Here is a 115,343-nt window from a genome sequence, read left to right as displayed (position 1 = left end):
AGGAGAATCAGACGGAGAGCGCCGCGATCGAGCTGGAGAAGAGCTGGCTTCTGTCGATCCGGACCCGTAATGAGGAAGAAAGCGCGCGTTTGCTGCAAGAGCTGTTCTCGCTTATCGCCAAGTTCCGCTACGAAGAGATGATCAATACGCTGCTTTCGCTGGCGGCCGGCGCCGCGCATGAGCTCCGGATGGCCAAGGGGGAAGGGGGAGCGCCCGATCTGCGGTCCGTGTACAAGCTCATCCTGGAAAAAGAAACGATTGAAGACGTCCGTGGACTGTTCGCGCAGCTGTTCCACCTTTCGTCGGAAGACGGCATTGACGCGGCCAGCTCGGAGACGACGAAGCGGCAGCTGCTTGTCGCTACGATCCGGGATATCGTGGAATCGCGGTATACGGACTCCGCCTTATGCCTGCAAAGCATCGCCGACATGGTCCACTTGTCGTCTTCTTACGTGGGCAAGCAGTTCCGGGACGAGACGGGGCTGTCGGTCGCCAAATATATTACACAGGTCCGGATGAACCATGCGGCCGACCTGCTGTCGCAATCGGAGGCCAGCGTCAATACGGTAATGGAACGTGTCGGGTTCGTCAACCAAAGCTATTTCTTCAAGCTGTTCAAGCAGCATTTCGGATTGACGCCCAACGAATATAAAATTCAGTATGCAGGCAAACACGAATAGACGGGCAGACGGGTCGGCAGCGGCGCGTAAGCCCGTCTTTTCGCCTTTGGGGCCGCATTCGGACTGCCTGCTCAGCTGGCACAGGGAGCGGCACGGTGAAAGTACAGTCCGTTTTTACAGTCGCACGGCTTCGTTTTTTATAGGGAAAAGCCGGTTTTTGCAGTTTTCAGGCAAAGGTTGCCCCGTTTAAGATGAAAGCGTGTTCACCGTAATGGAAGATCCGCTCGCGGATATCCGTTCACAGTAAAAAAGGAGGGGACGAATTCTCATGAACAATCGAGAAAAGGTTTGGCTGACGTCCGTGCTTGCGGCGGCCATGCTGGCCGGAGGCTGCACGAAAGCGGACGGCGGGGAGAAGGCCGGGCCGGATCAGGGAAGCGGCGCGGAGCAGGCGCTGGAAATCTCCTGGTTTATCGACGGAGATGCGGGCAGCTTGCTTCCGGATAAGCCGGACGACGATTTCGTCAAGAAAACGATCGAAGAGAAGTTTCACGTGCGCCTGAAGATTCAGAGCTATCCGGCGGGAGCCGATTACGACAACAAGCTGACCGTGGCGCTGGCCAGCGGCAATAGTCCGGATATGTTCATCACGAGCGGGACCTTGTCGCAGAAGCTCATTCAGGACGGACTGATCGCCAAGATGACACCTTACGTATCGAAGGAAACGATGCCGAACTACTACAAGTATTGGAACACGAACGAGCTGGAAATGAAATCGTATCAGGTGGAAGGCGACTTTTACCGGGCGCCGCTTCCGTACAAGAAAAAACTCGATCTCGCGTATTACATTCGCAAAGACTGGCTCGACAAATTTTCGCTGCCGGTTCCGAAAACATACGACGAGATGCTGGAAGCGATGCGCAGTTTCTCGCACGACGACCCGGACGGCAACGGCAAGAAGGATACGTTCGGTTTTACGACGAACGGCAACGGCAAGTCGCTGTCGCTTTCGTTTCCGCAGTGGCGGCAGCACGGTCTCTATGCCGGGTATTACGTCGAGAACGACGAGTTTTTCGATACGCAAACCGATCCGCGCGTAGCCAAGGTAGTCGACGATACGCTTCAGATGATTAAGGACGGCCTCGTCGATCCGGACTGGTTTTTGAATAAGGCGGAACAAGTGACGGATAAAGCGGTCCAGGGCAAAGCGGGTATCGTGTATAGCCCTGACGTTAATTTTGCGCTGGACAGCAGCCCGAGCAGCGTGCAGAACAAAGCGAAGGCGCTGAATCCGAAAGCCGACTGGGTGCCGTTTAATCCGTATCCGGATAAGCCGTTCTGGACCGAGAACGAAGCGGGTTACCCGTTCCTGTTCAGCAAGAAGACAGCCGATCAGAATCCGGCGAAAATTCGCAAAACCGTCGAGATTTTGGACTGGCTGGCGGGCGAGGAAGGTTTCCTGCTGACGCGTTACGGGCAAAGCGGCAAGCATTATACGAAGGAAGGCCCGAAAATCACGATCCAGAAAGAAGCGTATTTGAAGGACATCGTCCAAAAAGGAAACTTCCTGTCGATCTACGACTTCTTCTCGCCGCCGTCGCCGGAGACGTTCGGGCTGACTGTCAAAGATCCGGACCAGACGCCGCGCGACGAGTCGATTCTTGCTTTTCTGCGCACCGGCTACAAATATGTGCCGAGCGTAGGCGCCAGTACGACACCGCCTCCGGGGGTCAACCTGGGAGAGATGCGGACCAAAATGTCGGAATATCATGCCAGAATGCTGTTCGAGGACAAGTCGAGCGCGAACTGGCCGAAATACCGAGAGGAGATCATGATCAAGTACAAAGCCAAGGACATCTTCGAAGCGTATGCCAGCCAAATCAGCGAGGCGCGCGGCAAAAAAATCACATTTAAAGCCGCTAACTGATTCGAATTCAGAGCTAAAGATGCATTATGAAAAGCGGTGTTGGCCGCTGGCGGCTGGCATCCCCCTTTATCTGTATAGATAAGCTCTGAAATTGAATTAGCCGGCTGGCGGCACAAGCGGGCGCTCGTCCTGCCGGAAGGCGGGACGGGTGTATCCGAGGGGGTAAGACTTAAAGTGCGCGTTCAAAAAGTCCGGTTTTCAGCACCGAGAAGATGGGATGAAGCTAGGAAATGAGGAGCGGAGCGTAGTGGCAGCTTTTGTGAGCACCGGAAGTTCCGGCTGAATTCCATATTCGATGTCGAGTAGGCTTCCTGTATCTGCTTCGTGATCAAAAGTGGACTTTTTGAACTACCTCTTAAAGGAGCGGGCCGATGGATAATCAAACGACGATCAAGACGAACTTCTCCCCTGCGGATTCAAGCAAGCGGCGTTCGCAGCTGTGGAGAAGCATCGCGCGCAGCCGCTGGTTTTATGTGATGATGCTGCCGGGAGTGCTGTATTACGTTTTATTTTGTTATTTGCCGATGGGCGGTTTGCTCGTCGCTTTTAAAGACTACAACCTGTTTAAGGGGATCTGGGACAGCCCGTGGGCCGGCTTCGACCATTTCCGGACGGTGTTCCAGTCGCCTGATTTTCCGGTTATTTTCCGGAACACGCTGGTGATCAGCCTCTACCGGATTTTGTTTAATATGATTCCGGATGTGGCGCTGGCGATTATGTTTAACGAAATCCGGATCGTCTGGTTTAAACGGCTGGTGCAGACGATTACGTATGGGCCGCACTTTTTGTCATGGGTTATCGTATACGGGCTCGTATTCGCTTTTTTTGCCCCAGGGTCCGGGCTTGTCACGACCTTTATCCGCGATACATGGGGGTTCAGCCCGAATGTGCTGACCGAGCCCGGACTATTCCGTCCGCTGCTGCTCGTAAGCGATCTGTGGAAAAACACCGGCTTCGGCGCAATTATTTATTTGGCGGCGATGGCTAGCATCAACCCGGAGCTGTACGAGGCGGCGGAAGCGGACGGGGCGGGGCGCTGGCGCAAAATGTGGCATATTACGCTGCCCGGAATTCGTTCCGTCTTCGTGCTGCTGCTCATCCTCAGACTCGGTCATATTCTCGACGCCGGCTTCGAGCAGGTGTACATCTTCCTCAATTCCCGCGTCTACCAGGTCGGAGATATTATCGATACGTGGGTGTTCCGGCGGGGATTGGAGCAGCTCGATTACAGCGTGGCCGCTGCTACCGGCTTTTTCAAATCGGTGATTGGTCTGGTGCTCGTGCTGGGAGCGAACAAGCTGGCCAAAAAGCTGGGAGGTGACGGAATATGGTAACCAAGCCGGGGACGGTGGCGATCCGGAAATCGAAAAGCGACAGAATCGTCGACGCCGTTATGTACGGGTTCCTCACCTTGTTCGCGCTGAGCACGTTATTTCCGCTGTATTACGTCGTCGTCATGTCGATTACGCCGTATACGGAGGTGATGCGAAGCGGCGGCTTCGTCCTGCTTCCGCAGCAGGTGACGTTTGACGCTTACAAGGAAATCTTCACGAGCGGACGCATCCCGCAGGCATTGAAAATTACGGTGACGGTGACGGTAGTCGGCACGTTTCTCAACCTGCTCGTCACTTCGCTGCTCGCCTACGCGCTGTCGAAAAAGACGGTGCCCGGGCGCAGCGGCCTGCTGCTCGGCATCGTGTTCACGATGCTGTTCAGCGGAGGAATGATCCCGACCTATCTGGTCGTCCGGTCGCTCGGGCTCGTCGATACGATATGGGCGCTTATTCTTCCGGGGCTTGTGTCGACATTTAATCTGCTGATTATGAAGACGTATTTCGAAGGGCTGCCGCACGAGCTGGAAGAAGCGGCCAAGGTAGACGGTTGCGGCGATTGGCGGACGCTGCTGCGCATCGTGCTGCCGCTGTCGACGCCGATCTTCGCCACGATGGGGCTGTTCTACGGCGTCGGCCATTGGAACGCTTATTTTGCCGGCATTATGTATTTGAATGATAAGAGGCTGTACCCGCTGCAGGTCGTGCTGCAAAACATGATTCGTTCCCCGGACGTCAGTCAGGAGCTCGAAATCCGCAACCCGATGCTGGTCGCCCAGCTTCCTCCCGAGACCGTCAAGATGGCGACTGTTGTGGTGGCGATCGTGCCGATCCTGCTCGTCTACCCGTTCCTGCAAAAGTACTTTATTAAAGGCATGCTGATCGGCGCGGTCAAAGGTTAACAATCGGGAGGGATTTTCTTGGCGGATCGGAAGGATCGAAACAGCGAATATCGGAAAGGCGTTCTCCGCAGGCTGCACGAAATCGGCATATGGTGGGGACGCGACGAGGTCAGCGGGATACGGCGCGAATCAAGGCGACCGGGCCGGAGCCGGGCTGCGGTTACACGGACGGCGATCGCGGCATTGCTGGTCGTGTGCATGGTATTGGAGATCCTGGCGGTTAACGGATTTGTGGCAGCAGCGGAGCCGGTTAATCTGGTGAAAAATGCAAGCTTCGAAATCGGCGCCGCCGCGCCGGACGATTGGTCGCGCGGCGCGGCCGGCACGTGGGAATGGGACGCGGCGGTCAGCCATACCGGCTCGCGGTCGGCCAAGCTGATCACGCAAGGAACCACGGAGATCGCCTTCTTCTCCCAGTCGTACATTCCGGTTCAAGCGGGCAAGCTGTACGAATTCGGCAGCTACTTCAAGCCGCAAAATGTAACCGGACGCGCCTTCATCCTGCTGGCCTGGTATTCGGCTCCGAACGCCGCAGGGTTTCTATCGCAGAAAGTTCTCGATGTGGACCGCTCCGCAGCCGGCTGGTCGCGGGCGGCGATGCAGGAAACCGCTCCGGCTGGCGCCCAGTACGCCCACGTGGCCGTACATATGAGGGGCGGAGCCGGGACAATCTGGTACGACGACGTTTCCTTGACCCGGGTGATCCGCAACTCTGTCGTCGAGCCGACCGCCGCCCAGTTCGATAAAAACGCGGCACGGCAGCAAGATATTCCGCTCTGGGTGACGGCGAACGGCAACAGCTTGCTGCAGATCCGCAATGGCGGCTACGTTTTGCAGCCGGGAGGAGATTACACAGCGACAACGGGCGAGATCGTCCTGAAGAAGGAATATTTGGCCGGGCAGCCGACTGGAACCGCCGTTTTGACGTTTGTGTTCGATGAAGGGGAGGAACGTCAAGTGGAGCTGAACGTTACCGATTCGACCGGCTTGAGTGTACCGTCGCTGATGTATTACAAGCAAGCGTCCGCTCCGCAGCCTTTAACCGTCACGGTGTCCGCTTATGCAGGCACGATGGGCGGGCTGCGCATCGGAGGCTCGCCGCTTCCGGAGGGAGAGGCGTATACGGTGTCCGGCTTAGATGTGACGTTTCGGGAGCCGTACTTGAACTCTTTATCGCCGCAAACCTACATCGTCCATTTTGATTTCGTAGGCGGCGCGGCTTCGTCGATTACGATCGACATCAAGGAAATCACAAGCAGCAAAACGCGCAGCACGATCTATACGCCTGCCAAAGTGCAAGCGGCCCGAAGCAACGTGCTGGCTTACGGCTGGGCAAGTCAGTTGCGCAATGCCGCGGTGACGCGAGCGGAGGCGTACTTCCAGTCGGACGGTTTTGCGCAGGATGGCTACGACTTTTTCTGGAAGGCGGTCCCGCCGCAGACGCTCCCGCGCAGCTATGCCGTTAACGAGACGATGGGCAGTCCCGTTACCGGACGCGACATTGACCAGTTCGGCGCTTATCCGTATCAGGGAGATCCGATCAACGAGCCTTGGAAGATCGTCGATCCGAGCAGCGGCTACAAATTCCCGACGAACGATTTCGGGGCCTACTACGAGAGCGGTCTGGACGGCAAAGGGATATTCCGGCCGGAGCTTGCCGACCGCAGCCTGCTTGTGAATACGCTGTATCCGGAGAAGGGACCCGGCTGGGGCGTCGACGACGGCTTCGGCTGGGTGGACAGCAGCGGCAACCGGTATCCGTTCATCGCCTATTACGTTCACCGGTTCGTCTGGTACGGGGAGAGAAACGCCTTTCTCGTCGATGCGCTGAAATCGATGAGAGACGCTTACTTGTATACGGGAGACGCGAAATACGCGCGGGCCGGCCTCGTGATGCTCGACCGGATCGCCGACGTATACCCGGAGCTCGATACGTCCGTCTACAAAGCGCCTTATCTCCATAACGGGGCGGAAGGCAAAGGCAAGGCGGTAGGGGCGATCTGGGAAACGTTTTTGATCAAGGAGCTGCTGAGCGCTTACGACGCGTTTTTCCCGGAACGCGAGGATGGTTTGCTGATTGCGTTTTTGCATCAAAAGGCGGGCGAGCTCGGACTGGACAATCCGAAAATAAACGGCGCGGCGATCTCGCGCAATATTGAGGACCGGATCGTCAGCCAAGTGTACCCGGCGGTCCGAAACGGCGATATTCTCGGCAATACCGGCATGCACCAGAGCGCGCTGGCGATGGCGGCGGTCGTGTACGATACGCTGCCGCAGACGAAGGAATGGCTGGACTTTACGTTCCAGGCGGGTGGTGCGCTGTACAATCCGGCCCGCGTCACGGGCGGCAACGTGCTTCCTTCGCTCGTGAACCGGGTTGACCGGGACGGTCATCCGGACGAAGCTTCTCCGGAATACAACTCGTACTGGCTGAACCAGTTCCGCACGACGGCGGATATTTTGCAGGGCTACGATCTATACCCGGGGGCGGATTTGTACGGAAATTTGAAATTGAAAACACTGTTCAGCGGTTTATCCCCGCTTGTCTTAAGCGACAACTATATGCCGACGATCGGCGATTCGGGCAGGACGGGCAATCCGGCCGTATGGCTCAGTCTCGACCATTACGTCAAAGCGTTCCAGACGTTCGGCGATCCCGGATTCGCCCAGATGGCTTATTTCCTCAACGGCAACAGCACCGCCGGCATTCACGGGGACATTTTCTCGTCCGATCCGGAAGGCGTCGCCGCACAGATCGGTTCCGTTATCGCCGCGCACGGACCGCTAAAGCAGGAGAGCGCGAATTTGACCGGCTACGGCTTTACGGCGCTTCGCGACGGCACGGCATCGGAAGAGACGCTGCGCGATTTGTGGATGTATTACGGGCGGACGATTTACCACGGACACCGGGATGCGCTGAATATCGGTCTGCACGCTTTCGGGCTGGATTTGTCGCCGGATCTCGGGTACCCGGAATTTACGGACAGCCGGGATATGCACCGGTTCCATTTCGTCCGCAATACGGTGAGCCATAATACGGTCGTCGTGGACCGCTCGCAGCAGCAGCCCCAATGGGTGTCGACGCCGCTTCATTTCGACGATGGGGAGCGTGTCAAGCTGATCGATGTGGAAGCAGACGATGTTTATCCGCAGACGGAGACGTACCGGCGGACAACGGCGACGATCCGGGTGGATGACGCGAACTCGTACATCGTCGATCTGTTCCGGGTGAAGGGCGGCAGCGAGCATCATTTCAGCTTTCACGGGGCGGAAGGCGGCGTTACGACAGAAGGATTGAATCTGACGGCCCAGCCGACCGGCACCTATGCGGGACCGAACATCGAGTACGGCCAGCGGGTGGACAGCGTGGAAGGCACCGGGTATATGGGCAGCGGCTTCCACTACTTGAAGCGGGTCGAGCGGGACGATTCGCCGGCGAACGCGTTCAGCGTCGACTGGGGCGTCGAAGATACATGGAACGTATACGGGTTAGGGATGGGAGCGCCGACCGATGTGCGTCTTCGGTTGACGATGATGGGCGTGTTTGACGAGGTTGCACTGGCGGACGGCATCCCGCCGCAGAACAAGCCGGGTAATCCTGAGAGCTTGCGTTACGTCCTTGCCAGACGCGCCGGACAAAACCTGGACTCCTTGTTCGCCTCCGTTATCGAGCCTTACCGAGGCAGCCGGTACATCCAATCGATAAGTCCGGTTCAGGTAAAGGCGGGCGCGGCTGTCGTCACCGGCTCAGAGGCCGCTGCGATCAAGGTGGTGCTTGCCGACGGCCGAACCGACTATATCGTGAACGCTCTGAACCCGGACATCGTCTACACAGTCGACGACAAGCTGACGTTCCAGGGATTTTTCGGGGTAGTCTCGGAGCGCGGCGGCCAGCCGGAATACGGCTATTTGCATGACGGAACCGTATTGCAGGCTAACGGTCAATCGCTGATCGCCACTTCCCTGGCCGCTGTGGAAGGCAGCATTGCCGGATTTACGAAGCAGCTTGTTTTGGAGAATGAGATCGTCGTCACGGCAGACGCACCTTTGTCGCCGGGCGTGCTTCCGGAGCGGGCGCATATCTATGTAGAGAACGACGGAACGCGGAACGCCGCGTATGAGATCAAGTCGGTGCAGGAGCGTGCAGGAGGCGACTATGCGCTTTCGATCGGCGACAAAACGCTGATCCGCCAATATGCGAACGATGCGGATATGGCTGCGGGGTATGCGTACGATATCGCGGAAGGCGCGGCTTTCCGAATTCCGCTGACGGCAACCTGGGAATCGGCGGCGCTTCTCTTGGGGGAGTTGCGCGGACGGATCGAGGGAGAAGCGTCCTCGGGACGGATGTCGGCCGTGTTATCCGGCCAGCTCCTGTACCGGCTGAATATAATCGGGCTGTTGGCCGGGCAAGGCCAGCAGGCGACGGCAGCCGACTACATGCGGGATATGCTGGCGTATATCGCCGCTCCGTCGGTGCTCCAGCAAGGGCTTCTGACAGAGGCCGCTCTTGCGGCGATCGGCGCGGATGCCGGAGTCATCCTGGCAAAGTGGGGAAGCTGAGCGGTGTAGGGCGACAGGGATGCGAGCATTTAGCGTTAGGAGCCTTATCGGGTGTGTGGTTCGCAGTGGCAGATGGAGCTTCTCGATTACCGGAAGATTAACTTCCGCTAATCTGCGAAATGAGTCGTTCGGACCCGAATACCGGAAGAAACGTTTCCTCTATTTCGCTGAAAATCAACGTTTAGGCGCGATTTTGCTGAAATAGCGGAAACGAAATTTCCGGTAAGTACAGGGTTAGGCGTATCAGGCTGCGTTAGCGGAAGTTTTATTTCCGGAACAGGGCACAAGCGCACGGGGAGACCGTGTAGTCAGGAACCGCATGTGGACTGCATGGAGGAAGAGCGGCTCACGGCCCATACGGCGGGAACAGCGGCCCTGAAAGCCTCTTTACATGTATTGAAATGAATGTTCCGAGATAACCCATACAGGATAAGCGATAACCATCAAATACCCGGAATAACCGGACCAACCCATCGGAAGGCGGAGAAAACGATGACTGGAGAACAGCAGCAATTGCACTATTTCGATTGTAATGCCAATGTCGGAAAAATCGGCTACAAGCATCGGCTGCAAATGTGGCGCACGGAAGATATGCTGGCGGAGATGGAGCGGTGCGGAATTGCCGGGGCGCTCGTCTACCACGGGATGGCCAAATCGCATTCGCCGGTATACGGCAACCGGCTGCTCCCGGAAGAACTTGCCAAAAGTCCGCGGCTGTTCGGCTGTCTGGCGGCGATGCCCGACCACTTGGGCGACTTTCCGGCGCCCGCGGCATTTCTGGAGGAGCTGCGGCAGAGCGGGATGCGCGCCGTCAAGCTGTTTCCGAAGAGCCACCACTACGATCCGGACCGGAGGACGGTCGGCAAGCTGCTCGGTATGCTGGAGCAGGAGCGGATTCCGCTGCTGGTTGATGCGGCGGAAGTCTCTTTATCTGCTGTTGCCGGCATTGCCGGCAGCCATCCCGATCTGGCCGTCGTGCTGCAGGGGATGAGCTGGAGCCAGGAACGCCGGCTGTTCCCGATGCTCGATGAACATCCGAACGTACGGATCGAGTTCTCGGCATTGCAAAGCAATGCAATTATCGAGACCGCCTACGAGCGATTCGGCGCCGAGCGGCTGCTTTTTGGCAGCGGTATGCCGTTCAAAAGCCCAGGTGCGGCGCGTGCGCTGATCGATTACGCACGGATTCCGGAAGAGGCGAAGCGGCTTATCGCAGGCGGCAATCTGGCGAAGCTGCTCGGCGCGGCTCCTCCCGAAGCTGCGCTGCCGGAGCAGGACGAAGTCACGTCGAACGCTTGCAGGGGACTGCCGATCACCATCCCGGTGTACGACTCCCATACCCATCTGATCGAAGACGGAGGCGGTACGGGCAGCGGTTTTCCGATGCTGCAAGGGGACATCGACGCGATGATCGCGCTGTACCGCCAGATCGGCATCCGGAAAATGTCGATCGCTCCGTGGGCCGGTATCAACGGCGGAGATTCGGAGGCGGGCAACCGGATCGCCGAGTTGGCCAGAAGCAAATATCCCGAGGAGGTCGAGGGGTATGCCGTGATCGATCCGAACTATGTGGAGGACGTCGAAGCGGAGGCGCGGAGATGGCATCTCGAGAAACGGTTCAAAGGAATGAAGCCGTACTTTTACTTGACGCATATTCCTTACACCGACCCGGTATTCGCGCCTTGGTGGAAACTGGGCAATGAACGCAAGCTGTACGCCCTCGTCGATCCGGCGGGCCAAAGCGACGGGGAGTACGTCGGACAGATCGAGGAATTGGCGAGTCGTTATCCGGAGGTAGCGATCTTTATGGATCACGGGGCGAGGAGCTTTGAGATTGCCGAGCTATACGCGAAAACGGCGAAGGCGCACAAAAACGTCTATCTCCAGCTCACGTACACGTCCGTTACGCTTGGCGCGATCGAATACTTGGTTCGCGAGACCGGCGCGGACAAGGTACTGTTCGGAACCGATTCCCCGATGCGCGACCCCCGGCCACAGGTCGGCTGGCTGGCGTATGCCGACTTGCCGATCGAGGACAAAAAAGCGCTGTTCGGCGGCAATATGAAACGTTTGTGGGACCGCTGCCTCGTGTAGCTTATAGCTAAAGTACGTCCATACCGCCGCGTCGGCCGTATGCACACCAGACCGTCAGGGAAATGCTCCCTGGCGGTTTTTTTGCGGTTAAATGATCAGAATGTTCGAGTTCGAAAAAACGTTAACGTACGACTTCAATTAGAGCGGCAGGAGTGGCAAATGGGTGACCACCCCTTCCCATAACGATCTGAAGAGAAAGTTAAGGAATATTTAAACCTTTCTTCGTTTTCGATTAAACATTGTCCGTTACACTGGGTAACGATCAAAGCGGAGAGGGAGCTGAAGAATGAAACGTTTAACGGTTGCCGCGCTCGGCATCGCACTGCTAATTCTGGTAGCCGGCAACACGTTCGGCGAGGAATACATGTCCAAGGCTAAACGATGGATGGACCGCACGATCGGCGGCGGCGGAGCGATCCTCGCTTCGGATGGCATTCAGGCCAGCCATGCCCTTGTCATAGATGCGGCAAACGGCAAGACACTCTATTCCAAAAACGAGCGGGAACAGGCGTATCCGGCAAGCACGACGAAAATCTTAACCGGTCTGCTCGCTCTGGAGCTGGGCAAGCCCGATGAGCTGGTCACGGTCGGGGAGGAGGTCGCTCCCGAAGACCCGGAGGAGAGCCGGGCAGGGCTTCGACCGGGCCAGCGGCTGAAGCTGTTTGATCTGGTGGAGGCGGCGCTGCTGCCGTCCGGCAACGACGCGGCGCGATCGGTTGCGGTGTACATCGGCCGGAAAGCGGCAGGCAATCCGAAGCTGGGCATCCGCGAAGCGCAGCTTGAATTCGTCAAGCTGATGAACAAGCGGGCCAAGAAAGCGGGCGCCACTCATTCGAACTTCGTCAACGCTACCGGCCTGCACGACCGCAAACATTATTCCACGGCGCAAGATTTGGCGCTGATCGCCAAAGAAGCGATGAACAACAAGCTGTTCCGGCAGGCGGTTCAGCCGGCCAGCTATACGGCTGCGGTGCAGACGTCCGCGAATCCGTCCGCGAAGTTGCAACTGACGAATACGAATCTGCTGCTTCAGCCCGGGGGAGCCAATTATTTGAAAGAAGCTACCGGCATCAAAACCGGGTTTACCGACCAGGCGGGGTATTGTCTCGTGTCCTCCGCTTCCAGGGACGGGAAACAGGTGATCGTAGTCGTGCTGCAATCGACGAACAAAGACGTGTACCCGGACGCGAGGAAGCTGCTCCAGCAAGGACTGGAGAAAGCAAGCCGGCCGGCCAAATAAAGAGAAAGCAACAGGAGGAGAGGCAGAGCTATGATCGAAGTGAACGGCGTAAGCCATCAGTTCCGCATCGGCAAAAGAGGCAGCGAGCGTATCGTTCCGGTCCTTCATCAAATCGATATGCGGGTAGGAGAAGGGGAGATTGTGACGATCGTCGGCCGAAGCGGCTCGGGCAAATCGACGCTGCTCAACCTGATCAGCGGTTATATCCGCCCCACGACCGGTGAGATCCGGATCGCCGGACAAGAGGTGACGCGGCTTAGCGAAGGGCAATGGGCGGATTTCCGGCTTGCCCAATTCGGATTTGTATTCCAGAGCTTTCAACTGATTCCAAGCATGACCGCTTACGAGAATGTGGAGCTGCCGCTTATTCTGAAGGGGGCGAGCGAGAAGGATCGTAGACGGAAGACGAAGGCGATGCTGGAACGCGTCGGACTCGAGTCGTTTGGCACCCATTATCCGGGCGAGCTGTCAGGCGGTCAGCAGCAGCGGGTCGGCATCGCGCGGGCGCTGATCGCGAATCCTCCGATCCTGCTCGCAGATGAGCCTACCGGCAGTCTGGATTCGGACAACGAACGGTCGCTGCTGGAGCTGATCCGCGAATTGAACCGGGACGAAGGCAAGACGTTTCTGATCATTACGCACGATGACCAGGTGGCTTCGATCGGACACCGCACCTTGACGATTCGCGACGGCCGGCTCGAAAGAGCGCCGCTGCAGGCGACGGGAGGAGGATGGCTGTGAAGTGGAAGGACAGGTTCCGGTTTGTCCGGCAAAATATGAAGAAAAACCGGTCGAGGGTATTTATGACCGTGCTCGCGACGGCGATCGGCTGCTCCTTCCTGATCGTGCTCGCTTCCGTCGGCTTCGGCCTGCAAAAGTCGGTCGTCGCGGATATAACGGAGGGCAGACTGCTGACGCAAATTATGGTGCACGGCGTGAAGGAATCCGAGAAATCGTTCCGCCAGATCGGCGATAACGAGATCGGGTTTATGGAATCGCAGGACCATGTCAAGGCGGTGACGAGACGATATGGGGTCCAGCAGTCGGCGGAATTCCGGATCGGCGAGCTTCAAGGTCGCGGACAGGCGGTCGTCGTCGATATGCCGTCCGAGGCGAAGGCCGGCTTCGAGCTGGCGGAAGGGCGGATGCCGCAGCAGGACTTCGAGATTGTCATCGGCTTCAACTTTGCGGAATCGATGCTGACTCCCGAGGAACGGAAGCAGATGGAGGAGCAGCGGCAAGATAACGCGGATGCGGAAGAGCCGGCTGCGGGCAAAGGCGAGAAAACCGTATCCGACAAGGCGAAGTCGTTAATCGGGAAAACGATGAATGTACAGGTGGTGCAGCGGTTCGGCGAGGAAACGAAAAGTTTCGCGGTTCCGGTCACGATCGTCGGGATCGGCAAAGCGCCCTCCCGGGAATGGCTCCAGGACCGTTACGTCTACATCCACGAACAGGTCATGAAGCAGATCGAATCGTTCACGCAGACCGCATACGGCGCCATGACGTCGAAAAATCCCGAGGACCCAGCTCCCGAATCGCTCGGACAACCCCGGATATACAACGAAGTCTACGTATATGCGGACCGTGCGGAGAACGTCAAATCGATCGTCGAGCGGCTCAAGACGGCAAGCTATGCGACGTATTCGATCGTCGATCAGCTCGATCAGATCAACGCGGTGTTCCTCATTATGAAAATCGGCCTCATCCTCGTCGGCACGATCGCCGTATTGATCGCTTCGATCGGCATCTACAACACGATGACGATGGCCGTCACCGAACGTACGCCGGATATCGGCGTAATGAAAGCGATCGGCGCCCATCCGAGGACGATCAAAAGCGTGTTTTTGATCGAAAGCGCCTATATCGGAATTATGGGAGCGGCGATCGGGACGGCGGTTGCTTACGCCGTCAGCTTTGCCGTCAATCTGGCGCTGCCCCAGATCGTCCGCGGCCTGCTGGACAGCAATCCGCCGGAAGGTCTGCGCTTCTCCGACATTCCTCCGGCGCTGACGCTGATCTGCGTCGCGATCAGCCTGCTCGTCGCCATTCTGTCCGGCGTCCGCCCCGCTGTCCGGGCGACGCGGGTCGATGTGCTGAAGGCGCTGCGGCGCGATATTTAAAACGCCGGCGTGCCGGAACGGGACTGTCTCCAAAGTCGCTTTGCGATTTTTTCGAACCCGCTCCGAACCGATGTAACCGATGTTCCTCAAGAAACAAGGACCTCAGCCTCCACGTGTTGCAGTGGAATTGGAGGTCCTTTCGTTTAAATAGGGGGACAGCCCCGTCTTTATTGCAGTCGCGGCAGCGCCTGACGGATTTATTTGCGTCCTGGAACCGGACCGGAGCGGGCGGAAGAACGCCGCCGCTTTCTCCGCATCGAAGCGGACGAAGCCGTGTCCTGCTTATGCAGCCACAGCGCAAACTCGAGCGGACGGGAGATCGCTTTCTCGTACGTTTCCTTTTCCCCGATCCGGGCGAACACCTCGCGCGCCGGCTTCGGATTGAGCTCGAGTACCCACGGATGGCCGCTTGGATCGATAGCGATATCGATGCCAAGCTCGCACAGCCGGCCGAAATGGCCTTCCACCGATTTGGCGATTTCCTCGCCGAGCTCGTAGACGCTGCTGCGGATCGACTCGATCTTTTCCTCCGAATGCATCCTCCGGCCCAGCAGCTCCGTCATCGAGATGGCCTGGCCTCCGCCGTGCAAGTTGGAGGTAATGCTTTTGCGCGGACCGATCCGCCCGGCACAGCCGGTTACTTCCCATTCCCCGCTGCCGTTTTTTTGGATCAGCAGCCGGAAATCATGGACGCGGCCGTCCGGCAGCCGGCTTTGGATGCCTTGCTGGATCAAGTAGCGGCCGGCTACGTTCCAGGAAGCCAGCTGGCCGGGCAGCTGCTTCTCGGTAAGCAGCTTAGGCGCCACGATGCGGCGGTTCTGGTCCCGGCCCTGCACGTAGAACTGGCCGTTCGGCTGACGGGATATCCGGAGAATTCCCCGTCCCCCTGTTCCGTTAATCGGTTTCAGGTAAATATGCCGGTGGTTGCGTATGAATTCGGTCAAGTCGCGATGATCGGCATATTGCTTCGTGGCCGGCAGATGCGGACGGATTCGGCTGGATTTGGCCAAAAATTGGTGCATTCCCCACTTGTTCAAGATGGGGCGGTTCAAATAAATAAGCTGGCTGTAAGTAGCCCGGAAGCGGCGGAACTGGCGGAACCGCTCCGTCGGCTGGTACCGGCACCGGTCGTAAATCAGCTGGGGAAACGAGGTCCAGCTGCGCGTCCACTTGCCGGCCGCCGGTTCGAAATGGTGGGCATAGATGCGGTGCTGCTTCGAATCCACATCCTGCGGGGTAAAGACGAAAGCCCGGATGCCCAGCTTTTTGGCCTGTACGATCAGCTTGCGGAAGTAGCTTCGCTCTTCCAGATTCGCCCGATCGCTCAAATATAACGTCATAATGCCGAGTGACGGTTCTGACAAGAAGGTTCACCCACTTTGCGAATGTACGGAAGCGGACCTAACCGCCGTTTCTGCGTGCCGGTTGTCCGCTCACCGTAAAGCAGTGTCCGATTTAATTGGAATGGGCGGCGGGGTAACCCCCGCCTGCGCTCGACTTGGCCCGGATGAGAAACAAGGAATAATGAACGATCCTCTCCAGCGATTTTTTGCGGATATGGGGTTCGTCGAACTTCATCGGCTTCGAGTTGGCTTCGAAAAACCAGATCCCGCCGTGGATGTCAACCCCCATATCCATCGACATTTCGCCTAGCATATGTCCTGACTTTTTCTCGACCTGACGCGCGATCGCCAGCGCCGCTCTGCGCGTCCGCTGAATAATTTTTTTGGCTCCGTCGATGCCGAACGTGGAGGCGAGCAGCTTCTCCGGGTCGTCGATCGAGCCGCCGCGCGGCACGTGCGTCGTGATGCTCAGCTTGCCGGCGAGGCGGGCGCCGACCCCCGTCACATCCCATTGACCTTTCGCATTTTTTTGAACGAGAAGGCGAAGATCGAACGGCCGCTTCTTATGGCGGGCCAGGGAGATGCCGCGCTGCGCGATGTATTCCTCCTGTCCGATCTCCTCTTTCATTTTCGCCCACAGCTGCGACATCTTCGGATATTTGTATACGACACTGCCTTTTGTATCTTGTACGCTCAAGCAGTATTCCAGCTTCCGGCCCAGGCGGTCGCTCATGCGATCCGCCTTCATAATGCCTTTGCCCGCCTTGCCGCCGATCGGCTTTAAGTAAACCGAGGAGTGAAGCTTAAACAAACTGTCGAACTCCTGGAGCGTCGTTACTTTTCGGGTGGTCGGAATATATTTCGCCGTTGTTTTTCCTTTGCTCAGCCATTCGAACAACGACCATTTGTTAAAAAAAGCAGGATTGAACATCCGGATGTGCGGATGCCGGACACAGGCCTGGAGCGTCTGCTGTACCTCGGGCAGCGCTTCGTCCTGGCGAAGCGGAATCCGGTTATACAGAACATGGGGCAACCCGATCGTTTGCGGGGACCACGTTCCTTTCGCCGAATCGAATACGTATCCGATCATCTTCCGGTGCTTCAGCTTTAAATCTTTGACGGTCACGACGCATACCGACACTCCGAGCTCCGAGCCGGTCCGGATAATGTCGATGAAGTTGTTCCGGTTGCCCCGAAACATTTCCGCCGGATCGTCCATCGTCAAAATGCCGATTAGAGGGCGATGGTGCTGTGCAGAAGATTCCACTTAAGCTTCCCTCCTAGCCCGAAACCTGCCCAAATACAAGCTATGCTCAAAAATGAGACCGAGAGACGTCTTGCCCTGCGACTTCAAGGAAGGGTGCTTGAAGATGGAACGCCCCGGCTTGGAGTTCGCCTCGAACATCCAGATGCGCTCGCTCTGATCGATCCCGATATCGAATCCGAGCTCGCCGAGCAAGTGGCGGCTGTTTTTCTCGATCGCTTCGGCCAGCTTGATGGCTGTCTGCTTGGCGTTTTGCAGAATCGTATCGGCTTTGCTGCCGAATACGCGGTCCAGCACCTGCTCGGGCGTCATAATTTGCCCGCCGTTTTTGACGTGGGTCGTCACACTCCCTTTCCCGGCCTTTTTGGCGCCGATTCCGGCGACTACCCATTCATTTTGACCGTTTTTATGAAGGTGGAAGCGGAAATCGATCGGGCAGCTGTCGATCTCGATCAAGCGGATGCCTTGCTGGACGACATAATTGCGCATTCTGCCGCTCCGCGAGTTCAGCAGGTTCATCAGGCCGCCAAACTGGGCGAACCGGTACAGCACATTTTTGCCGCTGCGGCGGAACCGGGCGAAATAGCCGCGCTTCGGATGATACGTCAGCCGGTAAATGCCGATGCCGAGGCTGCCGCCAGTCGGCTTCAAATAGACGAACCGGTGCTTCTCCAGCATTTCCTTGACCCGTTCGGGCGTCGGGTTCAGGTGTGATTCCGGCACATGCTTGAACGCTTCCTTGTCGCCCTCCAGCAAGTTGTACACGTCCCATTTATCGAAGAAGCTCCAGTTGAAGATCGGCGTCCCCCTCCGGACGAACCGCTCCTTGAAGTTTTCGATCGAAAGCGATTTTTCGGCCTTGCGGCTGGACAGCCGGTTGTAGACGACGTCGGGCAGCGGGACCGTCTTGCGGACCCAGCCGTCGCCGGACGGGAAGTAGGCGGTGACGGTTTCGGAGGCCCAGTTGACCCCGGATGGCGTAAAAGCGAAAAAAAACGATTTCTGGCTGCCGGGGCCGATGTATTGCTTAAGCAGCGGGGAACGGGAGCCAAACGGCTGCACGACGCTGGCGCTCGATGCGTTCGTCAGGATGCCGACCAGCGGTCCGATCTGAATATCCCGCCCCCCGTGCGAAACGGCCATGCAAGTTCCACTTCGCGGCACGAGGAGCGCGTTTTTGACCGCAACCGGCAAATACAGATGGTTCCCGGTCTTTTTGACGATTTTGATCGGCGCAAGCAGAGACTTGCTTCCCACCTTGAGCGTTACCGGCTTCGTTCCCGTCAGCTGCAGCGACTTCATCAGGGCGGAGCTGACGTACACGGTCTTGTCGGTTCGCGCCGCAAAATGGATTGTACACGTTGTCAAACTCATGAAGTTACCCTCCTAAAAGGTTGCGAGAAGCTTGGGTGGCCATATACCGACAATGGTCGCACCAGGTAAACAGAAGCTGCCGGTTCATAAGCTTCTATATGCAGCGAGTCATTACCGGATGGCGTTATAGGGACGGATCATGACGTTTGCCGGGATTATCGATCAGAAATTTGGCGTACAGGATCGGATTGCGGATCGAGTCGAGTCTCACCTTCTTGTCGGTTAATACGGCGAAGGAGGACCGGCCCGGCTTCGAATTGGCTTCCAGAATCCAGACGTGCCCGGCGGTGTCGACGCCAATATCGACGCCGAGCTCCACGAGACGGCCGTGATACTGCTCGAGCACGTAGGGGATGCGCAGCGCCAGCTCGCGGACGGACGACTCGATCGTCTCGGCGGCCGGCCGGCCGTATTGCTGACGCAGGAAAGGCAATGCCTCCTCGGCATGGCCGCCGCCGTGCAGGTTGGAGGTAACGCTCCCCGGCGCTCCCCGGCGGACCGCGATGCCGGTCAGTTCCCAGCGGCCGGTACGGTTTTTCTGCACGAGCGCCCGGATGTCGAACGCTTCTCCCTCTGTCGTCGTCAGGATCAAGTATGGCTGGATCAAATATTTGCGTCCTCCGGTAAAAGCGGCGATCCAATCCAGCAACCGGCGCTTGGAGCGGAAACCCGAGCGCACCGCTTCGTTGCGGTGGCTGCGTCCGTTCACGGCATAACCGTTCTCCTCCCGGGTCACGCGCAGCACCCCTTTGCCCTGGCTGCCCCCGTGCGGCTTCAGAAACAGCTCCCCCTTCTCCTCCAGCCACCGCTCGATATCGGCGGGGCTCTGCAGCAGCTCCGTCTCGGGGATGTAGGGCGAGAGCGCCTCGTCGCGGATCATCATCTGATGAACGCTCCACTTGCCCTTCAGGCCGTAGCCGAGAAACCGCGTGCCGGGCGTCTGCATCAGGCGGCGGATCGGCTCCCGGAATTCGGCGTACAGCTTCGCGTCCGAGTAAAAGCAGCGGTCGTATACCGTCTCCGGGAGCGGGTATAGACGCTTCTCCCAGCGGCTTCCCGAAGCGTTGTAGCGGTAACCGAGCACGCGTCTGCGCTCCCAGTCGATCCGGTGGGGGAAAAAAACAAAAACGGCCAGCCCCAGTTTCTGACCGAGCAATGAGAGTCGGCGGTAATACTGCTTTTCGGAAAACGGCGGATCGCCCGCCGAAGGACAAACCATAATGCCGACCGTATTGCCGGATATTCGCGTCGCTGTCGTTGCTTTCATCGCTATCACCTTCGCTAAAATCCTGCCAAATAACGGGCGTATTGGACCGTCATCTTGACGGACGGCCGAATGGCGCCTTCGGAGAGCGGCGTTCCGTCATTTTTCGACGGCTTGGAGTTCACTTCGAGCAGCCATACTTTGCCGTGGGAATCCACGGCCAGGTCTACGCCGAGCTCCCCGAAATGTCCCTTGATGTGCGATTCGATTCCTTTGGCGATATCAAGGGCGGCTTTGCGCAGATGAGTGTTAACGGCGCGCTGCTGGGCGGCGCTCAGATTCGTCTTTTGCAAAGCTTCCTTCACCCGGCTGAGCGTCCCGCCTCGGGCCAGATTGGAGACGAAATGATTGCTGCCGGCGATCCGGGCGACCACGGAGGTGACTCCCCACACGCCTTGCGGTCCCCGCTGCACGAGTGCGCGGAAGTCGACTGGTCTTCCTCCCGTTTCGATCAGGTGAAGTCCTTGCTGGATCTGGTAGCGGCGCTGCTTCAGCTTGCCGGATAAGGAGGAGAACAGGGCGTCGATGCTCGGGAAGGACTGCCGGACCGTGCCGTTCAAGCTCGTAGACTGGCACATGTAAGACTGGCCGGCAAGCCGGCTGATCCGGATGATGCCTTTGCCGAGACTGCCGGTAATCGGCTTGAGGAAGACGATCGGATGGCGGGCCGTCATCGATTTGAGCATCTGGTAGTTTTTGAACAAATGGGATTCCGGCAAATACCGGGTCAGCGACGAATCCTGCTTCAGCGCGTCGAAGACGTCGGTTTTGTCCAAGTACGTTTCGTTGAACACGTAATTTCCGTAACGGGATTTGACTTCTTTCATAAAATGCTGCACGCTCGGCATATTTTCCAGCTTGCGCGTCGTCAACCGGTTGTACACGACGTCCGGGATCGGAAAGCTGGATTTGCGCCATCTGCCGTAATAGGTCCAGCCCTCCAGAGACTGCTGTCCGGAAGAGATATCGCCTGGAGTAAAAAAGTAAACGAGAGCGCCGTACGTATGGCACGCATCCACCAGTTCCTTGCAAAACCCCGTGTTCGTTCCGAACGGACGATCCGGAGTACCGCTGTATACCCGGCTCATCATGACGCCGATCAGCGGACCAAGCGACAACGTTCTGCTGCTCGCCCTATACGAAACGCCGACATGGGCTCCATGGTGAACGCCCAGCCTGCGGGCCAGCGGCTCGCCGATGCGCAGGCCGTCGAGATGAGAGGCGGAGACGACCTTCACCTGCTGCTTGGAAGCGCCGAACTTAAGCGTGACGGTTCCGCTAGTCGGAATTTTGGATTGACGGACTGCGCGATCCCCGAGAACGATCGTGTGATCCTGAAGCATACCGCCCATGTTTTGCACATGGATTGTCATTTTCGTACTGGTCATGGTGTGTCTCCTTTAGAAGAGCCGTCTTGCGGATTTGATTTGCTTCCATAGACTACTCTCATCATATGAGGACATATATCCCTTGGTGAATGGGTGGACGGCGTTTCGCCCCGGCTGGGCTTGTGGAAAGTTTGCGGAGTTTGCACATCGCGGCAAGCCGTAACAAATTGTTCACGGCTCTGGGCGGCTGCGAGTGATGCTGGTCACAGTGCGGACTTCCTCCGGGCCGCTACAATAGCAGAGTAAAGCGGGCAACAACAGGCCTTATAAGCGGTAGGAGAGGAGGCGTTCGGATATGGGGGAATCGACTGCTCACGAGGATCATAACCGGCAAGCCGTTCAGGCACCGCAATCGGCTTCGCAAGCTTCACAGCCGCAGCAGGACCGGCACTCGAAGTCGGAACCGTCATTAAAAGGAACGTTCGCGGCGGTAATGCTGCTCGGCGGATTTATCGCTGTAACGTGGCTGGCCGTGTTCGTGTTGTACTTGGCTCGGAATTAACGGGGGGAAAGAGGGAATTGGCATGCACATGCACCGTTTGGAAAAAATTTGGCTGACGTTCGGGTTTTCCATGCTGGTCGTTTTTTTGCTCGTATTGGGCGTGATGACGTTTTCGATGGGGATGGCACCGCCAAGCAGCCATCATCATTCGATAGACCCGACGATGGTGAACGAGACGGCGCCTTTCGACAAGCCTGTATTAAAGAAAGTAGGCGACAACGAATATGAGGCGATCATGACCGCATTCGCTTACGGTTATGCGCCGGGTACGCTGGAAGTTCCGGCAGGGGCGACGGTGCATTTCACGATTACGAGCCCGGACGTCATTCACGGCTTTGAGATTCCGGGGACGAACGTCAATATGATGGTGCTGCCCGGCGAGGTGAACCATACGACGCATACGTTCAAAAAACCGGGAGAATATCTGATTCTGTGCAACGAGTATTGCGGAATCGGCCATGAAATGATGAAAACGACGCTGGTCGTGAAATAAACAGATCCGGCCTGGTCCGGAAAGGATGGCGATCGTATGAATATGGCAACAGACACGCAGGCGGCTTTGGCTGCGGAGCCGATGACAACGCGCGGGAAGGGCGGCGAGAAGGCGGAACGCTTCGACCGTCAGGACGGGGCGCTCGTTCTGGCGCATCTCTTATTCGCTTTCACGGCTCTTCTGCTCGGCGGTATCGCAGGTGTGCTGCAGGGGCTCGTCCGCGGCGGACTGATCGAGTTGCCGGCCGGCATCGGGTATTACCAGCTGCTGACGGCGCACGGCGTATTGATGGCGTTAATTTTCACCACCTTTTTCATTATCGGTTTCCTGTATTCGGGCATGTCCAAGACGCTGGGGGGCAAGCTGCTCCCGACTTCGCTGCGGATGGGATGGATCGGCTTCGTCCTGATGGCGATCGGCACCGTCATCGGCACGGTCGTCATCCTGCTTAACAAGGCGAGCGTATTGTATACGTTTTACGCGCCGCTGAAAGCTTCCCCGTTTTTCTATATCGCGCTCGCCCTCATCGTAGTCGGCAGCTGGGTCAGCGGGTTCGGGATGTTTTACAACTACCGCTACTGGAAGAAAACGCACAAAGGCAAACTGTCGCCGCTGTTTTCCTTCATGGCGGTCGCGACGATGATTTTGTGGCAGATCGCGACGATCGGAGTCGCGGCGGAAGTGCTGCTGCAGCTGATCCCTTGGTCGTTCGGCTGGGTCGAGACGATCAATGTGCTGCTGAGCCGGACGTTGTTCTGGTATTTCGGCCATCCGCTCGTTTATTTTTGGCTGCTTCCGGCGTATATTTGCTGGTATGTGATCATCCCGAAAGTGATCGGCGGCAAAATATTCAGCGACGCTCTGGCCAGACTGTCCTTTATGCTGTTCATCGTATTTTCGATTCCGGTAGGCTTTCACCATCAGTTGATGGAGCCGGGCATCAGCCCGTTCTGGAAATATTTCCAGGTCGTCCTGACGTTTATGGTTATCGTTCCTTCGCTGATGACCGCTTTTTCGCTGTTCGCTTCGTTCGAGCTCTACGGGCGGTCCAAAGGGGGAAAAGGCTTGTTCGGCTGGTTTAAGGAGCTGCCGTGGAAGGATGTCCGGTTTTTCGCTCCGTTTATGGGCATGCTCGTCTTCATTCCGGCGGGAGCGGGCGGCATCATCAATGCAAGCAATCAGATGAATGCGGTCGTGCACAATACGCTGTGGGTAACCGGGCACTTCCATCTGACGGTGGCGACCAGCGTCGCGCTGACTTTCTTCGGCATTACGTATTGGCTCGTTCCGGTCGTGACCGGACGCACGCTGACGCCGCGCATGAACAAGTGGGGGATCGTGCAGACGATTTTGTGGTGTGTCGGCATGTTCTTCATGTCCGGCGCCATGCATACGGTCGGGTTGTTCGGCTCTCCGCGACGAACGGCTTACACGACTTACGGCGATCATCCGGACGCATTATCGTGGATGCCGTATCATGTCGCGATGGCGGTATCGGGCGTGCTGCTGTTCCTGGCCGTCCTGATCATGATCGGCTGCATCATCGGCATGCTCCGGGCGCCGAAAGGCCACGAGGAATACCCGATCGGGGAAGTCGCCGAATCGGCGGAGCCTACTCCGGCTTTGCTGGAACGGTGGAGCGTCTGGATTGGCGTCTGCATCGTGCTGATCGTCTTCGCTTATACGATTCCGCTGGTTGGAATGATCAACAGCGGCGTACCCGGGTCGCCGGGATTTGAGATGTGGTAGTGATAAGAAAGCAGAGGCTTTGCCGGTATGTTGCGGCAAAGCTTTTTTTGTTAAAGAGGTTGTTCAAAAAGTCCACTTTTGATCACGAAGGAGATCCGAAAGCCTACTCGACATCGAATATGGAATTCAGCCGGAACTTCCGGTGCTCACAAAAGCTGCCACTACGCTCCGCTCCTCATTTCCTAGCTTCATCCCATCTTCTCGGTGCTGAAAACCGGACTTTTTGAACTCGCACTCATCCTAAACATTTGGTGTTAAAAAGTGGGAGGTCAACCTTAAGAATTGCAATGAAGCGGTACAGGGTAAGCGTTATACTAGTCATAGGAAACGTCGTTCCGTATTAAAGAACAAATGAAAGCGGTACACATTCGGCAATCATGCGCAGGTTGCCGGAGCCGGGAAGTCGCGTTGAACGCCATCGACAGACGGTTGGTTACCGGCGTGTACGGAGCCGGCAGACGACGCTTTACCATTTTGAATGCAGGGGGAGTCTACTATGTCAAAAAGATGGATTACCGGAACATTGGCCGCGCTCGCCGTCCTATCGGCCGTCGGATGCGGCGGGACTAACGGGAAGAGCGGAGAGGAACAGGCAAACGGGGGGACGAACATGACACCGGCCGACGGCTTCGATACGACGAAGCCGGTTACCTTGAAGATCGTCGACACCGGTCTGATTACGGACGAAGAGTATCAGTTGTATGTCGAGGGACCGGTCAAAAAAAAATACCCCAACATTACGCTGGAACTGATCCGCCAGAAATATTCGGTTGACCGTTACGAGCTGCTGCTTGCAAAAGGCGAGAAATTCGATCTGTTGTTCGAGGCGAACCTGCTGTTCGACGATGTGATCGCAGCCAAGCTCGCCGACAATATGGAGCCGATGCTGAAGAAGCATCAGATCGACCTGAACCGGATCGAACAGGTGGCGCTCGATTCGTTCAAGATCGCGAGCGGCGGCCAATACTTATCGGGCGTTCCTTTCACCAGACATTTCAACGCGCTTTATTACAACAAAGATTTGTTCGACCGGTTCGGCGTTCCTTACCCGAAGGACGGCATGACCTGGGAAGAGACGATCGAGCTGACGCGCAAATTGACCCGCACCGAGGGCGGCGTCGTATATCGCGGATTCGATCCCGATCTGCCGTTCCGCACCGCTTCCGCGATCGGCCAACCGATCATCGACGGCGAGAAGCATGTATCGACGGTGACGAATGAGAAGTGGAAGCAAATCTTCCAAATGTACAACACAATATACGAGATCCCCGGTTATAAAGAAAAGTTCGTCAATCCGAACAACTTCGGCGAATTTACGAAAGGCAATCTTGCGATGCTGGCCGGTCTGAATATACTCCCGGCGATCTCCAAGGTGGCGGATAAGCTGAACTGGGATATGGTTGCTTATCCGAGCCTGAAGGAAGCGCCGAATACGGGGCATGAGTTCGACGGACACGGCATCGTCGTCACTTCGATCAGCGACAAAAAGGATGCCGCTTACAAGGTGGTCGAAGTGCTGCTGTCCGAAGAAAATCAGCTGCTGATGGCGCGCAACGGCAAGATGCCGATAGTAAAAGCCAAAAATGTACAGGAGGCGTTCGGCCAAGACGTAGCGTTTCTGCAAGGGAAAAACGTGAAAGCCATCTACAAGACGACCCCGGCCCGATCGCATATTCCAACCCCTTACGACAGCAAGGCCCGCACGATCATGAACAAGTACAACAAGGATATATTGACCGGAGCCAAAGATTTGAATACGGCACTGCGGGAGATGGACGAGGAAATAACGAAAATGATCGCCGAAAACAAAAAATAAAAAAACGACTGCCGGATCAGGTTGGATAGCGGCGGGAAAGGATGAAGGTAAATGTCCGATTGGAAAGTCGAAGAGCTCGCGCCAGAAATGGTAAAGGTATACGAGTCGCCCGATCCGGGCACCGTGTTCGCATACAGTCCCGGACTCGCGGTGCTGCCGGGCGGCCGTCTTGTCGCCACGCTCGATCTGGGCGGCCCGGGCGTAGCGGCATTGCCGGGCAGCAAGGGCGAGCTTGAGCCAGGCCGGCCGTGGCAGGGCAAAGTGTTTACTTCCGACGATCAAGGCCGCACATGGACGTTTCGGACCGACTTTCCGTTTATTCACGGAAGACCGTTCGTCGCGGGGGACGCGTTATATGTTTTGGGCCACTGCAACGATTTGACGATCATTCGCTCGAACGACCGGGGCGAGACGTGGAGTGCCCCCGTCCGGCTTACGGATGGCGAGAAGTGGCACCAGGCACCGGCGAACGTTCATTATGCCAAAAGCAATGTGTATCTCGTTATGGAAAAAATGACCGATCCGGCCTACAAAGGCTGGGGGGTCAGCGTGCTTGCCCCCGTTCTGATGCGGGCGAGCGCCGGCAGCGACCTGACTCTCCGGTCAAGCTGGACGTTCGCTTCCGAGCTGGGCTTTCGCGACGCGATCGACGAGTACGCGCTGAACGGCTTCGGCGTTCCGTTCTACAAGGTCGAACCGGGCACCGTGGCGCGCATCGCCCCGGGGCGGCCGGCCGTCCGGATCGGCTGGCTGGAGACGAATGTCGTGCAGTTTACCGATCCGAACCATTATTTTCATGATCCGCAAGGGCGCACGTTCCATCTCTGGATGAGAGCGCATACGGGAGGGACCGGCTTCGCGAATGTGGCCAAAGCGGTGGAGCAGGAGGACGGGACGATCGCGACGATGCTGGAGACCGTTCCTTCCGGAAAGACGATCGCCTTCGTACCGTGTCCCGGCGGCCAGATGAAGTTTCATATCCTATACGATGAGACGACCCGGCTGTACTGGCTGCTCAGCACCCAGACGACGGACAGCATGACGCGGGCGGAGCTGCTTCCGCCGGAGCGCTTCGACCTGCCGTATAACGAGCGGCACCGGCTGCAGCTGCACTTCTCCAGAAACTGCATCGACTGGTGCTTTGCCGGACTGGTCGCGAAAACGGATCACCCGAAGCAGGCCCGGCATTACGCGAGCATGGCCGTCGACGGGGACGATCTGGTTGTGCTGAGCCGCTCCGGCGACGAGCGGGCGGTTACGGCTCATAACGGGAACTTTATCTCGTTTCATCGGATTCGCCATTTCAGGAAGCTTGTTTACTAGGCATGCCGCATTTGGTACGGTGCGTTCAGAAGGGGTTCCGGCGATTCCTAGGCTCATGCAGAGCGTTCGTCAGCAGTTCCCGACAAGAAGCGTACGCCTGAATCGCCGGAAGCCGGCTATAGGACCAGGACAAGATCCAAGGAGGCGTTGAGCGATGAAGAACGAGTCCGGCAGTGAGCGGCAGCCTGTTCGAACAGAACCCGAGGGAACGGGCAAACGTGTCAGCCGCAGGGAGCTTCTGCTCTCCATGGGCGCTGCGGGTATAACTGTCGCGGCGGGCGGCTTGCTGCAAGCGAGCGCAGCTTCGAATCAGACGGTGGAGCAATCAACGTATTCGGTACAGCAAGCGACATACGGCGCCGTAAACGTCAAGGATTTCGGCGCGGCGGGCGACGGGACGAACGACGATACAGCCGCGATTCAGTCGGCGATCGAGGCATGTGCCGGCGAAGGCGGGGGGATCGTCTTCCTGCCCCCGGGCATCTATAACGTGACAGGCACCTTGCAGCTGCACACGGGCGTCTCGCTTGAGGGAGCGGGCGTCAGCGCGTGGGACCTGGTCTTTTCCGACCGGCCGAAGCAGCCGGCTCCGACGGAGCTGCGCTTTCTCGGCACCGGGGCGAAAACATACGAGATTGCTTACGCCACCGATATGCTTCCTTCCGGAGGGGTGCTGCACAATCCGCAGACGCTGCCGGATCATGCGGATTCCGTCTACGGGCTGACCAATTTCCGCAACGCCGATGCTGCGGGTAATCTCCCGGCGACGACCCGTAAGTTTTCAGTCGGGATCTATGTGCCGAAAGGCTGCGAATTCGCTTCGATCCGAAACTTGCGCCTCGTCCCGAATTTTAACGGCATCAGCGGCTACAACGACAAGCTGACGGCTGCGCTCGGCGACGAATGGGACGTCGGGGTATTTCTGGACAATGCCCAGGATATTCTCATGCACAACGTGCAGATCGTCGGATATTGGCGGATAGCAGCGAAGCTTCAGGCGGCCGGCTCGCTCGGCAATGAGTACAAGAAAGCCGGAGCGGAAAGGAACCGATTCTACGATTGTTTGTTTCAGGGAATGACCGGCGTATGTGTGCGAGGTGGCGATATGTACCGGGTTACAGCGTTCGGCGGATCGGCGGGGCAATATTCGATCGAAATTCCGTGGACTGCAAGCAATCCGTTTCCCGTTCAAGGAACGGTGCGGCTGGCCGGCAGCTACCTCAACTACACCTCGACCAGCGTATCGGGCGACAAGCTCACCCTGCACGGCATCGCGAGCAATCCCGAGGAGCTCGGGAATGTCGGGGACGGGCTGCGGTTATCCCCGTTCAGCTCGGGTTTTGCCGGGACGACCTACGTGAACTGTTATATCGCCGGTTTGGAGCACACTTCCAAAAGAGGGGCGCCGCACGGTAGTATCGGACTCGGCGTCTCCAAAAACATCGAAGCCAGCGGCAACCTGCGAGGGTTGAAATTTATCGCCTGCACCGTGCTCGGATTCGAGGATATTTTGCTGCATTTGCACGACTCGGACGACATTCAGTTTATCGGCTGTTATTTCGAGTCTGCCCGAAGGCAGGACGGCGTGCTGGGCGGCGGCCGGCTGATCGCGTCCCCGTACCGGAACGCTGCCGGAGCCAGAGGCGCTTATCCATGCGGCCATACGGAGAACGTGCAGTTTTGGGCGACCGAATTTCACGTATCCGTTGACAAAGCGCCGAAGTTCAAACGTTTGTCAGGCGTCCGCTATACCGACACCGGCTTTTTTGCGCCGCGTTACGTGTTTGACAGCTTCGAGACGTTTCCGCTGTCCGACGAGCGGGACTTTGTAATTCGCGGGCCGAAGGACCAGCGGATCAAGCTGCAAAATGCGAACGGACAGTCGGCACTGGCCGTCACTCCGGGCGGTAACATCGAACTCATCGGCAATCTGCTCGACACGAGCGGCTCCAAGCTGAAAATTTCACCAACCGCCGGAGACGGCGAATTCGCCGGCGGCGTACATCCGAAGACGGATCAGGGAGCAAGCCTCGGAAAGCCGGCCAGGCGCTGGGCGAACGTCCACGTGTCGGACGGTCTGCTGATGACGACGCCGGACGGGACCCAAACGTATAAAGTGTACGTCGACAACGCCGGGCAGATTCGGGCCGATCTGCAATAGTCTTCCCCGGTGATTCCGGCACAAGCGAATTTCGTCATCGGGTCCCGCCGGGCGATGGCAGTCATACCTTGCAAGGTTGTCTCATACAATGAAGGGAGTACAACCCAAGGAGAGATTGCCATGAAAGAATGGAAGAGCGTCATCTATATGAGCCTGGCGCTGGGGATGTTGATCTACGCCGTTCCGCGTCTCGATATCGGGGGAGGTTTTACGCTGCCGACCGTATTTGGCATCGTCTGGATCGGATTTGCCCTGATGATCGTGGCGGCGCATCTGCACCGCATCTTAGGAGTGGATGAAGAAACGAAACACGAGCTCGCCCGTGTACGGAATCATAGCCGCCGGCGGCGTCAGTTGTGGGTCGACAGCAAGATCCGGGCGCTCGGCACGAAAAAGTAAACAAGCCCTTTCGCAGATTAGCCTGAATCCTCGCAGGCGAAAGGGCCGATCCGGGAAGGGAACCGGCAAGGGACTCCGTCCCCGGGCATGGAAAAAGACGCTTTCAAAACCACGGAAGCCGTGGAGATGGAAGCGTCTTTGTCGTATCTGCTTATGGCGGCTAACGCATTGCGGTCGCTTGGCGCATATCGCCGCCCGGACGGCGGGCGATGCCCCTCCACGCAAGATCCGATCCGCCTTTCATCGTAAAGTGGCCGCATGTTCCGATTCCGATGGCGGCTTTCCCCTCGGTCGATTTATAGAAACATAAGCCATTCAACATATCGCCGCCCGTCTGAAAGTAACGGCAGTTATAGCAGCTTGACTTCAAGTGCGGCGATACGCTTCTATAGCTCATCGTCATCATCCTCCATTTCGATCATGGTGTCTTCCGTTATGGTTTGAAATTGTTTCGCCCTCCGTGTAATTTCTCCGGCCATCTGTTGGATTAAGGCCGAATTATTCGTCTTGGTCGCCAGTTCCAGCTCGCTGTGGTAATGATGAAGCACGGTTTGAATCGCAATCTCTAAGTTTTGGCGATCCACCACGACGTTGTCCATGACGGTTCAATCCTCCTGCCGAATGGTATGGGTTCCTCCAATCTAATCATGTATTTCCAGAATAAAGGAAAATACACGTTGTGAGTAGTGCAGTTGGGAATCTGGAATTATCGTTTACACGCCCGTTTGCTTGTGGTATAATCCTCCAATTTTGCTAGAGGTTCCGGAAATCGGATTCCTATAACGGATCGGACGAACGCCTACGGTTGTCACGTTATCCGCCGGGTACTATAATAGAAAGTAATACAGAACGGTACAGTTTCGTAGGAATGGGGTATAACAGAATGGATGAGCTGCTTCAGGAATCGGCTACCAAGCACGAGCAAATTTTAAAATATATCGAATCGCTGGCGATCAATACGAAAATATCGGTACGCAAAATCGCCAAGGAAATGGACGTAAGCGACGGAACCGCATACCGCGCCATCAAGGAAGCGGAAAATCAGGGACTGGTCAGCACGAGAGAGAGGATCGGCACGATCCGCGTCGAGAAAAAGCAGCGCACCAATATCGACAAGCTGACGTTTGCCGAAGTGGTCAATATTGTGGACGGGCAAGTGCTGGGAGGAGCGGCCGGGCTGGAGAAAACGCTGCATAAGTTCGTGATCGGCGCGATGCAGCTCGAAGCGATGGCCCGGTACATCGAGCCGGGCAGCCTGCTCATCGTGGGCAACCGCTACCAGGTGCACCGGTATGCGCTGGAGCACGGCTCGGCCGTCCTGATCACCGGCGGATTCGATACGAACGACGAGGTGAAACGGCTCGCGGACGAGCTCGGACTGCCGCTGATCTCGACAAGCTACGATTCGTTTACCGTTGCTTCCATTATCAACCGTGCGATCTACGACAGGCTGATCAAGAAAAAGATCACGCTGGTCGAGGACATCTTGTCTACACAGCAGCCGCCGCACACGCTCAAAGGCAACAGTACCGTAGCCGACTGGGAGAAGCTGGTGGAGGAGACGGGCCACAGCCGGTTCGCCATCGTGGACGAATGGAATAAGGTCATCGGGATGATCGCCTCCAAGGACGTGCTCGGCGTGCCGAAGGAGCAGACGCTGGACAAGCTGATGACCCGCAGTCCGATCACGGTCGTGCCGCAAACTTCGGTTACGTCCGCCGCTCATATGATGGTATGGGAAGGAATCGAGCTGCTGCCGGTCGTTGATCCGAAAGGCAAGCTGCTCTCGGTGATCAGCCGTCAAGATGTACTGAAGGCGCTACAGGTGATCCAGAAGCAGCCGCAAATCGGCGAGACGTTCGAGGATTTGATCGTGATGGGCTTCGAGGAGATGCGCGAGGACGGCGGGCAGCTGTCTTATCGCGGGGTCATTACGCCGCAGATGACCGGGCGGCTCGGAACCGTATCGGAGGGCGTGCTTACAACGCTGATGACGCAATTTGCCTATCGTTCGTTAAAGACGCACAAGAAAGGCGACTTTGTCCTCGAGCATTTCTCGGCTTATTTCCTGCGTCCCCTCCAGCTAGAAAGCGAAATCGAGATCAGGCCGAAAGTGATCGAGCTGAACCGCAAGCATGGCAAAGTCGACGTCGAGATTTATCTCGGAACGAACCTTGTGTGCAAGGCGATGCTGTCCGCGCAGGCGATCGACTGACACGTCGCCGCTGCAAACCAGAAGACGCTTCCGGTCCCCGTGTCCATAGAGGGTGAGCCGGAAGCGTCTTTGCGATTGATTATAGAAGTTCTCGCCTACAGGCCGGCGCGTCTTGCAGGAATAGGCAGAGCCTATTCCTTGATCCGGTTGTAGATCCCGTAGTTGCGAATGCCCGCGAACAGGTTGAACAGCCCGAGCAGCAGCATGACGGCGCCAACGACGACGCGGACGGACGAACCGGTGAACAGGAACAGCTGGATGACCGAGATGGAAATGAGCATAAGACCCATGCTGATATTCATTTTGGCGGAATCGGTGCCCCGCGCTTTTCGGGAATGCTGTCTCCGGTAACGGATGCTGAAGAAGACCGAGCCGAGCAATGAAACGGCAAAGACGATCAGAAGGGCTCCTTGAAGCCACTGCATGGTAGACGATACTCCTTTGTCACAAGCTTCTGCAAGGCCAGATCTGAAGCCGCGCATCGCAGAGGCTTTCCGGCGATCCTAAAGCGGCTCCCCGGATGCCGGACGCGCCCGGGTGACCTTGTACTTGCATCTTGTTTTTCTTTCTATCATAGCAGAAACGCCCTGGTTCTACAAAAATCAGCGGAAATGAAACGAGCCGATCGAGCCGAGAGCGGCCGACGTTTTGACGAATACGATCAATTCGGTCTGGACGATCGCAATGCCCGTCGCCTCGAGTTTGTAGCTCTGATCGTTCACCGAATACTGATTCGTGACGATCTCCTGCAGCTTGCGAATTTCCGCGAGACGTTCCGATTCTTTGCCGGAGGTGAAGATCGACAGGCTGTGGCCTTCGTAAAACGGCTCGAGCTTTTTCTGCACCTGCTGCCTCAGTTCCTGCTCGACCAGCGGATCAAGGGTCGATTTCTCCAGCCGTACCGTTATTTTTTTGACTACGGACTGGCTGTGCTTGAATTTGTTCAAGTTTTGGATTTCTTTCTTAAGGTTTTCGTTTTCGTCGAAAAGTTCGGTGTTGCGTTTCACGAGCTGACTGAAGTTGGCCTGATGCATGCTCATATACAAGGCGCTGCCGATGATCATCCCGGAGAACAGCAAGCCGGCCCCGGCAAGCCAGCGTGCGATTCTCGGATTCGGCTGCCGCTTCACGGCTCGACGCCCCCCTCGCATATCCATTTCACCAGCACCGTTCCGATATGAGCGCCCGCAAAGGCGGCGACAAAGTACATAATCTGCTTGAAAGCCGGCGACAGATGACCTTCCAGAAAGTTGGTCTCGATCACCCGGATCGGATCGATCGTCCCCCCGACGGCCGCCACCATGGCCCATATTTTGATGCGCCCGGCTATATCCAGCATTTTGTAGGAGGGAGCCTGTAGCGTCAGCACCGATCCGATGCCGGCCAGCATGCAGGCGCCCAGCACGATGCCGAAGGCAACGAGGAAATCGATCGCCAGATTGGTTACAAATTCCCGCATCCGCAAATCCCCTTTCTTCCGCCTCCGGTCCGATAGATTCGCTTCCGAAAGCTTGGCCGCTCTCTTTTCACTATTGTATGGGAAACCCCTACCGGAATATGCTACAATAAGAGAAGCGAACAAAAGGCGAACACGCAAGGGGGATACGCTGGTGAAAGGGTTTGTGCACTTGCACGCACATAGCGAATACAGTCTGCTGGACGGAGCCTCGCGCATCGAGCGAATGGCGGAGCAAGCGGCACGGCTCGGCATGCCGGCTCTGGCGCTCACCGATCATGGAGTGATGTACGGCGCCATCCCGTTTTACAAAGCTTGCAAAGCAAACGGAATCAAGCCGATTATCGGCTGCGAGGTGTACGTGGCCACCGGTTCGATGCTGACGAAGGCGTCCCGGCAGGAGCAGCCTACGCATCATCTGATCCTGCTCGCCAAAAACGAGACGGGGTACCGCAACCTGATGAAGCTGGTCTCGGACGCTCATCTGCGCGGGTTTCATTACAAGCCCCGCACCGATCTGGAGCAGCTCGCGAAGCACGCCGAAGGACTGGTCTGCTTAAGCGCTTGTCTCGGCAGCGAGATTTCGCAGCATTTGCTGCATGATCGCCGGGAGGAGGCGCTGGCGGCTGCGCTAAGGTTCCGCGGCATGTTCGGCGACGATTTTTATCTGGAAATTCAGGATCACGGCCTGATCGAGCAGAAAAAGGTCATGCAGGCGATGATCGGGCTCAGCCGCGAAACCGGCATCCCGCTGGTCGCGACGAACGATGCCCACTATGTGATGGCTGAAGACCATGTCGCCCAAGACGTGCTTATCTGCATCGGGACGGGCAAGACGCTGGATGATCCCGACCGGCTCAAGTTCCATACGGAGCAGATGTACTTGAAAAGTCCCGAGGAGATGGCGAAGCTGTTCGCCCACGTTCCGGAGGCGCTGGACCATACGATCGACATAGCGGAGAAATGCTCGCTGGAGCTGGAGTTCGGACGGCTGATCCTGCCGGAATACCAGCCTGTTCCGGAGGGGATGACTTCCGGGCAATATTTGCGCAAGCTGTGCGAGGACGGGCTGGCAACGCGGTACGGCGCCATGTCCGAGTGGGCGGATGCCGGATACAGGGCGAAGCTGGAAGACCGTCTCCGCTACGAGCTCGACGTGATCGGCAATATGGGGTATTCCGATTATTTTCTGATCGTATGGGATTTTATCCGGTTTGCCCACGAGCAGGAGATCGTTACCGGTCCCGGGAGGGGCTCGTCTGCCGGAAGCTTGGTTGCTTACGTGCTCAACATTACCGATGTCGATCCGATCAAGTACGGTCTGCTGTTCGAACGGTTTCTGAACCCCGAGCGCGTCTCGATGCCGGATATCGATATCGACTTCAGCGACGAGCGGCGTGACGAAGTCATCAACTATGTGGTGGACAAATACGGCGTGGAGCATGTCGCCCAGATTATCACCTTCGGAACGATGGCGGCCAAAGCGGCCGTGCGCGATGTCGGGCGGGTAATGAATTTGCCTTATCACGAGGTCGACCGTGCGGCCAAGCTGATTCCGAATCAGCTCGGCATTACGATCGAAGAAGCGCTGAATCAGAGCCAGGAGCTGAAGGATCTGTGCGCCAAACATCCGGGTACGGCCCGGCTCGTCGAGATGGCGATGAAGGTGGAAGGGTTCCCCCGTCATGCGTCCACACACGCGGCGGGTGTCGTCATCTCGCGCGAGCCGCTGACCGACTATGTACCGCTCCAGGAAGGAACGGAAACCGTCGCCCTGACGCAATATTCGATGGAGCATCTGGAAGCGGTCGGGCTGCTGAAGATGGACTTCCTTGGCTTGCGTTACTTGTCCATTATCGAGCGGACGCTCCGCTGGGTCCGCGAACAGACCGGAGAGAAGATCGATTTCCATTCGGTTTCCTACGAGGATGCGGCAACTTATGAGCTGCTGAGCCGCGGCGACACGACCGGTATTTTCCAGTTTGAATCGGCCGGATGCCGGCGCGTGCTCAAGGAGCTGAAGCCTTCGACCTTCGAGGACATTATCTCCGTAGTCGCTTTATATCGTCCGGGCCCCATGGAATTCATACCTAAGTATATTCAGGGCAAGCACGGCCAAATCGGCGTGGAATACCCGCATCCGGAGCTGGAGCCGATCTTGCGCGATACGTACGGCATTATCGTCTACCAGGAGCAGATTATGCAGATCGCCTCCAAGATGGCGGGCTTCCGGCTTGGAGAGGCGGATGAGCTGCGCCGGGCGGTCAGCAAGAAGAAGCGGGAGGTGCTCGATGAGGAACGGGCGCATTTCGTCGCCGGAAGCTTGAAGGAAGGGTACTCGGAAGCGGACGCCAACAAGGTATACGATATGATCGTCCGGTTTGCCAATTACGGCTTTCCGCGCGCTCATGCGACCGCCTACGGGGTGCTGGCGTTCCAGACGGCCTACTTGAAGGCGCATTATCCGGTTACGTTCATGGCGTCGATGCTCGCCTCGGTGATGGGCAGCCACCGCAAGGTCGCCGAATACGTCGACGAATGCCGCAAGATGGGCATCGAGGTGCTGCCTCCGGACGTCTGCGAGAGCGGCATCCAGTTTACGCCGGTGAACGGTGCGATCCGCTTCGGGCTGGCCGCTATCAAAAACGTCGGTACGCACGCGATGGAGACGATTATCCGCGAGCGCGGGGACCGGCCTTACGAGAGTTTGCTAGACTTTTGCCGGAGAGTCGATTTGCGTGTCTGCAACAAACGGGTGATCGAATCGCTCATTCAGGGCGGAGCGATGGATTCGCTGCCCGGCCACCGCGCCCAGCATATCGCCGTGCTCGACGAGACGGTGGAGGCGGCGCAGAAGTGGAAGAAGGAGCGGGAAGATTTGCAGCTCCATCTGTTCGGCTTTACGGAGGAAACGAACTGGACGGTCGATCTGCCGGACGTCCGGCCGTATTCGCAGATGCAGAAGCTGGAGTTTGAGCGCGAGCTGCTCGGCTTGTATTTGTCGGGGCACCCTCTGGACGCGTATGAGGAGCTGATCGCGGAGGTGGACGCCGATCTGCTGCACGAGCTGCCGGAGTACGAGGATAATGCGGAGGTGCTCGTAGCGGGCATGGTGCTGTCCGCCAAGCCGCATCTGACTAAGAAAGGGCAACCGATGGGGTTTGCCGAGCTGGAGAACCGGATCGCCAAGGTGGAGGTCGTCCTGTTCCCGGAGGTGTGGAAGAAGGCGTCCACGCTTATGCAAAAAGGGAATGCGCTGTTCATGAAGGCGCGGCTCCAGCATCACGACGAGGACGTCAAGCTGATCGCAGACCGCGTCGTGCCGTTGGAGGCGCCCGATGCGTCGCAGCAGGCCCGGGCGCTGAAGCGCCAGCCGGGCGGCTCGCGAAGCGGAGTCGCTGCGTCGCGCGGCGGCGAAGCGAGGAGCGGAAGCGATCCGGGAGCCGCGGAAGCGAGGAACGCGTCCGGGAGCGTGAGAGCGGAGCGATCGGGCGAGGGAGCCGCCGGAGGCGAAGCGCCGGCACAAGCGCGGGTGCAAACGCCGCAGGCGAAGCAGCCCGAACCTGCACGCAGCGCGCCCGGGCGGACGCAGCGGCTGTTCGTCAAAATAACCGCGGACCGCGAGCAGCCGCAGCGGCTGAGCGGGCTGCAAAGCTTGCTGCAGCGGCACGCAGGAGCGATGCCGGTCGTGCTTTTCTACGAACGCGAACAGCGCCTGCTTGCGCTGAACGAGGCGTACAATGTAAAGCCGTCGCCGGATCTGATAAAGGAAATCGGCGATATCATGGGCCCCGACTCCGCTCGTGTCAAATAGCTGTAAGGCGGATGCCGATTGACGAAGATTGACGGTGCAGCAGCCGGTTGCATGGACAGACGGGCATTCGTCAAGCAGAGCCATACCGTCCCCGTCCGCAGGGCAATTCGAGAGGGGAGAACTTTAGCCTGCGAGCAAGAATAAAGGCGGCTCAATAGACCAAAACCTGTTCCAACCTAGCCCAACAATCTATCGCGGATTCGGACCGATAGAAGTCACAGAAGCATGCGTTTCCATATTTCCATGGAAGCGGATGCTTCTTTGCTTTGCCTTCGGGAAGGGGAGGTGCCCTATCTATGCCAGTGTACAGGGAGGGCCTGTTGCTATTGAGAACACGATTCTGGGTTGCTGGAAGTGCGTGCTTTCGTTCAATGAGACCTGGGAGCGCAAACACACACTAGTGCGGGAAGGATTTTAAACCAATATTTGTTAGTAAACCATCTAACTGGTGGCCATCTGCGCGAACATAACTCCAAACATAACTGGAAAGCTCAGCATAAGAGCTTCTAGGACCTCTTATTTTTCTTTGTAATTGCCTCGTTTCTCAAAATAAGTGCTTTTTGCCCCTCTTATTTCACGGATTTTCTTGGATTTCGCTCGAGAAGCTTAAAATAGGAGCTCCCAAAAGCTCTTAATATTGGAAAAATGAGCTTAGTCCGCCCATTAAGAGTTACAAACCACCCTTATCAATTGGTTTGGACTATCCTTCTCCCGTCACCCCGCTCTCGCATCAACCGTCGCTTTACCAACCACCGTTCTGCCACCCGCCAATAGCGATCTGCTTAACCGCTCACCGTTCCGCCCTGCGCCAATAGCCACTGACTAACGACCCACCACCGTCCTGCCCACCGCCAATAACCGCCGCATAACCAACCACCATCCCGCCCTGCGTCAACTAGTCACCGCCATCCGGCCCCAGTCTCCCACTTCATCCATCGGCTGTCGTCTAATTGTCCCCACGCGCTTTCCGTCCCGCCGCCCGCCGCCCGTAAGGCCAATTAAACGCCCTTTCGTGTCCCCAATCAATTCGCTCCCAAAAAAACGCAAAAAACGGACAACTTATCCCGAACATTCCTCGGCCGGTCTGCATACATTTAGTAAAACCCGGACGGGTGACCGGGCCCTTACCGTATTTCCGATTAGTGCCGCACGGCTAAGGCGGAGGTAGGGCGGGATCGCTCTCACGGCTGGTCTTTCCGGCAACAGCACCCCGAATATCAGGCCTGTGCGAACACCCGCGCCAGCACTCTGGCAATCCGGCGCAGGAAGCCCGGCCACGCTAAGTGAATCCATATCCATATACCAGGAGGAAATGCCTATGTCCAACCGTTTGGCTTTGCATATGCTTGCCGAAAGAGGCGTCACGCTCCGGCAGGTCGCGGAGATCGTCCACAAACTCCAACTGCCGTACAACGACGAGCTGACGGTGGAAGAGTGCGAGGAAAGCGTCATGGCCGTACTCGGTAAACGGGAAGTGCAGTATACGCTGTATACTGGAATCGCACTGGACATTCTGGCGGAGAAAGGGCTGCTGCCACAGCCGCTGCAGGAAATTATGGAAAACGACGAGTCGCTCTACGGCGTCGATGAGACGCTCGCCCTGGGCATCGTGCACGTATACGGGATGATCGGGCTGACCAGTTTCGGCTATTTGGACAAGGAAAAAACAGGCGTCATCCGTTCGCTCAACAACCACGCCACAGAGATCCACGTCTTCCTCGACGATCTGGTCGCCGGGCTTGCTGCCGCGGCGTCGGCCAGGATCGCGCATCAGAACAAAAACGCCAAGCAATATGACAGCGAGGACTCCGACGATCAAAAGAACGAGGACCCGGCGCCATGATTCGACACCAGTTTCCTTGCGGGTAAAAGACGGAATATGGTATCATGGTTGCAATGTACACGAGAGGCGTTTCGGTAGTCAGGGAGGTTTTCAGTAGCATGTGGACGGTCATCTATATCGCTCCGACCGCGAAAATCGCAGAGCGAATCAAACAAAAACTGACGGATGAAGGGTTTTTGGTACAAGTTCGCCCTGTTAGCCTATCGAAGCATCAATTCGAAATTCTCGTTCCCGAGGGCGAGCTGGAAGAAGTCCAGGAAGTGTTGAACGCAATTTTGCACGGATGAGGTACACCCGGAGCGGCACGAAAGAGGCGACTGCGCTCGCCCGGGCATGCGTCCGTTCCAGCCTCGGGCATGCGCCGGTCTGCAGCGCCGAATACGGATGACAACGGTTTTGGAGAGGTGTAAATGTGGCAATAAAAGATTTTTTCCAGAAGAAACGCAAGTACGCTACCATCCCGTCGGAACAATCGAAGCGTGAAATACCGGAAGGCATCATGAGCAAATGCCCCAAATGCGGCACAATTCAGTACAGCAAAGAATTGGGCAAAAACTTGAAGGTTTGCACATCATGCGATTATCATAACAAGCTGAGCGCCTTTGAACGAATTGAGATTACGATGGACGACGGCCGGTTTTTCGAATTCGACCGCGATATGATTTCCGAAGACCCGTTGGAATTCCCCGACTACGTCAACAAGCTGACCCGGTCGATGGAGTCGACGGGCCTTCGTGATGCAGTCGTCACCGGCGAAGGGACGATCGGGGGGTATCCGGTTATCGTGGCGGTGATGACCGCCGACTTTTTCCTCGGCACGCTTGGTTCCGTAGTCGGAGAAAAGATTACGAGAGCGATCGAAACCGCGATCCAGAAAAAGTATCCGCTGATCATCTTCTCGACTTCAGGGGGAGCACGGACGCAAGAAAGCATCCTCAGCCTGATGCAGATGGCCAAGACGAGCGCGGCGCTCGCCAAGCTTGACGATGCCGGAGGCCTATATATTTCGATCATAACCGAGCCGACCTACGGCGGAGTGTCCGCCAGCTTCGCCATGCTTGGCGACATTATCATCGCCGAGCCGGGAGCCCGCTTCGGCTTTGCCGGACGAATCGTCATCGAAGAGACGATCCGCCAAAAGCTGCCGGAAGGATTCCAGACGGCGGAGTTTAACCATAAGCATGGACAGCTGGACAAGGTCGTCCACCGCAAGGAACTGCGCTCCACACTGATCAAGATGCTGGAGCTGCACACCGTTAAACCGACCAAGGAGGCAAGTGCGAATGGCTAATGAGCTGCCCTTTGAACGTAAACTTGCCGAATTGAAAAGCAAGATCGACGATCTGCGTAAGTTCGGTGAAGAGAAACAAATCGACTTCTCCGACGAAATCGCCAAGCTGGAAGCTCGTTACGTCCAGCACGAAGAAGAGTTGTACCATAACTTGACCGCCGGGCAGAAGATGGCGATCGCGCGCCACCCGTCGCGTCCGACGACGCTGGACTTCATTCAATACCTTTGTACCGATTTTATCGAGATGCACGGAGACCGGATGTTCGCGGACGATCTGGCGATTGTCGGAGGGATTGCGAAGTTTCAGGGCGTTCCCGTTACCGTAATCGGCCACCAGAAAGGCAAAGATACGAAGGACAACATCGCCCGCAACTTCGGCAGCCCGCATCCGGAAGGATACCGCAAGGCGCTCCGGCTGATGAAGCAGGCGGACAAGTTCCGCAGGCCGATCATTACGTTTTTGGATACGAAGGGCGCTTTTCCCGGGGCTACGGCCGAGGAGCGAGGCGTCGGCGAATCGATCGCCCGCAATCTGCTGGAGATGGCAAGGCTTCGCGTACCGGTCGTCGTCGTCGTGATCGGCGAAGGCGGCAGCGGCGGCGCGCTGGCGCTGGGCGTCGGCAACCGCGTTCTGATGCTGGAACACGCGATTTACTCCGTGCTGTCGCCGGAAGGGGCAGCTTCGATCCTGTTCAAGGACGCTTCCAGAGCGGCGGAGATGGCGGAGGCGATGAAAATTACGGCCGACGATCTGCTTCAACTCGAGGCGATCGATGAAATTATCAAGGAGCCGCGCGGAGGCGCTCACCGGAATCCGGAGGAGCAGGCCGAAAGCGTGAAAGCCGCGATATGGAACCATCTGCAGCAGTTGATGAAGATGAACGAAGACGAACTCGTCTCCGATCGTTATGAGAAATTCCGCAAGATCGGCAAGTTTACGTATATGCACGAAGCAGTGGAGCAAGTTGATAATTAGGCCCCGCACTTCCCGTTAATCCGAAATCTCAGGAGGAACATAACCATCATGCGCAAAACGAAAATTGTATGTACCATCGGACCTTCCAGTGAATCTTTGCCCGCGCTGAAGCAGCTTATTTCGGCGGGAATGAACGTGGCCAGGCTCAACTTCTCCCACGGCGATTTCGAGGAGCACGGCAACCGGATCAAGAACATCCGCCAAGCGTGCCTCGAGCTGAACAAAACTGTAGCGATTCTGCTTGATACGAAAGGACCGGAGATTCGTACCGGCAAGCTGAAGGACGACTCCTATGAGCTGATGCAGGATGAGTCCATCACGCTCACGACTGAGGAAATCATCGGCGATAACAAACGCATTTCCGTCACGTATAAAGATTTGCCACGCGACGTTCATGTCGGCTCGACGATTCTGATTGACGACGGCCTGATCGGACTGACCGTCGTCGATATTCGCGGCAGCGAGATCGAGTGCCGCATCGTCAACGGGGGCACGATCAAAAGCAAAAAGGGCGTAAACGTACCGGGCGTCCGCATCTCGCTTCCCGGCATTACCGAGAAGGATGCGAACGACATCATTTTCGGGATTCAGCAAGGCGTTGACTTCATCGCAGCCTCGTTCGTGCGCAAAGCGTCCGACGTGCTGGAGATTCGTCAGCTGCTGGAAGAGCATAACGCGAACCATATCCAGATTATCTCCAAGATTGAGAACCAGGAAGGCGTTCAAAACCTGGATGAAATTCTCGAAGTATCCGACGGCCTGATGGTCGCCCGCGGCGACCTCGGCGTGGAGATTCCGGCTGAAGAAGTTCCGCTCGTTCAGAAGCGGATGATCAAAAAATGTAACTTTGTCGGTAAGCCGGTCATCACGGCAACGCAAATGCTCGACTCGATGCAGCGCAATCCGCGCCCGACGCGTGCGGAGGCGAGTGACGTAGCGAACGCGATCTTCGACGGTACGGATGCGATCATGCTGTCGGGTGAGACGGCGGCAGGCAAATATCCGGTCGAATCGGTGCAGACGATGTCCCGGATCGCCGAGCGTGCGGAGTCGGCATTGGAATACCGCGAAATTTTCATTCGTCAGAGTACGGCGCAGCAAACGACGATTACGGAAGCGATCAGCCAGTCGGTCGCCAGCTCCGCTCTGGATCTGGACGCCAAAGCGATCATTACGCCTACCGAGAGCGGGTACACGGCGCGTATGGTGTCCAAGTACCGTCCGAAATCGCCGATCATCGCGGTTACGCCTAACGAGCAAGTCATGCGCCGCCTGAGCCTCATCTGGGGCGTACTGCCGACCCACGGCGAAGAAGCGCGCAATACGGACGAAATGTTCCAGCTCGCCGTAGACAATGCGATGAAGGCCGGACATATCCGTCTCGGTGATCTCGTGATTATTACGGCAGGCGTTCCGGTAGGCCGTTCCGGCACGACCAACCTGATGAAGGTGCACCATGTCGGCGAGATGATCGCCAAAGGGCAAGGCATCGGAAGCCAGCCGGCGACAGGTAAAGTCGTCGTAGCGCGCACCGCTCAGGAAGCTTTGGATAAAGTCGTGGAAGGCTCGATTCTGGTCACCGTCGCCACGGACAAAGACTATATTCCGGCATTCCAGAAGGCGTCGGCTGTCATTACGGAAACCGGCGGCATTACTTCGCATGCGGCAGTAGTCGGTTTGAGCCTGGGGATTCCGGTGATCGTCGGCGTCGACGAAGCGACTTCGCTGCTTAAGGACGACATGGAAGTGTCCGTTTATGCGGAAGTGGGCGTCATTTACTCCGGACAAGCTAAAGTGCTGTAAAGCGATAAACATACAGAAGGGCCCGAATCTGCGGATACGGGTCCTTCTTGTCCGTCGTCTCTATTCCTGCAAGTCAAGGATCGGGATAGGCCGGGTGAGGACGGTGCCCGGCTTCTAAATGGGCGAATATGAAAAGTTTCGGGGGGAGTTCGGATGAGAACGTTATACATATCGGATTTGGACGGGACACTGCTCAACGGCGAGCAGCGGCTATCGGAGGAAACGATCCGCACGGTAAACGAATGGATTGCGGCAGGAGGCCACTTCTCCGTAGCGACGGCGCGCTCGTGGGATTCTGCGGGCCACATCCTGGCTCCGCTCGACCTGAAGCTGCCGGTTGTGCTGATTAACGGGGTGTTTCTGTACGATCCGGCAGAGCGCCGTTATCTCCACGCCAATCTTCTCGACCGCCAAGTTGCTATGGAAATCATCGAGACCGAGGAACGCCTGGGACTGAATCCGATCGTATACACCGTCGACGGCAACGGGCAATTTAAAATATATTACAAAGGCCTGTTTAATCCGAGCGAAACGAACTATGTCACAGACCGTCTCCGGACGGGTGACGAGCGGTTCCGGCTCGTGACCGAGCACGACATTCCGGCCGACGAACAGATCATGGAAGTGAATGCGATCGGGACGGAGGCCGAGCTGTTGGAAATGTACCGGTTGTTCAGCTCGCGCAGCAGGGAGGTGTTGTGCCACTTCGGCCCGGACATCTACACGCCGGGATACCATTGGCTCGAAATGAATCATCCCCGGGCCAACAAGCGGGACGGCGTCGCGCAGCTCAAGCAGCTGCTGCAGGCGGATCGGATCGTCTGCTTCGGCGACAACCTGAACGATCTGCCGATGTTCGAGATCGCCGACGAGAAGTACGCGATGGGCAACGCCCATCCGCTGCTGATCGAGAAGGCGACGGCCCGGCTCGCGACCAATGTGGAGCATGGAGTCGCCCGCTATTTGCAGACGCTCACTCCTTAAGGGCCAGCCTGTACGAATTCCGGTATTGCATTGGCGTGACGCCGTATCTGCTCTTGAATTTCGTACAGAAATAAGGGACGTTGCCATACCCGACCTGGCCGGCTATTCCCGTAACCGAGCCCGCATCGCTTCTCAGCAGCTCGCAAGCCCGTTCCATCCTCGCATGGGTCATATAGTCCAGGAAGGATACGCCGTGCACTTCTTTGAACTGTCTGGACAAATAAGCGGTCGACAAGCCGGCCATGTCGGACAGCCGGTCCAGCGAAATATCTTCACTTAGATGATCGTCGATGTAAGCTTTAAGTTTGTGGAAGATGTCGTCCTGGGCGGCGTTTTCTTTCAAGTGGCGCTGTATATGACTCCCGGTCTGTGCGCACAGTTCGCGAATCTGCCGGATTGTATCCGCAAAGGTTTCCCGCCGCAGGTCTTGAAACAGAAGAGACGGCGGGAACATTCTTTCCCGCGAATTCAAGTCGATCATCACCTTGGACAAAACCATCATGATTTGCATCAGGCAAAACTCGACGGCTTCGAGAGACCACCTGTCACGTCTTAGTGTATCGACAAATTCGTCCAGACATTGTTCGGCAGAGACGACGTCTCCGGCTCGAAGCGCATTTTCGAGAGGCTCATAGTTCATGGCCGGGATGCCGGAGCGCAAACGAATCTCATCGTAATCGACGATCGGATGGAACTCTTCCATAAATAAGTATCTCAAAGCTAATAGGGCTTGCTCGTAAGACTTGGGAATGTCGTCCGCATAGCTGACGATGCCGCCGACTCCGGCGGCGAAGGAAGCGCCTTTCGCCGAATCCGGTTGCAGCATCCGATCAAGCAGCTCCTTAAGCAGATTTTTCGTCTCTATCCGTTCATCCAGCTCAATAAACAGAAGCAAACTCAGTTCGGTTCCGTTTTTCTCAATGATTTCGTGGGCAAATGGGGGCGCTAGTTTGCGCCATTTCGTTTTCCACCCCTTCACGCTCTCCCGATATACTTTCACATTAACGACCAAATAGCAGCAATCCTTCTGAAGCCGCACAGGCAGTTCATTCTCGGCAAGACTGCCGCTGAGCAGTGCCGCAAGCTTCTTGTCGTCGAGCTGCCCGGACAACTGCTTCACGGTATGGTTTAAGCCGGTCAGTACCTGCTCGATCATTTTGAATTCGTTATGCTGATGATCGGGCAGGAGAGCGCTATTCGTCTCGCGCAGCTTATGGAGCATTTGCCGGACCGGCCGGTACGTTTTGATCGTCAAATAATAGGTGAACAGCATAACAAGCAGCAGCACGGCCGAACTGACCAGCAATACTTCTGGATTCATCCAATACGAGAACAAGGAAAGGGACTGCACAGGCCGGATGGAGGCGAATGTCCATTCATGGCCGGAAGCGGAGACGTCGCCGCCGATTACGCTGAAAAGCAAACCGTCCTGCCTGCCGGCACCGGATGGAAGACGGGCCAGCTTAGCCCGGTAAGCCTCCAGTTCCGTCCCGCTTACATTGCTGGTAGCTGCGGTAAAATTCCGGCTGCGGTCGATCATCATCAGCTTCTCATCGTCCGAGCTTTGCAGGGAGTCCAGCAGGCTGTTTGCATGCGACTTGTAAATGTCGATGAACATATATCCGCTGATGTCGCCGCCATGCGCCTGGATCGGGAACGTATAAATATAAGTGAGCAGCTCGTCGGCCGAGTTTTCGCCATAGGAGACGGTACGGGGCAGCCAGACGCCGGTAGTCGTATGCCCTTGGTCCAGCTCCGTTAACAGCTCGTACTTGGGGGAATGGGGAGCGACCTTATAATAAGCGTATGGATCGACCATCAAATTCAGGTTTTTGAAGTAAACGGATACGTTCTCCGTACCCGGATTGGCCAGCATCATCGCCTTTAGATTGCTCGCAACCTGATAAATTCGATAAATGTTATGCCCGTTTTCTTTGTAAAACGAAGTAAAGGCATCGTCATTCCCGCTAGCCGTATCCATTGTCGTTAATATATCACTGATGAAAGCGTTTTTATAAATGGCCGGATAAAGCTCTTCCATATAGGTTTTCACTTGATTAAGCCGGGTGCGGCTGTCCTGTTCCTGCGTCCTCTCCTCCGCCTGTCTCGCTTTATTGTACAAAATCGCCCCGCACAAGCAGGTTAGGAGTAAGGTTATGATCGAGTAGGAAAGGAAGAGGCGGCGGAAATATACCGAATGAAAGATAGGATAAACACTCCGCTTCATTGTCGCACGTCCCCTCCGTCCATTTCCGTAAAATCGAACCTATCGTATCATGGGCAGGTGTTGCTGTAAATAGCTGGAGAATGGTGTGCGCAGCAGACCCTATCAACTCCAATCCCTTGCGGCTCAACAGATTATGAAAGGCGGAGCAAAGAATTGAATAACACCGGATCAAGATTCCGAAATGAATCGCAAAAACTTGAAATCCCAGAGCAAAGCCTTTTGTGGAATAATGAAGGCGCATTCATCACATGCATTCCATAAAGGAGGCGTTTTTGTTGTTGGGACGGTTTCGACGTAAAACAGTTTTGCTGCTAGGCGCTTTAACGATTGTCGCGTCCGGCTGCGGAGGGGCAGGAGGAACAGGAAGCGGGACAGATAGAGCGGTTGAAGGGGGAACGAATGCAAAGGAACCGGTAAAGGAAAAGAAGGAGCCGATCGAGCTGGTGTTTAAAGATGCGACCTTCGGCTGGTCCGCGGATGACTTTATGAAAGACTACGGTGCGGCTATAGAGCAGAAATTTCCGCATATCCAAGTATCGTTCATCCCGTACCCGAAGCCGGCCATTGCCGAATTGTTCGCTTCGAAAACCAAGTTTGATATCGTCATCTCATCCTTATTGATGTTTAACGATAACATGCTGGAGAACGGACTGCAGTACGATTTAACACCGCTGATCAAAAAGCACAAATATAATCTCGACCGGCTGGAGCCGACAGCGCTTGCCCTGGCCAAGCAATTGGCGAACGGAGGCATATACGGTCTGCCTGTCGCCGGCGCGGCCTCGACGATCGTATACAACAAGGTACTGTTCGATAAATTCGGCGTATCGTACCCGAAGGACGGTATGACCTGGGACGAGTTTTATGAGCTGTCCAGAAAAATGTCGCGGATCGAGGGGGATGTACGGTATCACGGGTCGCTCGTATACCCGAACTTTATGCTGTACCGCAATCCTTTCTCCTTAAGTCTGATCAATGCGAATACGGAGAAAGCTGATTTTAGCAGCAGCAAATGGAAAGAATATATGGAGGCGATGCTCGGAATCTACCGGCTTCCGAATAACCATTTGGATAAGAAAAACCAGTTCGGCGGCCAGGTCGGCAAAGAATTGTTCGAGAAGGATCAAGTCGTGGCGATGTATCTGAATGCTTCGGGAACCGGAATCCGCGAGCTGACCTTTAAAAATATGGACTATGATTTCGTGCAATTTCCGGCATTCCAAGATGCGCCGGGTCTCGGTCCGCAGCCGTATCCATTATACTTTTACTTGTCCGCGGCATCTGAGCTGAAGGAGGAAGCGTTTGAGGTGCTCACTTATTTGACCTCGGACGAGTTTCAACTGGAGAACTCGAAGAAAGGGATTTTGACGGCGCTTAATAATAAGGACATTCAGATGGCGTTCGCTCAAAATTATCCGGAATTCAAAAACAAAAATATAAAGGCGATTCTTCCAGCCAAGCTGGCCCCGTCGGCTTACCGCAGCAAATATGACGGCATCGCGAGAGGGGAGCTGGAGCAAGCCTTCATCTCCGCGGCGATGGGCGAGAAAGACATCAATACAGCGATGCGGGAAGCGGAAGATTCGGCGAACAAGAAGATCGATCAGGTTAAAGCGCAGAAGAAGTAATGAAGTAACGAACCGTAAAAGCAGAAGGGCATCTATTGATCAGATCGGCGAAACCGCGCGATCCCCGGCCTCCAATCCACAGCTCGTCCCTTATCGGGATGTAATGGATGGACAGCCGGGGATTGCCGGTCATGCCCATCTCTTCAGCTTCGGGATGAACCGGTTCAGCATGTCACGGGCTTCCTGCTCGGACATCTTCTGGCCGGCGACCACATGCGGTACGCACACCTCAATCATCGATTGGACGGAAGCGTCCGGGTCGGTGAAAGCCCCTTCCTGATAACAATACGTGCAGTACTCTTCATTTGCGCTTCCGTCGGCGTTAGAACCTAGGCTTTCAGCGGTAGTAAGCGGCATCGAGCAGCTTTGGCAAAACTTCGCATCCATCTTTTATTGCCTCCTTTTCATTGAGAATGAATACAGTATACTTCAGCAACCCTGACAAGTGTCTGTCATGGTTTTTGGTATGGACTGTATAGCGACACCATTTCCTTCGCCCGATCCCGAATCAACAGCCGGACCCGCTCGGGCTCCAGCACCTCGACTTTGCTGCCGAAGCTGAGCAGGAAGCCGTAGATCCATTCATCCTCCGGGTACGTCTGCGTGACCAGCAGGAAGCCGTCTGGAGCCGTCACCAGCCGTTCGACGCCGAACAATTCCTCCACTCTAGCCCGCATATCCGGCGGAAACCGCAGCTTCAAGGTGACCGGCTTCGAGTTCATTTCCCACATCCGCCCCCAGTCCGCTTCCTCCATCGGAGGATGCTCCCGACGTTCGAACCGGTTGCCGGTAACGGCGAGACCGGACATCCTCGACAGCCGGAACAGCCGGTAGTCGTTACGGAGCGGACAGTAGGCGTACAAGTACCACGAGGCGCCCTTCAGCAGCAGCGTCATCGGCTCGACTTCCCGGGTCGTCGGCTCCCCGTTCACCGAAGAGTAACCGAACTTGACGGTACGATCCTCCTGCAGCGACTCGCGAATTAAGGCCACCTTGTGCTTCATAACGCCATCGGAGCCCCATGGATTCATATCGATCACGAGCCGGTCCTGCCAGAAGCGGACCGATTCTTTCTCCGTATCACCCAGCAGGCTCGTATACTTCTCAATCGTCGTGCCGTACCGGGTATCGTCCAGCGCCCGGCTCATGCCTTTCAGCGCCGACAGGACGGATGAGATCTCGTCGAAGGTGAGCGCCGTACGATCGAGCCGGTACCCGTCCATCATCTCGAAGCCGCCGGTTACTCCCTGATAGGAAACAAGTGGGAAACCGGCCTGGCACAACGTTTCGATATCGCGGTAAATCGTCCGGACCGATACTTCCATCTTCTCCGCGAGCTCCGCTGCGGATATCCGTTTCCGGTTAACGATAAGCATCAGTATGGCAAGCAGCCGTTCGAGGCGCATAAGTGTCGTCCTTTCCGCATCATGCCGCATATTCGGACAAAGCTTATCATGTCTCCGAGTTTGCTGTCTACCGGGCGGACCGTTTGAGGAAAGAGAAGCGGTTTAGTACAATAGAAGCATCAGGTTAGGGAACGGGGGACAACGATGACACAAAAGCAGCAGCAGCAGGAGCCGGGACGGTGGCACGGTTACGAGATCCGGGTGCGTTACGGCGAGACGGACCGGATGGGGGTTGTGTATCATCCCAATTACGCCACATGGTTCGAGGTTGGCCGTACGGAGCTCATTCGCGAGCGGGGGCTGCCCTATAGCCGGATCGAAGAGCTCGGCCTTTATTTGCCGGTGATCGAGCTGGAATCGAAGTTCCGTCTGCCGGCGAAATATGACGACAGGATTGCGATCTACACCCGAATCCGTTCATACAATCACTTAACGGTTCATTTCGAATCGCAGATCCGCCGGCTCGAGGAGGGGGGAGCGGTGTCTTCCGATGGGGAACAAGAAGCGGCCGAACGGAATGGCAGTCCAGCTCCTGCAGGCGAGCTGCTGGTCACCGGAGCCACCCGCCACGTATGGCTGGGCCGGGACTGGAAGCCCGTAAGGATCGACAGAGAAGCGCCGGAGCTGTACCGGCTGCTCGGGGAGGAATAACGATGGGGAAAGTGCTGCTGCTGGTATTTATTATCATCCCGGCTCTGGAGATCTGGGCGATTATCGAGGTGGGACAGCGGATCGGCGGCTGGCAGACGTTCGGCCTGATTTTGCTGACAGGTTTCGCCGGCGCTTATTTGGCCAGGAAGGAAGGGAGAAAAGTATGGGCTCAGGTCCAGCGGCAAATGTCGGTCGGGCAAATGCCCGGGGATGCGATTCTGGACGGCGTCTGCGTGCTTGTCGGCGGCCTGCTGCTGCTCTCCCCCGGATTTCTCACCGATATTGCCGGGATTATCCTGCTTATTCCGTTCACCCGGCCGATTTTCCGCAATATGCTCTCCGCCTGGCTTCGAAACAAAATCGCAAACGGTCAAAACTACTTCTTTTTCCGGCGCTGAGCGGGGGATGGAGACGCGGGAGTTTCACACCACCTCGGCCCGGCCCCCGTTACCGGTTTTTGCTGTCCGATTTGCCGAACGATCGGGCTTACCGGTTTTCGACATTTTACACGGACCCCCGAACATTTTACAAAAGTTTAACATCCGCTTAACATTCTCCGGCGATAATAAAAGACAGCAACTATTTCCGTTACGGAGGAATCCCAAGTGGCGAAGCCGATGCAGGAGCTGAAACATTCCGTCTCCCATTATATTAACCGAGATTTGAGCTGGATCGAATTCAACCGCCGCGTGCTGGAAGAGGCGCAGGACCCGGCGACGCCGCTGCTGGAAAGAATTAAATTTTTGTCGATCGTATCGACGAATCTGGACGAATTCATGAGCGTAAGGGTCGCAGGCATTACCGATCAGTTAAAGGCGGGTTATACGAAAAAAGATTTTACCGGCTATACGCCGGAAGGGCTGCTGCGCCGCATTATGAAGCGGACCGGCAAAATGGTGCAGGAGCAGTACAAGACGCACCGCGAGCTGACGAGGGCGCTGACGAAGGAAGGACTTATTTTTACCGCTTATGAGGATTTGACCGTAAATCAGAAAAAACAGATGGACGTTTACTTCCACGACTACGTCTTCCCGGTACTGACTCCGATGGCCGTCGACCAGAGCCGTCCGTTTCCGCTGGTCCGCAATTTGTCTCTGTATCTGGCCGTAACGTTGCAGCGCGAAGGCGACGAACCGGAGGAGGAGCCTTACTTCGCGATTGTTCAGGTCCCGTCGAACTTGCCGCGCTATGTCAAAGTTCCGGCGAGATCCAACAGTGTGAAGCAGGAGTTCGTGCTGCTGGAAGATTTAATGGAGGAGCATATCCATACGATGTTCGCCGGTTATACGCCAGTGGCCGTCGATCCGTTCCGTCTGACCCGCAACGCCGACTTGACGCTCGACGAGGAAGGGGCGGAAGATCTGCTCGAGGAGATCGAGAAGGAACTGAGACGAAGACGCTGGGGATCTCCGGTCCGGCTGGAAGTGCAGAAAGGATTTCATCCGTATGCGCTCGAGATGCTGAGAGAAGAGTTCGAGATCGGCGACAACGTGTTCGAGATCGACGGCCCGATCGACCTCAGCTATTGGATGAAGATGTCGCTGTCGCTGCCCGGGTTCGAGCATCTCCGCTTTCCGAAGCTGGAGCCGGTATACCCCAGAGAATTTGACGAAACCGACGACTTTTTCGAGGTGCTGCGCGATAAGGATGTGCTCGTCTATCATCCGTACGAATCGTTTGACGCGGTAGGCGACTTTATCGAGCAGGCGGCCAACGATCCCGACGTGATGGCGATCAAGATGACGCTGTACCGGGTGAGCGGCAATTCGTCGATCGTAAAAGCGCTCGCCACGGCCGCCGAGGGCGGCAAGCAGGTGACGGTGATCGTGGAGCTGAAAGCGCGGTTTGACGAAGAGCGCAATATCGCCTGGGCCAGACAGCTGGAGCAGGCGGGCTGTCACGTCGTATACGGCCTCGTCGGGCTGAAGACGCATGCCAAGATTACTCTCGTCGTCAGGCAGGAGCCGGAAGGGCTGCGCCGGTACGTGCACGTCGGTACGGGCAACTATAACGATAATACGGCCCGGCTGTATACGGACATCGGTTTGTTCACGTCCCATCCGGTTATCGGGGAAGACGCCTCCGTTCTGTTCAACGAAATGACGGGGTATTCGGCTCCCCACGACTGGCAGGCGTTCGGCGTAGCTCCTGCCGACATGAAGTCCAAATTGTTCGAGCTGATCGAGCGCGAGGCGGAGCATGCGGCGGCCGGCAAGCCGGCCCGGATTATCGCCAAGATGAACTCGTTGTCGCATCAGGAGATGGTAGATAAGCTGTACGACGCGTCCCGGGCCGGCGTGCCGATCGATCTGATCATCCGGGGCGTCTGCTGCCTGCGCCCGAACGTGACCGGCCTGAGCGAATCGATTACCGTCCGCAGCATCGTGGACCGGTTTCTCGAGCATTCGCGGATTTTCTACTTCGAGAACGGCGGCGAGCCCCAAGTATGGCTGTCCAGCGCGGACTGGATGACCCGCAACCTGACGCGCCGCATCGAGCTGATGTGCCCGGTGTTCGACCCGGGGCTGAAGGAGATGCTGATTCACATTTTGCGCATCAGCCTGTCGGACAACGTCAAGGCGAGAATCTTGAGGTCGAGCGGCCAGTACGAAAGGGAGCCGAATGAGACGATGACCCCGTTCCGCAGCCAGTTCGAAGCTTTAGATATCGTCACCTGGAAAAAGTGGCAGGCGTCATTCTGATCCGCAGCCCCCAGCCTTTCTTGAATTCGCCGGCGGCTCGCTCCACTTCCCTGAGCTCGATCGCGGGGTCATGACGGCTCGTCCAGCTAATAGCCAGGTCCTGCTTGACGACGTTCGCGCGGATCTCCTGAAGCGGCTGGGTCTCGCTCCGGTCGAGCGAGATCGCAAGCTGGAGCAGCGAGCCGAGCCGGTAGACGAGGTCCGCATCGGTATCGCCGAGCAGATCTTTGTAGGGCAGCATCATGCTGCGCGCCTTGCTTTTGGACTTGTAGGAGGCGATCAGCGCGCACAGCACCGTCTCCCGGTGGGACAAGCCGTCGAGCCGGGAATGGACCATCAGGTAAAACGTATGCTTGTTGTAGTTATAGAAGTGAACCGTAACGCCGATCCGGTACAGCATGGCCGCAGTTTGCAGCAGGTCCAGCGCTCTGCGGCCGAAGACGGTTTCCAGCGACAAATCCTCGAACAGTTTGGCAGCCAGCCTCGCGACCTGCTCGACATGGGGACGGAATACGGCAGGGTGCAGAGCAAGCAGGTTGCCGACGCTATCGGCCAGCACGTCCGCTACGACCGGTTTGTCGGGAAAAGCGGTCTCGTAAAACACTCCGTCACGAAGGCCCGCCCCGCTGACGATGCAGCGGCTGGCCCGGATGTGCGAGAACAAAGTATGCAGGATGATCAATCCGGGCACGATAATGTCGGCGCGGTCGCCGGACAGCCCTTCCACCTTGGTCCGCTGCTGTACGTCAAGCGAGGATAGCCAGTCCGACAGCTCGTTCAGGCCTTCTTTGCCGATCTCGTACATATGGGATTGCGTGAACGCATATTTTTTCTTCTTTTGGTCGATTTTACACAAGGAACGGATCGTTCCGCCCAAGCCGATCAGCGGCAGGTCGGGATGCCCGGTCAGCCATTTCTCATCCTTGACCGAAGCAAGCACCATATCGCGGATGCGCTTCAGGTCGTCCTTGCTCGCATTGCCCTGATCCGTATAGGTTTTGGCCGTATTCACGGCGCCGAACGGAAGGGAGACACTCCGGATCAGCGTCCGGTTGCGGAACAGCGAGATTTCGGTGCTGCCGCCGCCGATGTCGATCAGAAATCCGTCCTTGACGTCGATCGAATTGATCATGCCGATAAATCCGAGACGGGCTTCCTCTTCGCCGGATAAGATTTCGATCGGGATACCGGTCAGCAGGTGCAGCTGCTCCGCGGCCTGGCTGCCGTTGTTGGCGTTGCGGATCGCGGCTGTCGCCACGGCGCGCACCGTCTCCGCGGCGTGGACGTGACACAGCATGCGGAATTCTTTCAAAATGCGGGCAAGCCGCTCGATGTCTGCTTGCGCGATCGAGCCGTCGGGGAGAATGGCGGCGCTGAGACGCGCCGATTCCTTGCTTTCGTCGATCGCTCTGTATGCTTCTTCCCCGACCCGCTCGTACACGACGAGGCGGACCGAGTTGGATCCGATATCGATGATGCCTACGCGTTCGCTTCTCATGGTATAGGTGTGCGCCTCCCGGTTGCGAGATATGGATCTATTTTATCAAAAAAATGTTTATTGCGCTGAGGAATGAAGTTTGCTTTCGTTACCTGTACTGCGCTTTGTCATGATTACTACCTTATCTCACATTTTACCCACAATATGGACTTGGCATGATTTAAGGGGTTGCTGTGTGATTATTATAAAATGAACAATATCCGGCCCGGCAGGTGATTGGATGTATCTTGTTAAAATGTGAAGCTATCGGGAGATAGCACATGTTTATTGCGCCGATAATGAAGTTTTATCCCCGTTTTGTTTCTTTATCGACCCAAATCATTTATTATATTACTTGATAGTTTTCCATGTCCGCGATTTTTATCACCTATATCTATAATCGATACCGAAAAGGAGCGAAATAAGATGACAGCAACCAAAGGTCTTGAGGGTATCGTAGCTACTACGTCCTCGATCAGCTCGATTATCGACGGCGTACTGACGTACCGGGGGATCGATATTGACGACTTGGCCGAGCATGCTTCTTTTGAAGAAGTCGTATATTTGCTTTGGTACGGCAAGCTGCCTAACAAATCGGAACTGGAGCAGCTTCACGCCGATCTGAGCGCCAGCGCGCCGGTGGCGGATTCCGTGATCCAGCAAATGAAGCTGTACCCGAAAAATACGAATTCGATGGCAGCTCTCCGTTCCGCGGTTTCCGCATTGGCGCTTTACGACGAGGAAGCGAACGACATGAGCGCGGAGGCGAATTTGCGTAAAGCGATTCGTCTGCAGGCGCAGCTTCCGACCATCGTCGCGGCGTTCGCACGCATCCGCGAAGGCAAGGAGCCGATCGCTCCGAAAGCGGGAGTATCGGTAAGCTACAATTTCCTGTACATGCTGACAGGCAAAGATCCGGAGCCGATCGCCGTAGAAGCGCTCGACAAAGCTCTCGTCCTGCACGCCGACCACGAGCTGAACGCGTCGACGTTCGCCGCTCGCGTCACGGTAGCTACGCTGTCCGACATTTATTCCGGCGTTACTTCCGCTATCGGCGCTCTGAAAGGACCGCTGCACGGCGGCGCCAACGAGGCCGTTATGGCGATGCTGGAGGAGATTGGTACAAGCTCCGAAGTCGAAACGTATATCAACAACAAGCTGGCGAACAAAGAGAAAATTATGGGCTTTGGCCACCGCGTCTACAAAAACGGCGACCCTCGCGCGAAACATCTGCAGAAGATGTCCCGCGAGCTCGGCAAAATCACGAACAACATGAACTGGTACGATATGTCGATCAAGATCGAAGAGCTTGTAACCGGTCAAAAAGGGTTGAAGCCGAACGTCGACTTTTATTCCGCATCGGTTTACACGTCCCTTGAAATTCCGCGCGACTTGTTCACGCCGATTTTCGCGATCAGCCGCGTATCCGGATGGACCGCTCACATTTTGGAGCAATACGAAAATAATCGTCTGATTCGTCCGCGCGCCGAGTACACCGGTCCGGTCAATCAGAAATACGTTCCGATCGAAAGCCGTTAAGCGAATCCGGAGTGTGCCTCTGCTCGTGAGGCCGTTCCCCAATTCGTAGTTGTCCCCCAAGTGTGGTACACTTGGGGTATCGGCGGCACGGATGGATTCAGATTTTGCCGCGAGCGGGGTGTTACGGACTGGGTGTGATTCTCTCACACAATGAGGGATTCACACTGGGTGTGATTCTCTCACACAATGAGGGATTCACACTGGGTGTGATTCTCTCACACAATGAGGGATTCACACTGGGTGTGATTCTCTCACACAATGAGGGATTCACACTGGGTGTGATTCTCTCACACAATGAGGGATTCACACTGAGTGTGATTCACTCGTACAGTGAGGGATTCACACCGGGTGTGATTCTCACGTGCATTGAGGGATTCACATTTGCACAGGTCTGCAACTCCCGTTCTTTTGCGGGCATGAACGCCCTTACGCTGGCGTTTTCCCATATACTACTATTATCTCAGGAGGTTTCCCATGGCTCAATTCGAACATTACGCAGCGCCGACCGAAGGCGAGAAACTGTCGATCGTTGACGGTAAACTGGTAGTCCCTAATAATCCGATCATCCCGTTCATCGAAGGCGACGGCACGGGGCCGGACATTTGGGCAGCATCCAAACGCGTTCTCGACGCAGCTGTTGAGAAAGCTTACAAAGGCGAGAAAAAAATCGCTTGGTACGAAGTGTTCGCCGGCGAAAAAGCGTTCAACAACTACAACAGCTGGCTGCCTAACGATACGCTGGAAGCAATCCGCGAATATATCGTAGCGATCAAAGGTCCTTTGACGACTCCGGTAGGCGGCGGCATCCGCTCGCTGAACGTTGCTCTTCGTCAAGAGCTCGACCTGTACGTCTGCTTGCGTCCTGTTCGTTACTTCAAGGGCGTGCCTTCCCCGGTTAAACGTCCGGAGCTTGTCGATATGGTTATTTTCCGCGAGAACACAGAGGACATCTACGCTGGCGTCGAGTGGCAAGAAGGCTCGGCCGAAGTGAAGAAAGTGCTTGAGTTTTTGCAAAATGAAATGGGCGTTAAGAAAATCCGCTTCCCTGAAACTTCCGGCATCGGCGTAAAACCGGTTTCCAAAGAAGGTTCGGAGCGTCTCGTTCGCGCCGCTATCGAATACACGATCAAGCATGGCCGCAAGAGCCTTACGCTTGTTCATAAAGGCAATATCATGAAGTTCACCGAAGGCGCGTTTAAAAACTGGGGCTATGAGCTTGCAGAGCGCGAATACGGAGACAAAGTGTTCACCTGGGCACAATACGACCGCATCAAAGAAGAGCAAGGCGCGGAAGCGGCTAACAAAGCTCAAAAAGATGCGGAAGCAGCCGGCAAAGTCATCGTAAAAGACGCAATTGCCGACATCGCCCTGCAGCAAGTATTGACTCGTCCGACCGACTTCGACGTCATCGCGACGCTGAACCTGAACGGCGACTACTTGTCCGACGCGCTCGCAGCTCAAGTTGGCGGCATCGGGATTGCTCCGGGAGCGAACATCAACTATGTGACGCACCATGCGATCTTCGAAGCTACTCACGGTACAGCTCCAAAATACGCGGGACTCGACGTCGTGAACCCGGGTTCGGTTACGCTATCCGGCGTTATGATGCTGGAGCATCTGGGCTGGCTGGAAGCGGCTGACCTGATCTACAAAGGGCTGGAGAAGTCGATCGCCGACAAAACGGTAACGTATGACTTCGCACGTCTGATGGAAGGCGCAACGGAAGTTAAATGCTCCGAGTTCGCTAACCTTGTTATCAAAAACATGGACTAATACGAGTTGTAAAATAGCGGAATTTAAATTCCGCTATTTTGCTTTAAATGGCGTCAATTTGTCTACAATGATCCTGTAAAGACCCGAACCAAGGAGGATTCTTTATTATGGCGATCAAGCGTAAAAAGATTACCGTTGTAGGTGCAGGCTTCACAGGGGCGACTACCGCGTTCCTGCTCGGACAAAAAGAACTTGGCGACGTTGTATTGCTCGATATCCCGCAGCTCGAAAATCCGACCAAAGGCAAAGCGCTGGATATGCTCGAATCGAGCCCGGTGCAAGGTTTCGACAGCAACATCGTCGGTACCGCCAACTATGAGGATACGGCAGGCTCCGACGTGGTGATCATCACCGCCGGCATAGCCCGCAAGCCGGGCATGAGCCGTGACGACCTGGTGAATACGAACGCCGGCATCGTCAAGTCCGTGTGCGAAAACGTTAAGAAGTATTGCCCGGATTCCTATGTGATCATTTTGAGCAACCCGGTAGACGCTATGACATATGTCGCTTACCAGGCGCTCGGCTTCCCGAGAAACCGCGTTATCGGTCAATCCGGCGTGCTGGACACGGCCCGTTACAACACGTTCATCGCCCAAGAGCTGAACGTGTCGGTTGAAGACGTCCGCGGCGTCGTTCTCGGCGGCCACGGCGACGATATGGTTCCGCTCGTCCGTTACTCAAGCGTCGGCGGCATTCCGATCGAAAAGCTGATCTCCAAGGAGCGCATCGATGCGATCGTACAGCGGACGCGCACAGGAGGCGGCGAGATCGTCAACCTGCTCGGCAACGGCAGCGCGTATTACGCTCCGGCGGCTTCGCTCGTCCAGATGACGGAAGCGATTTTGAAGGACAAGAAGCGCATTGTGCCTGCCATCGCTTTGCTGCAGGGCGAGTATGGCTACAACGACCTGTTCATGGGCGTGCAGACGATTCTCGGCGGCGACGGCATCGAGAAAGTGATCGAGCTCGAGCTGACCGACGAAGAGAAAGCGGCGATGGATAAGTCCGCGCAATCGGTACGAAGCGTAATCGCGATCGTGAACGGTTAAGCTTTGACGGGCCCCCGAAGGGGCTGCTCTAAAAATATCCGCCCGCCTGACAGGGGAACGTCCGGATTTACAAACAAAAGGACCTCGACATCCGACAAAAGGACCTCAGCTTTCACAGTAATGTGGAGGCGGAGGTCCTTTTGCTCGCGGAAATTCGGGTTCAAGCGGGGCTCGCAAAGTCGCAAAATGACGGTGTGACACAGCCCCCTTCAACTAGATTTGATGATCGTGCCGGAACGCGGAAGGCGTCATGCCGACTTTCGCGCGGAACACCCTGCACAAGTAAGAGCCGTTCTCGTATCCGCAGCGGGAGGCGATCGCCTCGAGCGTATCGTTCGTTTCGCGCAGCAGCCGTTTCGCTTCCTCCAGACGAAGCCGCGTCGCATACTCAACCGGGGTACAGCCGTATGCCAGCCGGAATCGGCGGGTCAGCTCGGAAGGCTTGATGCCGAGACATTCGGCGATGTGCTGCATACGGATTTCACCGGACAGCTGCCGGTGAATAGAACTCGCCGCCTGCTTCATCAGCGGGTCGGTCATTTTTTTGCGATGGAGCGCCTGCTTTCGTTCCTCTTCGCACAGGTACAGCAAATCCAGCAGCATATGGCTGGCGTAATGAATCATTCCGGAGCCGCCGCCGTATGCGACCCAGCTTTTGCGCAAGTAGGAGTAAGTGGAAGAAAGCCGATTGACGTCGCCGATCGACACATTCCCCACAGGAAGCCCGGAGAGGGCTCCATCCGCTCCTGACAGCGCGGTGAATTGGAAGACGTGAAAGGAGATGTCCCCGAGCGATTGACGCCTGAAAACGGTGCCGGGAGGGCAAAACACGAGGTCTCCGAAGGAAGCCCGGCCGTGAAACGTCCCGATTCCATAGTCGAACGCTCCCGTTTCCGCACCGATTAATACATAATTGTGATGGGTTTCCTCGCCCTTGATAAATCCGGGCTGAGGCCCGGCACATGTATACGTTTTCACTTCCAGCATCGCACTTCCCAATCTGCACTCCCCCTCGGCGGCTGCAGCTGCCCGTTTCACGATCCCTCGAGATTACCATAACGAACCGTCAGGTCCAGCGTCAAGACCAAAAAAAGTGTCAGAAATAACTAAACTGCGTGTATTTCGCTTCAAATTTTGTGGAGGTATGATTAAAGCGAGATCTCGATGTATGCGCATACAATCCTACGCAGAATGTGTCAAGACGGACTGGATATTCAATGTAAAGGAGTTCGGGGCGAAGGGAAACGCCAAATACCGGAACCCGGCCAACGGGTAATATTATCAGGACAGCTCCTACACGATGCCGGCCGATGACGGGTATTGTTCCCTCCCGTGTGCTCTTCGTTGACGGAACCGGATCACAAGGGGGACTTCGAATGAAGATAAAGAAGAGGCAATGGTTAGTTTATAGTCTTGCGTTATGCATAGGCGTCATGTCCGGCTGCTCCGGCGGTTCCGGTACGGGAACGAATGGGGGAGGCGGAAGCTCCGGAACCGGCGGGGGAGAATCGTCTGCACCCGCTCCCGCGCCTGCCGGGTCAACCGAACCGGTGGAGCTCGTATTCTGGTTCCACGTCGGTTCGATTACGAACAACGAAGGCTTTATGAGCGCCTTCGGGAACAAAATCAAAGAAAAGTTTCCTCATGTAACGCCGAAGTTTATCGCTCCTTCGAACAGTGTCAACTTGAAATCGCTGGTCGAATCCAAACAGCCGATCGATATTTTTTATGACGCATACGGCCAGATATACAGTTATTTGAAGGAGTACAACTTGCAGTACGATATCTCCGGTCTGATTCAAACTTACAAATACGATGTGTCGCGTCTGGAGCCGACCGCGGTAGCGGCGATGAGGCAAATCGCGGGCGGCGGGATGTACGGGCTCCCGGTAACGGTTGATTCTGTCAATCTGATATACAATAAAGCGCTTTTTGAGCGATTTGGCGTGCCTGCCCCGAAGGACGGCATGACGTGGGACGATGTATATGAATTGACCAGGAAGATGAGCCGGACCGAAAGCGGCGTGCACTATTACGGGATGGGCATGTCGCCCGGGGCGGTCGCGAACGGCGATCCGCTGTCTCCCGTGTTTATCGATCCGGTCAAACACCAGGGACTGTTCGCCTCGGAGAAGCCGAGACGGATGTTCGAGACGCTGACGCAGTTTTACCGGATTGCAGGCAACGAGGTCGATTCGACGACTTCCGCTTATGCGACGCAGCTCAAGCTGTTTAGCGAGCAGCGGCTCGCGATGATGCTGGGACCGAACGCGCTCGGAACGAGATATTTTGCCGATAAAGATCCTAATCTCGAATGGGACATCGTATCGTATCCGCGTTACAAGGAGGCGCCTAACACCGGGCCGCAGCTGGCGCCGGGATACTTCCTGATTCCCGTCACCAGCACGCATAAGGAGATGGCGTTTCAGGTGGCGGCCTACGTCACGAGCGAGGAGTTCCAGAAACATCTGGCCCGCCGCGGGTATTCGCCGGCTCTGCAAGGCACCGATATTTGGAGCGAATACGGCAAAGATTTGCCGTACATGCACAATAAACATCTGAAGGCAATGATCCCGGATCAGCCTGCGCCGATCTCACCGTTATCGAAGTATCAGGCGCTCGCGGCCCCGGAATTTACCCAGATCTTTCACGATATCGCGACGAATGCGAAGGATATCAATACCGCCTTGCGCGAAGCGGACGAGAGGATCAACAAGAAGATCGCCGAGCAAATGGCCAAGTAAACCTATAAATAAATAGATGATCACGGGGGAGAGAAACCAATGGAAACGAATCAGCCGATTCAACCTCTTACTGGAACTGGAGCTGGAACCAGGCCGAAAAGGAAACGCTCCATCATCGATTGCGACCTTCATCTGGCCCCTCTGCGCGGGGGATACCAGGCGCTGAAGCCGTACATGTCCCGATATTACCGGGAACAGATTGAGACATGGGGACCGCGGGTGCCCGGGCAAATCGGCATGTACAACAACGGCGGAACGAACGGCACGATGCAGGAGTATAAAATCCCTCCGGGAGACGAGACGGTCGCTCTCAATTACATTCGCGCCAACCTGCTGGAGAAGTATCAGATCGATTACGGAATCATCACCGGCATGGATTACGGGATTAATACGATTCCGGATACGGACTATGCGGCCGCCGTGTGCTCCGCGTGCAACGACTATACAATCGAGCATGTGCTCTCGAAGGAACCCAGGTTCAAAGCGTCCATCATGATTCCGAAGCAGGACGCCGTCCTGTCGGCCAAAGAGATCGACCGCGTCGCTTCGCATCCCGGCTTTGTCCAGGTCATCGTCTCGAACGGAGCCGAGAAGCCTTACGGACACCGGCGGTATTATCCGATCTACGAAGCGTGCGTGCGGCATAACTTGCCGTTTGCGATCCATGTCAGCATGGAGGGTATCGGGATCAATCCTCCGCCGACGGGAGCCGGCTATGTCTCGCATTATGCGGAGTACCGGCTCGCCCGGGCGGGCATTATGATGACGCATCTGGCAAGCTTTATATACGAAGGCGTGTTCGAGCTGTTTCCGACGCTGAAGGTCGTCATGATCGAAGCGGGGATGATGTGGATCGCGCCGGCTATATGGCGGATGGATCAGGACTGGAAGGCGCTGCGCCATAATACGCCCTGGGTCAAGAAGCTGCCGAGCGAGTATTACCGGGAGCATGTGCGCGTGACATCGCAGCCGATCGAACTGCCGGCCAAGCCGGAGCTGTTCCTGCCGATGCTGGAGGCGATCCATGCCGGCCAGTGTCTGATGTTCGCCTCCGATTACCCGCATTGGGACTTCGATTCGCCGCAGCTTGCTTTTCCGAAACTGCCGGATGAGCTGTGGGAGCGCGTCTTTTATCAAAATGCGGCGGAGCTGTACGGGCTGCCGCAGCGGGACGCGGCCAAGGGAGGGAGCAACTGATGTCCAGCTACTTGGCAGGCCGTGTGTCCGAGATCCCTCCCGGCACGCGGAAGATCGTTGAAGTGAACCGCCGCAGCATCGGGATCTACAATATCGACGGACGGTTCTATGCGATACGCAATCTGTGTCCCCATCAGGGGGCGCCGCTGTGCGAAGGCATTACATCAGCTTACGTCACCTCTCCGAGGCCGGGCGAGTTCGTATACGAGCGGGAGGGCGAGGTTGTCCGGTGCCCGTGGCATTTCTGGGAATTCGATATCAAGTCGGGCTGCATGATCGTCGACCCGGCGACGAGAACGAAGACGTATGACGTAACGGTGGAACGGTACGACGTCTGCGTAGAAGACGGCAATGTGATCGTTCATATGGCATAAGCGCAGGCCGGTCTGAAAAGCAAGCACCGGCCATACAGCCCGATCTCGGCTGCAGGCACTTGTTACACGTTCGTGACAAATGTCCGGAAAGATTTGTATCGGGACAGCCTTTCCGATATACTACATTTGAAACGAACTGCTATACGCAGAGATCGAAGGAGGCCGTTCAGCCGTGCATCAGGCGATGTATGTCGTGCATGTCATTTGCGCGCTTGCGCTCATTTTCTACATTTTGCTTCCGTTTTTGGCAGGAGGCGCGGTTAATCGTCCGACCGCGGTAGCGCTTCACCGCGGCAACCGGATCGGCCAGTACGTTCTCATTCTGGCGTTTTTGTCCGGAGGGTATATGGTCAGCAAGGCCGAATATTCGGTATGGTGGATGGTGATGGCGATCGTACTCGTCCTTGTGATGTTCGCCATGACGGGGATGTCCTCGAAGCCGTTCAAGAAGCTGATCGCCGGAGACTCCACGGCGGCCGCCGTACGCAAGCTGCGGACGTTCACGCTGATCAACGGGGTCAGCTACGTGCTGCTGATGGCCATGATGCTTGGACCGAAGTAACGCAATACGAACAACCGGACTTTCCTATCCAGGGAAGTCCGGTTTTCGTCTTGTTGCACACCGGCCTTGTTACGGAGCCGGTTCGTTAAGCTCGTCGAGCGTTTTCTCGAAGCTGGGGGCGAGGTGCTGCAGAAAGTAACGGATCTCCGGCATATCGAGCTTGTCGATCGACTGCTCGATCTGTTTTTTGGCTACGGCGAATTCGCGATTGCCGGCCGACAGCTCGGAGGCGCATTTCAGATAAGCGTCCAGCAGATCGGCGCCTTTCATATAGCGGGCATGCTCCGGATCGGTATTCTTGCCCTCGATCAAGGGACCGTATACGTGCTGGAGCTCCGGCGGGACCATATTGACGAGCCGCTTCGCCGCGTGCTGTTCAATTTCGCGGAAGTTGCGCAAAATATCGGGATTGTGATGTTTGACCGGAGTCGGGATATCGCCTGTGAATACTTCCGTCGTATCGTGGAACAGCGCTGCGGTGACGATTCTCTCCGTCGGCAGACGACGGCCGTAAACGACGTTGGCGATCGTGCACAAGGCGTGCGTCAGCAGCGAGACGTGAAACGAATGCTCGGCCACGTTTTCCTTATGGACGTTGCGCATCAGGCTCCATCGCTCGATGTAGCGAAGACGGTATAAATAAGCGAGAAAATGGCTTTCCATCAGCTTCACCTCATCTGCATTATACATGACGGTTTTTGGGAAAACCAGCAAGCGGCATTAGCCCATATAGCGGAGGCCAGATAGGATATGAGAACTACGCACCGTCAAATCGCGATAGTCGGCCATCGGGGAGCGGCCGGCGAGGCGCCGGAAAATACGCTGGGCTCATTCGCGCTTGCCGTGGAGCAAGGGGCGGATGCGGTCGAACTGGATGTGCATCTGTCCAAAGACGGAAGCATCGTGGTTTGCCATGATGCGAAGGTGAACCGGACGACGACGGGGAGAGGGGCGATCGCGGAGTTGCTGACAAGGGAGCTGAAGCAGCTCGATGCCGGGATGTGGCACTCCGACCGGTACGCCGGGGAACGTCTGCCGCTGCTGGAGGAAGTATTCGACCTGCTTCCTCCGGCCGTAGGCGTGAACGTGGAGATGAAGATCGACAGCCCGGAGCTTCGGAGCGGCCTGCTTCGTCTCCTTCGCGAACGGAGTATGCTGGAACGGGTGTTCGTATCCTCTTTCCACCATGGGGGATTAACCCGTATGAAGCTGGAGGAGCCTGGCCTCCGAATCGGCCTGTTGGTCGACAAAAAGCCGATCATGCCGGAGGAAGCTGCGCGCAAATACGGGGTGGAGCTGTATTCGATGCATCCCCATCACAAGCTGGTCAACCGGCAGTGGATGGAACAGGCGAACCGGCTCGGCATCCGGGTATATCCATGGACGGTGAACAAAGTTCCGCGTATGGCGGAGTTAATCGCGTTTGGCGTGTCGGGCATCATCACCGACTTCCCGGCTCGCTTGCGGGCGCTGCTGAACAACTAAAAAGGCCGCGGGCTCATACGGACCTCCGGTTGGTCGCGTCCCGCGGCAGCTTGTTATCGGATCACCGTTTCGATGCGCCGCTGGATCGTCTGGTGCAGCACTTCCGGCGAAATATGCGGACTGCCCGCATTGATACGCGGGATCTGCATCTTGTTCACGCTTCGGGTCGCCATCTCGGGCACGATCGTGAAGGCGTACTCGATGCCGGCTTCTCTCAGAAGCTCGGAGGAGATCTTATCGTACACGCCGTACGGGTACGCGAGCGTATTGACCTTCTCCGGACCGAGCGGCGTTAACCTTTGGATGCATGCCCGGGTGTCGGACACGATTCTTTGCCGGTACTGTTCTTCCGTCTCCTTTCCTCCGTCCGGGGTAGGCAGGCGGGTGACCATAAACGGTGCGTCGGGATTGTCATGCATCCCTTCCGTATGGCATTGCGCGCTTATAATGCCCGGCATCGCCGTCGTCATCGTCCGGATCTCGTCCGGGGTCATGAAGGTTGGCGTATGCTCGCGCGGGTTGTCGTGTTTGTTCGTAATGATAAAGTTCGCGGCCGGGATTCCCATCCGGGTCAAGATCGGATAAGCGTTCGCATACACGCTCTCGTATCCGTCGTCGAATGTAACGAGCACGGCATTGTCGGGGACGCCGGCGCCTTCCATAAAGGCCAGAAACTGCTGCAGCGAGATGAACGTGTAGCCGCGTTCCCGCAAATAAACGAGCTGCTCCTCGAACAGGTCTGTCGTAATCGTGCCGGAGCTTTCGTCTTCATTATAGATGTGATGATACATCAGGACAGCCACCTGTTCGGCGTACATCGTCTTGCCCTTAGAGACGCCAAGGACCGGCATGAGCAGTGCGATTCCGGCGACGAAGAATATCAGGGTACGGATTAACAGTTTGGTTCGATTCATAGCGGGTTGGACTCCTTGTGCCGGAACTTGTCCGGTTCCGGATGATAGACGGTTTGCGAGCTTCTTCTCTCTGCCAAGAAGCGTCACGGATTCACAATGTTTGGGCTGCATTCCTTTCCTTATACTTCCGCGTCGAAAACTCTTCAAGGAGAGACGAGGTTGCAAGCCTCGATGATCCGAGCTACATTTGCCTTTAGGCATGGGAGTCGATACCGTTGTAAACGTTTAGCTTCATCTGGTATGATCAGGTTATATACGATTCACCCATCATCCCATACTTTTAGACGGCCGAAAGGAGCAGCATGTTTCATGCAACATTTTAAGGAAAGCATTTATAAGCTGATCGTAGAAACTTCTACCAATTTGCCGGCCGACGTACGCCGCGCGATTCAGCGCGCCCAGGAGAGCGAGGACGAAGGGACGCGAGCGGCTCTGTCGTTATCGACGATTTCCGAGAACATTACGATGGCGGAATGCAATGTGTCGCCCATCTGCCAGGATACCGGCATGCCGACTTTTATTATACATTGCCCGGTCGGAGCAAACCAGATCGAAATGAAGAAGAGCATCATTGAAGCGGTCCGCCAGGCGACGAAGGACAGCAAGCTTCGCCCGAATTCGGTCGACTCGCTGACCGGCGCGAACAGCGGCGACAACATCGGTCCGGGCGTTCCCGTCGTTCATTTCGAGCAGTGGGAAAAGGACGACGTCGATGTGCGGCTTATTCTGAAAGGCGGCGGCTGCGAGAACAAAAACATTCAATACAGCCTGCCGGCCGAGCTCGAAGGCGTAGGCAAAGCCGGCCGCGACCTGGACGGCATCCGCAAATGTATCATGCACGCCATCTATCAGGCACAGGGACAAGGCTGCAGCGCCGGCTTTATCGGCGTAGGCATCGGCGGCGACCGCACGACGGGTTACGAGCTGGCCAAGCATCAGCTGTTCCGCGCAGTGGACGACGTCAACCCGAACGCCGACCTGCAGAAGCTGGAGGAGTATGTCTTGGCGAACGCCAACAAGCTCGGCATTGGCACGATGGGCTTCGGAGGCCAAGTGACGCTGCTCGGATGCAAAGTAGGCGTGATGGACAGGCTGCCGGCGAGCTTTTTCGTATCGGTTGCTTACAACTGCTGGGCGTTCCGTCGTCAAGGCGTGTTGCTCGATGCGGCGACAGGCGAGATCAAGGACTGGGTGTACGAGAGCGGCAGCAACGTTGCGATGGCCGATCCGGCGGACAAGACGAAGACAGGTGGAGAAGGACGCCGCGAGGTGGTGCTGCAGGCGCCGATCACTGAAGAGCAGATTCGCCAGCTCCAGGTTGGCGACGTTGTCGTCATCAACGGCCTGATGCATACCGGCCGGGACGCGCTTCACAAATATTTGATGGATCATGACGCTCCGGTCGATCTCGACGGACATGTTATCTACCACTGTGGACCGGTTATGGCCAAGGACGAAAGCGGGGAATGGCATGTCAAAGCGGCCGGACCGACGACGAGTATCCGGGAAGAGCCGTACCAGGGCGATATTTTGAAAAAGTTCGGGCTTCGCGCCGTAATCGGCAAAGGCGGCATGGGACCGAAAACGCTCGCTGCGCTTCAAGAGCACGGAGCGGTCTACTTGAATGCGATCGGCGGAGCGGCCCAGTATTACGCGGAGTGCATCAAGAAAGTCGACAGCGTCCATTTCATGGAGTTCGGCATCCCGGAAGCGATGTGGCATTTGCAGGTGGAAGGGTTTGCTGCGATCGTAACGATGGACTCGCACGGCAACAGTCTGCACGCGGACGTCGACAAAAACTCGCTGGAGAAGCTGGCTGACTTTAAAGAGCCGGTATTTAAATAACGGTCCGGTACTGTTCGAGTCGAACGTTATGCCGGAACGATCAGTATGAACGGGAAAGGCCCTGGTATCCGATACCGGGCTTTTCTTATGCCGTCGGACGTTTACAAAATCTTTACTGGAAAAAACGGAAGGGGCGGACTACGCTATATAAGTTGAACTAAATTGGCTTATATAATTAAGATATCCGATTAAGCTTGGCCCCTGCCGGCAGTCCTGGGGCGTAGAAGGCCGCGCTTACGGATTTTGGGAATTCGGGGATAATAGAGGAGAACTGTGCCGGATTGCGGAGGCCGGGGCCCCGGTACAAGATCTGCTGTTTGCGGACGATGGGGAATGCAGACTGGCAAAGGAGCGAATAACTGTCCATGAAAAAGTTCAGAACGCGGCTGACGCTTCTGTTTGTGGTTCTGATCGGCTGCTCCGTGCTGGCTGCTGCGGTATTTGTAGCTTTTATGCTGGAGAGGTCGCATATGAACGCCCTTCAGGACGGCATGAAGCGCGAGATTCAAATTATTATCGCTACGGCGGAAGGAAGCATTCAGCAGTTTGAACGCCGCAACAGCGATTATTTTACCGAGAGAGCGGTATATTTGAAAGAGTCGGCCGACTCGCGCGTGACGTTCATCTCGGCCGACGGAGTCGTGCTGGGCGATTCCGACCTAGACCCGAAGCAGATGGACAATCACTTGTCGCGCGAAGAAATCCGTCAGGCGCAACAGTCCGGAGCCGGCTACGCGGAGCGGCGCAGCGAATCGACCGGCCAGAACATGTTGTACGTCGCGATGTCGGTGCGCAACGGGGCGGACATCGTAGGATTTATTCGGCTGTCGATGGGGCTTGAAGTGATCGAATCGACCATTAGCAACCTGTGGTGGGGACTCATCGGCGGACTGCTCGTCGTGTTCGTCATCGCCGGGCTGATCAGCTTTCGGGTAGCGCACCAGCTGACCCGGCCGATCGAGCGGATTACACGGGTAGCGCGGCAAATATCGAATCTGAACTACAAATCGCGCGTTTACTTACGCAACCGGGACGAGATCGGTCAGCTTGGCCAGGCGATCAATACGATGGCGGACAGTCTGCAACTGCAAATGCACCGCATCCTCGAGAATGAAAGCCGGCTGTCCAGCGTGCTGGACAATATGGTGAGCGGGGTCGTCATGATCGACGCCGAAGGCAGGATCGTGCTGGTCAATCGATCCGCGGAAGAGATACTTGGCTACTCGTCCAAAGATTTTATCGGCAAAAGGTTCGACAGCGCCAATCAGCCGTACGAGCTTGTGCAGATGATCAAGGAGTGCATCGAACGCAACGAGCGGATTCGCGATGAGATTTTATTTTATTTCCCGGAGGAACGAATTCTTGAGGTGAATCTGGTGCCGATGCAGGGTGTCGACGACGATTGGCTCGGGCTGGTTATTGTTCTGCACGACATTACCGCGTTCCGCCGGCTGGAGCGGGTGCGCAGCGAGTTTGTGGCGAACGTCTCCCATGAGCTGAAGACGCCGGTGGCCGCCGTGAAGGGGTTTGCCGAGACGCTGCTTGCCGGGGCGATGAATGATGCGGATACCGCCAAATCGTTTCTGCAAATTATATACGATGAGAGCGAGCGGCTGAACCGGCTGATCGGCGATATTCTGGAGCTCTCCAAAATCGAATCGAAGCGGGCGCAGCTGCAATTTTCTCCCGTTCATCTGCATAGCTTTGTCGGCAAAACGCTGGATATGATGCGTCCGGCGGCTGACCCGAAGCAGATCGGGCTGGAGATGAAGGTGGATGAGGACATCTACATGGAGGCTGACGAAGACCGGCTGCGGCAAATTATGATCAACCTGCTTTCCAACGGGATCAACTATACGCCGGACGGCGGCAAAGTGAAGGTATCGGTAGAGACGGTCGAGGCGGACGCGGAAGACGAGGCGGAGAAAATACGGATCGTCATCTCCGATACCGGAATCGGCATACCGAAAAAAGATTTGCCGCGCATCTTCGAACGGTTTTACCGGGTCGATAAAGCGAGGTCGCGCAGCTCCGGAGGCACCGGGCTCGGGTTGTCGATCGTCAAGCATCTGGTCGAGCTGCATAAAGGCACGATCCGCGTGGAGAGCGAGCTGGGGCTCGGGTCGAGATTTACTTTGGAGCTGCCGGTTATTCAGCAATAGAAGGTTCGGAATCAGGCGGGGAGGGGGAGCGGCAGGCGCTAGGCGGGGGAAGCGTGGAAAATAGAGAAATGGCGCCGATTCTGTTGTAGGACTGTCTGCTTCGCTTCCTGTTCTTTATCGGAGTTTAGTCAAACGTGAAATTTTGTGGTAAGATTTTATTATCGTAAACCATTCTCCGGTTCAGGGAGAAGATGAATCTATTTATGCAATGTTTCGCAGGGGGGCTCCATGCCGAAAAACATTTTGGTTGTCGAAGACGAACCGACCTTGGCCCGGCTGCTGTCGTACAACCTGTCGCAGGAAGGCTACCAGACGAGGGTGGTCGACCATGGCGGGGAAGGGCTGCAGACCGCGCTTCAGGAATCGTTCGATTTGATTATTCTCGATATTATGCTGCCCGGGATGAACGGTTTTGAAGTGCTTGCCAAGCTGCGGCAAAAGGGCGTGAAGACGCCGGTTATTATACTGACGGCAAGGAACGCCGAGGAAGAAGTGGTGCAGGGCCTCAAGGCCGGCGCTGACGATTACATTACGAAGCCGTTCGGGGTAGCCGAGCTGCTCGCAAGGGTATCGGCCGTCATGCGTCGGACTGGGACGGAGGACTCGTTTGCCGTCGAGGAACCGGGAACGGATAAAGTGATTCAGGTCGCCGATCTGAGAATTTATCCCGAGAAATACGAGGTCGTCCTGAACGGCGAGCAAATTCAGCTGCGTCCGAAGGAGTTCGAGGTGCTGCTTTATTTGGTCCAGCGGCCGGGCGTCGTAGTGACGAGAGACGATCTGATGAATATCGTCTGGGGATTCGATTATGTCGGCGGACAGCGTACGGTTGACGTTCATGTCAGCTCGCTGCGCAAAAAGCTTGAGATGAACCAGGAAACGGTGCAAATCGATTCGATTCGCGGTCTGGGCTACAAATTAATCGTGCATACGACCAAAAAGTAGGTCCATTTCCCGGGAAATGGGGGCGGCGGACGATAAACCGCGATGCTTTTTGTAAAATGATGCTGAAAAATCGCTTTCTCTTTATCGAGAGGGCGATTTTTTGTTTATCTGTCTATATCGACAGCTTGTGCTCCGGGCGGGTTTTGCTGGATACGGGGAACTCCGTTGGGCATATGCGCATACGGTAACAGTACATGATTGGAAGGGAGGAGTATCCCATGTACTGGATATCTCCATATTGGGTTCGTGCTGATTTCATACCGGTTTGGGCTACAACGATGCAGCAGGCGCTGAACCTGATCAAGGAGGCCGTTCAAGGAGAACGAAACGACGAGTTGTTCTACGACGAACTGATCCAGCTTGCCCCGAATCGGCAGCAAGCGGCGATAATCGAAGGAATCCGCAACGACGAACGGACACATAACCAGATGTTCCGGGATATGTACATGGCTCTGACCGGCCAACTGGTAACCGGTATCAGCAACGAAGCTTACATGAAAGTTGAATCATATGTCGAAGGGTTGGAAAGAGCGCTTAACGGCGAGCTGGCTGCGGTCGAAAAATACCGGAAGATTTGGTTCGGCCTGCCTGCCGGTATTTACAAGGATACCGTCTTCGGCATTATATTGGACGAAATGAAGCATGCGGACAAGTACAACTACTTAATTTCGTTAAACCGATCGGGAAGCTAGCCTGGGTTGCGACCGGGTCACGAGAGCTGCTCCAACAGACATTTTGGCTAACGGCTTCCGGCAGGCAGGCTGTCACCTTCAAGCCAAAGACTTATTAATCCGGCAATTTCCGGTTAAGGACTGTCCAAAGGAAGCATACTATGCCAAGGAACCGACTTCCAATTCCAAGGAGACATCAGCTCGTGGCCGAATATATGCATATTTTTTTTCGTACCATGATTGCGTTCATAATGCTGCTCGTAATCGCGCGTATTCTTGGCAAGCAAGTACTGTCCAATATGACGTTTCACGATTTTGTTACCGGTATTACTTTGGGAGCTATCGCCGCCAATCTGGCGTTTAATCCCAAGATCGAGTCTTCGTATCTGGTGCTTTCTCTTGCCGTGTTTACGACGACTTCCTTTGTGATCGCGGTAGTATCCATCAAAAGCAGAAAAGTGCGGAAATGGATCACAGGCTCACCGACGGTTCTGATCGAGGGCGGGAAACTATTAGAGGGCAATATGAAAAAAGTGAAATATTCACTGGATTCGCTTATTCAATCGCTGCGCGAAAAGGATGTGTTCGATCTCCATGAAGTTGAGTATGCGGTGCTGGAGGATAACGGCAAGCTGTCGGTACTCAAAAAGCACGACTATCGGAACATCACCAAAAAAGATTTGCATATTACACCGAAGGCTCCGACAAGCTTCCCGATCGAACTCATTATGGACGGTCAACTAATCGAACGGAATCTGAACGAACACGGCGTCTCGCGCAAGTGGCTGGAGTCTGAATTGGAGCATAAGAATAAGCGGATATCGGATGTTTTCTATGCGGTGAAAAGCACAAGCGGCAAGCTGATGCTCGATTTTTACCAGGACGGCTTAAAACAGCCAATTGATAAAGAACTGAACACATAACACAAAACGCCCCTTGTTTCCGGAACCGGATAGGGGCGTTTTTGGCTATAGGAGGGCTAAAAAGCGGCACTATCCGGCTCGATATTAATTCTCCCGTCCTGTTCGGTGTCGGTCTCATCGAGTTCGTCGTCTTGCCTTAAGCCTGGGCGTTCGTGGGCTTCCAAATCTTCGCCGACATCTCGCTGTACGGCCTGTTCCCGCTTATCCATCGTGTTCCTCCTTTCTGCTCGAACGTTAGCCTTTCCCGGGAGCAGGGGCGATATTCGTTCCGGTACCAGAAAGCAGGCCCGGTCACCCGCCTTTCATACTCATAGCACCTGACGATTAACTGTTTTCGTATGGACTGAAACATAGCGGGGCTTCTTTCGTAAATAGAAGAAACCGAATCTGGGAGGGAATGCCCGTGTGGGAAACGTTGAACCGGAAACTGGACGAAGCGAATGAGAAACGGCAAAAAAAGTTGAAGTACGAACGCCGGTTAACCGATATGCAGGCCCGCATCCGAGAGGTGCAAAGTCAGATTCCCCGGCTGGAGCTGAAGCTGGAGAAGGAAAACCGCGATGTGGAGCAATTGACGAAGCTGACGCTGACTAGTTTATTTCATACGATTTTGCGCAGCAAGGAGGAGCAGTTGGAGCTGGAACGGCAGGAAGCGCTTCGTGCGGCGTTGCAGTTGCAGGAAGCGAAGGATCAGCTGGCCCAGTTGGAAAAAGAACGAAGCGAGGTCGGCCTGGCGCTGGCGGAGGTGAGGTTAGCCGAGCAAGAATATGAAACGCTGATGCGGGAGAAGGAATCGAAGCTGCAGCAGTATTCGGCCGAGACGGCAAGTCAAATCGCCAGGATGGACGAAGAAGCGGCCTTTACTTCGGAACGCCATGTGGAGCTGCGGGAGGCTGTCGACGCCGGAGAGCTGGCGCTGAATCTGCTGCGTCAGGCGGAAGGGAGTCTGGGCAAAGCCGAAGACTGGGGAACGTGGGACATGCTGGGCGGAGGCACGGTCAGCACGTATATCAAGCATGGCCACATCGACGATGCCCGTTCCATTATTCGTTCGGCGCAGCTCCGGATGCGTCAGTTCGAGAAGGAGCTGGCGGATGTGGGGCGGCATTCGGCGATGAGGATCGAGATTAGCGGCTCTTTGGAGTTCGCCGATTATTTCTTTGACGGATTGATTACGGACTGGATCGTTCAGGGGCGGATTCAGAACTCGCTGGAGCAGGTCCGCAAAGTGCGCCAGAACATGGCCCGCATCGTGGCTGATCTGCAGCGCGAAAGGGCGACAGCGGAAGCCGAACTGACAAAGCTGCGCTCTCGCCGGACGGCGCTGATCGAAGGGGCTTGAATCGCTTCCGGAATGTGAATGGTTTCTGGTGCCGGATCTGGCCGATCGTATCTTGCTTAACGCCAAAAGAAACGGGCTATGCAAGTATGTAAGTATCCAAGTACCTATTGGATTTCCTGTGCAAGTCCGATTCAAGTTACTATCGGAGCACCCATTCGATTTCCAGTGCAAGTATCGATCCAAGTTACTACCCAGCACTTAATTAATCTATTCAGGCACCTAACCGAGCGTCTATCAAGTCCCGATCCGTGTCTAACCGGGGATTTCGATTTCCAGGTGTGTCGTCACTTCGATAAGAGCGATCCTTGAGCCTGTCGATTCATTGAGTAGAAGTGTTAGCAGGCCGTTCCAAGTGAAAAGTTACCTTCTTCTGCTCAAACAGGTTGTCCGGAATCCCTTGATTGAATAAGGATTGTAAGGTAGGGGATTCCAGACAAAACTCGCCAGAAGGTAATCTTTTCCCTTTCCACTTGGTTGTCCACAATGAATCGACAGCCTCATCCTTATCCCTTATTTTGATGAATAATCGGTTTCCTGTGGAAATAAGAGCGGTTTGGAGCTTTTAATTTCCCTCAAAGGGTAAAATTATGGAAGGGATGCTGGAATAAGATGTGCAAACCGCTCCTAAATGCAAGCTTAGACTCGGAATTTGCTTAATAAGACATACGAACCGCTCTTATCGGGTCAACCGACAAAAGAAGCACGCCTCGCTATCAATAGTTCAACCACGGAAAGTAAACGCCCTGTTCCTATTGATACAAAATTGAAAACCATCCCAGCCTGGCTTCTCGCATGCGTCGTTCGCAACCCGAACCTCTCGCGATTACCAGCCGCGAGGTTAGGGTTCCCCGTACAAAGCCGCCGCGCCCCGCGCCATCTCCGCGACTTTGGTCCGCAGCTCCGCCGGTTCGGCCAGCTCTCCGTGAGGGCCGAGACTTAGCGCGAACCGGCACGCTTCCTCCTCGCTTTGGAACCGCATCCGGCACGGCACGCGTCCGTCTTCGCCTGCAGTCCCTTGTTCCAGCACTTTGGAATATTTCCAGTACATCGTCAGATGGGTATAGGCCGCGTCGATCCGAAACGCCGCTTCGAAACGGGGCAGGGTCGTGACGAACTGCTCGGTCGAAGCTTCCCAATAGGAAGCGAGCTGAAAGCCGGGAGGCCGCGCGGAAGCTTCGTCCAGCATCTCGCACTGGACGATCCGGGCGATGCGGTACGTTCGCGGCTCTCCCTGCACCCCCGCTACGAGGTACCAGACGGTTCCCTTAATGACAAGTCCGAGCGGGTCGACGACCCGTTCGGAGACGCCCGCTTTTCCTTTATCGTAAGACAGCTTCACTTGACGCTCCCGCAGTACCGCTTCTTGCAGCAAGGGGAGCAGTTCGACCGATTCGCCGGAATCGTGCCAGCCCGCCGCATCGATATGAATCCGCTCGCGGACGAACTCGGCCGTCCGGCGGCCGACGCTCGGCAGCGCGGCCAGCAGCTTGATCAGCGCGCCCTCCGACGCCCGGCGCAGCCCGAGATCGTGCAGAACGCGTTCCGGAGCGCCTACGAATAACGAAGCAATCTCCTCTTCATGCAGCCCGGTCAAGTTCGTCTTGTATTCGTCCATCAACTCCCAGCCCCCGCCGGTGCCCCGCATCGCCATAACCGGGACGCCCGCGCTGCCTAACGCCTCCATATCGCGATGTATCGTCCGTTCGGATACTTCCAGGCGGTCGGCCAGCTCCGCCGTAGTTATCCGGCCGTAGGTCTGAAGCAGCAGCATAATCGATAACAGCCGATCGGCTCTCATTCGTCTCGCCTCCGAAAATTCAATCGAATATCCCCACTATATTTCAATATGACAAAAGGTGTCAACAATGAACGAGTATACTGGATTTATCGGTATAGGCGAAGACATCGGCATCGAAGAAGGCGCCGGTAACGAAGAAGACACCGGCATGGAAGAAGATATCGGTACCGATGAAGTCGCCGGTATCGGCGAAGACACCGACACGGCACCGACATCGACATCGAATCGGAGCGGGCTGTGCCCGAACGGTCCCGGCAAGCACTGGGGACACGGCACAAGCTCAAGCGCCGGGTTGCCGCCAAATGCCCGAACTGAACGAAAAAGGAGAGATTCGGATGAAATCAACGAAACCGTTAGCCGGAAAAGTGGCCGTCGTCGCAGGAGGGACACGCGGATGCGGGAGAGGCATTTCCGTTATGCTGGGAGAAGCGGGCGCGACCGTTTACGTTACCGGCCGGAGTGTGCGCGGACATGCGGCGACAGCCGGCAGGCCCGAGACGATCGAAGAGACGGCGGAGCTTATCCGCGCCAGGGGCGGCCAGGCAATTGCCGTACGCACCGACCATACCGTAGAAGCGGAAGTGAAGGCGCTGTTCGAGCGTGTCCGGGACGAGCAGGATGGCCGGCTCGACATCCTCGTTAACGATATATGGGGAGGCGATTCCTTGACCCAATGGGAGACGCCGTTCTGGAACCATTCGCTCGACGACGGTTTGCTAATGCAGCGGCGCGCGGTTACCACTCATCTGATTACGAGCCATTACGGCGCTCCTTTGATGGTTGCCCGCAGACAAGGACTGATCGTCGAGATTACCGACGGCTGCGACTACCGGTACCGGGGCAACTTGTACTACAGCCTGGCCAAAATCAGCACGATCCATCTCGCGCAGGCGATGGCGGCCGATTTGCAGCCTTACGGCGTAACGTCGCTCGCGCTGACGCCCGGCTTTTTACGCTCAGAAGCAATGCTGGATCTGTTCGGCGTCTCCGAGAGCAACTGGCGGGATGCCATCGCACAGGACGTGCATTTCGCCCAGTCGGAGACGCCTGCGTATATCGGCAAAGCGATCGCCGCTCTCGCCGCAGATCCGAACGTTGGCGTCAAGTCGGGCAAAGCGTTCATGTCCGGGGATTTGGCGGAGGAGTATGGATTTACGGACGCGGACGGCACGCAGCCGAACTGGAATGCGTACTACAAGAAGACGTTTGCGGACCAATAAACAGGCGGCTGCAGCAGACCGGGGATGGTGCCGCCCGCTGCGGCCGAATTGCGCTAGGCCTTCAATTAGGCGCGATTGGCGCCTAATTGAGGGCAGCGGCCCGATCTGCTTCCGGCGATCCGCCGGCAACCGTAAACGGCGGATCGGTCGACCCGCACTGGCTTCGATCTTTCGCTTCAACCTTTCGGAAGAAGGAAGCAAACGCCTTCCCGCACAGGCTTTGGCATGTGTGCCAAACGCATTATTTTTTGCATAACCGGCATCTTTCGAGTTTTTTTCCAGCCCGATCCTTGATACAATGAAAACGCTGTTACCGTATCCATACAGTCGGTTTCAAGAGGGAGCTTGGGGATGGAAATCATAGCGGGAACCTATAACGGCTGGCTCATTTTGTTTTCTTTTGCGGTTGCTGTCGTATCTTCCTATACGGTCGTCACGTTGATCGGCAGGCTCGGGTATCGCAAAGACGAGCTTCGTATTTTCACCTCCGCATTTATGAATAGCATCGGTTTATGGGCCGTCCATTATATCGCTTTGACGGCTTACGGACTTCCGCTTCCCGCCGATCAGCTCTTTCCGTTTTTTTTCTTGTCCGTCACCATCTCCTTTTGTACGTCCTATGCCGCGATGAGTTTATTCTCGGGCAGTTCGCCAGGTCAGGACAATCTGATCGCCGGCAGCCTGCTGATCGGCAGCGGAATTATGGCGATCCCGTTCATCGGGATGCAGGCGTTACGCGTCTACACCGAGGTCGAATACGATCCGTTCTGGATCGGCTTCGCCTGGCTTCTGGCGTCGGTGGACGCTTATTCGTCGGTATGGCTCGCTTACCGGCTAAGGCGTCACGGGTTCGTCTGGCGGCTTGCCTGCTCGTTCCTGATGGGGATCGGGATTATTGGCGTCCACTTTACTTTCATATACGGAACGACCTTTCGCTCGACGATGCCGGGGATGGAGTCTTGGTCCATTTCGGTCAATCAATTATTTGCAAGCGCTGTAGGCATGGCCGCCCTGTTCATCTTGGGCATATGCGTCATGATGGTGCTGGTCAACCAACGTCTGCGGGAGGCGGAGCAGAAGTTCAGCTCGTTGTTCGAGAATAGTCCCGATCTGGTGCTGTTCATCGATCGGGAAGGAGATATCGTCCGCTCCAACCCGAAAGCGTCGGAAATCGCAGGGTACGACCGTTCCGAGCTGACCGGACGCAAGCTGATCGAGTTCATTTCCCCCGAGGAGCGGAAGCAGGCGCAGGAGAGCTTCGTTAAAGCGATGTCGGGACAAGGGCATGAGCTGGAAATCGGGCTTGTCGCCAAGTCCGGGAAACGGGTGGAGCTGTGGGTGTCTTCGATCCCGATGATCTTTGACGGCGTCCGGGAAGGGATATGCGTCATCGCCAAAAACATTACGGCCGATAAAAAGATGAAAGAAGAGCTCAAAAGACTGACCGAGCGGCACGAGCTGATCTTGAACACGATGGTGGACGGCGTGTACGGTCTCGATATGGACCGGAGGACCGTGTTCTGGAACAAAGCGGCGGAAGCGATGACCGGTTTTGCGGCGGAAGAGCTGATCGGTCGAAAAGCACACGGCTATGTGCATCACTCGTATCCGGACGGCTCTCCTTACGATGAGAACGACTGTCCGGTATATTCCGTGCTGGACGATCCCAGAACGCATACCATATCCGAGGACATGCTGTGGAGGAAGGACGGCACTTCCTTTTTCGTCGAATATACCGTTAGTCCGATCATGGGCTCCAGTTCGGATTCGGCTGCCGCGGTAGTCACCTTTCGGGATATTACGGAAAGAAAACGGCACGAGAACGCTTTGCTCCAGAGCGAAGCCCAATACCGGACGCTGGTGGAAAATTTGCCGGATGCGCTGATCGTCGTCAAGGAGGACAAGAGCGTGTACGCAAACGATACGGCGGTCCGGATGCTCGGAGGGAGCCGGAAGGAAGACGTGCTGCGCAGAACCGTGTTCGAGAAGCTGAGCCCGGAATGCATGGAGCTCGACCGGCTGATCCAGGCTCCCGAACGCGAGGAGCAGCTGCCGCTGCAATCGAGCGAGCATCGATTCAAACGGCCGGATGGACAGATGCGCGACATCGATATCATTACGTTCTCCGCCTGGTACGAGGGCAGTCCGGCCCGGTACATGCTGATGCGCGACGTGACGGAGCTGAAGCAGGCGAGAGAGCTGATTCAGCGTTCGGAGAAGCTTGCGGTAGCGGGAGAGCTCGCCGCCGGTATCGCGCATGAGATCCGCAATCCGCTGACGGCGATCAAAGGATTCATTCAGCTGATGAAGGAACGGATAGCGCCGAGCTATTACGAGGTGATCCAATCGGAGATTAGCCGGATCGAGCTCATTACCGGCGAATTGCTCATGCTCTCAAGGCCGCAGGCGATTCTGTACCAGCCGCGGAATATGGCGGTGCTGCTCGATCACGTGGCCACCTTGCTCGAGACGCAGGCGATCATGTGCAATGTGGTCATCGTTCGCCGCTATAATACGGCCTCACTGAACGTGAGCTGTGACGAGAACCAGGTCAAGCAGGTGTTTATCAATCTGGTGAAAAATGCGATCGAGGCGATGCCGGAAGGGGGGACCGTTACTCTGGAGGCGCGGATGGAGGCGGATGAGCTGCTGATTGCCGTGCGCGACGAAGGAATCGGCATCCCCGAAGACAAACTGGGCAAGCTCGGCCAGCCTTTTTATACGACCAAGGATAAAGGGACCGGACTTGGACTGATGATCAGCATGAATATTATCGAGCATCATGAGGGGCGGGTTCGGGTGTACAGTCAGGTCGGAAAAGGAACGGAGTTCCAGGTGTTGCTGCCGGTCGTCCGTCCTCCCGAGACTGCGGCGGAACACGGCTTCCCGCTGAATTGAGCTTACGGGCCGTCTCTCCTGGCCGTAAGCTCCGTATCGTAAGGCGTCCGGAACTTGCCGATCTCGCCGAACAGGCCGGCTGCCAGCTCGTGCATCGCACCCGCCTGCTCGGCCACTTGCCGGACCGATTCGTTCTGCTCGGTCGAGGCCGAGTTCACTTCCTGAACGCCTGCGGCTGTCTCCTCCGCGATTGCGGCTACGTGCTGAATCGTGCCGATCAGGCTGACGCTGGCTTCTTCACCCCGCACCACCATCGCGTGAATCAGCTCGGTCTGACCGCTCAGGCCGGCGATCGATTGCTGAATCGTCCGGAATGATTCCAGCGTATCGCCCACCTTGCCGGATTGCGCCCGCGACGCCGCCCCGGCTGCCGCCATCTGACTCCGCACCTCCGCCATCTGCTGCTGCAAGGACCCGACGATCCCCGCGATCGACTGGGCCGACGTTTTCGTCTGCTCGGCCAGCTGTCTCACCTCGTCCGCGATGACGAGAAACCCTTTGCCGTGCTGGCCGGCGCGAGCCGCTTCAATCGAAGCGTTCAGCGACAGAACGTTTGTCTGGCTCGCAATCTCCGTAATCGCCTGAACGATTTTCGTAATATGGGCCGTGTCCGCAACGAACGTCTCGACTGCCAGATCGGCTTGCCTCAACAGCCGATCGGCCGTCTCCGCCGCATCCTGGAGCTCCGATACTTTGGCGGCGCCTTGATCTGCATACTCCCCGGTTTGCCCGCTTAACCGTTTCATCTCGTCGGCGGACCGGGAGATCGCCTCGATTTGACTGCCCAGTTCCGAGACGAGCTGGGCGCTTCGCTCGACGAGGGAGGCCTGCTGATCCGCCCCTTGCGCGATCTCGCCAATTGCCTTCAGCACATCGCTGCTGACGGACGAGGTCGTCTGGGCGAACCGGCTGAATCCGGACGAGCGGCCGTTCAGCTCGACGCCGATCTCCCGCATGCGGACCAGCATCGTGCTGACGTTATCCATCATCTTGTCGAATCCCCGGCTGAGCTGCCCCAGCTCATCGTGGGCGCTGGAGCCGATGCGGTGCCGCAAATCCCCTTCCCCGATCAATCCCATCGCCTGCTTCATCTTATGGATCGGCTTCTGGAACGAACGAATGATGTACAGCGATACAAGGAGAGCCAGCATAACGGCCGCTGCGGATACGTATAGCGCAATGGCCTTTACCTGCTTCGACAGCTGTTCCGAACGCTGCATCGAGGCTGCGGCCGATTCCGTATACTTTCTATTAAATAAGTCGGCTTGCTCGAAAATGTATTCTTTATGTACTTGCGACAAGGAGAACTGCTGATCCAACAGGCGTCCGGCTTCGCTGGCCGGGGCGCTGCGAAGCGTGTCCAGAGCGGCATGAAACGTGGAAGTGAATTCGCCGGAGACGGTCACCAGCGTGGCGCTCCATTTCCTTTCCTCCGGGCTGGAGGCCGTATCGGCGATCTGCTGGACATGCTCCGCGAACGATTTCTCGATCTGCTCATACGAGACCGCATGGTCTTCCTGTCTCGTGACGACGAGCCCCGCGTGTAAAGAGGCCAGCTCCAGCACTTCCTGCTTCATCTTCATCGCAAGCAGCTGCTTTTCGGTTTCCGCGTTCTGCAGGGCGATTTGCCGCTCGATCTCGGCTTGCATATACGTTTGAAATCCGACGGTTCCCGTCAGCGCAAGAACGATCGCGGCAAAGCCCGCGGCGAGCTTAAAGCGCATCGTAACTCCCCGGGGTTTCCCCTTCCAAAACTCCTTCTTTACAAATGGCGTGCGCTGCATCAAGCAGGTCTCCCCTTCCCATATCTTTCTAATGTCAGGTTCACACTCAGTATAGGAAAGGATCGTTAACGGACCGCCCGTTTTTTGTTAACGGATTGTAAATGTTGTCGAACGCCGGAGCGGCAACGATTTCCGCGATGGTCTGAAACAAATGTCGAAATATTTAACACTCCGTTTACAAAACATTAAAATTGCGAAAACATAGCGGCACTAGAATAAGTTTTGTAAGCAACATAAAAACGAACCGAAGCGAAGGAGTGGTCGAGTTGTTAAGCAACACGATGCGTAAAGGAACGATTATGATGTCTTCCGCGGTACTGGCTTTGACTCTGGCGGCATGCGGACAAAAACCGGCGGACGATAACAAGACGAGCGGAGGAGCGGCCCCTGCGCCGACCAAAACCGAAGCGCCGAAACTTAGCGGTGAAATTAAAATCGACGGCTCTTCCACCGTATATCCGATCTCTCAGGCTGTTGCGGAAGAGTTTATGAAGAAAAATAAAGACGTGAAAGTAACCGTCGGCTTTGCCGGCAGCTCGGCAGGCATCAAAAAGCTGCTAAATAAAGAAATCGACATCGCCGACGCTTCCAAGCTGATGAAACAGGAAGAAATCGACGCGATTAAAGCGAAAGGCGACGACGTCGTCAAAATGCCGGTAGCCTTCGACGGAATTACAGTCGTCGTAAACTCGCAAAACGACTGGGCCAAAGATATTACCGTAGCCGAGCTGAAGAAAATTTGGGAGAAAGACAGCAAAATTACGAAGTGGAGCGAAGTTCGCGCCGGATGGCCGGATCAGCCGATCAAATTGTACGGTCCGGGAACGGCTTCGGGTACGTTCGAGTACTTCACCGAGGCGGTCAACGGCAAAGCGAAGGAATCCCGCAGCGACTTTACGCCTTCCGAGGATGACAACGTATTGGTCAAAGGCGTAACGGGCGACAAAAATGCGATGGCTTACTTCGGTTACGCCTACTACCTCGAGAACAAGGACAAGCTCAAGGCGCTCGCGATCAAAGTCGACGACAACGCACCGGCAATCGAGCCTACGGCAAAAACGATCGAAGACGGCACGTACAAGCCGCTTTCCCGTCAAATCTACATGTACCCGCTGAAATCGGCGCTGGACCGTCCGGAAGTAAAAGAATTCATCAAGTACTACATGAGCGAAGACGGCAAAAAGCTGGTGGAATCGGTCGGTTACGTAAAACTGACGCAAAAGCTGTATGACGAAAACCTCGCGCACGTGAAATAAGTTGAATCAAAGCCGGTTATACCGTGGCTACTCATGGCAGGCAATGCCGTGGCACTGCCGCGGTATTGCCGTGTTCGACAAGCCACTTTCAGTAGGGGGCGTAATATGCTGAGCATGCAGAGTATGGAGAAACCGCTCAACTTAAAAATGAAAAAAAAGCTGATTTCGTCGGATGCGATTATGCCGAAGCTGCTGTTCCTGTTTGGCATGCTATCGATTTTGACGACGGTCGGAATTGTTTTGATCTTGCTGCTCGAGTCGGGAAAGTTTTTTGCCAAAGTGCCGATTTGGGAATTTTTCACGGGCACGAAATGGACTCCGCTGTTTAACGATCCGCAATTCGGCGTATTGCCGTTAATTGTCGGTTCTTTGATGGTTACTCTTATCGCGAGTATCGTCGCTTTGCCGATCGGAATCGGCAGCGCCATCTATCTAAGCGAATATGCGCCGCAGAAGGTTCGCTCCTTCTTGAAGCCGGTGCTGGAGATTTTGGCCGGCGTTCCTACGATTGTGTACGGTTTTTTCGCGCTGACGTTCGTCACGCCGATCATCCGTTATTTGCTGCCGCAAACCGATATGTTTAATGCGCTAAGCGCAGGAATCGTCGTCGGCATTATGATCGTTCCGATGATTTCCTCGCTCAGTGAAGACGCCATGGCGGCCGTACCCCAGTCTCTAAGAAATGCCGCGTATGCGCTCGGCTCCACCAAGCTGGAAGTATCGACGAAAATTGTCGTCCCGGCTGCTTTCTCCGGTATTGTCGCTTCGTGCGTGCTCGGACTGTCCAGAGCGATCGGCGAAACGATGATCGTCACACTGGCTGCCGGCGCTTTGCCGAACATGTCATTTAACCCGCTCAAGAGCATCGAGACGCTGACCGCTTATATCGTGTCGGTAAGCTCCGGGGATACGACATACGGCTCGGTTGAATATTTGACGATTTATGCGGTGGGCATCACGCTGTTTGCCCTTACGCTCGGAATGAATATTATCGCGGGTTATATCGCCAGAAAATTCAGGGAGGAATATTGATGAACGCTTTTCCCGAGGATCGCAACCTGGCCAAGCGAAAGCGCAAAAACAAAATATTCCAGACTCTGTTTTTGATGTCGACCTGTTTTGGCGTCGTTGCGCTCGCGTTATTGCTGATACAAGTGTTAAGTCAAGGAATCGGCTGGCTGAATTGGGATTTCCTAACCAACTTCTCATCGCGGATTCCGGAAAATGCCGGATTCAAAGCGGCCATATTCGGTACGCTGTGGATGATGTCCATTACGGCTCCGCTGACGTTTATCATCGGGGTCGCGACGGCGATTTACCTGGAAGAATACGCCAAGGATACGAGGCTAAGCCGGGTTATCCAGACCAACATCTCAAATCTCGCCGGCGTGCCGTCGATCGTCTTCGGCTTGCTTGGCTTGACGATATTCGTCCGCCTGTTCGGATTTGGCAACAGCATCTTATCCGGCGGCCTGACGATGACGCTGCTCGTCCTTCCGATCATTATCGTCGCTTCCCAGGAGGCGATCAAAGCAGTCCCGATGTCGCTTCGCCATGCTTCGTTCGCGATGGGTGCGAACCGCTGGCAGACCGTGCTGCGCGTCGTGCTGCCGTCCGCCTTCCCGGGTATTCTGACCGGTACGATCTTGTCGATGTCCCGGGCGATCGGGGAGACGGCGCCGCTGATCGTTATCGGAGCGGTCGGCTACATCGCCTTTACACCGGAAAGCTTCTTCAGTCAGTTTACCGTTATGCCGATTCAAATATACGGCTGGGCGAGCTTGCCGAAGGCCGAGTTCCAAAATGTTGCAGCCGCCGGTATTATCGTTCTGCTGATCGCACTACTCGGCATGAACGCACTGGCGATCTACCTGCGTGGAAAATTCCAGAAAAAGTGACGGGGGGTCGCGATATGGCTATCGTAGATATTCACAATTTAGACTTGTACTATACCGAATTCCATGCTCTCAAAAAAGTAAACATGGCGGTCGAGGCCGGCTCGATTACGGCATTTATCGGTCCGTCAGGCTGCGGCAAATCTACGCTGCTTCGCACGCTGAACCGGATGAACGATATGACCAAGGGCGTCCGGATCGAAGGCGCCGTATCGATCAACGGCACGAATATTTACGACAAGGACGTGAACGTAGAGACGCTGCGCAAAAATGTCGGCATGGTGTTCCAGCAGCCGAACCCGTTCCCGAAGTCGATCTATGACAATGTGGCTTACGGACCGCGCATTCACGGCATTTCGAACAAGCAGGAGCTTGACGATATTGTCGAGAAAAGCTTGCGCTCCGCGGCTTTGTGGGAAGAAGTGAAAGATTATATGAAGAAATCGGCCTACGGCCTGTCCGGCGGCCAACAGCAGCGGCTGTGCATCGCCAGGGCGCTGGCGGTTAACCCGCAAATTTTGCTGATGGACGAACCGACCTCGGCGCTGGACCCGATCTCCACGCTTAAGATCGAAGAGCTGATCCAGGAGCTGAAAGAAACCTATACGATCATCATCGTAACCCACAACATGCAGCAGGCCGCGCGCGTCTCGAACCAGACCGCTTTTTTCCTGAACGGCGAAGTGATCGAGTTCGCCGATACGGTCAAGCTGTTCTCCAACCCGGAGGATCAGCGCACGGAAGATTATATAACCGGTAGATTCGGTTAATCGGGGGGAATTTGCAGTTATGATGACGAAACGGCAAAATTTCGATTCTTCGCTGGGCGATTTGCGCAAGCAGCTCATTGAGATGGGGAACATGGTGGAACAGGCGATTCTATCGTCGGTCCGCTCCTTGAAGGAAGGCAATCTGGAGCTGGCGCGCAGCGTGATCGCCCAGGATGCCGCCGTAAACGCGATTGAGGAGAGCATCGACGAGGCCGGCACGCGGCTGATCGCGACCCAGCAGCCGGTAGCCAAAGATTTGCGCCGCATCTTGATCGCTTTCAAAATGGCCGGCGATCTGGAGCGGATGGCCGACCTTGCCGTCGATATCGCCAAAGTTACGCTGCGGATCGGCGAGGAGCCGCTCATCAAGCCGCTGGTCGACATCCCCCGGATGGCGGAAATCGTCCAGGTGATGACTCGCGACAGCATCGAAGCTTACGTGAACGAAAACGTCGATCTCGCTTACCGGATGGCCAAGATGGACGACGACGTCGATCAACTGCACAGCCAGATTTTGCGCGAGCTGTTCAGTTATATGGTGGAAAATCCGCGTACGATCAATCAGTCGCAGCTGCTCTGTTTCGTCAGCCGTTATTTGGAGCGGATGGCCGATCATGCAACGAATATCGGGGAAAGCGTCGTTTATCTGGTGAAGGGCAAACGTCCGGATCTGAACGCTTGAGTCCGGAACGGCGCCGTACGGATCTATATAAGTTGAACCAAAACATCTTCATGATAATGCTCAATGCAATGGAGAAAAGAAATTAGCTTGAAAGCGAGTTTTGGCTTGGAGTGTCAACAACCCGAAGGCCAATTAAACCAAGACACTCCGAACAAGATGTTTGAAGCTTCAAGCAATTTTTTTCGGAATGGAATGGTCTTATCAGTAGTTCAACTTATATAGACACAGAAGTTGCGGGCGGGGGATTCGATGCTTGGACTTGGCGGGGAAGAAACCGGATTGATAGCGGACCGGCTGAAAGGCCGGGCTGTCGGTTTGATATACATGGAGATAGGCTGGATGCCGGAGCTTTCGAACGATAAGGGGCGATGGCCCGGCGAGCGGGTGCGCGGCTCCGTCGAGCTTCTGTTCGGCCAGCTTCGTATGGAGTGGCCGTCCTTGTTCTCGCTCCATACGGCTGGGGACGATTTCTTTTTCTATGCCGAGCTGAATTCGGCCGCTCCGGACGCCGAACTGCAGCTGTTCAGGATGAGCATGCAGCTGAGAATGAGGCTGAAGCGCCATCTGACCGAAGAGCTTCGGCTGGAAGGACTTGCGATTCGGCTGGGCTGTGCGCCGCTCGTACCGTCCGCTCATCAGCAACCGTCCGATACGATCTACGATGCAGTCAAACGGGCGATCCGCGAAGCGCAAAGCGCCGGCGATTCGGAGTCCGGCCACCGGGTTCGGCGGACCGAACGGTTTCTCGCCATTTTGCAGGAGCGTTCCATCCAAGCGGTGTATCAGCCGATCGTATCGCTTGCGGGCGGAGACGTTTTCGGCTACGAAGCGCTGGTCCGGGGACCGAAGGGCACCGACTTTCAGTCCCCGCGGGAACTGTTTGCATTTGCCGAGGACGAAGGACTGCTTTATTCGCTCGACCGTCTCGCCCGGGAGAAAGCGATCGCCGGCTGCACGGGGCTCGAGAGCGACCAGCGCCTGTTCATCAATATCCCGGCCGACGTGATTCACGATCCCGATTTTACCCCGGGACGGACGCTCGGGCTGCTGGAGAAGATGGGACTGGCGCCGCACAATGTCGTCTTCGAGATTACCGAGCGGTGCTCGATCGAAGATTTTTCCACAGCCAAAAAAATATTGCAGCATTACCGGAGCCAAGGCTACCAGATCGCCATCGACGATGCGGGGGCCGGCTACTCGTCGCTGCAGGCGATCGCCGAGCTTCAGCCGGATTATATCAAGGTGGACCGTTCGCTGATCCACAATATCCATAAAGACAAGATCAAGGAGCATATGCTCGAGACGTTCGTCGCCTTCGCGGAGAAAATGAACATCCGGATTATCGCCGAAGGCATCGAGTTGCCGGACGAGCTGTTCAAGCTAATGCAAATGGGCATCCATTTCGGACAAGGGTATCTGCTCGCACGTCCTTCGAGCGAAATGGCGGGCATCGACGACAACCTCGCCCGGCAGATGGCGGATATGCGGACACGCCGCGGGAGCATGCACAGCTTCATGACGATCGGCACGATCGCCTCTCAGGTGCGCACGTTCGATCCGGGCACTCATATCTCCGAAGTGGCGCGTTATTTCAGGGAGTACGAGAACGAGTTATGCGCCGTCGTTGTCCAGGGCGGAGCGCCGGTCGGGCTGGTCATGCGGGAGAAGCTGTTCCAGCAGTTGGCCGGGCAATACGGCATCCCGCTCTACTGGAACCGCCCGATCAGCAAACTGATGGACTGCAACCCGCTCATCGTCGACGAGCTCGTTCCGCTCGATCAAGTATCGCAAATGTCGACTGCGCGGGAAACGAACAACTTGTACGATTATGTCGTCATTACTTGCGAAGGCGCTTTCCTCGGGACGGCTTCGATCCGTTCCATATTGGAGTCGATTACGAAGGTGCGCATCGAGCAGGCGCGGATCGCCAACCCGCTGACCGGACTTCCCGGCAACCTGCAGATTCAGCGTGAGCTGGGCAAGCGGATTATCGAATCCCGCCGTTTTTCCGTCATCTACGCCGACCTCGATTTTTTCAAGTGGTATAACGACCGGTACGGCTTTCAAAAAGGGGACGAGCTGATCCAGTTCACGGCGGACGTCTTGCAGGAGGCTTCCGGGCTATGCGGGCTTCCGGATGATTTCGTCGGACATATCGGCGGAGACGATTTCATCGTGCTGTCGCGGACGGATTCGCCTTATAAGCTGTGCGAGGAGATTATCCGGAGGTTCGATTCCGGGGTAGTCGTCTTTATGGACCCGGAGATGCCGGGACAAGCGGTCGACCGCGAAGGCCGGCCCGTGCAGACGGACCGTGTCAACATATCGCTCTCCCTGATCGTCTGCGAATGCGGCTCGGCTGTAACCGCCGAATATATATCGAGAGAGGCCGCCAAGTTGAAGAAGCGGGCGAAGGCGCATATGGGCAGCATTTATTTCGGAGAGCGGATCGGACAACGGACGGTTTCCGGTTAGCGCATACGTCAGAACCGGCTCGAAGGTCGACGAACGGAATGGAATCTGCCAGCCGCCCCTTTCCAGCCGCAAAACCGGCTCCCTTGGGAGAGACAGGCTGTTGACATCGCTGCCGGCTCCTGTTATTCGACTGGCGGTGGTCAGAAAGGTCAGACAGCGGCCGCGCTATTTACCGGTTAGCCGTTCTTTCAGCTCCGTTAAGCTCCGGACGACCGGAACGTTCACGTTCCCGGCCTGGCGGGAGCTTTTTTTGGTTTCGGACCGGTTCAGCCAGACGGCGTTCATGCCGCTTTTCACCGCTCCCTCGATATCGTTTTTCCACGAATCCCCTACCATCACGCCTTCCTGCGGCCGGATGGCGGCGGAGCGGACGGCAAGGCGAAAAATAGCCGGGTCCGGCTTACGGCTGCCTGCTTGGTCCGAGGATATCAAATGTTCGCTGCGAATGTAGGACGACCAGTTCAGCCTGGCGATTACTTTGCGCTGATGCTCCTTGCTTCCGTTCGTAATGATGCCGATCGTATGCGTCTCGGACAGCGCCGCGAGCGTGCCTCCCGCATCGGGGAACGGAACGGCGTGAGCGCGCACCTGACGTTTCATCTCCCGGAAAAAAGAGCTGACGAACGCATCGTTCACCTGGAACGGATACCGGTGGAGCGCAGCCTCCAGACACTGCTTTTTCGCCTCCTCCAGCTCCCGGGGCTTGCGAGCCAGCAGCTTGGCCTTCTTGGTCCATGCCGAGCGGTATGTGTCCAGCACGCGCTGAGGGTTCCAATCACCCTCGCTATGATCCCATCTTCCGGTAAAATCGACCAGTACGCTCAGAAAGCATGAATCAAATGAAGATTTCGGATCGATTAACGTATTGTTCATATCGAAAAATACGATTTTTGCCGTCTGCGGATTCCATTGGCGTTTCATCCCCCCGCCTCCTAACCGTATTCTCGAAGCGGTGTATTAACCGCCTGAGCGAAGCCTGCCGATTGCGGCGGCGGGCGCTCCTCTTCCCATAACTATGCAAGTGCGGCAGTTCATATGTGCCGGTCGATATGCTATGATGAAGGGAGGATTTCTTCAAGGGGCCTGGCAGGCTCCGATCCGAAGTTTCTCTTAGAGCAAGTTCAAAAAGTCCGGTTTTCAGCAGTGGACTTTTTGAACAACCTCTCTTATGGAATGGGGTGTGTGTTATGGAAAAATTGATCTTGATTGACGGCAACAGCATCGCCTACCGTGCTTTTTTTGCACTCCCGCTGCTTAGCAACTCGAGCGGACTTCACACGAATGCCGTATTCGGCTTCACGACGATGCTCCTGAAATTGATCGAAGAGCAGAAACCGACGCATTTCCTCGTGGCGTTCGATGCCGGCAAAGCGACGTTCCGGCACGAAGGATATAAAGAATATAAAGGCGGGCGCGAGAAAACGCCTCCGGAGCTGTCCGAGCAGTTCCCGCTTATTAAAGAACTGATCCAGTCGTTCTCGATCAACCAGTACGAGCTGGCCGGCTATGAGGCGGACGACATTATCGGTACAATGACGAGGATGGCGGACGAGCGAGGCCTCGACGTGATTGTCGTATCGGGCGATAAAGACATGCTGCAGCTGGCGTCGGACCGAGTGACGATCGCGCTGACGCGCAAAGGGATCAGCGAAGTCGACTTGTACACGCCTCAGGCGATTCAAGACAAATACGGGCTCGTGCCGAAGCAGATTATTGATTTGAAAGGCTTGATGGGCGACGCATCCGATAATATACCGGGCATTCCGGGCGTAGGCGAGAAGACGGCGCTCAAGCTGCTTCACCAGTACGGCTCCGTCGAGGAAGTGCTGGCCAAGGCCGATGAGATTACCGGCAAAATGCAGGAAAAAATTAAGCAGCACGCCGACGATGCCAGAATGTCCAAAGAGCTCGCGACGATCTTCCGCGAGGTTCCGATGGAATTGCAGCTGGACGAGCTGTCGTACAATGGCTACGAAGGGCCGACGCTCGGCGCGATGTTTCGCAAGCTGGAGTTCAAGTCGCTCCTCGAGAAGATGGATTTGTCGGGAGGAGAGCCTGCCGTAGAAACCTCGATCGAGGTCGAGATTGTCGCCCGGGAAAGCTTGGCCGCTCTGACCGATGCGTTCACGGGCGTGACTGCGGTTCATATCGAGGTGATCGGTGAAAACCCGCACGTATCCGAGATCATCGGACTTGTCTTCAGCACGGCCGAAGGGGCAAACCGGTTCGTTCCCGCCGAGCTGCTTCATATTCCGGAAGCCGGACGGCTCCGGGACTGGCTGGCCGACGACAATGCCCCGAAGATCGTCTACGATATGCACCGTACGGAAGTGGGGCTGCACTGGAAAGGCGTTCCGCTGCGCGGAGTGTCGTTTGACGTGCTGATCGCGGCTTATCTGCTCGATCCAACGGAGTCGACGCATACGCTGAGCGAACTGGCTGGGCGGTACAAGCTGCCTGTCATAGCGCTGGATGAGAACGTGTACGGCAAAGGCGCGAAGTTCAAAGTGCCGGAAGCGGACGTGCTGAGCAAGCATCTGGCCCGCAAAGCGGATCTGCTTCGGAGGCTCGTTCCCGTGCTGCAGGACGAGCTGGACAACAACGAGATGCACCGGCTGTACTATGAGCTCGAATTCCCGCTGGCCCGCGTGCTCGCTTCGATGGAGAAGCAGGGAATCCGGGCTAACGCCGACGGCTTGAAGCAGCTTGGCGGCGAGCTCGGCCAGACGATCGAGAAGCTCGTGGACGGCATCTACAAGGCTGCGGGAAGCGAGTTCAACCTGAACTCGCCGAAGCAGCTCGGTGAAATCCTGTTCGACAAACTAGGCCTTCCGGTCGTCAAGAAGACGAAAACCGGCTACTCGACCGATGCCGAGGTGCTGGAGAAGCTCGCTCCTTACAACGAGGTGGTAAGCAGCATCTTGATCTACCGTCAGCTCGCGAAGCTCCAATCGACGTATGTCGAGGGGCTGCTTAAGGAAATCCGCGGGGAGACGGGCAAGGTCCACACCTATTACCAGCAAACGATCGCAGCGACGGGACGGCTCAGCAGCCAGTTCCCGAATTTGCAAAATATTCCGGTCCGGCTTGAAGAAGGCCGGAAAATCCGCAAAGTGTTCGTCGCCAGCGAGCCGGACTGGCTGATCCTGGCCGCCGACTATTCGCAGATCGAGCTGCGGGTGCTGGCTCACATATCGGGGGACGAGAAGCTGAAGGAAGCGTTCCGCAACGATATGGACGTTCATACGAAAACGGCCATGGACGTCTTCGGCGTGTCCGAAGCGGACGTGGACGCCAATATGCGCCGTCAGGCGAAAGCCGTCAACTTCGGCATTGTATATGGCATCAGCGATTACGGCTTGTCCCAGAACCTGAACATTACGCGGAAGGAAGCGGCCCAGTTCATCGAGCAATATTTCGCTGTCTTCCAGGGCGTCCGCCACTATATGGACGATATCGTCCGGCAGGCGCGCACGAACGGTTACGTGACGACGCTGCTGCAGCGCCGCCGGTATTTGCCGGAGATTAACGCCTCCAACTTCAACTTGCGCTCGTTCGCCGAGCGGACTGCGATGAACTCGCCGATCCAAGGCTCCGCCGCGGATATTATCAAGCTGGCGATGGTACAGCTCGCCGAGCGGATGGCGAAGGAGAAGGTGCGCAGCCGGATGCTGCTGCAGGTGCATGACGAACTTGTATTCGAAGTCTCGCAGGACGAGCTGGAGCTGATGAAGCGGCTCGTGCCGGAAGTGATGGAGAGCGCGCTGGCGCTTGACGTGCCGCTGAAGGTCGATGTCAACTACGGCGACAATTGGTATGAGGCGAAGTAAGCGGCTGTCGATTCATTATGAACAACCTAGTGGAAAGGAAAAGATTGCCTTCTGGCGAGTTTTGTCTGGAACCCCAAACTTTAAAATCCTTTAAAATCAAGGGATTCCGGACAACCTGTCTGAGCAGAAGAAGGCAACTTTTCACTTGGAACGGCCAATTAACACTTCTACACATTTAAATCGACAGCCTCGAAGTAGGCGGCAGGTTGGCTGGTTGGCTGGCTTATGCGAGTGCGATGTGCGGACAGGATCTCCAAAATAACGGTTCAACCGGTTGCACTACCGTAGCGTTTAGGTATTAGAACCGGCGTATCGGCCTGATAACAAACGTATCTGTCAAATAAGAGCTGATAGCAGCTCTTATTTTGGTCAGATTGCGCGAATGAGCGAGAATAAGAGCGGTTTGAGGCTCTTATTTTAACCTCTGTGCCAATAATCGGGTTAAGTAGCCGAAAATAAGACGTACAAACCGCTCTTATTAGTCGAAGTCACCATGAAATGCCCAAAACAAGAGTCCCAACCGCTTTTATTGAGGACACGCGACTCGAACTGGGACACCCGGCAATCGACATGGGCACGAAATTGAACACAAAAGCGAAACACAAAAACCAAGAACTCAAGAACCCAAGAACCCAAGAACCCAAGAACCCAAGAACCCAAGAACCCAAAAACACACTACAAGAGCACAACAAGAGGGAGGAATCACGCCATGCCGGAATTGCCGGAGGTGGAGACGGTGCGCCGAACGCTGGAGCAGTTGGTGGCCGGTAAAACAATCCGCTCGGTAGCCGTTCATCTGCCGCGAATCATTCAGCGTCCCGACGACAAAGCGGTGTTTTGCGCGATGCTGGAAGGACGCACGATTCAAACCGTGGAGCGGCGCGGGAAATTTTTGCGCATTTTGCTTGACGGTCTTGTCCTTGTTTCGCACTTGCGGATGGAGGGGCGGTATGGGGTGTATAGGGCCGGCGAAGCGGTGGAAAAACATACCCATGTCGTCTTCCATTTCACGGACGAAACCGAGCTGCGCTACAAAGACGTGCGTCAGTTCGGTACGATGCATCTGTTCAAGCCGGGCGAAGACTTGAGCCAGCCTCCGCTGAACAAGCTCGGCATAGAGCCGCTTGACGAGAGCTTCAGCTACGCATCGTTCCGCGATACGGTTGCAGGTAAAGGAACGAAAATCAAGCCTCTTTTGCTGAATCAAGAATACGTGGTCGGTCTCGGTAATATTTATGTAGACGAGGCTCTTCATAAAGCCCGCATCCATCCGGAACGCCCCGCCGAATCGCTTACGAAAACGGAGCTTCAGGCGCTTCACGCCGCTATCGTATCGACGCTGCTGGAGGCCGTTGAGGCCGGAGGCTCTTCGATCAAATCATACGTGAACGGACAAGGCGAGATGGGGATGTTCCAGCAGAAGCTCGCGGCTTATGGGCGCAAGGACGAGCCGTGTCCCCACTGCGGGGAAGCGATCGTCAAGACTGTGCTTGTAGGCAGGGGCACTCATTTCTGTCCGAGTTGCCAGGTTTTGAAGCCGAAGCGCATAGCACGGAAGCACACCTGAAATACCGGCAGTGTCGGCACCTTATCGGAAGAAGCTTCATACGATGATCGTACCTACGGTCATTGACGAGAAAGCTTTTGAACAGGAGGGTGTTTATGCTGCCTTTTCTTTCCCTCGCCTTTTTGGCGCTTGCGGTCAGCCTCGACGGTTTCGGTGTCGGAGTCATGTACGGTTTGAGGAAAATCCGGATTCCTCTCCTGTCGATCGCGATTATCTCCGTTTGTTCGGGCTTTGTTATTTTTGCATCGATGCAAATTGGTGCCTTTGCCGCCCGGTACTTGCCGCCTGCTTTTGCCAAAGCGATGGGGGCCGTCATTTTAATCGGAATCGGAATATGGGCGATTATTCAAATGTGGAGGCAGCGCCAAGACAGCGGGCAAGATTCGTTGACACCAGCTACCGTTGATCCGCAAACCGTCCGAATGGGAGCAGGGACACCGGCAGTTTCGCTGCAAGCGGAAGCCAAGCAGACTCAAGCTCAGGCTCAAGCCGACGAAGGCGGAATTCGCACCGTACTCCGGATCGAGATGAAGCGGATGGGACTGGTAATCGAAATATTGCGTACGCCGTCACTCGCCGACGTAGACCGATCCGGTTACATATCTTCCTCGGAGGCGGTGCTGCTCGGCGTTGCTTTGTCGCTGGATGCGTTTGGAGCGGGAATCGGTGCCGCATTTATCGGCTTCGCGCCGGTGTTGACGGCTGCTGTCATCGCGGTGGCCAGCGGATTATTTATTACGCTCGGGCTCCGGGTTGGGCTGACGTTTGCGGATACCCGGTGGCTGCAAAGGCTGGCCGTTCTTCCCGGCTGCATCCTGATTGCTATGGGGATTATGAAGTTAATGTAACCCGGGTTGTTCACTAATCGGAGTTGTCCGAGTGCGCTATGAACATGACCAATACGAAGTAAAGGTGTGTAGAAACGTATGAATATCGGATTAACCGGGGGCATCGCCTGCGGCAAAAGCACGGTAGCCGCCATGTTGGTCCGGCGGGGAGCGATTCTGATCGATGCCGACCAGATTGCCAGGGAGGTCGTACTCCCTGGCGCTCCGGCGCTCGGTGCCGTGGCGGAACGATTCGGCGAATCGGTGCTGAATGAAGACGGCAGCTTGAACCGTAAAGCTCTCGGGGAGATCGTTTTCAAGGAGGAAGCAGCGCGCAAAGACCTGGAAGCGATTCTTCATCCCCAAATCCGGGCGACGATGAAGGAGCGGATGGAGGAAGCGAACCGCCTAACGCCGGACAAGCTGGTCGTGGTGGACGTTCCGCTATTGTTTGAATCGAAGCTGGAGTTTATGTTTGAGGAAACGCTGCTTGTATACATACCCCGGGAGCTGCAACTGGTCCGTCTGATGGAGCGTGACGGAATATCGGCCGAACAGGCGGAAAGGCGGCTGGCTGCGCAAATGCCGATCGATGACAAGCGTGCTCTTGCCGATGCGATTATCGACAACAGCGGAACGTTGGAGCAGACGGAACGGCAGATCAACCAATATTGGACAAGAAAGGGACTGGGATGAAAGTATTACGCAAAAAGCGGGTATTTGCTATTCTGTTCATCTTGTTTCTCGTGTTGCTGTTTTATAATTCGGATTGGCTGGGCAAGTTGTTATATCCGATCCGCTATGAGAAGGACATTACGATCAGTGCCCAAAATTACGAGGTTGACCCTTTTCTGATTGCCGCTATTATTCGTGTCGAAACTAACTACAATCCCGAGAAAATTTCCAAAAAAGGAGCAATCGGCCTGATGCAGCTTATGCCGGATACCGCCGAATGGATCGTCAAGAAGGCCGGTTATGCGGAGGAAACGTCCAAATTGCTGCATCGGGCGGACGTTAATATCGAAGTAGGTGCCTGGTATTTAAATTCATTGTATAATCAATTTGGCAGCAACAAAATCGCCACGCTGGCCGCTTACAACGCAGGACCCGGCAATGCCCGGAAGTGGCTGGACAACGGCACCTGGGATGGAACGTTAAAAAACGTCGACCAAATTCCGTTTGGCGAAACCCGGCACTATATCCAAAGAGTGTTATATTACTATGATAAATATGTCGATCTGTACAAATACCAGTTCCCGGCATGATATAATAAATGGGAAAATGCCGGACAAGCTTCGGCTAGGAAGCTTACCCGGCACTTCTCAGATAGGATACATAAAATTAACGAGCTTGTCCGGACAACTGTTGTTCGGCGATTTGTACCAGTCTGCGGGTGATGTTGCCCCCGATCGAACCGGCGTCACGAGTAGCCATGTTACCCATGTAACCGTCTTGTGGAATCGCGATGCCAAGCTCTTGAGCTACTTCATATTTCAGTTGGTCGAGAGCGGCGTTCGCTTGAGGAACTACAAGCTGGTTGCTGGAACGGGATCCTTGTGCCATGTCGTTTCACCTCCTTGTTTGATTGTAACTGTATTATGTGCGTATTCCGGCAGTTCATAACAGGTAGTGAATGGTAATGTGCTATCGACTCCGTTAGAAGGTTGGATTGCGGGAGTTGAAGCAGCTAGGCAAGGCTGGGCTTGAGAACACTATTATCAAAAGAGATTGCACGCCTGCGCGCCCTCGCCATATGTCTGGTGAGATGTTGAGGAACGGAGTGCTTACGAAAGTGACTTTGCCTTAAGAGGCAAAAGTCAGTAACGCTTACGAAGTAAGCAATTGCCTATAGGCAATTGCTCAGCAGATGCTTACGAAGTAACTTTTGCCTTGAGAGGCAAAAGTCAGTGGATGCTTACGAAGTAAGCAATTGCCTATAGGCAATTGCTCAGCAGATGCTTACGAAGTAACTTTTGCCTTGAGAGGCAAAAGTCTCAGGAGGGAAGCCGTCATGAAATGCCCTTTTTGCGATTATTCCGGAACGAAAGTACTCGATTCCCGTCCCGCAAACGACAACAAATCGATCCGGCGCCGCCGGGAATGCGAGAGATGCCAACGGCGGTTCACCACGTTCGAGATGGTCGAGGAAACGCCGCTGATCGTCATTAAAAAGGACGGCAGCCGGGAGGAATTCAGCCGCGACAAAATGCTCAGAGGGCTTATCCGCGCTTGCGAGAAGCGGCCGGTGTCGGTAGAGCAGCTTGAAGCGATCGTCTCCGAGGTCGAGAAGGAAATGCGCAGCCAGGCTCATGCCGAGGTGGCGAGCCGGGATATCGGGGAGATTGTTATGGAGCAGTTATATCCGGTCGACGAGGTGGCTTACGTCCGCTTTGCCTCCGTATACCGTCAATTCAAGGACATCAACATGTTCATGAAGGAACTGACCCAATTGCTGGGCAAGCATACCGACCCAACCGGCAAGTAGCAACGACATACTGAAGACGATAAACGGCAGTCCGTCCAATGGCGGCTGCTGCAAAGCGGCGGGCTGCAGCACGGAGTGAATCCTGCTGCAGCCCGCTCGCTATCCGAACACAAATGAAGAAAAACATCGGAAACCCGGTGGGCCTGCCGCGCGCGACTCCCCCCGCGCGCGGTGCCCGGTCACACGTCGGCAGTCCAGCCTCCATTTCGAAGAGTACAAAGTTCTTCAAAGCAAGGCTAGATCCATTCTAATCGACCGGCGGTATTCAAGAGGCGTCATGCCATCGAACTGCCTGAACATTTTCGAAAAATAGCTTTGGCTGCAAAAGCCGGCCGTATGCGCTATTTCTCCAAGAGAGCCATCGGTTCCGGTCAACAGCTCCTTTGCTATCCGCAGCCTGTATTTAATGAGATATTCGGTGACCGTGCACCCGGTCACCCGCTTGAATAAACGGGAGAAGTAGCTAGGACTTAAGTGGACGTGGCTCGCTATGTCCTCGATTTTTATCGGTTCTTGGTAATTATTCACAATATATCGAATCGCCTGGTGAACGGTTTCCGGATATTTATGCGACGGCCTGCCGCCCGGTGATTCATTCCCCTCCATATACGTGACAGCGGCATCCGTCAAAATTCTGGTTATATGCGACGATGCCGTCACCTCAAAGCCAGGCGCACCTTGTTCGAACAGAACGAATAATTCTTCGAACAACTGCCGCATTAATCGAGCGTTCCGAATATCGAGAACCGGATTTTTGTCGCATTCCAGCATCTGATGATAATGCGCTGTTTGTAAGCCGCCGAAGCGGACCCAGAAGATTTTACACGGATCGTCGGGATCGGCGTAAAATTCATGTTCTTCCGTCAAATTCAGAAACAAGATCTGGTTCGTCCCTACCTCATATGTCTTCCCTCTCCAAACCCCATATCCTTTGCCATCAATCACATACCGGATTGAATACGGGAAAAACGTACGACGGATCCGGTAATCCGGCCGGCATTCGAACCACCCCAGATCCAGCACGTAAAATAAAAAAGTTTTTGCCATCTCGCTTGGAGTATGGACGAACGTTTTAGTCGAAAATGAGGCAGAATCCAACCCAATCACCTCTTCTGAATAAAAGCAGGATTATTACAAAAAAAAGCGCTTTCGTTGCATACAACCTCCGAATCTCATTGTACTATATTCAATAAGGTGAAGAAAGAAGGCGTTTTCAACAGCCAAGATAACGATGCTAGAGTGAGATTATGACAAAAGAAACGGATTTGTACGCATAATCCGCAGCAAGTGCATCGGTATCCGTATGGGCGACACGGGGAGTATGATCTGAAGGACGGCCCGGAGGAGACCGAGCCGATTGATGGCCAAACGCAAGGATGCCTTGATAGCCTGCATATTCAGCTTGGAACTGATTTAGCCACTATGTGATTCCGGATAGAACGGAGCATTCGAGCCGGTTACCCGGTTATGGTCAACTGGAACCTTTTGGACAGCCTGTTGAAGGATGCTTTAAGGGGGCGAAGAAGAGGCATAAGAGAAATATCTGAAGAAGGAATCGATTGAATTAGCAAAAGGAAAATATTTTGATTTTCATGTTGTAAGCGGATACAACTTAAAAGGGGAGAAATACACATGAAATCAGTCAAGCTATTGTCAACGGTATTAGGCATCTCTCTGCTTGCCGCATGCGGAGCGGGAAGCAAGGAGGGCGGGCCTGCGCAAACGGAGGATGCGAACGCCAAATCGCCAGTGCAGCAACCGAAGGCCGCTCAGCCGAAGGAACTGGTTATTTACAACGCGTCCAACTCTACGGCGACGTTAGAAGCGTTCCTCGATACCGACCAAGGTAAAGAAATCAAGGCCAAATATCCGGACCTGACGATCCAGCTGGTAGCTACCGGCAAAGGCATGGAGCCTCAGAACATTATTGCCTCCGGCCAGCCGATCGATATTATCATGAACTCCGTCTTCTCGTATCCTGTATTGCTCGAAGCCCAACTGATCGGAGACATCTCCGACATCATTAAAAAGTACCACTATGATTTGAACCGGATCGATTCTACGTTTATCGATGTTCAGCGGCAGCTGGACAACGGAAAAATATATGGTTTGCCAGTCAGCAACGCCGGCGTTGCCTTGTTTTACAACAAGGATATTTTCGACAAGTTCGGCGTACCGTATCCGAAGGACGGCATGACCTGGGACGAAACGTATGAGCTGGCCAGAAAAATGACCCGCACCGATTCCGGAATCAAGTACTATGGATTCGCGACCCGTTATCCGTTTATGTACAATGTCAATCAGCTATCGCTGTCCTATTACGACCTGAAGGCCGATAAAATGACGGTAAATAACGAAAAATTCAAAATGTTTTTCGAAAACTTCGTGAGATTCGAACAAATTCCCGGCAACGAAAAAGTCAATACGGATATGTTCAACAAAGAAAAGGTCGTTGCGATGATGGCGTATCAGTCGGGAAAATGGGACTTCGACAGCTGGGACATGGTGTCGATGCCGACCTTTAAGGACGCGCCGGGCGTAGGTCCGCAAGGATACGGGACGTATTGGAACATCGCCAGCACTAGCAAAAACAAAGATTTCGCATTCGAATTGCTTGCGCACCTGACCTCCGACGAAGTGCAGAAAAAGTTTGCCAAGGGCGGGGCCATTCCGGTCGTGACCACGCCGGACGTCATTCAGTCGCTCGATAAAGATTCGGGCCGGTTCAAAGGAAAAAACTTGAATGCGTTTTTCCCGAGTAAACGGCCGGTGCCATCCTATGTGACCAAGTACGACAATGCGATTTCCAAGCACATGACTGCGGCCTATACGGCTGTGGCCGAAGGGAAGAAGGACGTCAATACAGCGCTCCGGGAAGCTGAGGAGCAGGCGATCAAGGATATCGCCGCGATGAAGTGACAAAGCTGTCCGTCCGGCTCAATGCAGGGCGCGCCGTCTATATATTTTTTTATCATGCATAGGAGACTAGGAGACTTTTACTAATGCCAGACATAAAAAAACGTCCCAATCTGTTGTTTATATTTCCCGACGAATTCCGCGCACAATCGATGGGGTTTATGGAGCAGGACCCGGTGATGACCCCGAACATTGACAATCTGGCGGCTGAAGGACTCGTCCTGCGGGATGTGGTGAGTAATTATCCGGTATGTACGCCTTACCGCGGCATGTTGATGACGGGCAAATATCCGTTTGCAAGCGGCCTTACCTCCAATTGCAATTCGACAAATAACCGGTATGGGGTGTGGTTAAAGCAGGAGGAAATTTGCTTTTCGGATGTGCTGAACGCCGCAGGTTATGAAACAGGCTACGTAGGGAAGTGGCATCTGGACCCGCCCGAGGAGCCTTACGAATATTTGGAGCCTCGTCGCAATAATGGCGTTATATGGGATGCGTTCACTTCCAGGGAGCGCAGACACGGATTCCGGTTCTGGCATTCGTACGGCTGCTGCGATAATCATAATGAGCCTCATTACTGGTCCGGTGACCGGGTAGAGGATCGTATCGACGTTTCGCAATGGTCCACGGAATACGAAGCGGACATTATTTCAGAGTATTTGCTGAATAAAGGTAATGAGAAGCGCGATCGGAATAAACCGTTTGCCTTGTTCTGGTCGCCAAATCCGCCGCATATGCCCTTTCATATGGTCCCTGACCGTTACAAAAAAATGTACGAATCGTATTCACAGGAGGAGCTGCTGGCGCGCGTCAACGTTCAGGAAAAGACGGCTCAGCTGGAGCGGGACGCACGCAACTATTTCGCCATGATCACCGGCGTGGACGACCAAATTGGCCGCGTGCTGCAAACTTTGGAGACCGCCGGATTGGCCGAAGATACGATCGTTATTTTTACCTCGGATCATGGGGAGATGATGGGGAGCCACGGTCGTATGGGCAAATCGGTCTGGTACGAAGAAAGTATGGTCGTTCCTTTTATCATTCGCTGGAAAGGGGTAATTGAACCGGGGGAGCGCAGATTGATGCTGAGTGCGCCTGACCTGATGCCTTCGATCCTTTCCCTGCTTGGCTGCGGAGACCGGATTCCTTCCGGCGTACAAGGCGAGAATTATGCCAAAGCGATCCTTGGCGAAGATGGGCCCCGGCCGGATGCCGCTCTTTATATGCAGTTGAATCCGGGAGATTGGAGTCAAGGCAGCCGGGGTCTCAGGACAGAACGTTATACATTCGTTATAGCTGGACAAGACGATCAAGAAGTCCGTTTGCTATTTGATAACGTCGAAGACCCGTACCAGCTTGAAAATAGGTTCGAACAGCTTCCGGATGTCGCAGACGAGCTTGAGGCGGAGATGAGAATGAGGCTTCAAAGGATCGGAGATCCTCGGTATACGAAGTGACCGGTACGGTACGGCTAGGCGTTCTTCCGTGCGGCATCTATCGCGAAATTCGAGCCCATGGAATCAGCACTGTAAACAAAACCGAGAAATTACTTGACATTGCCTCCTTGTTCAGGAGGCTTTTTTTAATGAAGTTTAGGTTCAGGCAGAGCCGAACGCGTTAGCCGGCAATAAATTGTACCTTCCAGGGGCAGGGATCTAACCAGGCCCAATCGTCTTCGCTTATCGCTTTTGACGCGATCATGCGGTATCCTCGCTCGAGAAATAATTGCTCCAAATATCGACAAAAAACATTTGATTAATAGGTATATGTTCATGTACTATAAGGTTGAAATGTGGAAAATAATCGAAATATATCGAATTATGTCGAGAAGTGATCTGATTCGTGAGATCATCTCAATCGGAAGGAGGAAAATAAAAACAATTGGTTAAGATCGGCGAAAGTGCTGCCGGTAAACCAGAGCATTCCAGCATTTCGGACTTATTCGTTGTCGGGCCGTTCAGACGTCTAAGCCGCGGAAAACGACTAGAATCTCTTCATCCAGAGGCCATATGGCATGGCACCTGTCAGACCTGTACAGCATTCGTAACCAGACCGACTATTACATAAAGGTGGCTGACTTTGCAACTATGAGATCCCTGTTCCGATTCCGGACGATTCGTACCAAATTAATTTTGCTATGTTCGCTGCTCCTTCTTGTGCCGAGTCTTGTCATCGGCATGATCGCGTATAATCAATCGAAAGCCAGCTTGGATCTTGGCGGTCAAGTCCAACTCAAAAATGATGTCCGTTATGTAATAGCGATGATCGATACTTTGCATCAGCAAGTGAAAAAAGGGCAGCTGCCGCTGGAAGAAGCGCAAGAAACGGTCAAGCAGCAAATTCTCGGCGCCAAATCTGCCGACGGCAAACGCCCGATCAACAAAAAGTTCGATCTTGGCGAGAGCGGTTACATGTTCATATATGACGATAAAGCGAATGTACTCGCCCATCCGTTACTGGAAGGTCAAAATTTCTGGGACACGAAAACACCCGACGGGGTTATGCTCGGACAAGAGATCGTGAAGAAGGGGAAGAGCGGCGGCGGTTTTGTATTCTACGAATGGGCGCTGCCGGACGATCCGACTACGACGGCTCCCAAAATCAACTATTCGGAGATGGAGCCGAACTGGGGCTGGATTGTTAACGCAGGCACATATATGAGCGATTTTAACAAGGGTGCCAATGAGATCTTTTACGTCATTATTGTGACGCTGGTGATTGCTGTTGCTGCAGGAGGGGTGATTATCACCGTATTCTCCAACAGCTTGACCAGACCGCTGGCCGAGATCGCCACCAACGTGGAACAGATTGCGGAGGGAGATTTAACGAGACAGATCCAGGTCCGGACAAACGATGAGGTCGGCCAACTGGGCGTAGCGGTTAATGCGATGGTGGACCGGCTGAAGCTGCTGATTGAGGGAATCTCGCAGACGGCCCAAAGCGTAGCGGCCGCTTCCCAGCAAATATCCGCCAGCACGGAGGAGATCGCCAGCGGCAGTACGACCCAGGCGAATGCTTCGCAAACGATCGCCGAGTTGTTCAAGGATTTGTCCGCCGCGATCGATAACGTCGCGGGCAAAGCGGAAGAGGCGGCGGAACTGACGAGCGAAACTTCGCAAACCGCCATGGAGGGCGGCAAGGCGGTTACCGCCTCCATAGACGGCATGAATCGTGTGAGCGAACAGATGGCGCGGCTCGAACAAGACTCCGGCCGGATCGGCGAAATTATCGAGGTGATCGACGACATAGCCGAACAGACGAATTTGCTTGCCTTGAATGCTGCGATTGAAGCTGCCCGTGCAGGCGAGGTAGGAAGAGGGTTTGCGGTAGTCGCCGAAGAAGTCCGCAAGCTCGCGGAACGAAGCAGCGAAGCGACCAAGCAGATTACGCAAATTATCAAGGGCATGCAGTACAACACGAAGCAAAGCGTCGAATCGGTAGCGGACGGTGTTGAGAAATCGGTTGTAACCGGGAAAGCGTTTGACAATATTATCGGCAAAGTTCAAGAATGCATGTTGAAAGTAGCCGAAATCGCTGCGGCGAGCGAACAGCAATCCGCTCAAACCGGCGAGGTGATGCAGTCGGTCGAATCGATCGCTGCCACTAGCGAGGAGGCGGCGGCAGCCTCGGAGCAAACGGCGGCGATCTCGTATTCGCTGGCCCAGTCGGCGGAAGAGTTGAACGCCTCGCTGTCTCTTTTTAAAGTGAGTGCGACGAATGTCTCTTCCAAGAGCGGCCCGGCCTGAGAATCTGGAGACCGGTGTCCCGAAAGTGCTCATATGACATGGAATGTTGCCATTTGCAAACGAAAGGACCTCAATTTCCACGGTAACGTGGAGGCTGAGGTCCTTTTCTCGGGGGGAATCGGTTCTGCGTGAAGCTAATAAAATCGCCAAATGATTTGGAGAAGCCCCAAATCCACTAAACAAAACTTATAAACCGTTGGTCGTTGAATTGCTCCGCGTATTTGTAAGTCCCGTCAACAGCACGGCCGGAATGTCTTCCAGCAAACTATCGTCATCGGTTCCGCGGTAATTGGGATCGTTTTTGATCGCATATGCTTCGCCTTCGGTTAAGCGCCGTATATTGCCTGTATATTTTGGCTCAAGCGCTTCGATTTCTTCGTGTTCCATCAGGCAGCCCTCCTTTTTCCCGTATATTGCCCGGGCTTTCGGACCGTCATGCTTGGAATTTGATGGGCGGCGTGAATTTAATGATAATTATTACTATTAATTTGACAAAACGGGTGTAACTCTTTAATGTTAAATTAATAGTTGAACGGACGAATCGCCTTTCTTGACTGATCCGAACGAAAAAGTATTTGGTCGCCCGTTCAACTTTATCCAACATACTTCTAATTGAAAACGGTGAACCTATATGAAACGAAACCCGACACCAGTCTACCTGTTATCCGGATTTCTCGGCAGCGGCAAAACGACCTTATTGAAAAGATGGCTGGAAGCGGCGGAAGCGGGAGGCCGCAAGCCGGCCGTTGTGATGAACGAGCTGGGCGAAGTGAACTTCGACGGCATCGAGCTTGGGGACGACGTGCGTATGGCTGAGATGCTTGGAGGCTGCATCTGCTGTACGGTGCGGGGCGACCTGGGTACGGAGCTGCTGAAGCTGATTCAGGAGCACGATCCGGATATGATCCTGATCGAATCGACGGGTGCGGCCAATCCACTTGAGATTATCGATGCGGTGACGGATGCGTCGATGCTGGAGCGGGTCGAACTGAGGCGGATCGTCACGGTTGTGGATGCCGGGCATTTGCAGGAGTGGGCGGGGAAAGGAAAAGGTTCGACGTACCGGCTTATGAAGGAGCAGATTAGCTGCGCTTCGGTCATTTTGCTGAACAAAACCGACCTGCTCCCGGAAGCGGACACGGCGGAGATGGAGCGGCTTGTCCGCGAATGGAACGGATACGCCCCGATCTACCGTACGGTAGGAGCGGAGATCGGGATCGGGCTGCTGGAGGAACCCGCCGAAGGCGGCTCTGCGGCGAATCACGGTTCCGTCCTTGCTGCTTCCGATGAGACGGGCCCCTCGTGCGGCTGTGGCGGAGCGGCTCACGACCATGACCATGATCATGACCATGTACATGAACACGATCATTCGGAATGCTCGGAACCGTCGCATCATCCCGAGCACCACCATACCCATGAGCACGTGATGGCGTATACGCATTATTTCGAAGGTCCGATCGACAGCGAACGGTTCGAAGCGATGATGGGCCGCCTGCCTGACGGCGTATACCGGGCCAAAGGCATTTTGACGTTCACGGACACCGCCTCCCGGTTTATGTTTCAGTACGCCTACAAACAGCTCGATCTGATGAAAATTATGCCTCAGGGCGTCGTTCCCGATGTGGCCGTCTTTATCGGAGAGCACTTCGACAAAGTGAAGCTGGAGCTGGACATTCGGGCTTTGAGCGAGTCTTAAGCGACTGCCCGTATCACCTGCAATCATGCGGTACGAGTTGCTCGGCGTTTGACGACGGCGGCTTACAGGGAGCGCGCAATCTGTCGGCAAGACCGAGACGAAGTGGCAAGATAACCTTTACCCCGCATCCATGAACCGCGGCGAGGTAAAGGTTTTTCGCTTTGCATCAGATGAAATCCCGTCATCGCCAACTTGCCCAATCTACGCTCCCTCCACCGGCTCATAAAACACAAGCCGGTTCCCGAACGGATCGTGAACCGTGCATTCGAGCGCGTTCCACGGTGCGGTCTCCAGTCCGGGGCGCGCGAACTTGTACTTTTTCTCCAGCAGAGCGGCGTGGTAGTCGCGGATCCCGGTCATGGCGATTCGAAGCGCTGAGCCGGGGCAGCCGTCTCCGTGATGTTCGGACAAGTGGATCGTACACTCGCCGAGGGAGATTTGCATATACAGCGGGAGGTTGTCCTCGAACCGGTGCTCCCAATCGATCCGGAACCCGAGAAAGTCCATATAAAATTGCTTCGCTTTCGCTTCGTCGAACATACGCAAAATCGGAGTAATCTGTTTCATTGCCGCAGCAGATCGGTCCATAGGCATTCTTCTTCTCCTTTGCTTATTCGTCTACAAAGGTTGGTATTCTGCAAAACATCCGCCGTTCCCTTGTTGCATCTGGAATCTTCATCTAAAATGGAAGAAGGTGGTGCATCCGGGAGGAGGAAGGTTCTTGAAGTATGGATCGAAGAAAGATCTCTGGTTATCGATCGTCATCTGGATGACGGCAGCCCTAGGCGTGTTTTGCGGCTTGTCGCCGCTATTCGTGGGAGGGGCGGGGCTTCTCGGTGGAGCTGTCCTATTTGCTCTTTCGTTTGCGGTGTCCGGATTTATGGCCTGGATCTGGCTGGGGACCTATTATGTGACGACGGCTTCCGGAATTCAGGTAAGAAGCGGTCCTTTCCGCAAAATGATCCCGTACGACAGCATCAGGAAAGTAAGCTCCGTCCGCTCGTGGATATCCAGCTTTGCGCTGTCCGCTGACCGGGTAGAAATTCATTATGGCCAATACGACATGATCTATTTATCGCCATCAGACCGGACATCGTTTGTGCGGGAACTCCAGAAACGATGCCAAGGAATCACTATAACCGATTAGTCAGAGTACGGTTCCGGCGCCTTGCCGGCAGCGTAGGCTTTCTATACGGACTGGTCAGAACGGAATATCGCGGATGCCCAAACGTCTTATCTCCTTGGTTGAAGGAGGCGGGACGTTTTTTTGCGCAGTGGAGCAACTGATTATCGAGCTGTAAGTGAATTCGAGGGTTCAACGAACTAGCGGGTGAAAGAGGGATGATTACTTGATATATTTTTTATATCTGATATACTAAGTATATAAGGGGGCGATACTTATTCAAGTTTGTCCGTACCTGGAATATGCGTTCAGCATTTTGGGGAAGAAGTGGAACGGGTTGATCCTGCACTATTTGTCGCTGTGCCCGGACGGTGCCGCCCATTTCTCGGAGATACTGAAAGACTTGCCCGATATCACGCCGAGAGCTCTTTCTTTGAAATTAACCGAGCTGGCCGAGAACGGGTTTCTCGAGAAACAAGTAACGGCCGAGCCGGCCGTCGTCATCACCTACCGGCTGACGGAGAAGGGGCGGGCTTTGACAGCGGCGCTTGGGCCGGTTCAACAATGGGCCTTGCAATATCGTGACCGATAACTTGAAAGGGGAGCGTACAATGAACAACAACAATATGATATGCGATCTGGAAACGGGAGTATGCGGCGATCCCGGCGAAGACGCTGTGGAGACAATCGATTTGAACGAGCCGCAGCGCCAGGTTCAGCTCTATTATGTAACCGATCCGATCTGTTCGCACTGCTGGGCGCTGGAGCCGGTACTGCGGAGGTTTGAGACGCAGTACGGGCACTACGTCCAGTTCCGCACGGTGATGGGGGGACTGCTCGCAAGCTGGAACGGCTTCGCCGACGCCGGCAACGGAATCAGCCGTCCTGCCGATGTGGCGGGGCATTGGAGGGAGGTCGGCGAGCATTCGCGTATGCCGATCGACGGTTCCTTATGGCTCGATAACCCCGTGTTGTCGTCGTATCCGCCGTCCCGCGTCTATAAGGTGATTCAGCAAAAAGACGAGAAGCTCGCCTCCGTATTTCTGCGCAAAGCCCGGGAAGCCGTCTTTGTATGGAATCGGAATATCGGGCAGGACCAGGTGTTAACCGATATCGTGAATAGGATGGGACTGGACGGCGCCGCGATCGTAGAGGAAGCAGGCAGCCCCGAGGCGCAGGCGATGCTGGAGGCGGATTTTGCGTTATCCCGGTCTTTGGGCGTTCGCGGATTTCCGACGATCGTACTCGTGAACGAAGAGCGGAAGGGAGTCAAGATCGTCGGGGCAAGGCCGCTCGACACTTACGTTGCGGGACTGAAGCAGGCGCTGCAGACCGAATCCTTGCAAGCGAAGCCGGTTCCCGAACTGGACGAGCTGCTGCAGAAGGAAGGACGCCTGTTTTCCAAAGAAATCGAGGTTCTGTACGATCTGGAGCAGCAGGAGGTCAGTTCCTATATCGAACAAAAGCTGCTGGCGGGAAGCAGCTCCGTGAAAGAAATGTTAGGTGAAGTCTACTTGGAGCGAACATAAAGCTAGGTATGGAATAGAAGCCGAGGGCGCCCTGCTTACTGCAACTGGAGTAAGGGGGCTTTTTGGCATTTATTTGGCTAACCCAATTTCCGGCTGTTGTAAAAAAAGTCATGCATAAGGATGCTTTCGTTTGACTAACGGGTAGCGGTTCTATATATTTTAAGAAGTTGAATATATAACTCTTCAAATAAAAAAGGGGGGCCGTTCAAACCGTGGAGGATCGCCCGGATTATATCGATATACAGGCCGTTATGTCGGAGATGCGGCAGGTGCAGCAAAAATCGAGATCGTTTGTGGAGCTGTTGACGCGCAATGACGTGTTGTCGCAAAATCATATCACGCTGCTGATGGATTTGAAATTGACCGGTAGCATGCGGATTACCGATATTTCCGAGCGCTTCTTCATTACGGCCGGCGCGGCGACCTCGATGTGCGACAAGCTGGAGGATCAGGGGCTTGTGTGCCGGACTCGGACGAAGGAAGACCGTCGTGTGGTGATGGTCGCCTTAACCGAGGCCGGGGAAGAGAAGGTGAGCGAAATATTCAAGCGGATCCCGCCGCAGAAGCTGCGCACGATCGCGGACGTGTTCAAGCAAGTCAACGAGCTGATGGATCGGATTGTCGAATGAGAGGAGCGGCTGACTGCCTTCGGGCAAGGCCGCATATATAGCGCTTTGAAGCAAGAAAGGTACAACCGCTCCGAGACGGGAGGAGGCTGCACCTTTTTTTGTATGCGCTTCTTTCAAAGGAGCGCGTCTATTTCACCAAGTGGCGGACGACGCGAAGCCAAATCGCACTATCAGGCACCGTTACAGGCGAATCCCCGGGGTTGAGCAAGGTGACGCGAACCGAGCCGGCGCTGTTTACGCAAGCGCTTGCAAGAAGCGGAACGATATCGGTAAGCGGCATCGCTTCGATCTGCCAGCCGTATTCCGCTCCGTCGATCGTAAACGTTTGAGAGACGGCGGATCGGGCGGTTACGTCAGCCGAGGCGAACGTGACGGAAGTCAGAGGGGCATTGCCTCCGACGCTGTAATCGATCACCTGCAGCAGTCCGGGGGAGACGGCTCCGTCCTTGTAAACCGGATTGCCGGTTCCCAGGCAGGGGGAACGAAAGAGAACCGGTCCGCTCAAGGGGGCGGTGTTATAAACGTAAATGTGCGCCGAGCTGCCGCCGCTCAGCGTATCGCTTTCCAACTGCCAGCTTCCGGCCGCTTGCAGGCGATAGCCGGCGCTGGAGCCGTAGATCCGGTTGCTTCCGCCGGTCATGCCGGTTACGGAGATCGCGTTGACGCCCGTAAAGGTGCCGGAGGTATGGTTGGATTCGAACGCGATGCCGGCGATGTTGATCAGGAGAAATCCGCTGGAATAAGGGTTCGTATGACCGTACGATTTGTTGCCGATACAGGTTACCTGACGAGTAGCGGTATTGGTCGTTCCGATGCGGAAGCCGTCATAGCATTCGTGCGCTTCATTATCCACGTAGACCAATCTGCCCGATTCCAGCGGAACTCCGTAGATGGACGAAGGATAGGCGTAGTGGCCGTTCCCTGTGCAGCGGTACGCCTTGTTCCGGGCAACGAGAATGTCGAACGCCGCTTCGACGAACGTGCAAGCCAGATGACCCCAGGCAGAGCAGTCGGTAATCGAGCAAAAGCGGGACCCCTGGTCGATCGTAAACGCGGGGAAGGGAGTCGTCACGTGATCACAGACGGACTGGCAATCCATGATGTGGAAGTCGCGCAGCTCGACATCGCCATTAATGAGAATCGGCGTATCGTAACCCGTCGAATGGAGAACGGCCCCGTGCTTGACGCAATACAACTGAACGCCGGCATAACCACACTTCTCAACATGCACGTTTCGCAAAAAAACGTTCGTACAGTAATCCAAAGCCTCCGGAGCCGCTTCCGGGTCGGTCACCGGTCCGAGCAAGCCGAGCACGCGGAGGCCCATCCACGCCCAGCCAACAAAGCGGGTATGGTCCAGCGTCAAGCCGGCGATCGCCCAAAACTGCAGCCCGGTCAGCTTCGCTCCCGCCGCCTGATGGCTCAAATTGCCGTCAAACGTAATTCCCCCGACGTAAATATCGCCGACACGGGTCGAAGGATATGTCGTCTGGTTTTGCGCCGCATTGCCGCCCCGGATGCTCGGCTCCGCATTGGAGCCGCTCTGGTTGTCGTCCAGCAGCAAGGTCCCTTCGCCGATCAAGGTGAGATAACTCGGAAAGACGAGCTTGCGGTAACGAAACACTTCGTGCCGGGCTACATAGACAGCCTTGCGAACGGATGCTGCATAGGCAAACAGCGCATTCAGCCGGTTATCGTCCACCGTCGTGCCGGATGGATCGCACCCGAACTGCGCCGGATACAGATTCCCGTCTTCGGGGCGCTTCCAGCGGCCGGGCCCGGTCGTCCCGGCAAGCCGGAATACGGTGCCTCCGTTGTCTTGCTCTGCGGAGGCCGCATCCCAATACAGCAGCCCGCCTCCCCCGTCTCCTTTGGCATAGTAGCCTAACGCTTCCGCGACAAAACCGTCGGCCGGAGGGCTCGAACCCGGCCAAGCGAGAAGCTCCTCAATCGTATCTGCCTTCCGGACCGTATCGTCGCAAAGCGAAAACGGAGAGCCCTTTGAAGGCGGTTTGCCATAAACCGATTCCGGTACGCCTTGGGCAAGTGCAAGGTTGTCCCATTTTCCCGCAGCAAAAGCAGCTCCGGCGATGCCCATGGAAGCGAGCACTTTTCGTCGGCTCCACAGTATCGGAGCGCAGTCGGCTTGATGATCGTTCATATACAATACCTCCTTTTTGTTTGTATAATACAGGTGAAATCGCAAACGGTATTTGCAAAGATAGTCGCAAGTTTTGCAAAATCAGCCAGAGGAGGCGGCGGTCTCGTGACGGATAGCGGAATGCTGCGGTTGAAGGAAGAAGTGGTCGTTGAACGGCTGTTCTCGTTTCTGTATATGGAGCTTCCGAAATATTTTCAGGCTTCCGGCGAAAAGCACGATTTCTGGGAATTCGTTTATGTGGATAAAGGGGAAGTGGTCCTCATCACCGATCAGGGGAGCAACCGTCTGAGCCAGGGCGACATGATTTTTTACTCGCCGAATGAATACCATACGGGTTATGCGGTCAACGGGACCGCTCCGAACCTGATTATTATGTCGTTCGTCTGCCATTCGCCGGCCGTCGATTATTTCAGGGGCAAGGTGCTTCATCTGGAGCAGACCGAGCAGGAGCTTCTTTACGAGCTGATTTCGGAAGGAAAAGAAGCGTTCGATCCGCCTGTCGGCCATCCCAAGATGATGGTTCCGCAGCGCAAGGAAGGTTCTCTTTTCGGCAGCGAGCAAATGATCAAAAACATGCTGGAGATGCTGCTGATCCGCCTCATTCGCAAAGGATCGGCCGGGACCGGCAAAACAAGGCCGGAGTCGGCTCTGCTAGCCATCAGAAACGAGGACTTGTTCGAACGGATTGCCCTGTATTTAAAAGACAACGTCAGAAACAACCTGTCTTTCGAGCAAATATGCAGCGAGTTTGCGATCGGCAGCACGATTCTGAAAAATTTGTTCAAAAGCCGGACAAACTCCGGGGTCATGGAATATTACAGCAAGTTAAAGCTGGAGTACGCGAAGCGGCAAATTCGCGAGAAAATGTACAGCATCACGGAAATCGCCGATCAGCTTGGCTACAGCAGCGTTCATTATTTCTCGAAGCATTTCAAAAAAGCGACCGGCTTCGCTCCGACCGAATATGCGCGGATGATTGCCAACAAAACGTCGCGGAAAAAAGCTCCGCAGTCCGTACTCGTCCATGGCGGCGACCCCTTGCAATCGGTTTGAAAGCGTTTTCTAATGAAAGAAAAAAAGAAGACATCCGCCCTCGGAATAGGGTTGGATGTCTTCTTTTGCTTTACAATCCCGGGTAACCGCCAATACAGAAAAATGTAAGTTTTTCCATGGCCTCTTCAATTGGAGGCAGGTTTTGCGTATGTATCAAACCCTTATTCTTCATTCTCGGATTCAAGCTCGGCGTTTCCATTTTGTTGAAACACTTCGGCTGCTTCCTCCGCGGAAAACTCGGTATCGTTCTCGCCCGGAACGGGCAGTTTGTTCAGCTCGGTCGATTGCACTTCTGCTTTAGTCGGTCCGTTTTGGGAATTGGTCATACTGGCACCTCCTTCCTTGTTTTGCGACAAGGATTAATCTGCCACGGTCTGAACTATTTTATACGCGCCAAGAGACAGTGCGCTTCCCGGGGAGTAGAAAGGTATGTCGTTCCCGAGGTGGGACATTTGTGCGAATACGCCGCGGCTTCCGCTGTATGGAAGGGGTTCTGTTGTCTATTATTGCAAAACTTGCGACGATAATGACAACGACTTGGAACCGGATTATCCCCTATGATTATTCCAGATCGGGCTGTTGGGTAATCGATTACTGAAATCTAAATCCAATGCCGGCCTGGTCCGCATCCGCTTCCGGAAGAGACGGGGCGTCGAAGAACCTACAAAAAGGGGAGGCAACATTCATGAAACGAAATTCGTTGTTGGCATCAAGCGCCGTCGTATTGGTCGGGGCCATTGCTTTGTCCGGCTGCGGCAGCCGGGAAGGGGGAACGGGGACGCCGGGTGCGAATCCGGAGGCAGCTCCTTCGAAGGTGCAGGAGCAGGCGGCGGTCAAGCCGGTTCGTCTGACTTTGCTGGCGAGCGAAGCTTATTTGTATGACGATGATTTTCGGTTATTGGTGACGGAGCCCTTGAAGAAAAAATATCCGCACCTTACCGTCGACCTGGTTCGGCCGGGAACGGGCACGCAAATTCAGGACCTGATCGCCGCCAAGACGGTACCCGATCTGATCATCCTGTCGAGAGCAAGCAAGGATCAGTACAAAGAGCTGGGACTTACTACCGACATTTTGCCGATTCTGAAAAAACACGAGATTGATTTGGGCCGTTTCCGGCCGGGCGTGGTTGAAGCTTTTGCCGATAACGGACAAGTGTACGGCTTGCCTTACGCGACCAATACCAATGCGCTGTATTACAACGAGGAGCTGTTCGACAGATTCGGCGTCGATTATCCGAAGGACGGCCTGTTCTGGGAAGACATTCTCGCCATCTCCCGTAAAATGACCCGTACGGAGGGAGGCGTTCAGTACAAGGGATACGATTATTTTATGCCCTACTGGCTCGGGTACCCGCTGTCTCTGCCCTTCGTCGACAAAAGCACGGGCAAGGCGGCCATTAACAACGACGCTTGGAAAAACGTATTCCAGCTGATGAAAACGTTTGAAGACATTCCCGGCAACCAGAAATCGCCGTCTTATGCGAAAGCTTTTACGGAGGACCGGACGTTGGCGATGGTCGGCACGATCAATTTGTTTCCGCTGCTGAAGCAAGCGTCCAGTCAAGGCTTCCGGTGGAACCTGGCCGAATTTCCCAGCTACAAAGAAAAGCCGCACGTCGCCCCGCCGGTCGACCTGCATGAAATCATGGTTTCGCGGACGAGCGAGTTTAAAGAGGAGGCTGTACGCGTTATCAAGGTGGTGACCTCGGAGGAGGTGCAGCTGATCAGCGCGCGCAAGACGGGCCGCGCTTCCGCGCTGGACAACCGGCAGATCGAGGAGCAGCTCGGGGCGGACATTCCTTATTTGCAAGGGAAAAATATTGCCGCCATCTTCAAAAGCAAACCCGCCCCGGTGCGCGACGAAACGAAAACCGACGATCAAATCAAACGGATCATCGACCGAAATTTCGCCCAGGTCCGGAACGGCACCATCGACATCAACACGTTCATGCGGCAGAGTGAAGAAGAAGCCAACAAATGGATCGAGGCTGAGAAAAACAAGTAAGTCATGAGGCGCGGCATTAGTTTCGGCGGACGAACAAGGGTACAGGAAGGGCGGGGGGCGACGGCAACATTTTAAACGAAGAAATACCGCTGCCTGCGCAGGGACATTTGCCCTTGGATAAAGGTTCGTGACGAACCGGCAGGCGCTGCACGCTGCAGGTCGTTCATAATGGCCGTTTGGCGCTGTATGCTGTTTACAGGCGGGAGCGAACCGGAGCTGGGAGGAGCCGGTTAAGAGTGGTTTGCGAGACTGTCGATTCATTATGAACAACCGAGTGGAAAGTGAAAAGATTGCCTTTTGGCGAGTTTTGTCTGCAATCCCAAACCTTACATTCCATTTAAATAAAGGGATTCCGGACAACCTGTCTGAGAAGAAGAAGGCAACTTTTCACTTGGAACGGCCAGATAACACTTCTACACATTTAATCGACAGTCTCGTTTGCAGCCGTTATTTTGTCCGAAACTCGCTAAAATAGCGGAATAGGAGCGGTTTGGGGCTCTTAAAATCGGCAAAAAGGGTGTAGACCCTATCCGGTGGTGGAAATAAGGGGTGCAAACCGCCTCTATTCGCCCCGTTTTTACGAATAAGCCGAGGTTAGAACATGCCAAAGACTCTTATTTTGCTCAACTGTTCGCCGTTATGGAGCGAAACATCGCTCGGTGTAGAACTTTTCGTAAAAGGGCCGTACGCATTGTGTTTGCAGCAAAGCTGAGCGCGCCCCTGTCCGTTAAAAAGCTGTTATGCACCGCATTAGAAGCTATGTTGTGACCCTAAACCTCCTGCAACCAACACGATTGAGGGCGAACGGCTGGAGGTGAAGGTAATCGTTTCCTTTCGCGCACCAACGTATGGGTTGCACGTCAAGGATCGTCCGGTCGTTTTTACCGGACGGTTTTTTGTATTTTTTGCGAAGCCGGGCCCTGCTCCGCTACCCGCTACTCCGCTACCCGCAGCCCCGCTACCTGCCGACCACAGCCTCGCTACTCAGCTCCCCTCGCTAACCTTGCTAACCTTGCTAACCTTGCTAACCTTGCTAACCTTGCTAACCTTGCTAACCTTGCTAACCTTGCTAACCTTGCTAACCTTGCTAACCTTGCTAACCTTGCTAACCTTGCTAACCTTGT

General features: G+C 55.4%; 93 protein-coding genes (1 of these 93 running past the window's edge). 66 read left to right on the top strand and 27 right to left on the bottom strand.

Going from position 1 to position 115,343, the window contains the following annotated elements; all coding sequences use genetic code 11:
• The 9 genes from AC3Y2E_RS07445 to AC3Y2E_RS07405 form a co-directional block, all read left to right on the top strand.
• Positions 1 to 680 carry the 3' end of a helix-turn-helix domain-containing protein gene (locus tag AC3Y2E_RS07445; protein ID WP_379208723.1) on the top strand. 1,669 nt of this gene lie to the left of the window's left edge, so only the last 680 of its 2,349 coding nucleotides appear in the window; its start codon lies off the left edge, out of view; its stop codon occupies positions 678 to 680.
• A gap of 268 nt (positions 681 to 948) precedes the next feature.
• Complete coding sequence (locus tag AC3Y2E_RS07440; RefSeq protein ID WP_379208720.1) at positions 949 to 2,547, top strand: type 2 periplasmic-binding domain-containing protein; 1,599 nt, start codon at positions 949 to 951, stop codon at positions 2,545 to 2,547.
• A gap of 371 nt (positions 2,548 to 2,918) precedes the next feature.
• Positions 2,919 to 3,881 (top strand): ABC transporter permease, encoded by a 963-nt coding sequence (locus tag AC3Y2E_RS07435; protein ID WP_379208718.1) that lies wholly within the window; start codon positions 2,919 to 2,921, stop codon positions 3,879 to 3,881.
• On the top strand, positions 3,875 to 4,780 hold the full coding sequence (locus tag AC3Y2E_RS07430) for a carbohydrate ABC transporter permease (protein ID WP_190929384.1): 906 nt from the start codon (positions 3,875 to 3,877) through the stop codon (positions 4,778 to 4,780). Before AC3Y2E_RS07435 ends, AC3Y2E_RS07430 begins: the two co-directional genes overlap by 7 nt.
• A gap of 18 nt (positions 4,781 to 4,798) precedes the next feature.
• On the top strand, positions 4,799 to 9,343 hold the full coding sequence (locus tag AC3Y2E_RS07425) for a X2-like carbohydrate binding domain-containing protein (protein ID WP_379208715.1): 4,545 nt from the start codon (positions 4,799 to 4,801) through the stop codon (positions 9,341 to 9,343).
• A 492-nt stretch (positions 9,344 to 9,835) separates the two neighbouring features.
• Positions 9,836 to 11,437, top strand: a complete 1,602-nt coding sequence (locus AC3Y2E_RS07420) for an amidohydrolase family protein (protein ID WP_379208713.1) — start codon at positions 9,836 to 9,838, stop codon at positions 11,435 to 11,437.
• Positions 11,438 to 11,723: 286 nt separating this feature from the next.
• On the top strand, positions 11,724 to 12,677 hold the full coding sequence (locus AC3Y2E_RS07415; RefSeq protein ID WP_332070460.1) for a D-alanyl-D-alanine carboxypeptidase: 954 nt from the start codon (positions 11,724 to 11,726) through the stop codon (positions 12,675 to 12,677).
• Positions 12,678 to 12,707: 30 nt separating this feature from the next.
• Entirely contained in the window at positions 12,708 to 13,418 is a 711-nt protein-coding gene (locus tag AC3Y2E_RS07410; RefSeq protein WP_379208711.1) for an ABC transporter ATP-binding protein, read from the top strand.
• Entirely contained in the window at positions 13,409 to 14,800 is a 1,392-nt protein-coding gene (locus AC3Y2E_RS07405) for an ABC transporter permease (RefSeq protein ID WP_379208709.1), read from the top strand. Before AC3Y2E_RS07410 ends, AC3Y2E_RS07405 begins: the two co-directional genes overlap by 10 nt.
• A 197-nt stretch (positions 14,801 to 14,997) precedes the next feature.
• Here the strand turns inward: AC3Y2E_RS07405 and AC3Y2E_RS07400 are convergent, their stop codons facing one another.
• The 5 genes from AC3Y2E_RS07400 to AC3Y2E_RS07380 form a co-directional block, all read right to left on the bottom strand.
• Complete coding sequence (locus tag AC3Y2E_RS07400; RefSeq protein WP_379208707.1) at positions 14,998 to 16,164, bottom strand: YheC/YheD family endospore coat-associated protein; 1,167 nt, start codon at positions 16,162 to 16,164, stop codon at positions 14,998 to 15,000.
• A 91-nt stretch (positions 16,165 to 16,255) separates the two neighbouring features.
• The gene (locus tag AC3Y2E_RS07395; RefSeq protein ID WP_379208705.1) at positions 16,256 to 17,410 is read right to left on the bottom strand and encodes a YheC/YheD family endospore coat-associated protein; all 1,155 of its coding nucleotides are present in this window, start codon (positions 17,408 to 17,410) and stop codon (positions 16,256 to 16,258) included.
• On the bottom strand, positions 17,411 to 18,781 hold the full coding sequence (locus AC3Y2E_RS07390) for a YheC/YheD family endospore coat-associated protein (RefSeq protein ID WP_379208703.1): 1,371 nt from the start codon (positions 18,779 to 18,781) through the stop codon (positions 17,411 to 17,413).
• Between the two features lie 124 nt (positions 18,782 to 18,905).
• The gene (locus tag AC3Y2E_RS07385) at positions 18,906 to 20,048 is read right to left on the bottom strand and encodes a YheC/YheD family endospore coat-associated protein (RefSeq protein WP_379208701.1); all 1,143 of its coding nucleotides are present in this window, start codon (positions 20,046 to 20,048) and stop codon (positions 18,906 to 18,908) included.
• 14 nt (positions 20,049 to 20,062) lie between these two features.
• Entirely contained in the window at positions 20,063 to 21,433 is a 1,371-nt protein-coding gene (locus tag AC3Y2E_RS07380) for a YheC/YheD family endospore coat-associated protein (protein ID WP_379208698.1), read from the bottom strand.
• Positions 21,434 to 21,728: 295 nt separating this feature from the next.
• On the opposite strand from AC3Y2E_RS07380, the gene AC3Y2E_RS07375 reads away from it, so the two are divergent.
• The 7 genes from AC3Y2E_RS07375 to AC3Y2E_RS07345 all read left to right on the top strand — a co-directional run bounded on the left by AC3Y2E_RS07375 (position 21,729) and on the right by AC3Y2E_RS07345 (position 29,876).
• Positions 21,729 to 21,935, top strand: coding sequence for a cytochrome c oxidase subunit 2A (locus AC3Y2E_RS07375; protein WP_379208696.1), 207 nt, complete (start codon positions 21,729 to 21,731; stop codon positions 21,933 to 21,935).
• Positions 21,936 to 21,957: 22 nt separating this feature from the next.
• Positions 21,958 to 22,428 (top strand): cytochrome c oxidase subunit II, encoded by a 471-nt coding sequence (locus AC3Y2E_RS07370; RefSeq protein WP_332070451.1) that lies wholly within the window; start codon positions 21,958 to 21,960, stop codon positions 22,426 to 22,428.
• A gap of 81 nt (positions 22,429 to 22,509) precedes the next feature.
• Positions 22,510 to 24,177 (top strand): b(o/a)3-type cytochrome-c oxidase subunit 1, encoded by a 1,668-nt coding sequence (locus AC3Y2E_RS07365; protein WP_379208935.1) that lies wholly within the window; start codon positions 22,510 to 22,512, stop codon positions 24,175 to 24,177.
• A 496-nt stretch (positions 24,178 to 24,673) separates the two neighbouring features.
• The gene (locus AC3Y2E_RS07360) at positions 24,674 to 25,993 is read left to right on the top strand and encodes an ABC transporter substrate-binding protein (protein ID WP_379208693.1); all 1,320 of its coding nucleotides are present in this window, start codon (positions 24,674 to 24,676) and stop codon (positions 25,991 to 25,993) included.
• A gap of 51 nt (positions 25,994 to 26,044) precedes the next feature.
• Positions 26,045 to 27,316 carry a sialidase family protein gene (locus AC3Y2E_RS07355; protein ID WP_379208690.1) on the top strand — a complete coding sequence of 424 codons (1,272 nt, stop codon included), beginning with the start codon at positions 26,045 to 26,047 and terminating at the stop codon, positions 27,314 to 27,316.
• Between the two features lie 154 nt (positions 27,317 to 27,470).
• Entirely contained in the window at positions 27,471 to 29,477 is a 2,007-nt protein-coding gene (locus AC3Y2E_RS07350; protein WP_379208688.1) for a glycosyl hydrolase family 28-related protein, read from the top strand.
• A 120-nt stretch (positions 29,478 to 29,597) separates the two neighbouring features.
• Positions 29,598 to 29,876, top strand: coding sequence for a hypothetical protein (locus AC3Y2E_RS07345; protein WP_379208686.1), 279 nt, complete (start codon positions 29,598 to 29,600; stop codon positions 29,874 to 29,876).
• A gap of 160 nt (positions 29,877 to 30,036) precedes the next feature.
• Here the strand turns inward: AC3Y2E_RS07345 and AC3Y2E_RS07340 are convergent, their stop codons facing one another.
• Positions 30,037 to 30,273 carry a hypothetical protein gene (locus tag AC3Y2E_RS07340; RefSeq protein WP_332070447.1) on the bottom strand — a complete coding sequence of 79 codons (237 nt, stop codon included), beginning with the start codon at positions 30,271 to 30,273 and terminating at the stop codon, positions 30,037 to 30,039.
• A complete protein-coding gene (locus AC3Y2E_RS07335; protein WP_190929407.1) occupies positions 30,263 to 30,475 on the bottom strand; it encodes a hypothetical protein in 213 nt (70 codons plus the stop codon). Before AC3Y2E_RS07335 ends, AC3Y2E_RS07340 begins: the two co-directional genes overlap by 11 nt.
• Positions 30,476 to 30,759: 284 nt before the next feature.
• On the opposite strand from AC3Y2E_RS07335, the gene AC3Y2E_RS07330 reads away from it, so the two are divergent.
• Positions 30,760 to 32,091 (top strand): DRTGG domain-containing protein, encoded by a 1,332-nt coding sequence (locus tag AC3Y2E_RS07330; RefSeq protein ID WP_379208682.1) that lies wholly within the window; start codon positions 30,760 to 30,762, stop codon positions 32,089 to 32,091.
• 131 nt (positions 32,092 to 32,222) lie between these two features.
• Here the strand turns inward: AC3Y2E_RS07330 and AC3Y2E_RS07325 are convergent, their stop codons facing one another.
• The 3 genes from AC3Y2E_RS07325 to AC3Y2E_RS07315 form a co-directional block, all read right to left on the bottom strand.
• On the bottom strand, positions 32,223 to 32,516 hold the full coding sequence (locus AC3Y2E_RS07325; protein ID WP_190929409.1) for a YtpI family protein: 294 nt from the start codon (positions 32,514 to 32,516) through the stop codon (positions 32,223 to 32,225).
• Positions 32,517 to 32,693: 177 nt separating this feature from the next.
• Positions 32,694 to 33,221 (bottom strand): hypothetical protein, encoded by a 528-nt coding sequence (locus AC3Y2E_RS07320; protein ID WP_190929410.1) that lies wholly within the window; start codon positions 33,219 to 33,221, stop codon positions 32,694 to 32,696.
• On the bottom strand, positions 33,218 to 33,550 hold the full coding sequence (locus AC3Y2E_RS07315; RefSeq protein ID WP_190929411.1) for a YtrH family sporulation protein: 333 nt from the start codon (positions 33,548 to 33,550) through the stop codon (positions 33,218 to 33,220). The genes AC3Y2E_RS07320 and AC3Y2E_RS07315 overlap by 4 nt, the downstream gene beginning before the upstream one ends.
• A gap of 151 nt (positions 33,551 to 33,701) precedes the next feature.
• Between AC3Y2E_RS07315 and AC3Y2E_RS07310 the strand changes: the two genes are divergently transcribed.
• The 7 genes from AC3Y2E_RS07310 (at position 33,702) to AC3Y2E_RS07280 (ending at position 44,258) form a co-directional block, all read left to right on the top strand.
• A complete protein-coding gene (locus AC3Y2E_RS07310; protein WP_379208677.1) occupies positions 33,702 to 37,361 on the top strand; it encodes a DNA polymerase III subunit alpha in 3,660 nt (1,219 codons plus the stop codon).
• 1,318 nt (positions 37,362 to 38,679) lie between these two features.
• The gene (locus AC3Y2E_RS07305; RefSeq protein WP_379208675.1) at positions 38,680 to 39,204 is read left to right on the top strand and encodes a phosphatidylglycerophosphatase A family protein; all 525 of its coding nucleotides are present in this window, start codon (positions 38,680 to 38,682) and stop codon (positions 39,202 to 39,204) included.
• 98 nt (positions 39,205 to 39,302) lie between these two features.
• Positions 39,303 to 39,491 carry a glutamate decarboxylase gene (locus AC3Y2E_RS07300; protein WP_138880633.1) on the top strand — a complete coding sequence of 63 codons (189 nt, stop codon included), beginning with the start codon at positions 39,303 to 39,305 and terminating at the stop codon, positions 39,489 to 39,491.
• A gap of 125 nt (positions 39,492 to 39,616) precedes the next feature.
• Entirely contained in the window at positions 39,617 to 40,495 is an 879-nt protein-coding gene (gene accD, locus AC3Y2E_RS07295) for an acetyl-CoA carboxylase, carboxyltransferase subunit beta (RefSeq protein WP_379208672.1), read from the top strand.
• A complete protein-coding gene (locus tag AC3Y2E_RS07290) occupies positions 40,488 to 41,471 on the top strand; it encodes an acetyl-CoA carboxylase carboxyltransferase subunit alpha (RefSeq protein ID WP_379208669.1) in 984 nt (327 codons plus the stop codon). The genes accD and AC3Y2E_RS07290 overlap by 8 nt, the downstream gene beginning before the upstream one ends.
• A 48-nt stretch (positions 41,472 to 41,519) precedes the next feature.
• Positions 41,520 to 43,274 (top strand): pyruvate kinase, encoded by a 1,755-nt coding sequence (gene pyk / locus AC3Y2E_RS07285; RefSeq protein WP_379208667.1) that lies wholly within the window; start codon positions 41,520 to 41,522, stop codon positions 43,272 to 43,274.
• Positions 43,275 to 43,427: 153 nt separating this feature from the next.
• Positions 43,428 to 44,258 carry an HAD family hydrolase gene (locus AC3Y2E_RS07280; protein ID WP_379208664.1) on the top strand — a complete coding sequence of 277 codons (831 nt, stop codon included), beginning with the start codon at positions 43,428 to 43,430 and terminating at the stop codon, positions 44,256 to 44,258.
• Here AC3Y2E_RS07280 and AC3Y2E_RS07275 read toward each other — a convergent pair.
• The gene (locus AC3Y2E_RS07275) at positions 44,248 to 46,485 is read right to left on the bottom strand and encodes a helix-turn-helix domain-containing protein (protein WP_379208661.1); all 2,238 of its coding nucleotides are present in this window, start codon (positions 46,483 to 46,485) and stop codon (positions 44,248 to 44,250) included. The two genes, AC3Y2E_RS07280 and AC3Y2E_RS07275, sit on opposite strands and share 11 nt — an antisense overlap.
• Positions 46,486 to 46,763: 278 nt before the next feature.
• Between AC3Y2E_RS07275 and AC3Y2E_RS07270 the strand changes: the two genes are divergently transcribed.
• Complete coding sequence (locus AC3Y2E_RS07270) at positions 46,764 to 48,113, top strand: ABC transporter substrate-binding protein (RefSeq protein ID WP_379208659.1); 1,350 nt, start codon at positions 46,764 to 46,766, stop codon at positions 48,111 to 48,113.
• Positions 48,114 to 48,242: 129 nt separating this feature from the next.
• Here AC3Y2E_RS07270 and AC3Y2E_RS07265 read toward each other — a convergent pair whose 3' ends face one another.
• Both AC3Y2E_RS07265 and AC3Y2E_RS07260 read right to left on the bottom strand, forming a co-directional pair.
• Entirely contained in the window at positions 48,243 to 48,500 is a 258-nt protein-coding gene (locus tag AC3Y2E_RS07265) for a zinc ribbon domain-containing protein (RefSeq protein ID WP_190929420.1), read from the bottom strand.
• A 65-nt stretch (positions 48,501 to 48,565) separates the two neighbouring features.
• Entirely contained in the window at positions 48,566 to 49,519 is a 954-nt protein-coding gene (locus AC3Y2E_RS07260) for a helix-turn-helix transcriptional regulator (RefSeq protein ID WP_379208656.1), read from the bottom strand.
• 144 nt (positions 49,520 to 49,663) lie between these two features.
• On the opposite strand from AC3Y2E_RS07260, the gene AC3Y2E_RS07255 reads away from it, so the two are divergent.
• The 3 genes from AC3Y2E_RS07255 (at position 49,664) to ppk1 (ending at position 52,872) form a co-directional block, all read left to right on the top strand.
• Entirely contained in the window at positions 49,664 to 50,170 is a 507-nt protein-coding gene (locus AC3Y2E_RS07255) for an acyl-CoA thioesterase (protein ID WP_332070433.1), read from the top strand.
• A 2-nt stretch (positions 50,171 to 50,172) separates the two neighbouring features.
• Positions 50,173 to 50,568, top strand: coding sequence for an FxsA family protein (locus tag AC3Y2E_RS07250; protein ID WP_379208653.1), 396 nt, complete (start codon positions 50,173 to 50,175; stop codon positions 50,566 to 50,568).
• 219 nt (positions 50,569 to 50,787) lie between these two features.
• Complete coding sequence (gene ppk1, locus AC3Y2E_RS07245; protein WP_379208933.1) at positions 50,788 to 52,872, top strand: polyphosphate kinase 1; 2,085 nt, start codon at positions 50,788 to 50,790, stop codon at positions 52,870 to 52,872.
• On the opposite strand, the gene AC3Y2E_RS07240 is transcribed toward ppk1, so the two are convergent.
• Complete coding sequence (locus AC3Y2E_RS07240) at positions 52,841 to 54,370, bottom strand: Ppx/GppA phosphatase family protein (protein ID WP_379208650.1); 1,530 nt, start codon at positions 54,368 to 54,370, stop codon at positions 52,841 to 52,843. The two genes, ppk1 and AC3Y2E_RS07240, sit on opposite strands and share 32 nt — an antisense overlap.
• A 405-nt stretch (positions 54,371 to 54,775) precedes the next feature.
• Here AC3Y2E_RS07240 and citZ point away from each other — a divergent pair, with 405 nt between their 5' ends.
• From citZ to mdh, 3 genes are all read left to right on the top strand, one after another.
• The gene (citZ, locus tag AC3Y2E_RS07235) at positions 54,776 to 55,888 is read left to right on the top strand and encodes a citrate synthase (RefSeq protein WP_379208648.1); all 1,113 of its coding nucleotides are present in this window, start codon (positions 54,776 to 54,778) and stop codon (positions 55,886 to 55,888) included.
• A 474-nt stretch (positions 55,889 to 56,362) separates the two neighbouring features.
• Positions 56,363 to 57,661 carry an NADP-dependent isocitrate dehydrogenase gene (gene icd / locus AC3Y2E_RS07230; protein ID WP_190929426.1) on the top strand — a complete coding sequence of 433 codons (1,299 nt, stop codon included), beginning with the start codon at positions 56,363 to 56,365 and terminating at the stop codon, positions 57,659 to 57,661.
• Between the two features lie 107 nt (positions 57,662 to 57,768).
• On the top strand, positions 57,769 to 58,710 hold the full coding sequence (gene mdh / locus AC3Y2E_RS07225; RefSeq protein ID WP_332070429.1) for a malate dehydrogenase: 942 nt from the start codon (positions 57,769 to 57,771) through the stop codon (positions 58,708 to 58,710).
• Between the two features lie 213 nt (positions 58,711 to 58,923).
• On the opposite strand, the gene AC3Y2E_RS07220 is transcribed toward mdh, so the two are convergent.
• On the bottom strand, positions 58,924 to 59,709 hold the full coding sequence (locus AC3Y2E_RS07220) for a helix-turn-helix domain-containing protein (protein WP_379208644.1): 786 nt from the start codon (positions 59,707 to 59,709) through the stop codon (positions 58,924 to 58,926).
• A gap of 377 nt (positions 59,710 to 60,086) precedes the next feature.
• Here AC3Y2E_RS07220 and AC3Y2E_RS07215 point away from each other — a divergent pair, with 377 nt between their 5' ends.
• From AC3Y2E_RS07215 to AC3Y2E_RS07200, 4 genes are all read left to right on the top strand, one after another.
• A complete protein-coding gene (locus tag AC3Y2E_RS07215; RefSeq protein ID WP_379208642.1) occupies positions 60,087 to 61,454 on the top strand; it encodes an ABC transporter substrate-binding protein in 1,368 nt (455 codons plus the stop codon).
• Between the two features lie 39 nt (positions 61,455 to 61,493).
• Positions 61,494 to 62,651 carry an amidohydrolase family protein gene (locus tag AC3Y2E_RS07210; protein WP_379208640.1) on the top strand — a complete coding sequence of 386 codons (1,158 nt, stop codon included), beginning with the start codon at positions 61,494 to 61,496 and terminating at the stop codon, positions 62,649 to 62,651.
• On the top strand, positions 62,651 to 63,025 hold the full coding sequence (locus AC3Y2E_RS07205; RefSeq protein ID WP_379208638.1) for a Rieske (2Fe-2S) protein: 375 nt from the start codon (positions 62,651 to 62,653) through the stop codon (positions 63,023 to 63,025). Before AC3Y2E_RS07210 ends, AC3Y2E_RS07205 begins: the two co-directional genes overlap by 1 nt.
• 172 nt (positions 63,026 to 63,197) lie before the next feature.
• Positions 63,198 to 63,587, top strand: coding sequence for a hypothetical protein (locus tag AC3Y2E_RS07200; protein ID WP_190929433.1), 390 nt, complete (start codon positions 63,198 to 63,200; stop codon positions 63,585 to 63,587).
• 69 nt (positions 63,588 to 63,656) lie between these two features.
• Here the strand turns inward: AC3Y2E_RS07200 and yfbR are convergent, their stop codons facing one another.
• On the bottom strand, positions 63,657 to 64,250 hold the full coding sequence (yfbR, locus tag AC3Y2E_RS07195; protein WP_379208635.1) for a 5'-deoxynucleotidase: 594 nt from the start codon (positions 64,248 to 64,250) through the stop codon (positions 63,657 to 63,659).
• Positions 64,251 to 64,337: 87 nt separating this feature from the next.
• On the opposite strand from yfbR, the gene AC3Y2E_RS07190 reads away from it, so the two are divergent.
• Positions 64,338 to 65,072 (top strand): glycerophosphodiester phosphodiesterase, encoded by a 735-nt coding sequence (locus AC3Y2E_RS07190; RefSeq protein ID WP_379208633.1) that lies wholly within the window; start codon positions 64,338 to 64,340, stop codon positions 65,070 to 65,072.
• Positions 65,073 to 65,125: 53 nt separating this feature from the next.
• Here the strand turns inward: AC3Y2E_RS07190 and AC3Y2E_RS07185 are convergent, their stop codons facing one another.
• The gene (locus AC3Y2E_RS07185; RefSeq protein ID WP_379208631.1) at positions 65,126 to 65,986 is read right to left on the bottom strand and encodes a polysaccharide deacetylase family protein; all 861 of its coding nucleotides are present in this window, start codon (positions 65,984 to 65,986) and stop codon (positions 65,126 to 65,128) included.
• A 309-nt stretch (positions 65,987 to 66,295) separates the two neighbouring features.
• Between AC3Y2E_RS07185 and AC3Y2E_RS07180 the strand changes: the two genes are divergently transcribed.
• The 5 genes from AC3Y2E_RS07180 (at position 66,296) to AC3Y2E_RS07160 (ending at position 72,532) form a co-directional block, all read left to right on the top strand.
• The gene (locus AC3Y2E_RS07180) at positions 66,296 to 67,831 is read left to right on the top strand and encodes a fumarate hydratase (protein WP_379208629.1); all 1,536 of its coding nucleotides are present in this window, start codon (positions 66,296 to 66,298) and stop codon (positions 67,829 to 67,831) included.
• 365 nt (positions 67,832 to 68,196) lie between these two features.
• Positions 68,197 to 69,993, top strand: coding sequence for a two-component system histidine kinase PnpS (pnpS, locus tag AC3Y2E_RS07175; RefSeq protein WP_379208626.1), 1,797 nt, complete (start codon positions 68,197 to 68,199; stop codon positions 69,991 to 69,993).
• 228 nt (positions 69,994 to 70,221) lie between these two features.
• Positions 70,222 to 70,938: a response regulator transcription factor gene (locus tag AC3Y2E_RS07170; RefSeq protein WP_379208623.1), complete on the top strand. Its 717-nt coding sequence runs from the start codon at positions 70,222 to 70,224 to the stop codon at positions 70,936 to 70,938.
• A gap of 218 nt (positions 70,939 to 71,156) precedes the next feature.
• Positions 71,157 to 71,630: a ferritin-like domain-containing protein gene (locus AC3Y2E_RS07165; RefSeq protein WP_190929440.1), complete on the top strand. Its 474-nt coding sequence runs from the start codon at positions 71,157 to 71,159 to the stop codon at positions 71,628 to 71,630.
• Between the two features lie 182 nt (positions 71,631 to 71,812).
• Positions 71,813 to 72,532 (top strand): DUF421 domain-containing protein, encoded by a 720-nt coding sequence (locus tag AC3Y2E_RS07160; protein ID WP_379208620.1) that lies wholly within the window; start codon positions 71,813 to 71,815, stop codon positions 72,530 to 72,532.
• 56 nt (positions 72,533 to 72,588) lie between these two features.
• Here AC3Y2E_RS07160 and AC3Y2E_RS07155 read toward each other — a convergent pair whose 3' ends face one another.
• Positions 72,589 to 72,741, bottom strand: a complete 153-nt coding sequence (locus AC3Y2E_RS07155) for a hypothetical protein (RefSeq protein ID WP_379208617.1) — start codon at positions 72,739 to 72,741, stop codon at positions 72,589 to 72,591.
• Positions 72,742 to 72,935: 194 nt separating this feature from the next.
• On the opposite strand from AC3Y2E_RS07155, the gene AC3Y2E_RS07150 reads away from it, so the two are divergent.
• On the top strand, positions 72,936 to 73,874 hold the full coding sequence (locus AC3Y2E_RS07150) for a hypothetical protein (protein ID WP_190929442.1): 939 nt from the start codon (positions 72,936 to 72,938) through the stop codon (positions 73,872 to 73,874).
• A gap of 838 nt (positions 73,875 to 74,712) precedes the next feature.
• Here AC3Y2E_RS07150 and AC3Y2E_RS07145 read toward each other — a convergent pair.
• Entirely contained in the window at positions 74,713 to 75,672 is a 960-nt protein-coding gene (locus AC3Y2E_RS07145; RefSeq protein ID WP_379208614.1) for a helix-turn-helix transcriptional regulator, read from the bottom strand.
• A 335-nt stretch (positions 75,673 to 76,007) separates the two neighbouring features.
• Here AC3Y2E_RS07145 and AC3Y2E_RS07140 point away from each other — a divergent pair, with 335 nt between their 5' ends.
• Positions 76,008 to 76,892 carry an SDR family oxidoreductase gene (locus tag AC3Y2E_RS07140; RefSeq protein ID WP_379208611.1) on the top strand — a complete coding sequence of 295 codons (885 nt, stop codon included), beginning with the start codon at positions 76,008 to 76,010 and terminating at the stop codon, positions 76,890 to 76,892.
• A 351-nt stretch (positions 76,893 to 77,243) separates the two neighbouring features.
• Positions 77,244 to 79,790: a PAS domain S-box protein gene (locus AC3Y2E_RS07135; protein ID WP_379208609.1), complete on the top strand. Its 2,547-nt coding sequence runs from the start codon at positions 77,244 to 77,246 to the stop codon at positions 79,788 to 79,790.
• Between the two features lie 2 nt (positions 79,791 to 79,792).
• Here AC3Y2E_RS07135 and AC3Y2E_RS07130 read toward each other — a convergent pair whose 3' ends face one another.
• Positions 79,793 to 81,574, bottom strand: a complete 1,782-nt coding sequence (locus tag AC3Y2E_RS07130; RefSeq protein ID WP_379208607.1) for a methyl-accepting chemotaxis protein — start codon at positions 81,572 to 81,574, stop codon at positions 79,793 to 79,795.
• 266 nt (positions 81,575 to 81,840) lie between these two features.
• On the opposite strand from AC3Y2E_RS07130, the gene AC3Y2E_RS07125 reads away from it, so the two are divergent.
• From AC3Y2E_RS07125 to AC3Y2E_RS07100, 6 genes are all read left to right on the top strand, one after another.
• The gene (locus AC3Y2E_RS07125) at positions 81,841 to 82,830 is read left to right on the top strand and encodes a PstS family phosphate ABC transporter substrate-binding protein (RefSeq protein WP_379208605.1); all 990 of its coding nucleotides are present in this window, start codon (positions 81,841 to 81,843) and stop codon (positions 82,828 to 82,830) included.
• A 105-nt stretch (positions 82,831 to 82,935) separates the two neighbouring features.
• On the top strand, positions 82,936 to 83,862 hold the full coding sequence (pstC, locus tag AC3Y2E_RS07120) for a phosphate ABC transporter permease subunit PstC (RefSeq protein WP_379208602.1): 927 nt from the start codon (positions 82,936 to 82,938) through the stop codon (positions 83,860 to 83,862).
• The gene (gene pstA, locus AC3Y2E_RS07115) at positions 83,862 to 84,728 is read left to right on the top strand and encodes a phosphate ABC transporter permease PstA (RefSeq protein WP_379208600.1); all 867 of its coding nucleotides are present in this window, start codon (positions 83,862 to 83,864) and stop codon (positions 84,726 to 84,728) included. Before pstC ends, pstA begins: the two co-directional genes overlap by 1 nt.
• A gap of 14 nt (positions 84,729 to 84,742) precedes the next feature.
• A complete protein-coding gene (gene pstB / locus AC3Y2E_RS07110) occupies positions 84,743 to 85,495 on the top strand; it encodes a phosphate ABC transporter ATP-binding protein PstB (RefSeq protein WP_379208597.1) in 753 nt (250 codons plus the stop codon).
• 22 nt (positions 85,496 to 85,517) lie between these two features.
• Positions 85,518 to 86,177 (top strand): phosphate signaling complex protein PhoU, encoded by a 660-nt coding sequence (phoU, locus tag AC3Y2E_RS07105; RefSeq protein WP_379208931.1) that lies wholly within the window; start codon positions 85,518 to 85,520, stop codon positions 86,175 to 86,177.
• 249 nt (positions 86,178 to 86,426) lie between these two features.
• Positions 86,427 to 88,652, top strand: coding sequence for a GGDEF domain-containing protein (locus tag AC3Y2E_RS07100; RefSeq protein ID WP_379208595.1), 2,226 nt, complete (start codon positions 86,427 to 86,429; stop codon positions 88,650 to 88,652).
• 165 nt (positions 88,653 to 88,817) lie between these two features.
• Here the strand turns inward: AC3Y2E_RS07100 and AC3Y2E_RS07095 are convergent, their stop codons facing one another.
• Positions 88,818 to 89,573: an HAD family hydrolase gene (locus tag AC3Y2E_RS07095; RefSeq protein WP_379208593.1), complete on the bottom strand. Its 756-nt coding sequence runs from the start codon at positions 89,571 to 89,573 to the stop codon at positions 88,818 to 88,820.
• A gap of 266 nt (positions 89,574 to 89,839) precedes the next feature.
• Between AC3Y2E_RS07095 and polA the strand changes: the two genes are divergently transcribed.
• The 5 genes from polA to AC3Y2E_RS07070 all read left to right on the top strand — a co-directional run bounded on the left by polA (position 89,840) and on the right by AC3Y2E_RS07070 (position 96,141).
• Positions 89,840 to 92,482 (top strand): DNA polymerase I, encoded by a 2,643-nt coding sequence (gene polA / locus AC3Y2E_RS07090; RefSeq protein WP_379208591.1) that lies wholly within the window; start codon positions 89,840 to 89,842, stop codon positions 92,480 to 92,482.
• A gap of 709 nt (positions 92,483 to 93,191) precedes the next feature.
• Entirely contained in the window at positions 93,192 to 94,049 is an 858-nt protein-coding gene (gene mutM, locus AC3Y2E_RS07085; protein ID WP_379208588.1) for a DNA-formamidopyrimidine glycosylase, read from the top strand.
• 95 nt (positions 94,050 to 94,144) lie between these two features.
• Positions 94,145 to 94,897, top strand: coding sequence for an MntP/YtaF family protein (locus AC3Y2E_RS07080; RefSeq protein WP_379208586.1), 753 nt, complete (start codon positions 94,145 to 94,147; stop codon positions 94,895 to 94,897).
• A gap of 78 nt (positions 94,898 to 94,975) precedes the next feature.
• Positions 94,976 to 95,572 (top strand): dephospho-CoA kinase, encoded by a 597-nt coding sequence (gene coaE, locus AC3Y2E_RS07075; RefSeq protein WP_379208584.1) that lies wholly within the window; start codon positions 94,976 to 94,978, stop codon positions 95,570 to 95,572.
• On the top strand, positions 95,569 to 96,141 hold the full coding sequence (locus AC3Y2E_RS07070; protein ID WP_190929456.1) for a lytic transglycosylase domain-containing protein: 573 nt from the start codon (positions 95,569 to 95,571) through the stop codon (positions 96,139 to 96,141). The genes coaE and AC3Y2E_RS07070 overlap by 4 nt, the downstream gene beginning before the upstream one ends.
• A gap of 76 nt (positions 96,142 to 96,217) precedes the next feature.
• Here AC3Y2E_RS07070 and AC3Y2E_RS07065 read toward each other — a convergent pair whose 3' ends face one another.
• Positions 96,218 to 96,439, bottom strand: a complete 222-nt coding sequence (locus tag AC3Y2E_RS07065; protein WP_190929457.1) for an alpha/beta-type small acid-soluble spore protein — start codon at positions 96,437 to 96,439, stop codon at positions 96,218 to 96,220.
• A 448-nt stretch (positions 96,440 to 96,887) separates the two neighbouring features.
• Here AC3Y2E_RS07065 and nrdR point away from each other — a divergent pair, with 448 nt between their 5' ends.
• A complete protein-coding gene (gene nrdR / locus AC3Y2E_RS07060) occupies positions 96,888 to 97,361 on the top strand; it encodes a transcriptional regulator NrdR (protein WP_190929458.1) in 474 nt (157 codons plus the stop codon).
• A 225-nt stretch (positions 97,362 to 97,586) separates the two neighbouring features.
• On the opposite strand, the gene AC3Y2E_RS07055 is transcribed toward nrdR, so the two are convergent.
• Positions 97,587 to 98,408 carry an AraC family transcriptional regulator gene (locus AC3Y2E_RS07055; protein ID WP_379208929.1) on the bottom strand — a complete coding sequence of 274 codons (822 nt, stop codon included), beginning with the start codon at positions 98,406 to 98,408 and terminating at the stop codon, positions 97,587 to 97,589.
• A gap of 585 nt (positions 98,409 to 98,993) precedes the next feature.
• On the opposite strand from AC3Y2E_RS07055, the gene AC3Y2E_RS07050 reads away from it, so the two are divergent.
• The 3 genes from AC3Y2E_RS07050 to AC3Y2E_RS07040 all read left to right on the top strand — a co-directional run bounded on the left by AC3Y2E_RS07050 (position 98,994) and on the right by AC3Y2E_RS07040 (position 104,023).
• Positions 98,994 to 100,280, top strand: a complete 1,287-nt coding sequence (locus AC3Y2E_RS07050; protein WP_379208580.1) for an ABC transporter substrate-binding protein — start codon at positions 98,994 to 98,996, stop codon at positions 100,278 to 100,280.
• 83 nt (positions 100,281 to 100,363) lie between these two features.
• Positions 100,364 to 101,734, top strand: coding sequence for a sulfatase family protein (locus tag AC3Y2E_RS07045; protein WP_379208577.1), 1,371 nt, complete (start codon positions 100,364 to 100,366; stop codon positions 101,732 to 101,734).
• A 630-nt stretch (positions 101,735 to 102,364) separates the two neighbouring features.
• Positions 102,365 to 104,023 (top strand): methyl-accepting chemotaxis protein, encoded by a 1,659-nt coding sequence (locus AC3Y2E_RS07040; protein ID WP_379208575.1) that lies wholly within the window; start codon positions 102,365 to 102,367, stop codon positions 104,021 to 104,023.
• A gap of 186 nt (positions 104,024 to 104,209) precedes the next feature.
• On the opposite strand, the gene AC3Y2E_RS07035 is transcribed toward AC3Y2E_RS07040, so the two are convergent.
• Positions 104,210 to 104,410 carry a hypothetical protein gene (locus AC3Y2E_RS07035; protein WP_379208573.1) on the bottom strand — a complete coding sequence of 67 codons (201 nt, stop codon included), beginning with the start codon at positions 104,408 to 104,410 and terminating at the stop codon, positions 104,210 to 104,212.
• Between the two features lie 244 nt (positions 104,411 to 104,654).
• Between AC3Y2E_RS07035 and AC3Y2E_RS07030 the strand changes: the two genes are divergently transcribed.
• Entirely contained in the window at positions 104,655 to 105,719 is a 1,065-nt protein-coding gene (locus AC3Y2E_RS07030; RefSeq protein ID WP_379208571.1) for a CobW family GTP-binding protein, read from the top strand.
• Positions 105,720 to 105,920: 201 nt separating this feature from the next.
• On the opposite strand, the gene AC3Y2E_RS07025 is transcribed toward AC3Y2E_RS07030, so the two are convergent.
• Entirely contained in the window at positions 105,921 to 106,307 is a 387-nt protein-coding gene (locus AC3Y2E_RS07025) for a glyoxalase superfamily protein (protein WP_379208568.1), read from the bottom strand.
• 133 nt (positions 106,308 to 106,440) lie between these two features.
• Here AC3Y2E_RS07025 and AC3Y2E_RS07020 point away from each other — a divergent pair, with 133 nt between their 5' ends.
• The 4 genes from AC3Y2E_RS07020 (at position 106,441) to AC3Y2E_RS07005 (ending at position 109,000) form a co-directional block, all read left to right on the top strand.
• Positions 106,441 to 106,866: a PH domain-containing protein gene (locus AC3Y2E_RS07020; RefSeq protein WP_379208566.1), complete on the top strand. Its 426-nt coding sequence runs from the start codon at positions 106,441 to 106,443 to the stop codon at positions 106,864 to 106,866.
• Positions 106,867 to 107,119: 253 nt separating this feature from the next.
• Complete coding sequence (locus AC3Y2E_RS07015) at positions 107,120 to 107,434, top strand: winged helix-turn-helix transcriptional regulator (RefSeq protein WP_379208927.1); 315 nt, start codon at positions 107,120 to 107,122, stop codon at positions 107,432 to 107,434.
• A gap of 19 nt (positions 107,435 to 107,453) precedes the next feature.
• A complete protein-coding gene (locus AC3Y2E_RS07010) occupies positions 107,454 to 108,371 on the top strand; it encodes a DsbA family protein (RefSeq protein WP_379208563.1) in 918 nt (305 codons plus the stop codon).
• A 212-nt stretch (positions 108,372 to 108,583) separates the two neighbouring features.
• Positions 108,584 to 109,000: a MarR family winged helix-turn-helix transcriptional regulator gene (locus AC3Y2E_RS07005; RefSeq protein WP_379208561.1), complete on the top strand. Its 417-nt coding sequence runs from the start codon at positions 108,584 to 108,586 to the stop codon at positions 108,998 to 109,000.
• 127 nt (positions 109,001 to 109,127) lie between these two features.
• Here the strand turns inward: AC3Y2E_RS07005 and AC3Y2E_RS07000 are convergent, their stop codons facing one another.
• Complete coding sequence (locus tag AC3Y2E_RS07000) at positions 109,128 to 111,161, bottom strand: putative phage tail protein (protein WP_379208559.1); 2,034 nt, start codon at positions 111,159 to 111,161, stop codon at positions 109,128 to 109,130.
• Positions 111,162 to 111,266: 105 nt separating this feature from the next.
• Here AC3Y2E_RS07000 and AC3Y2E_RS06995 point away from each other — a divergent pair, with 105 nt between their 5' ends.
• Positions 111,267 to 112,214 (top strand): helix-turn-helix domain-containing protein, encoded by a 948-nt coding sequence (locus tag AC3Y2E_RS06995; RefSeq protein WP_379208557.1) that lies wholly within the window; start codon positions 111,267 to 111,269, stop codon positions 112,212 to 112,214.
• 161 nt (positions 112,215 to 112,375) lie between these two features.
• Here the strand turns inward: AC3Y2E_RS06995 and AC3Y2E_RS06990 are convergent, their stop codons facing one another.
• Entirely contained in the window at positions 112,376 to 112,540 is a 165-nt protein-coding gene (locus AC3Y2E_RS06990; RefSeq protein WP_190932194.1) for a hypothetical protein, read from the bottom strand.
• Between the two features lie 359 nt (positions 112,541 to 112,899).
• Here AC3Y2E_RS06990 and AC3Y2E_RS06985 point away from each other — a divergent pair, with 359 nt between their 5' ends.
• A complete protein-coding gene (locus tag AC3Y2E_RS06985) occupies positions 112,900 to 114,219 on the top strand; it encodes an extracellular solute-binding protein (RefSeq protein WP_379208554.1) in 1,320 nt (439 codons plus the stop codon).
• The last annotated feature ends 1,124 nt before the right edge of the window (positions 114,220 to 115,343 follow it).

The sequence above is a fragment of the Paenibacillus sp. MAH-35 genome, assembly GCF_058135425.1.
Note: the sequence above shows the minus strand (reverse complement) of the source record. Positions and strands in the feature narration are given on the sequence as shown.

Coding starts and splice junctions, on each gene's coding strand:
- pyk (WP_379208667.1), top strand. CDS start 41,520: ATGCGCAAAACGAAAATTGTATGTACCATCGGACCTTCCAGTGAATCT.
- polA (WP_379208591.1), top strand. CDS start 89,840: ATGGAAAAATTGATCTTGATTGACGGCAACAGCATCGCCTACCGTGCT.
- AC3Y2E_RS07185 (WP_379208631.1), bottom strand. CDS start 65,986: ATGAATCGAACCAAACTGTTAATCCGTACCCTGATATTCTTCGTCGCC.
- icd (WP_190929426.1), top strand. CDS start 56,363: ATGGCTCAATTCGAACATTACGCAGCGCCGACCGAAGGCGAGAAACTG.
- AC3Y2E_RS07410 (WP_379208711.1), top strand. CDS start 12,708: ATGATCGAAGTGAACGGCGTAAGCCATCAGTTCCGCATCGGCAAAAGA.
- AC3Y2E_RS07415 (WP_332070460.1), top strand. CDS start 11,724: ATGAAACGTTTAACGGTTGCCGCGCTCGGCATCGCACTGCTAATTCTG.
- AC3Y2E_RS07255 (WP_332070433.1), top strand. CDS start 49,664: ATGACACAAAAGCAGCAGCAGCAGGAGCCGGGACGGTGGCACGGTTAC.
- pnpS (WP_379208626.1), top strand. CDS start 68,197: ATGAAAAAGTTCAGAACGCGGCTGACGCTTCTGTTTGTGGTTCTGATC.
- AC3Y2E_RS07000 (WP_379208559.1), bottom strand. CDS start 111,161: ATGAACGATCATCAAGCCGACTGCGCTCCGATACTGTGGAGCCGACGA.
- AC3Y2E_RS07430 (WP_190929384.1), top strand. CDS start 3,875: ATGGTAACCAAGCCGGGGACGGTGGCGATCCGGAAATCGAAAAGCGAC.
- phoU (WP_379208931.1), top strand. CDS start 85,518: ATGACGAAACGGCAAAATTTCGATTCTTCGCTGGGCGATTTGCGCAAG.
- AC3Y2E_RS07215 (WP_379208642.1), top strand. CDS start 60,087: ATGAAGATAAAGAAGAGGCAATGGTTAGTTTATAGTCTTGCGTTATGC.
- AC3Y2E_RS07165 (WP_190929440.1), top strand. CDS start 71,157: ATGTACTGGATATCTCCATATTGGGTTCGTGCTGATTTCATACCGGTT.
- mdh (WP_332070429.1), top strand. CDS start 57,769: ATGGCGATCAAGCGTAAAAAGATTACCGTTGTAGGTGCAGGCTTCACA.
- AC3Y2E_RS07100 (WP_379208595.1), top strand. CDS start 86,427: ATGCTTGGACTTGGCGGGGAAGAAACCGGATTGATAGCGGACCGGCTG.
- AC3Y2E_RS07315 (WP_190929411.1), bottom strand. CDS start 33,550: ATGCGGGAATTTGTAACCAATCTGGCGATCGATTTCCTCGTTGCCTTC.
- AC3Y2E_RS07010 (WP_379208563.1), top strand. CDS start 107,454: ATGAACAACAACAATATGATATGCGATCTGGAAACGGGAGTATGCGGC.
- AC3Y2E_RS07070 (WP_190929456.1), top strand. CDS start 95,569: ATGAAAGTATTACGCAAAAAGCGGGTATTTGCTATTCTGTTCATCTTG.
- AC3Y2E_RS07275 (WP_379208661.1), bottom strand. CDS start 46,485: ATGAAGCGGAGTGTTTATCCTATCTTTCATTCGGTATATTTCCGCCGC.
- coaE (WP_379208584.1), top strand. CDS start 94,976: ATGAATATCGGATTAACCGGGGGCATCGCCTGCGGCAAAAGCACGGTA.
- AC3Y2E_RS07145 (WP_379208614.1), bottom strand. CDS start 75,672: ATGAGAGCCGATCGGCTGTTATCGATTATGCTGCTGCTTCAGACCTAC.
- AC3Y2E_RS07030 (WP_379208571.1), top strand. CDS start 104,655: ATGAAACGAAACCCGACACCAGTCTACCTGTTATCCGGATTTCTCGGC.
- AC3Y2E_RS07040 (WP_379208575.1), top strand. CDS start 102,365: ATGAGATCCCTGTTCCGATTCCGGACGATTCGTACCAAATTAATTTTG.
- AC3Y2E_RS07330 (WP_379208682.1), top strand. CDS start 30,760: ATGGATGAGCTGCTTCAGGAATCGGCTACCAAGCACGAGCAAATTTTA.
- AC3Y2E_RS07190 (WP_379208633.1), top strand. CDS start 64,338: ATGAGAACTACGCACCGTCAAATCGCGATAGTCGGCCATCGGGGAGCG.
- AC3Y2E_RS07210 (WP_379208640.1), top strand. CDS start 61,494: ATGGAAACGAATCAGCCGATTCAACCTCTTACTGGAACTGGAGCTGGA.
- AC3Y2E_RS07290 (WP_379208669.1), top strand. CDS start 40,488: ATGGCTAATGAGCTGCCCTTTGAACGTAAACTTGCCGAATTGAAAAGC.
- AC3Y2E_RS07340 (WP_332070447.1), bottom strand. CDS start 30,273: ATGAGCTATAGAAGCGTATCGCCGCACTTGAAGTCAAGCTGCTATAAC.
- AC3Y2E_RS07375 (WP_379208696.1), top strand. CDS start 21,729: ATGGGGGAATCGACTGCTCACGAGGATCATAACCGGCAAGCCGTTCAG.
- AC3Y2E_RS07095 (WP_379208593.1), bottom strand. CDS start 89,573: ATGAAACGCCAATGGAATCCGCAGACGGCAAAAATCGTATTTTTCGAT.
- AC3Y2E_RS07390 (WP_379208703.1), bottom strand. CDS start 18,781: ATGAGTTTGACAACGTGTACAATCCATTTTGCGGCGCGAACCGACAAG.
- ppk1 (WP_379208933.1), top strand. CDS start 50,788: ATGCAGGAGCTGAAACATTCCGTCTCCCATTATATTAACCGAGATTTG.
- mutM (WP_379208588.1), top strand. CDS start 93,192: ATGCCGGAATTGCCGGAGGTGGAGACGGTGCGCCGAACGCTGGAGCAG.
- AC3Y2E_RS07280 (WP_379208664.1), top strand. CDS start 43,428: ATGAGAACGTTATACATATCGGATTTGGACGGGACACTGCTCAACGGC.
- AC3Y2E_RS07435 (WP_379208718.1), top strand. CDS start 2,919: ATGGATAATCAAACGACGATCAAGACGAACTTCTCCCCTGCGGATTCA.
- AC3Y2E_RS07050 (WP_379208580.1), top strand. CDS start 98,994: ATGAAATCAGTCAAGCTATTGTCAACGGTATTAGGCATCTCTCTGCTT.
- pstA (WP_379208600.1), top strand. CDS start 83,862: ATGAACGCTTTTCCCGAGGATCGCAACCTGGCCAAGCGAAAGCGCAAA.
- AC3Y2E_RS07025 (WP_379208568.1), bottom strand. CDS start 106,307: ATGGACCGATCTGCTGCGGCAATGAAACAGATTACTCCGATTTTGCGT.
- AC3Y2E_RS07250 (WP_379208653.1), top strand. CDS start 50,173: ATGGGGAAAGTGCTGCTGCTGGTATTTATTATCATCCCGGCTCTGGAG.
- AC3Y2E_RS07300 (WP_138880633.1), top strand. CDS start 39,303: ATGTGGACGGTCATCTATATCGCTCCGACCGCGAAAATCGCAGAGCGA.
- AC3Y2E_RS07080 (WP_379208586.1), top strand. CDS start 94,145: ATGCTGCCTTTTCTTTCCCTCGCCTTTTTGGCGCTTGCGGTCAGCCTC.
- AC3Y2E_RS07405 (WP_379208709.1), top strand. CDS start 13,409: ATGGCTGTGAAGTGGAAGGACAGGTTCCGGTTTGTCCGGCAAAATATG.
- AC3Y2E_RS07055 (WP_379208929.1), bottom strand. CDS start 98,408: ATGGCAAAAACTTTTTTATTTTACGTGCTGGATCTGGGGTGGTTCGAA.
- citZ (WP_379208648.1), top strand. CDS start 54,776: ATGACAGCAACCAAAGGTCTTGAGGGTATCGTAGCTACTACGTCCTCG.
- AC3Y2E_RS06985 (WP_379208554.1), top strand. CDS start 112,900: ATGAAACGAAATTCGTTGTTGGCATCAAGCGCCGTCGTATTGGTCGGG.
- AC3Y2E_RS07240 (WP_379208650.1), bottom strand. CDS start 54,370: ATGAGAAGCGAACGCGTAGGCATCATCGATATCGGATCCAACTCGGTC.
- AC3Y2E_RS07130 (WP_379208607.1), bottom strand. CDS start 81,574: ATGCAGCGCACGCCATTTGTAAAGAAGGAGTTTTGGAAGGGGAAACCC.
- pstB (WP_379208597.1), top strand. CDS start 84,743: ATGGCTATCGTAGATATTCACAATTTAGACTTGTACTATACCGAATTC.
- AC3Y2E_RS07045 (WP_379208577.1), top strand. CDS start 100,364: ATGCCAGACATAAAAAAACGTCCCAATCTGTTGTTTATATTTCCCGAC.
- nrdR (WP_190929458.1), top strand. CDS start 96,888: ATGAAATGCCCTTTTTGCGATTATTCCGGAACGAAAGTACTCGATTCC.
- AC3Y2E_RS07065 (WP_190929457.1), bottom strand. CDS start 96,439: ATGGCACAAGGATCCCGTTCCAGCAACCAGCTTGTAGTTCCTCAAGCG.
- AC3Y2E_RS07350 (WP_379208688.1), top strand. CDS start 27,471: ATGAAGAACGAGTCCGGCAGTGAGCGGCAGCCTGTTCGAACAGAACCC.
- AC3Y2E_RS07155 (WP_379208617.1), bottom strand. CDS start 72,741: ATGGATAAGCGGGAACAGGCCGTACAGCGAGATGTCGGCGAAGATTTG.
- yfbR (WP_379208635.1), bottom strand. CDS start 64,250: ATGGAAAGCCATTTTCTCGCTTATTTATACCGTCTTCGCTACATCGAG.
- AC3Y2E_RS07140 (WP_379208611.1), top strand. CDS start 76,008: ATGAAATCAACGAAACCGTTAGCCGGAAAAGTGGCCGTCGTCGCAGGA.
- AC3Y2E_RS07180 (WP_379208629.1), top strand. CDS start 66,296: ATGCAACATTTTAAGGAAAGCATTTATAAGCTGATCGTAGAAACTTCT.
- AC3Y2E_RS07355 (WP_379208690.1), top strand. CDS start 26,045: ATGTCCGATTGGAAAGTCGAAGAGCTCGCGCCAGAAATGGTAAAGGTA.
- AC3Y2E_RS07370 (WP_332070451.1), top strand. CDS start 21,958: ATGCACATGCACCGTTTGGAAAAAATTTGGCTGACGTTCGGGTTTTCC.
- AC3Y2E_RS07365 (WP_379208935.1), top strand. CDS start 22,510: ATGACAACGCGCGGGAAGGGCGGCGAGAAGGCGGAACGCTTCGACCGT.
- AC3Y2E_RS07305 (WP_379208675.1), top strand. CDS start 38,680: ATGTCCAACCGTTTGGCTTTGCATATGCTTGCCGAAAGAGGCGTCACG.
- pstC (WP_379208602.1), top strand. CDS start 82,936: ATGCTGAGCATGCAGAGTATGGAGAAACCGCTCAACTTAAAAATGAAA.
- AC3Y2E_RS06990 (WP_190932194.1), bottom strand. CDS start 112,540: ATGACCAATTCCCAAAACGGACCGACTAAAGCAGAAGTGCAATCGACC.
- AC3Y2E_RS07360 (WP_379208693.1), top strand. CDS start 24,674: ATGTCAAAAAGATGGATTACCGGAACATTGGCCGCGCTCGCCGTCCTA.
- AC3Y2E_RS07380 (WP_379208698.1), bottom strand. CDS start 21,433: ATGACCAGTACGAAAATGACAATCCATGTGCAAAACATGGGCGGTATG.
- AC3Y2E_RS07260 (WP_379208656.1), bottom strand. CDS start 49,519: ATGCGCCTCGAACGGCTGCTTGCCATACTGATGCTTATCGTTAACCGG.
- AC3Y2E_RS07440 (WP_379208720.1), top strand. CDS start 949: ATGAACAATCGAGAAAAGGTTTGGCTGACGTCCGTGCTTGCGGCGGCC.
- AC3Y2E_RS07335 (WP_190929407.1), bottom strand. CDS start 30,475: ATGGACAACGTCGTGGTGGATCGCCAAAACTTAGAGATTGCGATTCAA.
- AC3Y2E_RS07135 (WP_379208609.1), top strand. CDS start 77,244: ATGGAAATCATAGCGGGAACCTATAACGGCTGGCTCATTTTGTTTTCT.
- AC3Y2E_RS07170 (WP_379208623.1), top strand. CDS start 70,222: ATGCCGAAAAACATTTTGGTTGTCGAAGACGAACCGACCTTGGCCCGG.
- AC3Y2E_RS07385 (WP_379208701.1), bottom strand. CDS start 20,048: ATGAAAGCAACGACAGCGACGCGAATATCCGGCAATACGGTCGGCATT.
- AC3Y2E_RS07265 (WP_190929420.1), bottom strand. CDS start 48,500: ATGGATGCGAAGTTTTGCCAAAGCTGCTCGATGCCGCTTACTACCGCT.
- AC3Y2E_RS07205 (WP_379208638.1), top strand. CDS start 62,651: ATGTCCAGCTACTTGGCAGGCCGTGTGTCCGAGATCCCTCCCGGCACG.
- AC3Y2E_RS07035 (WP_379208573.1), bottom strand. CDS start 104,410: ATGGAACACGAAGAAATCGAAGCGCTTGAGCCAAAATATACAGGCAAT.
- AC3Y2E_RS07325 (WP_190929409.1), bottom strand. CDS start 32,516: ATGCAGTGGCTTCAAGGAGCCCTTCTGATCGTCTTTGCCGTTTCATTG.
- AC3Y2E_RS07420 (WP_379208713.1), top strand. CDS start 9,836: ATGACTGGAGAACAGCAGCAATTGCACTATTTCGATTGTAATGCCAAT.
- AC3Y2E_RS07345 (WP_379208686.1), top strand. CDS start 29,598: ATGAAAGAATGGAAGAGCGTCATCTATATGAGCCTGGCGCTGGGGATG.